Consider the following 111108-nt stretch of genomic DNA (forward strand, 5'->3'; position numbering starts at 1 on the left):
GCGCGTTGCAGGAGCTTGCGGTTATTCTCCTGCGGGCTGCTCATTAAGAAACTGCGTCCTGCCATGGTCTGCGTTAGCTTAGTCGGTTCGCCCTGATACAGCAGCTCTCCTTCGTTCATCAGCAGCACGTCGCGACACTGTTCGGCTTCGTCCAGGTATGACGTACTCCACAGGATAAGCATGCCGTCACCCGCCAGTTCATGCACCATTTGCCACAGCTCGCGACGGGAGATGGGGTCAACGCCGACGCCCGGTTCGTCAAGCAGCAGCACTTTCGGCTCGCCGACCAGCGTACAGGCCAGCCCGAGTTTTTGTTTCATCCCGCCCGAGAGCTTGCCTGCCAGCCGTTTGGTGAAGGGGCCGAGGGCGGTAAATTCCAGCAGACGGGCAAACGTTTTTTGCCGTTCTTCGCCCGTTACGCTGCGTAAATCCGCATAGAGATTGAGATTCTCCATCACGGTCAGATCTTCATACAGACCAAATTTTTGCGGCATGTAACCAAGTACCGCATGCAATTCACTGTCGTTTTTGATCGGATCGAACCCGATCACCGACGCGCTGCCGCTATCGGGCTTGAGCAGCCCTGCCAGCATCCGCATCAGCGTGGTTTTGCCTGCGCCATCCGGCCCGACCAGACCCGTGACATAACCGGCGTGGATCGTACAGTCGAGCGGGGCGACCGCCGGTTTTTCCATTCCGGCGAAGCGCTTCACCAGGCCGTTTAACGTAATGACGGCGTCATTCATGCCGCGCCTCGTCGCTGAACGTCAGCGTTACCGGCATTCCCTGGCGCAGCGCATCGTCCGCGTCAGTCACCACAATGCGCAGTCGATAGACCAGGTCTGTGCGCAGATCCGGCGTTTCAACGGTTTTCGGGGTGAATTCAGCGGTCGGCGATACGAAGCCGATTTTGCCGTGGTAAGGCTTGTCAGGGCGGCCATCGGTGTAGAGTAAAATTTCGCGGCCGGGCTGCGCCTGGCTGAGGTTGCGTTCATCCACGTAGGCGCGAACCCATACCGGACGAGTCAGCGACAGCGTCAGCACGGTGCTGCCTGCGTTGAGCATACTGCCGGGCTCTACCGCGCGGGTTAACAGCGTACCGTCAGAGGGGGCGATCAGCGTTGTATCCTGTAAATCGAGTTCTGACTGCGCCAGCTGCGCCTGCGCCTGTTCGAGGCTGGCTTTTGCCTGGGCGATATCCTGCTGGCGGTTACCGGTACGGTACTGGCTCAATTTGTCCTGTGCGGATTTCAGCTGCGCCTGCGCCTGATCGCGGGATGAGCGGGCGTTCTCCAGGTCGTTGGCGGAGATCGTGCGGCTTTTCCACAATCCCTGCTGGCGCTGATAAAAGTTCTGCGCATAGTCAAATGCGGCCTGCGCCTGTTTTACGGCGGCAGCGGCCTGGGCTATCTCTTCATCGCGATACCCCGCGAGCATCAGATCATACTGTGCCTGGGCGACGGAGACGCCTGCTTTAGCCTGCATCAACGCGTTCTCGTACGGGGCTTTATCCAGCACGCCCAATACCTGCCCGGACGTAATGGCGTCGCCTTCGTCAACGGCCAGCGAAGCCAGCCGGCCTCCGACGCGAAAACTCATATTGACGGTGCGAATATCCACATTGCCGTAGAGCGTCAGCCCGTTATCCTGCCGACTCTGATACCACCATGTACCACCGGCAAGCACGGCGGCCAGCGCCGCGACAGCCAGTGCGATAACGACAGGTTTTTTCATTGCTCCTGACTCCTTTGCGTTAAGCCTTGCAGAATGAGATCGATATGACAGGTGATCGTCTGGTAAATCTGTTCTGTTTTCTCTTCATCAAACGTTGACCAGCCGGTACGCAGCAAAATGGTTTCTTTCCCCAGGCGGAAAGCCAGCACTTCGCCCAGCAGCGCGTGCGTGTGGAGAATGGTTTGCGTATCTCCCGGATCGCGGCCGGTATACCCCGCAATCAGGCGCGTCAGATGCGTGTGAAGGGGGTTGAGAACCTGATCGTGTACCCGTTGATAAGCCGCCGTCGGGGAGAGCTGCTCGCGCGAAATAAATTTGCTCAGGTTAACCGTGTCGTCCTGGGTCAACAGCATGATCATATTTTTGCAGGCGCGCAGGATCAGCTCGCGCATTGCGGCGCGATCGGGCTGCGGCCGGGCGAACAGTCGTTCCGCTTCCTCGGCATGAGGGCGAAACTGGGTGCCGATGAAATCGGCTATCCACTGGGCGCAGGCGAGGTATAAATCCTCTTTGGAGCCAAAGTAGTAAGTGATGGCGGCGATATTTTGTCCGGCCTGGGCGGCAATGTCGCGCGTGGTGGCATGGAGGCCGTATTCGCCAAACTGCGCCAGCGCAGCGGCGATAAGCTGGCTTTTGGCCTGTTCGCCTTTCGTCGTCATGGTTGGGGTATTCATCGCGCAACCTAATTCTTAATCAATCGATTGATTAAGATTATGACCGATAATTGTTCTTGTCCAGTGTGGTGGTTTATTTTGTTTTTTCCAGTCACGGGGATAATTTATGCGGTATGTCACAAAAACTGCTACACTCCGCCCCTTCATGACATTGTGGTTTTTGTCATCCCTCTTGTGAGTATCTCCCTGAAAACTACACCGGTAACGGTCGGGGCGGTTCGGAGTAGTTATGTCTTTTGATTCCCTTGGGTTGAATCCTGATATTTTGCGCGCGATTGCCGAGCAGGGTTACCGTGAACCTACCCCTATTCAGCAGCAGGCGATCCCTGCGGTGCTGGAAGGCCGCGACCTGATGGCCAGCGCCCAGACGGGGACGGGTAAAACAGCCGGTTTTACGCTGCCGCTGTTACAACATCTGATCACGCAGCAGCCGCACGCGAAGGGCCGTCGCCCGGTACGCGCGTTGATTCTGACGCCGACCCGTGAGCTGGCGGCGCAAATTGGCGAGAACGTCCGGGATTACAGTAAATACCTGAATATTCGCTCTCTGGTCGTGTTTGGCGGCGTCAGCATTAACCCGCAGATGATGAAACTGCGCGGCGGCGTTGACGTGCTGGTGGCAACGCCGGGGCGTTTGCTCGACCTGGAACATCAAAACGCGGTGAAGCTGGATCAGATTGAGATTCTGGTGCTGGATGAAGCTGACCGTATGCTCGACATGGGCTTTATCCACGATATTCGCCGCGTGCTGGCAAAACTGCCGCCGAAACGCCAGAACCTGCTGTTCTCCGCCACATTCTCCGATGACATTAAAGCGCTTGCTGAAAAGCTGTTACATAACCCGCTGGAAATTGAAGTGGCGCGCCGTAATACCGCTTCTGAGCAGGTGACCCAGCACGTTCATTTCGTGGATAAAAAACGCAAGCGCGAACTGTTGTCGCAGATGATTGGCAAGGGCAACTGGCAGCAGGTGCTGGTCTTTACCCGTACCAAACACGGCGCCAACCATCTGGCGGAACAGCTGAATAAAGACGGCATTCGCAGTGCGGCGATCCACGGTAATAAATCTCAGGGCGCGCGTACCCGCGCACTGGCTGATTTCAAATCCGGCGATATCCGCGTCCTGGTGGCGACCGACATCGCGGCGCGCGGGCTGGATATCGAAGAGCTGCCGCATGTGGTGAACTATGAGCTGCCAAACGTCCCGGAAGATTACGTTCACCGTATCGGCCGTACCGGTCGTGCCGCCGCGACCGGCGAAGCGTTATCGCTGGTCTGCGTTGATGAACACAAACTGCTACGCGATATCGAGAAGCTGCTGAAAAAAGAGATCCCGCGCATCACCACGCCGGGTTATGAACCGGACCCGTCAATTAAAGCGGAGCCGATTCAGAACGGTCGCCAGCAGCAGCGTGGCGGCGGTGGTCGCGGCCGAGGCCAGGGCCAGGGCCAGGGCGGAGCAGGCCGTGCCCAGCAACCACGTCGCAATGATGGCGGGGCGCCGAAAGCCAAACCGCGCAGCGGAGAAGGTAAGCCAGGCGGCGATAAACCACGTCCGCCGCGCCGCCCGCGCAGACTGGCGGATTAATTGCGAGCCCGGCCGAAAGGTCGGGCTTTTCTTTTTGCGACCCGCGCCAGAAAGTGCCACAATAGTGGCTGTTTATACAGTATTTCAGGTTTTCTCATGGCATTGACCGCTGCGCTTAAAGCGCAAATCGCCGCCTGGTATAAGGCGCTTCAGGAGCAGATCCCCGACTTTATCCCCCGTGCGCCGCAGCGGCAGATGATTGCCGATGTCGCCAAAACGCTGGCGGGTGAAGAAGGGCGTCATCTGGCGATTGAGGCGCCGACCGGGGTCGGGAAAACCCTTTCTTACCTTATTCCCGGTATCGCCATTGCCCGCGAAGAGCAAAAAACGCTGGTGGTGAGCACCGCCAACGTGGCGTTGCAGGATCAGATCTACAGCAAAGATCTCCCGCTGCTGCGCAAAATCATTCCTGACTTGCGGTTTACCGCCGCGTTTGGTCGTGGGCGCTACGTTTGCCCGCGTAATCTGGCGGCGCTGGCCAGCAGCGAACCGAATCAACAGGATCTGCTCGCGTTTCTGGATGACGAACTGACGCCGAATAACCAGGAAGAGCAAAAGCGCTGCGCCAGGCTAAAGGGCGATCTTGACAGCTACAAGTGGGACGGGTTGCGCGATCATACCGATATCGCCATTGACGACGCGCTCTGGAAGCGCCTGAGCACCGATAAAGCCAGCTGCCTGAACCGCAATTGCCATTACTACCGCGAATGCCCTTTTTTTGTCGCCCGACGGGAAATCCAGGAAGCTGAAGTGGTGGTGGCAAACCATGCGCTGGTGATGGCGGCGATGGAGAGCGAAGCGGTGCTGCCGGAGCCGAAAAATCTTCTGCTGGTGCTGGACGAAGGCCACCATCTGCCGGATGTCGCGCGCGACGCGCTGGAGATGAGCGCTGAGATCTCCGCCCCCTGGTATCGCCTGCAACTGGATCTGTTCACTAAGCTGGTGGCGACCTGCCTGGAACAGTTCCGCCCGAAAACCACGCCGCCGCTGGCGAATCCTGAGCGCCTGAATGCGCACTGCGAAGAGTTGTACGAGCTGATTGCCTCGCTCAACAACATCCTGAATCTGTATATGCCCGCGACGCAGGACGCTGAGCACCGCTTTGCGATGGGCGAGTTACCGGATGAGATCATGGCGATCTGCCAGCGGCTGGCGAAGCTGACGGAAATGCTGCGTGGGCTGGCGGAGCTGTTCCTTAACGATTTCAGCGAGAAAACCGGCTCGCACGATATTGTGCGCCTGCACCGGGTGATTTTGCAGATGAACCGCGCGCTGGGCATGTTTGAGGCGCAAAGCAAGCTCTGGCGGCTGGCATCGCTGGCGCAGTCTTCCGGTGCGCCGGTCTCGAAGTGGGCCACGCGGGAGGCGCGCGATGGGCAGATACACGTCTGGTTCCACTGTGTGGGCATTCGCGTCAGCGATCAGCTTGAAAGGCTGCTCTGGCGCAGCGTGCCGCATATTATTGTAACGTCGGCGACCCTGCGTTCGCTTAACAGCTTCTCGCGCTTGCAGGAGATGAGCGGCCTGAAGGAGAAAGCGGGCGATCGCTTTGTGGCGCTGGACTCCCCCTTTAATCATGTGGAGCAGGGTAAAATTGTCATTCCGCAGATGCGCTATGAACCGTTGATTGATAACGAAGAGCAGCATATTGCGGATATGGCGGCCTATTTCCGTCAGGCGCTGGAAAGCAAAAAACACCACGGCATGCTGGTTTTGTTTGCCAGCGGACGGGCGATGCAGCGCTTTCTGGAGCATGTGACCGATTTGCGTCTTTTGCTGCTGGTTCAGGGCGATCAGCCGCGCTATCGCCTGGTGGAACTGCACCGTAAACGGGTAGCGAACGGCGAGCGCAGCGTGCTGATTGGCCTGCAATCTTTTGCCGAGGGGTTGGATCTGAAAGGCGACCTGCTGACTCAGGTGCATATTCACAAGATTGCGTTTCCTCCCATCGACAGCCCGGTGGTGATCACTGAAGGTGAGTGGCTGAAAAGCCTGAATCGCTACCCGTTTGAAGTGCAGAGCCTGCCAAGCGCGTCGTTTAACTTGATCCAGCAGGTGGGCCGTTTGATTCGTAGCCACGGCTGCTGGGGAGAGGTGGTGATTTACGACAAGCGTCTGTTAACCAAAAGCTACGGGCAACGTTTGCTGAATGCGCTCCCGGTATTTCCGATTGAACGCCCGGAAGTGCCGGAGGTAAAAAAACGCCCGACAAAAGTGGTTGCCGGGCGTAAAAAAAGCATCCGTGCGAAGGGGCGCTCTCCTACTGATAGGTAAACGTGACCTGTATAACGCTATCGAACGAGCCCGCGCTGACGGGCATGGACGTGGCGTAATAGCGGGCGGCTAACGGGAAAGTGGCCGTGTGATCGCTTTGGTTGATCAGCACATTAAAGCTTGCCTGCGGGGCGATGAGAATATTGTCCTGCCGATCGGCCAGCTCCAGCGCAAGCCCTTTCGCGCTGCCGCTGTTGGCAAATTTGGTCGGGTGTACGCTATCGGCCTGTCCGTAAAAAAACGCGTTGGCCAGCGTGAGTGTTTTTGGGCAATGCGTTACTTCCAGGGAAAACGCTTTCCATTCGCCGGTATCGCCTACGTCTTTGAAATCACTGGATGACGCCTGCCCTAAATCGACGGTTAAATCTTTACTGGCGCTGTCCACGGAGCAGGTGTTGGCATAGATGTTACCCACCATTTGCACCTGGATATCATCTGCGCAGGCATACGTCATCAGACCTGCGGTGAGTAAGAAAACCATTTTTTTCATCGCGATCACTTATAGGCCAGCGTAATCGTGGCGACGGTATTTGCCGGGCCTGGCGTAACGTCGTCGCTGATTTGCTCATAGCGGACCTGGAACGGAATATCCAGCGTTTCGTTGGCTTTTGCCTCGCTTTGCGTGTTGACGTAGTTGTCGAAGGTGGCGATATTGCCATCAAACAGCATTCTGACGCCGACGCCGGTCGCCATCCCGCTTTGCTGAGTCAGTTTCATCACGCCGGCAAAACCCGATTCGTAGCCATTCGCACTGGTGATCTTCACTTCAGGCTGTACGGTGGAATTACAATTGACCGTAACGTTAAAATTCTGTGCTGGCATCGAGAGGGTGCCTACTCCCATAAAATCACTGATCGGAAAGTCGCCCAGATTGACGGTCAGGTTTTTCGGTAACACGGAGCAGGTTACGGTTTCGAGATCCACATTGCCGGCATAGGCAATGTGGTTAGGACTCCCGATACCTTCGTGACCAAACACGCCAATCCCAAACTCTGTTTGCGCCTGCACCAGTGTACCGGAGGTCACGTCACTGCCGGTTTTCACCAGCTCAAGCGTGACGTTGAAGTTAAATGACTGCTGCCCATCGCTGGATACATAACCGATCGGCGTGCCGCGTGAATCGCACTGTACGCCGCCTGCGCCGCTGATCCGCTGGCCTTGCTCGTTCATCAGCGCGATGCCAACGCCGGGCACCCCGGAGTCGTACACCCCTTTCAGGCCTGGTATCTCAGCGCCTGTTCCGTAATAGCAGGAGACAATTTCCAGACCGCTATCAATACTTTGATCGCACTGTCCGGCAACGTGTACGGTTTGTTCTGTTCCTGGAATGGTCTCACCAATCGCCAGCGTCGTCGGTACGGAAACAGATGCCACGTTGATCATTTTGGGCATATCCGGCGTTGTGCAGGCCGCCTTTGCATGCGGCATAAACAAGGCTGCGCTGGCCAAAATCAGGAGGAAAAAACACTGTTTAATCATTTGCATAATGTTGAGTCTGCATGGTGAATCAATGACACTGCGCGGCAGCGTTAATGATGCTGGTTTTATGTTTCTCATCCGTTAGCGTGTACTCTGCGACGCAGTGTTCGCTGGCATCCTGACCCCACGACACGAAGAGCGTTCCGTGCTGAGGTAAACCGGAGAGATAAGTCTGACCGCCGTTGCCAACAATAAACTCGCTGTCTTTATCGTCGGTGGTGACGGTTGCGCCAAAGGGCAACGGCTTACCGTTTTGCGTGAGCATCATTAAAACCCTGCTGCCCACGCGGGTGTTAAAACTGGCGCGGACTACCGCGCCGCGCGTTGGGGTCACTATTCGCGCGGCATGGGTTACGTCGGCATCGTCTGGCAGTGTTTCTGTGTCCAGGGCAATCGTGTTGTGGCGGTAGGCTGATACAAATGGCACAACGGTATAGCCGCGAAAATCGGTTTTGACGCCGGTCTGATTGGTAATGTGCGTGCCATGTGTTCCCGGTGCTTTTACCAGCGCGATGGTTTCACCGAGCGGTTGCGTCAGAGTGATGCCGTTGGCGTGCGCCACAACGCCGCCTTGCAGACCCACATTAACGCTCCGTTGATGGCTGTCCTGGCTGACGCCGCCGCTCACTTCGCCATAGGTTCCTTTGTAATCGGCATTCATACTGGTTGAGTTGCCGCTTCCGGTATTGCTCACGCCTTCCTGGATATTCCAGTTCAGGTTGTCTTCGGCCAGAGCAGTACCGTTAAGGCCAATGTTTTGCGTGGCGCCGTCTTGACTGTTGTTCAGGTTGTACGTCGCCCAGGTGTTGTGCATCCAGTGGTCGAGTGGAACCGAAACGCTCAGCGCGAACTGGTTGTCATGGGTAACGGACTCACCGTTTTCATCGCTGTCGCTGGTGTTTTTGTTCATGCTGTAACTCAGGCTATAGCTCACGCCATGCCAGCTGTTGTTGTAGCTGAGGCTCATGGAGGTCATATCCTGGCGCTGGCTCCAGTAGGTCTCTTTGACCAGACTCACCGTAAAAGACCCCCAGCTCTCGCCGAGCGTCTGATCGACAGTGGCTTCGGTACGCGCTCGGCGCTGCTGCGGGGCGGACCAGTCGCTGGCGCGGGTATAGGACTCCATTGTGTCTTCCAGGGTGTAAAAACCCTTACTGTTATAGCGATACCCGGCCAGGGAAAAGTTGGTGCCTGCGCCTGCAAAATCTTTGCTGTAACGCACGCGCCATGACTGCCCCGTGCTGGCCTGCTGCTGTTTCAGCAATGCTTTGGCCCGCGTGACGTCGACAGAAAACGCGCCTAAATCGCCCAGGTTTTTCCCGGTGCCGATCGCCTGCGACTGGTAATGGCGGCTTTGCTGTACGCCGCCATAGGCGGTAAAACCATAAGGTAGACCGTAGATTGCGCTCCCCTGAGCAAATGGAGTTTGCTCGACGTCTTTGTCATAGGCGCGATAGCGACCGGCAGTCACGCTGTAGCGCAGATTTTTTTCACGCTGCAACACGGGTACGGAGGCATAGGGCACCACGAAATGGCTTTCGCTGCCGTCCGTCTCTTTGACGGTGACCTGCAAGTCGCCGCTGCTGCCCGTCGGGTAGAGATCGTTAATTTCAAATGCGCCTGGCGCTACGGTGTTCTGATAAATGACGTAGCCGTTCTGACGAACCATCACCAGGGCGTTACTGTGTGCGGTGCCACGGATAATCGGCGCATAGCCTTTTTCGCTATCCGGCAGCATGTCGCTGTCGGAATTGAGTTGTACGCCGGTATAAGGCACGCTGTCGAACACGTCCGCCGGAGAGGTACTTTGCCCTACCGTGAGATCGCTTTTCATCGCCACGATATCGCGCTGCGCGTAGGTATAAACAGACGAGAATTTCTGCTGTTCGTCATGGCCCGTGACGTTACGATTCCAGGTTGAGTAATTGCGCACGCGCCAGGCGCCGATGTTGAACCCGGGACGCAGGTTGACATACTGGCTGCTGTTATCCTGTTCACCCTGCCGGCGGGCGTCGCTCTGACTGGTGTTGGCGCTGTAGTTCAGTAGACCGGCGGTAATGCCTTCATCGAACGTTTTTGGGTCGATATAACCGCGCGGAATCTGGCCCAGCGCTGACTGGGGAATACTGAGCAATAGCTGCTGGTTGCGCACGCGAAACGTGGCGGAGGCGGCGGGAATGGCGCTTAAATCTGCACATTTTCCTTGTGCCATGAGCTTCGGAAACGCCTTCGTTTTAATGCCGAGACTCTTTAAATCATCCAGGCTGAAACAGGGCTGGAGTGAACGGTTGCCCTTAACATCTTTCTGTAATTTAAATGTGACATCGCGGGTGTCGACTTTATTATTATCAATAAAGATTGATACCTGGTATTTTCCTGGTGCTTGTCCTGGACCTTTTTCATATACCGATAAATCGGTTTTTTCCTGTCGGGGATTATCAATATCCAGGAGCGCCGGGTTAAAATAATCATCTGCCCGCGTTTGCTGCGCAAAACAGAATACTGCCAGGCCACATAGCAGGGGCAGCAGTGTGAATAATTTGCAGGAAAACGGCTTTTTATCGCGGTACATGATTATTTTAATTGCCTGTGCGCCGTTATCTTAATGGACAGGCTTAGACCAGGTTCGGCTGATGCTGCCGTAATCAGTAATAATGGAATAGGTCACGGTGTTACCGTCAGTATTGGCGGGCAGAGCCATGTGGGTTGCCGTTTCAGGTACTGCCCAGGTCGCTTTACTGATTTTATGACCATTAATCATCACGCTCTGGAAATTCATATAAAACGGCGTCGGGTTATTGACGACCAGATCGTGACCTTCACGATGCCATTCCAGTTTGTCAGCAACCTCTTCTGGCTTACCTTTCACGGAGGATGGGCGATACAATAATTTAATACGCGTGTTGATCGCGATTTGCAGGGTATTTATCCCCTCAACGTGTTTTGAGGATGGAATAGCCTTGATATTCAGCCAGTACAGCGATTCACGATCCTCGGGCAGATTGCCGCCTGTGCGAATAACCCGCAGAACGTTGTCTTCTTTCGCATTCAGGCGAAACAGTGGCGGCGTAATCAGAAAGGGGGTGTTGCCCGGATTTTTACTGCCGGAATCGACCCAGGATTGTACCAGATAGTCCGTTGAATCTGGGTTTGAAAGACCAAGCGAAGATTCCTTTTTGTCTCCCTGGTAAACAAGACGGGTGCCGTTAATAATAACGCCAGCATGCGCTGTCGCTGCTACCAGAAAAAGAGTGCCCAGTAAATAACCGTGACGCATAAATATTTCTCAGCATGAATAAAAGATATTAGCCCTGAAGAAAGGGCTAATATCTTCGGATGGATAATATCAGTTATAGATAACGGTAAAGGTAGATACGGAATTTGCCGGGCCGGCCGTAACGGCAGCCTGAGTCTGAATATAACGCGCTGCAAATTCCAGATCGTTTACCGTGCTTCCTGCCGTCAGTGGATATTGACGGGAAGGGGTATATAAGCTGACGGGTTGCTCTGACGAGTCGAGCAACTGAATTGCCACACCGGTAGCCGTCTCCGTGTCTGGCGTTAATGCCAGGGTCGTGCTGTTATCCGTATCCGGCGTACCGCCAAAATTAATGGCGGCAGAGGTCACCGTTTCCGGGCAGTCTTTTAACTGAATATCGAATTTCGTTGGTGTGCTGGTAGAGCCTGCGCCAGAAAATACGGTTTTAGACACTCTGCCCAACTCGACATTTAGCGGGTTACTTAACCCATTAACGACCTGACAAGCGGAGTCAATGATTTCACCCGTAAAGTTAATCTGACCTTCGCCATTTGTTGCCGCAAATGCGGATGCGGAACATCCTACTGTTGCAGCGATGAATAAACCTAAAGCAACCTTGTTCATCATAAATCCTGGTGTATAAGTGGTGAAAACCAGCCTGAACGTTTTCACCGTGGACCCTCAATAACTCTTCGCCGGATATTTAATCAGATTGTTTACGGATTAGAATCGTGTATAAAAATCACAAATATTTGAACTAATGCTTGCGTTTTAATAATTACTACAAAAACAGGTGATTGATGACTGAGATAAAAAACTAACGGCCGGGTCTCCAGAGGGGCTATATTGTTAAAAAAATGTCGCAGTGGAGAATGTCATGGATTATCGCAAAATCATCAAAGAGGTCGGTCGAGGTAAAAATCATGCCCGCGACCTGGATCAGGATACCGCGCGCGGCCTGTATACCCATATGTTGAATGGCGATGTGCCCGAACTGGAAATGGGCGGCGTGTTGATCGCGTTGCGTATTAAAGGGGAAGGCGAAGCGGAGATGCTGGGCTTTTATGAAGCCATGCAAAACCACACGATTACGCTTACGCCGCCGGTCGCCAAACCGATGCCGATTGTCATCCCCAGCTACAACGGGGCGCGCAAACAGGCGAACCTGACGCCGTTGCTGGCGATTCTGCTGCATAAACTGGGCTTTCCGGTGGTGGTACATGGCGTAAGCGAAGATCCGACGCGCGTACTGACGGAGACCATTTTCGAACTGATGGGGATTGCGCCGACGCTGCACGCCGGTCAGGCTCAGGCGAAGCTGGATGGGCACGAGCCGGTGTTTATTCCTGTCGGTACGCTGTGTCCACCGCTGGAAAAACAGCTGGCAATGCGCTGGCGGCTGGGCGTGCGTAACAGCGCGCACACGCTGGCGAAGTTAGCGACGCCGTTTGCGGAAGATGCCGCCTTGCGGTTGTCCAGCGTCTCGCACCCGGAGTACGTTCCGCGCGTCGCGAAATTTTTTGCCGACATCGGCGGGCGCGGTTTGCTGATGCACGGCACGGAAGGGGAGGTGTATGCCAATCCACAGCGTTGCCCGCAAATCAGCCTGATCGACCGTTCCGGCGTGCAGGTGCTTCAGGATCGCCAGAGCGAGATGCCCGACGAGCCGGTGCCGCTGCCTGCGGCAAAAGACCCGGAAACCACCGCCCGCTGGATTGAGCGCTGCCTGGCGGGAAGCGAGCCGATACCGGCTTCCCTGAAAATTCAGATGGCGTGCTGCCTGGTGGCTACGGGAGAAGCGGCGACGTTAACGGAAGGGCTTGCGCGGGTAGCGCAGCATTTTTAAGCGTCAGGCAAAAAAAAGCCCGTCCAGTGGCGGACGGGCGAACAAGGGTAACACAGGTTCAATGAGGGTTGGAGCAGTGTGTCTGTCGGCAAACAGACGGGTATAACAGAAACGCGTGAAATTATTTGTAGATAACAGCAGTGCCGCTCATTTTGTTGTTGTTGGTTGCGGAAGTAATGCTATAACCGGTTGCGCCGGCAGCTGCCGCTTTCTCAGCCAGTTTCGCTTCCAGGCCATCCAGAGTGGTGGCGCCTTCCGCAGAAACAACACCGATTTTATTCATGCTTTGCGCCTGGGAAGCCGTTACCGGCTCGGCAGCGAAAACGCCAAATGACAGGGTAGACAGAGCGATAGCAGCAACAGCATATTTGATATTTTTCATGATTAATCTCTCGCAGGTTATTCTTGTGTAGTAAGACGTTGTTCCGTCGATGTGATAAGTATCACGGTTTTTTGCGGGAGATAAAATCGAATAGAATTGACGTCATCCATCAAATAATTTGAATGACAAATAACTTATTGATTATTAATAAATTCAAAACATGGATTTACGCTTCTTGCCGTTTCACTTTACAGAAGAGAGAGTAACGGCACATTTTGCCACGCAGAAGGTGAAAAAGCATGAGAGTAAAAGAACATGCTTACGCTGTTGTTTTACGTAAAGAAAAGTTAGCGTAACTGGCTATCTTTCGATCCCCTGCGATTATATCCTGAGAATGTTGCGTTATGTAAATCTTTCTCCTGCTGGCAGGCAATGCATAGCCTTACTCCCGGAACGGCTTTACGCCGCGCTTCCGGGATAGGATCGCCGCACTCTTCACATTCATACAGGCTTTCGCCTTGAGGAATTTCGCCGCGAGCGCGGGCGACAGCATCTTCAATAGTATTGTTGATTTGTTCATTAACGGCGTCGTCGTTCGCCCACCCGGATGCCATATACCTGTTCCTCCCCCTTTATTCCACACGGTAAGTGTAGTGAATATGGGGTCAAAAATCGTACAGTCAATAGCGCAGAAGCAGGCCGGTATATCAGTCAGCGAAAAACGTCAGCGAATGAAAGAGAGGGGGGGACGTTTTCCATGCTAAGGAAAACTGCATTCGGTGGGAATGCAGTTACCTGGTAGGGGGTTATTTGTAGATAGTGGCAGTGCCATACATTTGGTTATCGCCACCGGCAGAATTGACGACAAAACCTTTGGCGCCTTGTTCACGCGCTTTTTCTGCCAGTTTATTTTCAAGTTCGCTCAGCGTCGTCGCGCCCGTCGCCGAGACGGTTCCGGCGGGTCTGAGCTGGCCTGCTTCTGAGCTGCTAAGCGGCTGCGCGGCGAATGCACTAAAACTCATGCCAGTGAGCAGAGCAGCAGCCAGTACGGTGAGGCATTTTTTCATAACGGCATCCTCTTAGAAACAACAGGTGGTGCCTCATAAGTTTAGGACGTTGATGACGCAAAATTAACGCAAAAAATTGATTATGATGTGCTTGTTTTTTGAACGATATTTTTTGACGAATATTGACAAATCAATGACATACAGATTATTGATTTTCCAGGATTTTGTCGCTAAGCCTGCGGAGCGACCCGTGTTCGTTTGCGGTATAAGCGGGCTTTCTCCGTCAGGTTTGTTTACCGCGTTGCGTTATGCGAGTATCTTACGCCGCTGCTAAAAGGAGAATGCCATGTCTGCCCAGAAACCGGGATTGCACCCACGTAATCGCCATCATCATCGTTACGATCTCGCGACGTTATGCCAGGTCACGCCAGAACTGGCGCAATTTCTTACCCGTACGCCTGCGGGTGAGCAAAGCGTTGATTTCGCGAATCCTCTGGCAGTCAAGGCGCTCAATAAAGCGCTGCTGGCGTATTTTTATCAGGTGGCAAACTGGGATATTCCCGAAGGCTTTCTGTGCCCGCCGGTGCCAGGCCGCGCCGATTATATTCACCATCTGGCGGATCTGCTGGGCGAAACCACAGGCGCGATTCCGGCGGATGCGAGCGTGCTGGATGTGGGGACAGGAGCGAACTGCATTTACCCGCTTATCGGCGTGCATGAATACGGCTGGCGCTTTACCGGCAGCGAAGTCCATGCGCAGGCGCTGGCCAGCGCCCAGGCGATCATCAGCGGCAATCCAGGATTAACCCGATCGATTCGTCTGCGTCGGCAGAAAGATCCTGCGGCAATCTTCAACGGCATCATTCATAAGAATGAACAGTATGACGCCACGCTGTGCAATCCGCCGTTCCACGATTCGGCGGCTTCTGCCCGTGCGGGAAGCGAGCGCAAACGTCGCAATCTGGGGCAGGATAAAAACGATGCCCTGAATTTTGGCGGCCAGCAGCAGGAACTCTGGTGCGAAGGCGGGGAAGTGGCGTTTATCAAAACGATGATCGCGGAAAGCCAGGCCTTTGGCCGCCAGGTGATGTGGTTCACCACGTTAGTGTCGCGCGGCGAAAATTTGCCGCCGCTGTACCGCGCGCTGACGGACGTCGGGGCGGTAAAAGTGGTCAAAAAGGAGATGGCCCAGGGGCAAAAGCAGAGCCGCTTTATTGCCTGGACTTTTATGGATGACGATCAGCGTCGCCGCTTTATGGCGCGTAAGCGCTAAAGCGTGGGTTCGCTCGGCGGCAGGGGGTCTGTCGCTGGCGCCTGACGGGTCGTCGGTGCGGGCAGTACCTGATACGTTTGCACCGGCGCGCGAACGCCTGCCAGATCGAAATGTTTTTTCACCTGGCTGTCGAGCGCGAAGCGTACCGTCCACTGTTTTAAGGGCAAGGTGGTAAAGGAGACCCGTAGCGTAAAGGCGGTATTGGTCAGCCCGACGATCCCGGAGAATGACGGTTCTCCGATAATCAACCCGCGAATATCTTCCGTCTCCATCACCGCAGCCACCGCGTCTTTCAATGCCTGATTGGCTTTATCCGCATCTTCATGGCGATCCACGTCATAATTAGCCACGACCGAACCAATGCCGCGCACAAAGTTCGCGAAGGTAGTAATCGAAGACCACGGAATAATGTGGTACGCCCCGGTATCCTGACGCACGCCTACCGAGCGAATCGACATTCGCTCCACCGTACCGGTCAGCGGGCCGATAGTCACCAGATCGCCGGTATTCATCCCGTTTTCAAACTGGATGAATACGCCGGTAATAATATCTTTCACCAGCGTTTGCGAACCGAACGAAATCGCCAGCCCCAGCGCCCCGGCGCCGGCCAGTAAGGGGGCAATGTTCACGCCAATCTCTGACAGCACGATCATGATAGTGATTGTACTGATGATCACTGCCAGGGCGTTACGAAACAGCGTAAGCAGGGTTCGGGTACGCGCGCTGGGCAAGGGGCGGCCGTGAATATCTGACGCCAGGCGGTTCTCAATCAGGCTGGCGAGGATGGTCCATCCGACCGCAGAGAAAAAGAGGATCAGCGCAATGCGGATCAGAATATCGACGGTTTTTTCTCCCGCGCCGTTGTGCAGCCAGTTCCAGAAGTCGAATAACCCCCAGGCGTTGAGCAACAGCATGATCGCCACGCAAACCGTCAGGATTCGCGCGGCTTTCAGGGCGGTTGACAGCCAGCCGTTCAGCCGTTTTTGCAGCTCAGGATAGTTGCGCTGCGTAGGGGGCGACAGCGTAATGGTTTTGGCTATCCAGCGTGAGAACATGCCGGAAACAAACGCGGCGACACCGATAATGAGCAGACTGCGTACCGTCGCGCCCATCATAAACTTCAGGCTGTTGCCCGGGTCGAACAATGAGAAGAAAAACAGCACGATAAAATAGGCGCTGGCCAGCCAGTGCCACACCAGCGCGAAGGCGCGAATAAACAGACTGAAAAAGGCCAGTGACCGTTCCGCGAGATTCAGCAGATGTTGGGTGATCTCTTTTTTGTTTTTGAAGATCAGATACAGCGCCCACAGCGTAATGCACAACATGATGATGACGTTCGCCATCGCGCCGACCTGGACGTTGACCTGGTTGGAGATAATCGGCACGGCGACGATCAGACCATAGCCGATCAGGCTACTGAGCGAACTCAGACGGCGATTCCAGTAGCGCGCGCTGGCGTCCTGAATCGTGAACGGACGCAACTCCGCTACGTTAGGACAAAAGATCAGGCGCAGAATGGCTTTGAAAAACTCAATCAGGGCAAACGCGTTCAGGAACAGACTTTGTTGAAAGGCGATGGTTCGGCTGCCGGCGTTCATTCTGTCGCTCAGTATCTGCCCGACAAACAGGGTCAGCGCCAGCAGGAGCAGATCGATGATAAATGCGCCGATAATCATTGCGGGAAGCTGTAGCCAGTTGCTGCGGTCGCGATTTTTTTTGCGCGCCCACTGACCCATTTTGCGATACAGCGGCAGCGCGCAAAGCCGTATCAGCCAGTAAAAGACAAACACCGAGGCTGCCAGCATCAGGAAGTGGGTCAGGGCATTGGTAAATGTCTGCGTGTTAAACGGCTTATGCGGCGAGTCGGTGATGTTACGATAAAGCTGGGCAAAGCGCCCGGAGAGGGCTTCTCCGTAACGCCGGCTGATGTCGGTTACGTTCTCCAGTACCGTTTTTTCTTCCGTAACCGTGGGCGGCGTTATCGTGGGGACGGGCTCTGGCGGCGGCGTGGCGGCGACTTTTCGTAGCTGGTCGATGAGTTCCTTGCGAGAGGTCTCGTTTTCCAGCACATCCGCCAGCGCCGCGTAGGCGGCTTTCTTTTGTTCGACATCGGGTTCAGCCGCAGGCGCGGCCTCCTGACTGCCTGAGGCGTCCGTTGTGACGCCGGGGATCGCGACCGCATGCGCGGGGGCGCCCAGCAGTAAAAAGAGGATGAACAGGATCCGCCGCATGACTCCTCCTGTGAGAAATATAAGCAAAAAGATAAGTATAGATGCTTAAAGGGGAGGGATTTGAAATGGGAGGATTCCGGGGAAACCCTCCCTTCCGGGCGGAAGGGAGGGGCGTGCCTCAGGAAACGTGCTGCAAGAACTCCTGCAAACGCTGGCTGGGCGGATTTTCAATCAGGGTTTGCGGATTACCGTCTTCCGCAATGCGCCCTTTGTCGATGAAGATCAGACGGGAGGCCACTTTCTCGGCAAAGCCGATTTCGTGGGTCACAATGACCATTGTCATCCCTTCTTCCGCCAGATCCTGCATGACTTTCAGCACTTCGTGACGCAGTTCCGGGTCCAGCGCGGAGGTCGGTTCGTCAAACAGCATCATTTTCGGCTTCACTGCCAGCGCGCGGGCAATCGCCACACGCTGCTGCTGACCACCGGAAAGTTCGGAAGGGTAGTGATGCGCACGCTCTGCCAGCCCGACTTTCGCTAATAACTCTTTGGCCTGCTTTTCGGCATCTTCTTTCTTCGCGCCGCGCACGCGCAGCGGCCCGAACATGACGTTTTCCAGCGCCGTCAGATGCGGGAAGAGATAGAACTGCTGGAACACCATGCCGGCTTCCTGACGGATTAACCGTTCATCCACCTTCGGATCGTTCACTTTCAGACCATCAACAATCAACTCGCCGGACGTGATCTCTTCCAGTTTGTTGATGCAGCGCAGCAGAGTGGACTTCCCGGAGCCGGATGGCCCGATGATGACCACCACTTCACCCTGTTTGATGTTCAGATCAATATTGTGCAGCACCTGGGTTGGCCCAAAATGCTTGGAGACGTTTTTAAATTCAATCACAGGATTTTCATCCTTCTTTCCAGACGACGCAGAATGAAGCTCAGCACCAGCGTAATGATCAGATAGAACACCGCAACGGCACTCCAGATTTCCAGCGCGCGGAAGTTACCGGCGATGATTTCCTGCCCCTGACGAGTCAGTTCAGCGACGCCGATAACAATAAACAGCGAGGTATCTTTGATGCTGATAATCCACTGATTACCGAGCGGCGGCAGCATACGGCGCAGCGCGAGCGGTAAAATAACGTGACGAATGGTTTCGCCGCGAGACAGCCCTAACGCCAGGCCCGCTTCGCGAAAACCTTTGTGGATAGACAGCACCGCACCGCGCGTGATTTCTGCAATGTACGCGCCCGAGTTAATCATGATGGTGACAACGGCGGCGCTGAAGGGATCAATTCGCAGATCGTTAAACGCCATCGGCAACGCGAAGTAGATAAACATCACCTGCACAACGATAGGCGTACCGCGAATCACTTCGATAAAGACCAGCGCAACGTGGTTGGCGATCCAACCACCAAAGGTGCGTGCAAAACCCGCAAGCAGCCCGATGACCAGGCCGCCAGCCAGACCAAGGATTGAAATCCACAGGGTCATTTTGGCGCCTTCAATCAATAGCGGGATGGCGGGCCAGATGGCACTCCAGTCAAACTCCATAAATTGTTCCTGTTACCGTGGTGAAAATACTCAAAGGCCTGTACGCCCGGTAAGCGTAAGCGCCACCGGGCGTAACGAGCTAAAATACAGCGTTATTATTTAGGTTCAGTACCGAACCATTTTTTGTAGATTTCGTTATAGGTGCCGTTTTCACGCAGCGTTTTCAGCGCGCCGTTCACTTTCTCACGCAGTTCGTCGCTGCCTTTCGGGAACGCGATGCCGTATTGCTGCGCTTCCAGAGACTCACCTACCGCTTTGAACTGACCATTGCCCGCGGTTTTGATGAAATAGAGGATGTTTGGCGTATCGTGCAGAACGGCGTCCGCACGGTTGGTGCCCAGTTCCATGTAGGCGTTATCGATGTTCGGGAACTGACGCAGATCTTTGGTTTTGATGTTTGCTTTCGCGTAATCGACAGAACCGGTGCCGCTCTTCACCGCAACCACTTTGCCGTCGAGGTCTTTCACGCTTTTCACATCGTTGTTATTGGCTTTCACCATGACCAACAGACCGCTTTTGTAATAGCCGTCAGAGAAGTCGATCGCTTTTTTACGTTCGTCGGTGATCGTGATGCCTGCCAGCGCCAGGTCGACGTTTTTGGTTTGCAACGCCGGGATGATGCCGCTGAAATCCATCGGTTTCAGGGTGTAGTCCAGATTCAGCTCTTTCGCGACAGCGGCCCACAGATCCACATCAAAGCCAACGTATTTGTCGCCCTGTTTGAATTCAAACGGAACGAACGCCGTGTCGGTTGCCACGACGAGTTTCTTATCCGCGGCGTGAGAAGACACCGCAAAAGCCAGGGTAAGTGCAGCCAGTGAAACTTTTAATACAGACTTCATAGCATTTCCTTTTATATCCACGGGGCGATCCCCTGCGAGAACATATGGCGTAATGAAAGAATCGTGCCAATTATGCAACTCATTGTTTTAAAAAGAAGGCGTTTCATTTTAATGCACAATAAGCGTGGCAAAACTGACGGATTGCACCGTTTTGGGGCACTGATTTAGTGCAGACCGAATCGGGTGCAAACGGTATGACTATTTAGCGCAAAAATTGTTGCTAAAACAATCTCTCGTTAACGATTGTGTGAGGTGATTATTACAAATATTTTACTTTACGGCAGGGCGGAAGAAATTTGATGCACTATAAAAGTGCAAAACCCCCGCCGAAGCGAGGGTTCATAGGTCTTACTTATCATGCTGCTTATTCGATGTTGGCTTCGATGAACCACAGGAATTTATCGAGGTCGCGGGAAGCAGCGGTAAAGATATCAGCAGTGTCTTCGTCTTTGGCTTCGCTGATGGCTTTACGGACGTCATTGGCGACAACAGAGTAACGATCCGCCAGCTCTTTCAGGTGATCCTGAACGCTATGGATATCCAGCGGGTAGCTTTTCAGCGGTGTTTTGCTGTTAATCACTTGCGTTGTCCCTAATGCCACGCCACCCAGCTGTACGGCACGTTCTGCCATGGTATCAAGGTGGTCGGTCAGCGCTGTACGGAAGCCATCCAGCATCTCATGTACGGCAATAAAGTTAGCACCGCGCATATTCCAGTGAGCCTGCTTAGTGATCAGTGACAGGTCAATGAACTGGATCACCTGACGATTCAGCAACTCAACCGTCGCTTTCTTATCGCTGTCTGATACATCGTTGCGGGTATAAAGCAGATTAGACGCTTTCGTTTTTACCAGTTTAGCGGTACTCATAATCTCATATCCTCTTGATGTTTTGTGTCCCAGGTAATTAACGAAACTAAGTATAGCACCGGTTTTTCATTTTGCTTTTCTGTCTGTGCCTATCACTTTAATAGCGCAGAAAGTGTTTAATATTGAAAATTATTAAAAATCAATATGTTATTAAATTAAGCGTCAGCATGTTAATAATTCTCATTCACTATGAGCGATAAACATAAATAGGTTTGCAGGCAGCAGAAAAATAGCGGAGATAATAATAATGAGAAGGATGAAAGCAATATTCTGCATGATTATGCAAATCATGCAGAATTGTAACGTTAATTAATGTCGACTTGCTGAATTTTCGTTTCCCGCCGGATGGTGAGCGTGGACCCCATCGAGGCGGCAATGATGGCGGCTAATGCCAGAAGCTGCACCAGCGTCAGCGTTTCTCCCAGGAAAATCATCCCCGAAACGGCAGCCAGCGCGGGCTCCATGCTCATCAGCGTCCCAAACGTTCGCGTGGGCAGTCGCGTCAGCGCGATCATTTCCAGCGAGTAGGGCAGCGCCGTTGACAGCACGGCGACAGCCAGACCCAGTGGGAGAATCGACCAGTGCCATAATGCCTCTCCCGCCTGTAGCGCGCCAACCGGAACGAAAACGATCGCCGCAATGAGCGAGCCTACCGCCACGGTCGCGGGGCCGTGTTCTTCACCCGCCCGCTGCCCGGTCAGAATATAGATAGCCCAGCAGGCGCCTGCGCCGAGCGCCAGCGCGGCACCCGTTAAATCAACATGTGATACGCCCTGACCAAGCGGCAACAGGAACCAGAGTCCAAGCACGGCCAGCACAACCCAGATGAAATCGACAGGCCGTCTGGACGAGAACAGCGCGACCGCCAGCGGCCCGGTGAACTCCAGCGCAACGGCGATGCCGAGCGGCACCGTCTGAATCGACAGGTAAAACAGGTAGTTCATCCCGCCAAGCGACAGACCGTAAAACAGGAGCGGCAGCCGCTGTTCTCTGGCAAAGCGCAGACGCCAGGGCTTAAAGAACGCAATCAGGATTAGCGTGCCTAATGCCAGACGCAGTGCGGTAACGCCCGGCGCCCCGACGAGAGGGAACAGCGATTTCGCCAGCGAGGCTCCGCTCTGAATAGAGGACATCGCAATGAGCAAAACCAAAATAGGCAGCCAGACTGGCTTACGTGACGACCCCGGCATCCTTTCTCCTGTCAATTAATGTCAATAGAAGTAAAAAAGGCAGTGTAATAGAAATAACCTCTGACGGTTGAGTATTCGTTGAAAAAAAATCCCGGAGAATCCGTAAAATATCGATGAATTGATGGATTAATAAACTGCGTAATTAGGAATTATCTGGATGAATGTACCATATTGTGCGCGTAATAATGGTGCGCTTCACCGGAAAAGTGATGTTATTTGAAAGAGATAGCGGGTTATGGAAATGTTCTGTTACACGAAAAGACCCGTTAGACATCGCGAATCGCAAAGAGTTTCTCATCAATTTTTGATATATTTATAACTTAGGATTTACTTGAAGCACATTTGAGGTGGTTATGAAAAAAATTGCATGTCTTTCAGCACTGGCCGCTGTTCTGGCTATTTCCGCAGGTACTGCTGTAGCTGCTACTTCTACCGTTACGGGTGGTTACGCTCAGAGCGATGCTCAGGGCGCAGCGAACAAAATGAACGGTTTTAACCTGAAGTATCGCTACGAGCAGGACAACAACCCGCTGGGCGTAATCGGTTCCTTCACCTACACAGAAAAAGATCGTACTAACGGTGCTGGCGATTACAACAAAACTCAGTACTACGGCCTCACCGCCGGTCCTGCTTACCGTCTGAACGACTGGGCAAGCATCTACGGTGTTGTTGGTGTGGGTTACGGTAAATTCCAGACTGCTGCCACTCCGGCTGACAAACACGACACCAGCGACTACGGTTTCTCCTACGGTGCCGGTTTGCAGTTCAACCCGATCGAAAACGTTGCGCTGGACTTCTCCTATGAGCAGAGCCGTATCCGTAACGTGGACGTCGGCACCTGGATCGCCGGTGTTGGTTACCGCTTCTAATCACTTCGGTGATATGAAAAATCCGCCCCTCGGGGCGGATTTTTTTTGTCTGATGTGTAGGCCGGATAAGGTATTTATGCCGCCATCCGGCAATGCCTGATGGCGACGCTGAGGCGTCTTATCAGGCCTACAACATTATCCGGCCCACAGGTTAGCGCTGTTTGGTACTAAAAATATCCGTACCCAGATGGTTGTAATCCACCTTCTGCAACTTGAAGTTGGTGATGAAGACCGGCCCGGCTTTCTGCTCAGAGATAAAACGGTATTTGGTTTTAATCTCTTTCGCGCTGATCCCCGTCCATTGCGAGAAAAAGCCTAAGAAATCATTTGCCGAGCGGCGCGCTTTAATCACGCGATGCGCTTTGTCATCGCTGGAAAGCACCATAAACGGCACCTGAAAATTCTGCTGATACCTGTCGTCATGCGCCAGATACTGCACCTCTTTCCCGCGCTCTTTAAATGCGAGACCATGATCCGAGAAGTAGACCATAGAGAAGCTGTCGCCGCTGTTACGCAACTGCGCGTACAGTTTTCCCAGCAGCGCGTCCGTTTGGGTCATGGTGTACAGGTAGCAAGAGGTCTCTTTCGACTGCACGAAAACGTCGTATTTTCCCTGCGTGCGATCGCAGGCCTGCGGGTGCGAGCCCATCAGGTGCAGCACAATTAACTGCGGCTGCGTGCGTTCTGTCTCCAGTACCTGAGCGGTCATTTTTAACAGCGCATCGTCACGCGTATTCTTGTCGGCTTCGAAGTCTCCGCTTTTCAGGAAGTGCGCTTCATCGGCACGTTTCGCGATGCTGGCGATAGCCGTATCGTATTCGCCGATTTGCCCCTGATTCGAGAACCACCAGGTCTGGAAACCGGCACGGTTGGCCAGCGTCACAAAGTTATCCTGGAATTGCGGCTTGTTGTCGACCACGCGGTTGAGCGTTAAACCGAGCGATTTTTGCGTTGAGCCGCTGGCGGCAACGTAATCCATGAAAAAATAACCGTTGGCGGTACTGGCGAACGGGGTGTTATCCCAGTGACCGCCGAATGCGCCCATTGCGTCACGCCGCGCGCTTTCACCGATCACCACCACGTAGGTATGGTATCGGGGCTTAACCGCAGTGACCGTCCAGGTATCTTTCATCCCGGACAGCTTCGCCATCCGCTCTTGCTCCTCAATCACCTCATTGTTGTTGACGATGACATCCTTCACGAAGCGAAAAACCGGGTAGCCGGTGTCTTTTAATTTAAACACGCCGCCCCACGCCAGGTTTTGCACCGGCGCGACAAAGAAGGCGATGACGCTGAACAGCAGACACACGCTGTCCACAACGCGCCAGGCTTTTTTCTCCGTCTCTTGCTTACGGCGAACGGCAATCACGCCCAGTACAAAGATAAAGAGACCTACCAGATAGTTGTACCACGGGAAGATGGTCAGGATTTCGGTGGACTCTTCCACGTTGGTCGAATGCAGCGCCAGCAGCGTATTAAAGTTTGGCGAGCCGTAGGCCTGGCCGAACGGGAAATACATGGCGGCGATCAGCGAGCATAGCCCGATCAACACCTTTTGCGCGCGCGGCGCGGTGCGCCAGAGCAACAACAATAGGCAGGTAAAGGCCGCTGTATAGAACAGGCTAAACGGGTAGCCCGACGCGAGGTTAATCAGCAGCGACTGTAAAAAGTAGAAGCCAGTCCACGGGCTAATGGCCCTGCTGCGGGCAATAAGCGAGTCTTTGAGGGTTAAATTCATATGCCACTATTGCAAAAACGCCATGTGCTCACCCTGGCGTTAAGGGTCAATACCTGCCGGAAAGTGCGTGAAGAGGGGATGGGGTCCGCATCTGCGAGCCGCAATATATGCAGGGCTGCGCAACGATAGAGCGTGTGTATAAGAAGGTCAACTACTACAAGGAAAATGTTTTGCGAAGGGGGCAGCAAAACCGACAAAAAGAAAGGGTATTGAGATAAAACACAGCGCGAGCGCGCCTTGATGGCCGCGAAGATGGCGTCAAAATGGAGCGGCGTACCGCGACGCCGCGTTATTTTGACGAGGGCTGATCCTGCTCGGGTTTGCCGTTAATCATGTCACACAGCATGGACAGCAGCATTAACCGTACTTTAAAGGGAGAGTGGCTAAACACGCGCATACACCTCTTAAATTCGTTCATAGAAACCTCCTGACTTTACGATCCCATCGATCCGTGAGGGATGCCTGCATTACATACAGATATAGCACAGGCTATATTATATAGCTATTGCTAAAACGTTAAATTTTTGAGCCTGTGCAACTCTGGTTTACAATGGGCCCACTCCAGCCAGATGCAATTAACGCGTCACAGTAACGAGGAAGCAGAATGAGTCGTCGCGCAGGTACGCCAACAACAAAAAAAGTGACGCAATTAGTGAATGTCGAAGAACACGTCGAAGGGTTCCGCCAGGTCAGGGAAGCGCATCGCCGTGAACTGATTGATGACTACGTTGAGCTGATTTCTGATTTAATTATCGAGGTCGGTGAAGCGCGTCAGGTTGATATGGCGGCGCGACTTGGCGTTTCCCAGCCGACGGTCGCCAAGATGCTCAAGCGTCTGGCGTCGGTAGGGCTTATCGAAATGATCCCCTGGCGCGGGGTATTCCTGACCGCAGAAGGCGAGAAGCTGGCGCAGGAAAGCCGTGAACGCCACCAGATCGTGGAAAACTTTTTACTGGTGCTGGGTGTCAGCCCGGAAATCGCACGCCGCGATGCGGAAGGGATGGAGCACCATGTAAGTCAGGAAACGCTTGAGGCTTTCCGCCTGTTTACGCAAAAGCACGGAACGCCTTCTGAATGAGTTTTCCTTTTCTGCGGGCATTAAGACGCGATCGTTTCCTGCTGTTATTACTCCTTGTCGGGGCCGGACTCAGTCTGTTCGTCCCGTTTACTCCCCGCACCTGGCCGGGTGCAATTGACTGGCACACCATTATTACGCTGAGCGGTTTGATGCTGCTGACCAAAGGCGTTGAGCTGAGCGGATATTTTGATGTGCTGGGCCGCAGAATGGTTCGTCGTTTTAAAACGGAACGCCGTCTGGCAATGTTTATGGTGCTGGCGGCGGCGGTGCTGTCAACGTTCCTGACCAACGATGTGGCGCTGTTTATCGTCGTTCCGCTGACTATTACCCTGAAAAGACTGTGTGCGATTCCGGTAAACCGGCTGATTATCTTTGAGGCGCTGGCGGTCAACGCCGGTTCGCTGCTCACGCCGATTGGCAATCCGCAAAATATTTTGTTGTGGGGGCGTTCTGGTCTTTCATTTGCGGCTTTTGTCTGGCAGATGGCGCCGCTTGCCGCCGTGATGATGCTGACGCTGTTGGTGCTGTGCGGCCTTTGTTTTCCGGGGCAGGCGTTGCAATACCATACCGGTACGCGCGCCCCTGAGTGGCAACCGCGCCTGGTGTGGAGCTGCTCTGGGTTGTATATCGTGTTTCTGACCGCGCTTGAACTGAAGCAGGAACTCTGGGGGCTGGCGATTGTGGCGGCAGGATTCATCGTCCTGGCGCGCCGCGTGGTACTGAGCGTCGACTGGACGTTACTGCTGGTGTTTATGGCGATGTTTATCGACGTGCATTTATTGATACAGCTACCGGTGTTACAGGGCGTACTGCGCCATGTTGAAACGCTCTCTGCGCCGGGGCTTTGGCTGACTGCGCTCGGTCTGTCGCAGTTTATCAGCAATGTGCCCGCCACGATTTTATTGCTCAACTACGTTCCACCGACCGCGTTGCTGGCCTGGGCGGTCAATATCGGTGGTTTTGGTTTGCTACCGGGATCGCTGGCGAATCTGATTGCATTGCGGATGGCAAATGATCGGCGTATCTGGTGGCGGTTTCATTGGTATTCGTTGCCGATGCTGCTCTGGGCGGCGCTGGTGGGATATGGATTGTTGCTGCTGAAGTGATGGCCCGATGGCGCTACGCTTATCGGGCCGATGCGGTAGGCCGGGTAAGGCGAGAGTCGCCACCCGGCACATGGCTCTGATCAGTTCAGACGAACCGGCATACCGGAACGGTTCTGAACGGCCTGCTCAACCACAGACTGATCGACATCAGGCTGGCTGGTGACGCTCTGAACGCTTTTGTTCAGGTTAATCGGTACGATCTCGCCGCCTTCGAACTGCGCTTCTGTGGTAGACAGAGGGTTATGGACTTCAATGTAACGGCTGCCATCTGGCTCAGTGGTCGCTTTCACCGGCTCGTCGATAAACTGTACGCGGGTGCCGACCGGCACATTTTCAAACAGGAACTTGATGTCGTCGTTACGCAGACGGACGCAGCCGTGGCTGACGCGCAGGCCGATACCGAAGTTGGCGTTGGTGCCATGAATCGCATACAGACGACCAATGTACAGCGCGTACAGACCCATCGGGTTATCCGGGCCAGCCGGCACGACGGCAGGCAGCGGTTCGCCCGCCGCGCGGTATTCGGCATGCATTTTCGCCGTCGGCGTCCAGGTCGGGCCTGCTTTCTTACGCTCAACTTTCGTTGTCCAGTTGATTGGCGTGTCTTTCCCTAATTGACCGATACCAATCGGCAGGACGATCACCGTGTTGGTGCCTTTCGGGTAGTAGTACAGACGCATTTCCGCACTGTTAATGACAATGCCTTCATGCACGGTGTCCGGCAGGATCAGCTGCTGAGGAATGTTCAGCACCGTACCGCCTTTTGGCAGGAAGGTATCAACACCCGGGTTCGCTTCCAGCATGTTAGACAGCCCCATCTGGTATTCAGCCGCAAAATACTCCAGCGGTTGGGTATTGCCTTCCGGGATAGTGATCACCTGGTTTTGACCAACGACGCGACTGCCATCGGTCGGTAAAGGATAAGTCACCGCTGAGGCGGTGCTGCAAAAGCCAACTACAGCGAGGGCCGCCGCGAAAAACGTTGTTAATTTCATATTCATGTTATGCGAGATTCAGTGCCTGGCAGGCTATTGGGTTGAGAATTCTGTCATGTTGGGAGCGCATTATATGTGCATTCCCGTTAAGTGGGAATTCAGATGTGTACGAAATCACATTTTTTTCCCGTGAGGACAATTTTAGCGGCTTACCGTGAGGCGCGATCTTATTTAAGACTTGTGGCATAATAAGCGGTTTGTCACATATTTTTCAGGATACGCCAGTGTTAGTTTCCAGCAACGTCACCATGCAGTTCGGCAGCAAGCCGCTGTTTGAAAATATTTCCGTCAAATTTGGCGGCGGCAACCGTTACGGCCTGATTGGCGCCAACGGTAGCGGTAAATCCACCTTTATGAAAATCCTCGGCGGCGATCTCGAACCGACGCTGGGCAACGTCTCTCTCGATCCGAACGAGCGTATCGGTAAGCTGCGCCAGGATCAGTTTGCCTTCGAAGAGTTCAGCGTACTCGACACGGTGATCATGGGGCATGTTGAACTGTGGGAAGTGAAACAGGAACGCGACCGCATCTACGCGCTGCCGGAAATGAGCGAAGAAGATGGCTATAAAGTGGCCGATCTGGAAGTGAAATACGGCGAAATGGATGGTTACTCTGCCGAAGCGCGCGCGGGCGAACTGCTGCTGGGCGTGGGTATTCCGGTTGAGCAGCACTACGGCCCGATGAGCGAAGTCGCGCCAGGCTGGAAGCTGCGTGTCCTGCTGGCGCAGGCGCTGTTTTCCGACCCCGATATCCTGCTGCTTGATGAACCGACCAACAACCTCGACATCGACACGATCCGTTGGCTGGAGCAGGTACTGAACGAACGTGACAGCACCATGATCATCATTTCGCACGACCGTCACTTCCTGAATATGGTGTGCACCCACATGGCGGATCTGGATTACGGCGAACTGCGCATTTACCCGGGTAACTACGACGAGTATATGACTGCCGCCACCCAGGCGCGTGAACGCCTGCTGGCCGATAACGCCAAGAAAAAGGCGCAGATTGCAGACCTGCAATCTTTCGTCAGCCGCTTTAGCGCTAACGCGTCTAAGTCTCGCCAGGCAACGTCTCGTGCCCGTCAGATTGATAAAATTAAGCTTGATGAGGTGAAGGCCTCCAGCCGTCAGAACCCGTTCATCCGTTTTGAACAGGATAAGAAGCTGTTCCGTAACGCGCTGGAAGTGGAAGCGCTCGCGAAAGGCTTTGATAACGGCCCGCTGTTCAAGGGCGTTAATCTGCTGCTGGAAGTGGGCGAAAAGCTTGCGGTACTCGGGACTAACGGCGTGGGTAAATCCACGTTGCTGAAAACGCTGGTGGGCGATCTGGCGCCGGATAACGGCACCGTGAAGTGGTCAGAGAACGCGCGCATTGGGTATTACGCGCAGGATCACGAATATGAGTTCGAAAATGACCTGACGGTGTTTGAATGGATGAGTCAGTGGAAGCAGGAAGGCGATGACGAGCAGGCTGTACGCAGCATTCTTGGCCGTCTGTTGTTCAGCCAGGACGATATCAGAAAACCGGCGAAGGTGCTCTCCGGTGGTGAAAAAGGGCGTATGTTGTTCGGTAAGCTGATGATGCAGAAACCGAATATCCTGGTGATGGACGAACCGACCAACCACCTGGATATGGAATCGATCGAATCGCTGAACATGGCGCTGGAGATGTATCAGGGCACGCTGATTTTCGTTTCTCACGACCGTGAGTTTGTTAGCTCGCTGGCGACGCGCGTGCTGGAAATTACGCCGCAGCGTGTGGTGGACTTCAGCGGCAACTACGAAGATTATCTGCGTAGTAAAGGGATCGACGGCTAAAAAAAAGCCCGGTGGCGCTACGCTTACCGGGCCTACGCTACAGTTTGTAGGCCGGGTAAGGCGAAGCCGCCCCCCGGCAGTTTTCAGAGCACCCACTCACTCCCTTCAACGTCGTTCACCCGCAGCGTACGTTTTTCCCCTACCGGTAACGATACCTTCAACATGTTCCATGCCGGACGATAGTCGCCACGCGCGTTGATCTTCAGGTTGACGGTCGCCCCATCGCACACCATCTCCCATTCCACCCACAAGGCATTGCCCGTCTGATAACCCCAGCTTTCGCCATCGTCTTCAAACAGCAGACCGGACGTTGTCCCCACGCCTTTGACCGGGAACAGTTTCAGCTCGCGGGTATCGTCGCGTTCAGCGCTGACATGGGTGATCCGTTCGCTCAGCGGCAGGCCTGCACCGGCGCGTACCAGCAACGGCAGTTTTTCCAGCGGCGCGTTCAGCGTGATCCACTGGCCGCCAGAGAACCATTCGTGGCTATCGAAATCGTACCAGCCGGTTTCGTTATCCGGCAGCCAGACGCGGCGTTCACGTTGACCGGGTTCCACCACGCTTGCCACCAGAATATCGCGGCCAAGCAGGAAGTCGTCGCACTCTGCGAAGGTTTGCGCGTCGTGCTCGTGGTCGAGGAAAGTGGGGCGCAGCATCGGCTCGTCGTCGGCGTGCGCCTGCCACAGCAGCGTGTAGAAGTAGGGCAGCAGACGGTAACGTAGCTCAATCGCGCTACGAATCGCCGGCGTCACGCCCGGGTACATCCACGGCTCATTCACCGTATGATCGTCATTCCATGAGTGGATGGTAAAGCGAGGGTGCATCACGCCGTTCTGTACCCAGCGCACGAACAGCTCCGCATCCGGTTTATCGCCAGAGAAACCGCCGATGTCGTGACCCACGTTATACAGCCCGGACAGACTCATCCCCAGCCCCATGCGGGTGTTGTAGCGCAGGGTATCCCAGTTGGTGCGGTTATCGCCGCTCCAGGTTTGCACGTAGCGCTGCATCCCGGCGCAGCCGGAACGGGATATCAGGTACGGGCGTTTTTCCGGCGCAAAGCGCTGCTGCGCTTCCAGCGAGGCGCGCATCATCAACAGCGGCATGACCGGGCGAATATGTTTGATGGCGATTTCGCGGCCAAAGCCGTGGCAGCGGGCTTCGCCATCCCACACTTCAAACTCGTTGTTGTCGTTCCAGGTGGAGTCGATCCCCATCTCCAGCAACTGTGTGGTGACGCCTTCCTGCCACCAGGCGACGGTTTGCGGATTGGTGAAATCAAGGTTAGAACCTTCGTCATCCCAGAAACTTGAACGTTCCGGCGCGTCGGTTTCCGAATCACGAATAAATAACCCGCTTTCCGCGACTTCGTTGTAGCGCGGGTGATCCTGCAACAGACACGGTTTAATGTTGGCCGCCAGCTTCAACCCCGCATCGTGGAATGCCTGGGTCATCACTTTCGGCTGCGGCACCTTGTTGTAGTTCCAGTTAAAGACGTAGCGTTTGCCGTTAATGGAGGTGTAGCCAGATGAAAGCTGGAACGAATCGCACGGAATCGCGTGTTCATTGCACAGACGGATAAAGTTCATCAGCTGGTTTTGCGCGTCCGGCGCATCGGTGTAATGCATGGTCGAGCCGCTGTAACCCAGGCTCCACTTCGGCCCGAACAGGGTTTTCCCCGTCAGGCGCACAAAGGCTTTGGTGACATCCAGCACACGCTTGCCGGTAAAGATGTAGTAATCGATATCGCCCGCTTCCGCCTGCCAGCGGCGATAGGCGGTGTGATAGTTGTCGATTTCATTGCCCAGATCCAGCCAGCAACTGCTCAGGTTGTCGTAAAACAGACCGTAGCTGACGTCATCGCGGCGGGCGATGGTGAATGGAATATGTTTGTACAGCGGATCGGTGCTGACCGCGTTATAGCCCATCGCGTCAAGGTTGCGCATCTCATAGCGTTGGCCGTTGCGTTGCAGGTCGCCCGCTTTCTCGCCCAGACCGTAAAAACGTTCATCTTTACGGCGGCTTAAATAGTGCGCTACGCCGTCGCCGTGAGCGTTCAGCAGATAGGCGCTGGTGGGGCGGTCGTTGACCAGCGGCTGCCAGTCGCCCGCCTCGTCACGGTAGTGCCACTCCAGCCACAGCGGCTGGTGGACGGTCACGCGCAGTTGCTCAGTAGCGACAATCAGCGCGCCATCCTGCTGCGTCAGTTGCCAGGCCGGGCAGCTAAAGCCGCTGACATCCTCACGGCTGCGGCCTTCCCACGGCACATCCTGCGCCGGGGCGATACTCCAGGTTCTGTCTAATGCCAGTTCGCCTTTACGTTTGATCAGCACGCGAAACAGATTTTCTTCCAGTACGTACAGGCACAGATGGTGTTGACCATCGACCAGCAGTTCCAGATGATGGGCCGACTGTTTCTCTACAATCCAGTTTTTCAGGGTTTTCATACGCAATACATCCACTATCAGGCGCGCTTGGCGCGACGTTCAGCAATAAATGCCACCAGGAAAACAGCGCCAATCAGGTCAAAGAACCCCATGGCGATAAAGAGCGGGTTAAAGCCGATTTTGTCGGCGGTAACGCCAATTAACAGAGAGAAGAGGAAGCTGGCGATCCACGCCGCAGAGCCGCGCATTCCGTTGACGGTCGCCATCTGGCCTTTATCAAAAGACTCCACGACCAGCGCGCTCAGCATGCAGGAGATGATCTGATGACCGAAGCCGCCGATGGAGATCAGCACGATGGTGATATACGGATCGCGGGTAATGGCCACGATGCCGAGAGAAATCATCAGAAACGCGCCGGTCACGGAGCTTGCCACCACGGAATTAACGCGAGAGCAGCCAAACAGACGGGTATACAGGCGGGTGAGGTAGCCGCTCGCCACGCTGCCGAGATCGGCGGCGAGGAACGGCAGCCAGGCAAACATGGCGATCTGCTTCAGATCCATGCCGTGTTCCTTCGCCAGATACAGCGGCACCCAGAAGCTCAGCACCGCCCAGGCCGGTTCTGCCATAAAGGCCGGGATCGCGATACCGTAGAAACGTTTATTTTTCGACACGGTTTTCAGCGCGGTCAGGAAGGGCAGTTTCACGGCCGGAGGCTCGTTATCCTGCTTGATATACTCCAGCTCCTCTTCACTCAGGTTCGGGTGCTGTTCCGGGTTATGGTAGAACGCCCACCACAGGATCACCCACAGCAGTGCCAGCACGCCGGTAAACATAAATGCGCCCTGCCAGCCGAATGAGGCGTGCGCGAAGTAGATGATTGGCGGCGCCAGCATGGCGCCAATTGAGAAGCCGACGCCTGCCCAGCCCGCCGCGACCGGACGCTCTGATTTCGGGAACCATTCGCCGATGGTTTTGGCGTTGGCTGGCGTAGCGGCCGCTTCAGATGCGCCCATAAAGAAGCGCAAAATCGCCAGATGCAGCCAGCTTCCGGCGCCCGCGTGGAAGATACACATCAGCGCCCAGATCCCGGCGCAGACCATAAAGCCAATCTTCAGGCCAATCACATCGATCAGCCAGCCGCACAGGGGCTGGAAAATGGTGTAGGCAATCTGGAACGCGCCGACAATCCAGGAGTATTGCTCGGTGGTGATCCCCAGACTCTCTTTTAGCTCCGGCGCCAGGATACCCAGCGAGTTACGCGTGATGTAGTTAACGGTCACACCCAGTAAGAACAGCACCAGCACATACCAGCGCAAATTTTTGATGACGCGGCGGGTTTTACTCGCGGCGACAGTGTTATTGATGTCCTGACTCATTTCTTTTCTCCACAAGACGGACGGTAGGGGAAATAAACGTTTTGATGTCACACAAATTTTGTTATCTCATTGAAAGTTATCTTTTTATTTATTCTTAGTTGCTATACAACTAGTATGTAAGTTGTGTGACAAGTTCAGGTTAAGTGAGAAAATGAGCGGGCAATAGTGGATTTTGTGCAAGTTTTCTCATTACTAACGGTATCGCTCTGGCAAGATGGACGTTAAGCCAGTTATTTCCCTGTTTGTGCGTTATGAAAATTTTTTCATTTAGCAAATGGAGCAAGATCACAAAATGGATAAAAGGCTCAAAATCAGCGAAATTGCCGCGCGGACGCAGCTTTCCGTCAGCACCGTCTCCCGCGTGCTGGCGGGGAAGGCAAATACCAGTGAAAAAGCGCGCAACAAAGTGCTGGAGTGCGCGCGGGAGCTGGGCGTCATGGACGGGATGGCGGCAGGCAGGCTGTTGCTGAATAGTCTGGTGGTCTTTGCGCCGCAGCGGGCGTTTGATGAGCGGTCCGACATCTTTTACTACCGCGTGATTCAGAACGTGAGTAAAGGGCTGACGGCGTATGAAGTACGGCTGCGTTATTGCGCGCTTGAGGAGCTGGACAGTGACGCGCAGCTTTTCCTCGCGCGGATGAACGAAGCGGAAACGCAGGCGGCGATTTTGTTAGGGATTGACGATCCGCATATTCACGATTTGGCAGTGGACGTGGGGAAACCCTGCGTACTGATTAATTGCCGCGACCAGCGAATGCGTTTGCCAGCCGTTTCGCCCGATCATCGCGCCATTGGCGAACTTGCCGCTGATTATCTTTTTTCAATGGGGCATCGCGACGTGATGACGGTGCTCTGTCTGCGTCGCTACACGATGGAGCTGCGTCTGGCCGGCATTCGCGACGCCTGGCAAACCCATAATCTGAAATTTAACGATAAGCGGGATTTACTGGTATCGCCGAGTTTCAGTGCGAAAGAGGCGGAGCAGCGGGTCAGCGAATGGCTGGCGAATACGCCGGATAAGGCGTTGCCGACGGCGTTTTTGGTCGGCGGTGATTTTATGGCGGCGGGCGTCATCAGCGCGTTGCAAAAGCGCGGCCTTCGCGTGCCGCAGGATGTGTCGGTGATGAGTATTGACGGCTTTAATCTGGCGGAAATTCAGGATGTGCCGTTAACAGCAGTGCATGTGCCGCGCGATGAGCTGGGGACGGAGGCGGTACATATGCTGCAACAACGTCTGGTTCGTCCGAATGCGCCAATCGGTACGCTGTTGCTGAACGGCACGTTGACGGTGCGGGAGTCGGTGCGGCGGATACGTCCAGGGAAACGACGCACCGCCGTAGAGCGGGAAGGGCTGTATGACGCTTAACTCATGCCCAGCGCGCGTTTTCCGTGAACGTTCAGATCGCTCAGCGTAAAACGGCCTTCCCAGTTTGTTTCGTAATCTTCACGCGGGAAATCGCCTGGCGATGCGCCCGTTTCCAGCGCGGCTTTGACCTTGTGCGCGTAAGCCAGGTTTTTCTCACACATCGGCGCGGCGGGGATGTACATCACGTTCCCCCAGCCTTGCTGATTTTCCACCGGCGCGACGGAGTGGATCACATCGCAATGCCACCAGACGGAGTCCCCGGCCTCCAGTTGCGGAATACTGGTCAATGCCTCAATCAGCAGCGGATGCCATTGTTGCGAAACCGGCAGCACCCGGCCTGGTGCAACGCCGCACAGTTCATCTTCAGGAACGTCATCCAGCAGGGGGCGTAACAGAATATACGCCATCGCTTCTGGAATCGGCACCACATGCAGCAAGCCCTGGCCCGGCAGCATATCTGACAGCGCCGTCCACCCCTGGAAGGTGCGGAAAACCGAGCATTTGGTGGTGTTATCGACCGTATACTCTTCGACTTCGGTACGGTAGGCGGCATGCCAGGGATCGTACTTCTCCAGTTCGCCGTTAAAGATACTGGCGAAAACCCGTTGATAGGCGGGCAGCAGCCAGCGTTCCAGCGCGCCGGAATCGGTATGCGCCCCCAGACCTTTTGAGGTGGTGCCGGGCGGGCGGCGGCGGATGCGATCCGGGTAGATCACGCTGATATCCGGGTTGAACCACTGTCTGCCGTCGCTTTCAAATGTCCACAGCCGATTAAGGAAAGACTGAACGTTCGCCATCTCTTCGCTCTGACGAGCCTGCATCTGCGCCTGCGACCAGTAAATCGGATAAATTTCAGGGCGGGAGGCGGTTAACGTGCCGAAGAAGTTATCGCCGGGACCTTTGTACACCTCATCAAAATGGTTGCGATCCAGATAATCCAGCATGGATTGATCCCATGCCAGCGCCTGTTCCCGCGGGAAATGGCCCTTAATGACCGCGCATCCACGCCGCTTGATCTGTTCACGCTGCGCTGCCGTGATGGCGCCAGACTGGATATCCGCGTAAGACAGCGCAGGCCAGACGGCATCGCCCTGCGCTTTGAGCGTATTGATTTCCGCCACGCGTGTGGCAATCACCTCGCTGAGCCTGTCAAAAACGCCCTGCACATCACCGAGCTGCGCCCGCAACGCCTGCTTCATCTGCCGGATCGCCGCTTTATGATCGGCCGGTAATGTATCGCTTGTGAAGGTTAAAGCCATAACCACCTCGCATTGACTTTCATTCGAAACTTAAATTAATTACAAATGACAATATAAGTTATAAATAAGTTAATGCAAGTTTAAAAACTTGATGCGGTACGCAGAATGGAAAAGCAGGAGGAAACCGGAGCAGCGCTCCGGTATCTGGAATCAGATGTTAAAAGGCGGGGCGTTATCCAGTACGGCCTGAATCACGTTTAACGCTCCCTGATGGTTGTTATCATCGGTATGATAACGGCTGAGGGCTTTGATGTTGTCTGCGGCGTTCGCCATCGCGAAAGCATACCGCGCCATTTTCAGCATTTCCGCATCGTTGTCGCTGTCGCCAATCGCCACCACATTTTGCGGCGAAAGATCCCAGCGTTTCAACAGACGGCTGATGCCGTTCGCTTTGTGTAATCCCGGTATGATTAAGTCGATGAAGCCGAAGCCGCTGGTCACGGGTTTCATAATGCCGTCCAGCGACGTATGCAGCGCATCAACCACGAAGGGGATCTGCTGGTCTGGCAGGTTCAGTGAAAACTTAAACAGAACATCGTCAATGTCCTGGTAATCCTTCACGGGTTGCAGACGGTGGTAGTGCTTCGACATCAGCGCCACAAAAGATTCCGGCGCATGTTCGCTGACATAAGCGCTTTTCAGGCCGCAGGCGACAAAATTAAGCTGCTTATCTTTTAACAGCTCGCCAATCACAATACGGGATTCATGCCGGGTCAGTTCGCCATGAAACAGCTGCTTGCCATGCTCATAAACCAGCGCGCCATTTTCCGCGACGAAGGAAATTTCGTCTTTCAGCTCGGGGAAAAAGGAAATGAGTTGGTAATACTGGTTGCCGCTGGCGACGACAAATTCGATGCCGCGTTTTTTTAGTTCCTGATACTGCGCCATAAATCGTGCGTGATCGTACTTTTTGGCGTCGTCGAGAAAAGTTCCGTCCATATCAGTGACGATAACTTTAACGGTCATACATTGCTCCTGGCTCAAAACTGCGACCAGAAACATTCTAATAACAAGGTGACGGGGAGCACAAATTTAATTTCGAATGAAAGTCAGAAAGCCGGGTGGCGGCTTCGCCTTATCCGGCCTACGGGGGAATATGTAGGCCTGGTAAGCGAAGCGCCACCGGGCGTATTTTTACAACATATGTTCAGTACGGGCGATGATATCGTCCTGCGCATCCGGCGACAGCGCGGTAAAGAAGGCGGAATAACCGGCCACCCTGACCACCAGATCGCGATACTGATCCGGGTGCTTTTTCGCGTCCAGCAGCGTTTCGCGCGACACGATGTTGTACTGAATATGCCAGCCTTTATGCACTTCGAAGAAAGTGCGCAGCAGTACCATCAGCTTCTGCTTGTCGGATTCGTTCTCCAGCGTCGCCGGGTTCAGCTTCTGGTTGAGCAACACGCCGCCGAGAATTGAGCCGGTAGGCAGTTTGCCGACGGAGCCAATAACCGCCGTTGGACCGAGATGGTCAGTACCGGAAGCCGGGCTTGCCCCTTCCGCCAGCGGGGTATGCGCTTTACGGCCATCCGGCGTCGCCATCGTTGCCGCGCCAAACGGTACGTTTGCAGAGATGGACGAGGTTCCGGCGTAATAGTTGCCGCCCGTCGGGCCGCGACCGTAACGCGGGTTGTGATACTGCTTCAGCTCGTCGATATAGGTCTGATAAGCGCGGGCCAGCAGGGTATCGACGGTGTCATCGTCGTTACCGTATTTTGGCGCGCCGTTGATCAGTCGCTGGCGTAACTGTTCATGAGTGAGGCCTTCAAAGTCATCGGCCAGTGCGGCGGCAAGTTGCTGTTGGCCGATAGCCCCCTGTTCAAAGACCAGTTTTTTCACCGCCGCCAGGCTGTTGCCGAGGTTAGCGATACCGACCTGCAAACCGGAAACCCAGTCATATTTCGCGCCGCCTTGCTTGATGCTCTTCGCGCGTTCGATGCAATCATCCACCAGCGCCGAGCAGAGAATGTCATGGACGTTCTCTTCCAGCATGGTGTCAACCACGTACTCGATTTCGATCGACTTGCGCGTGTAGTAGCGAATCTGCGTATCCCAGGCATCCATCACTTCATCGAAGCTGGTGAAGTTACCGGCGGAGAGCGCCTTTTCCTGCGGCAGGAAGACCTTACCGCTGGTGGCGTCGCGACCGCCTTCCAGCGCTGCCAGCATCACGCGGGCAAAGTTAATGAAGCTCATGCCGGTGCAGCGGTAGCCCCATTTGCCACCCACGGCGGTTTCGATACAGCCGATGGCCGCGTAGTCGTAAGCGTCTTGTGGGTCGATACCGAGTTTAATAAATTCCGGGATAACGATTTCGTCGTTGTTGAACGCGGGCATCCCAAAGCCGCAGCGAATAACCTGCACGCAGGCATCGAGGAAGTCGTTGCTCATTCCGGCGTGATAGCGCACGCTGAGGTTCGGCTGGGTGGAACGCAGGCGGCCGCAGGACTCCAGAATAGCGTAAGAGAGCGGATTGACCGCATCCACCGGCTGACCGTTGACCAGACTCTGACCGCCAATGGTGACGTTCTGATACAGCGGGCTGCCCGCTGAGGCTTTGGAGTGAGAGCCGGAGCGGATCTTGTTCACTTCCAGCAGCTTCAGCCAGCAGCTGTGCAGCAGTTCAATCGCGTGTTCGCGATCCAGCGTCTGGTTTTGCTCCACATCACGACGGTAATACGGCCAGAGATACTGGTCCATACGTCCAAACGAGACGGAGTGACCGTTAGACTCGATTTGCAAAATCAGCTGGATGAAATAGCACAGTTGCAGCGCCTGCCAGAACGTCTGCGGCGGCTGATGGGCGATGAGATCGCAGTTCTCCGCCATCGCCAGCAGTTCGTCACGGCGGCTTTCACGGCTTTCTGTCGCCGCCATCTGACGCGCCAGGTTGGCAAAACGTTTGATGTGCAGGCTGACCGCCCCCAGCACGATATCAATCGCCTTCAGGAACTGCTCGCCGTGCAGGTCTTCCAGTACGGTCAGGTCAATGCGCGAACGGCGTTCCGCCACTTTGTCACGCAGACCATCAAGACCTTTTTCCAGCAGCAGCGGGAAGTTTACCGCCAGATGCGCGTCGCCGGAGGTCATGTTGCCCTCGGCTTTAATGATGCCGGTTTCCAGCAGGCCTTTTTGCTCATCGGTAAACATGCCGTAGCAGCGGTCCTGTACCGTCTGACCACGCCACCACGGGCACACGGCGTGTAAAACGCGTTTGTTCTCTTCGCTGACCGCAAAACCGGCGCCAGGGCGATCGGCCAGATCGTCGATCTCTTTTTCAATCCACGAGACGGTGTATTCCGGGAAGATCGGCGCGGCGCGCACTTCGCTTGCCTGGTTGCCGATAATCAGTTCGTCATGTTTGATCCAGATAGTGCGTTCCGCCAGATGATGCGCCAGCGCCAGCGCGCGACGAACCGGAATCGGCTTATCCAGATGTTGCTGATACATCTCGGTGTAGTGCTGCGCGCGCTCCGTACATACGGGCGGCTTCACAATGTGCACCAGCGCGGTTTTATGCGCTTTGATGCGGTCGCTGAGCGTATCCAGTTTCAGTGTGGTCATGGGATTATCCTCGTAAAGTCGCGGTTAAACCTTTGCTGCTGGCGTACTGCTGCGCAAAATCAAGCAACGCGGGCGCATCAAGTGGTTTGTCCGGGGCATAGTAGGGCTGACTGAGTAAGTGGTATTTATTGATGCCCAGCGTGTGATAGGGCAGAAAATGGATCTCACCGACGTGCAGTTCGTCGGCGGCAAAATCGGTAATGGCTTTGATCGCCTCTTCATCGGCGTTAAAACCCTGAATGAGCGGCACGCGGATGATCATTTTTTTACCGGCGGCAGCGAGCTTTTTCAGGTTTTCCAGTACGCGAGAAGCGCTGCCATCGGTCCACTGCTTAAACGGCGCCTCGGCAACGTGTTTTAAATCGGCGAGGAACAGATCGACATTCGGCAGGGACGGTTCGATATATTTCCACGGTACGTGCAGACAGGTTTCGACCGCGGTATGGATACCCGCATCATGGCTGGCTTTGAACAACGCGGCGGCCAGTTCCGGCTGCATAAAGGGCTCGCCGCCGGAGAGCGTTATACCGCCGCCGCTGCGATCGTAAAACGGCTTGTCGCGCAGTACGGTGTCCATGATCTCTTCCACGCGCTTTGTTTCGCCGCAGACGGTTAACGCCTGAGTAGGGCAGCAGTGGGTGAGGGCATCCATATGCGCATCGGTCAGTTTTTCGCGATGAATAAGCAGGCCGTTCAGCGCGCGTTCGATCACCTCTGGCGCGGCTTGCGCGCACAGCGTGCACCCGTCAAGGCACAGGCGCGCATCGTATAAGAGATCTCTGGCGCGTGCGCGGCTTTCCGGGTTCTGGCACCAGCGGCAGCCCAGCGAGCAGCCTTTCAGGAAGACAACGGTGCGAATGCCGGGGCCATCATGGGTAGAATAGCGCTGAATATTGAAAATCATAAACGGCCTCTCTTTCTTTCGTATAAAGATTAAATAACTTTCGAATGAAAGTTATGTTGACGCAGGTCAACTCTCAGAGAGGTTTTGTCGTGATAGTCTTAAACTATGCAAAATCTCACAGTTTGAGGAATGGTTATGGAACTCTATCTGGATACGTCTGACGTTGAGGCCGTGAAATCGCTGGCGCGTATATTCCCGCTGGCAGGGGTGACGACGAATCCCAGTATCGTGGCGGCAGGTAAAAAACCGTTGGAGGTGTTACTCCCGGAATTGCACGACGCGATGGGCGGGCAGGGGCGTTTATTCGCTCAGGTGATGGCGAGCACGGCGCAAGGAATGGTCAGCGATGCGCGTAAGCTGCGGGCGATTATTCCTGATATCGTGGTAAAAGTGCCGGTTACAGCCGAAGGACTGGCAGCGATTAAATTGTTGAAAGCGGAAGGTATTCCGACGCTGGGGACGGCGGTTTACGGCGCGGCGCAGGGGCTGTTATCCGCGCTGGCGGGTGCCGACTACGTTGCGCCTTACGTTAACCGCGTGGACGCACAGGGCGGGAACGGTATTCAGACGGTTAATGATTTGCAGCAGCTACTGAAAATGCACGCCCCGCACGCCAAAGTGCTGGCGGCCAGTTTTAAAACGCCGCGTCAGGCGCTGGACTGCCTGTTGGCCGGGTGTGAATCCATCACCCTGCCGCTGGATGTCGCGCAGCAGCTTATCAGTTACCCGGCTGTCGATGCCGCAGTAGCGAAGTTTGAGCAAGACTGGCAAGGCGCGTTCGGACGAACGTCGCTTTGAGCGACGCGTAGGCCGGATAAGGCGTTTACGCCGCCATCCGGCAACATGCCCGGGGCGCTGCGCTTGCCGGGCCTACAAACCATCGTAGGCCGGATAAGGCGTCAGCCGCCATCCGGCAATATGCCCGGGGCGCTACGCTTGCCGGGCCTACAAACCATCGTCAGCCGCCATCCGGCACCTGTGCTCCGCACACTTCGCAACCCGGATTGCGCATTAATTTCATTTCGCGGAACTGACAGGTCATCGCGTCGTACATCACAATTTTGCCGGATGCGGGTTGACCGTAATGCGCCAGCAATTTGATGGCTTCCATCGCCTGCAATGAACCGATCACCCCTATCAGCGGCGCCATGACGCCCGCTTCCACGCAGGTGAGGGCGTTCTCGCCAAACAGACGGCTCAGACAGCGGTAGCAGGGTTCGCCTTCCTGCCAGGTAAAGACGGTGATCTGTCCTTCCATACGGATGGCGGCGCCGGAAACCAGCGGCACTTTGGCGGCGAAACATCCGGCATTAAGCTGATTACGGATGGCAACATTGTCAGTACAGTCCAGCACCAGATCGTGCCCGGCGATAAGCGCATTCAGCGCCGGTTCGTCCAGCAGGGCGTTGATCGGTGTAAGGGTGATATAAGGGTTGATGCGCGCCAGCGCCTCGCGCGCCGAATCCACCTTCGGCTGCCCGACGGTGGCATCGCTGTGCAGCGTCTGGCGTTGCAGGTTCGACACTGAAACGGTGTCAAAGTCGAGCAGCGTGAGCTGCCCAACGCCCGCGCCCGCGAGGTACTGCGTTGCCGCACACCCGAGTCCGCCCAGGCCAACGACCAGCACCCGCGCATCCTTTAGCGCTTCCTGTCCTTCAAAATCGAACCCTCGCAGAATGATTTGCCGGTTGTAGCGCATCATCTCCTGGTCGCTGAGTTCCGCCATTACAGGCCTCCAAACAGCGCGTTAAACGGCTCGACTTCCACCCATTCGCCCGCGTCAACGTTGCCGCGATCGCGTTCCAGCACAATAAAACAGTTACCCATGCTAAAGGAGCTGAAAATATGCGAACCCTGGTGTCCCGTGGTGGTGACTTCCAGTTCGCCGTCAGCCGTGCGTTGCAGAATGCCGCGCTGAAAATCAAGACGGCCCGGCGTTTTCTTCAGCCGTGAAGCGGTACGCACGCGCTGGCGCGCTGGCAGACCGCTGGCGATATTGCCGCTAAGTTTCGCCAGCAACGGCTGCACGAGCTGATAGAACGTCAGCGCCGCAGAGACCGGGTTGCCCGGCAGACCGCAGAACCAGCTGTTGCTCAGTTTACCGAAGGCGAACGGTTTGCCCGGTTTAATCGCCAGTTTCCAGAACGCGATTTCTCCCAGCTCTTCAAGGATCGTTTTGGTGTAATCCGCCTCGCCCACTGAAACGCCGCCAGAGCTGATGACCACATCGGCCTGGCTGTCGGCTTCGATAAAGGCGGCGCGTAGCTGCTGCGGGTTATCGCGAATGATCCCGAGATTGATCACCTCGCAGCCTAACTGCTCAAGCATCAAGTGTACGGTTAAGCGGTTGGTATCATAAATTTGCCCGTCGCCCAGCGGCTGACCCGGCAATTGCAGTTCATCGCCGGTGGAGAACAGCGCCACGCGCACTTTGCGCACGACCTGCGCTTCGGCGATGCCCAGCGAAGCCAGTACCGGCAGTTCTGCGGTGGTCAGGCGAGTCCCCGCCGGGAAAACCACGGCGTCATGGGTGATGTCTTCCCCACGGCGGCGGATGTTTTGTCCGTTACGAACGTCAGCGGTAAAGCTGATGCCCTCGTCGGTTTGCTCCGTCTGTTCCTGCATGACCACCGCCTCACACCCCGCAGGCACCGGCGCGCCGGTCATAATGCGGATACAGGCGCCAGCAGGCCATTCCCCCTGGAACGGTTGCCCGGCAAAGGCTTTCCCCGCCACCGGCAGCGGTTGACCAGCGGTCAGATCCGCCAAACGCACCGCGTAACCGTCCATTGCGGCGTTATCGAATCCCGGAACGTCCAGCGGGGAGACCACATCGTTTGCCAGGATGCGGCCAAAACAGTGAACCAGCGGCAGGGTTTCGAATGCCGTGAGTGGCGTAATGCGCGACAACATCTGGGTGAGCGCCGTTTCAAGCGGCATCAGTCCGGCGGTAAATTCCATGAAAACACTCCTGCGAGGCAAAATCGAATCCGTCTATTATGTCAGAAAATGCGGGCAGGCTGTATGCCACCTCAGACTTAGGGGCTGGCCCTTTACCTTTACATGCCGCCTGCATCTTTCTATATTCAAAAATCGAATCAATAACTCACAACAATTCTGATATTTATAGGGAAAGTTGTGTGCCACCGCTAACGGACGACAAATAATGGGCAAAGCAGTCATTGCTATTCACGGCGGCGCAGGCGCAATTACGCGCGCACAGATGAGCCAGGAGCAGGAACAGCGCTATATTCAGGCGCTGTCGGACATCGTCGAAACAGGACAGAAAATGCTGGAGGCGGGCGAAAGCGCGCTGGATGTGGTGACGGAAGCGGTGCGTTTGCTGGAAGAGTGCCCATTATTTAATGCCGGGATCGGCGCGGTTTACACGCGCGACGCCACCCACGAACTGGATGCCTGCGTCATGGACGGCAATACGCTTAACGCAGGCGCTGTCGCTGGCGTTCGCCATTTACGCAACCCGGTGCTGGCCGCCAGGCTGGTGATGGAGCAAAGCCCGCATGTGCTGATGGTGGGGGACGGGGCGGAAGCGTTTGCGGCTTCCAGGGGGATGGAGCGCGTTTCTGCCGATCTTTTCTCCACGCCTGAGCGCTATGCGCAACTGCTGGCGGCGCGTGACGCCGGAGAAACGGTGCTCGACCATAGCGGCGCGCCGTTGGATGAAACCACCAAAATGGGCACCGTGGGCGCGGTGGCGCGGGATCGGTTTGGTAATCTGGCGGCGGCCACGTCGACGGGCGGCATGACGAATAAACTGCCTGGTCGCGTAGGCGACAGCCCGCTGGTCGGGGCTGGGTGTTACGCCAACAACGCCAGCGCGGCGGTTTCCTGTACCGGAACGGGCGAGGTGTTTATCCGCGCATTGGCGGCCTACGATATTGCCGCGCTGATGGACTACGGCGGACTCAGCCTGGCGGAAGCCTGCGAGCGTGTGGTCATGGAGAAATTGCCTGCGCTGGGCGGCAGCGGTGGGCTGATTGCCGTCGATCATGAAGGCAACGTCGCCCTACCTTTTAACAGCGAAGGCATGTATCGCGCCTGGGGATATGCCGGAGATACGCCAACGACGGGGATCTACCGGGAGTGAGGAGCAACAGGTGCCACACAGTCACGAATTAGACGCCAGCGACGTACTGGCGGTCAAAAATTTGAACATTGCGTTCGAGCAGGAGCAGCAACGCGTCAGCGCGGTGCGCAATGTGTCGTTTCGGCTTCAGCGAGGCGAAACGCTGGCGATTGTCGGCGAATCGGGATCGGGGAAATCCGTTACGGCGTTATCGTTGATGCGCCTGATCGAGCAGGCGGGCGGCGACGTTCACTGCGATCAGATGCTGCTTCGGCGGCGTAATCGCCAGGTCATTGAACTGGGAGAACAAAGCGATGCGCAGATGCAGCGCGTGCGCGGCGCGGATATCGCCATGATCTTTCAGGAGCCGATGACCTCGCTTAACCCGGTATTTACCGTGGGCGAGCAGATTGCCGAATCCATTCGTCTGCATCAGGGGGCGAGCCGCGAAGAGGCAATGGCGGAAGCGAAACGGATGCTTGACCAGGTGCGTATTCCTGAGTCGCAGGCCATCTTATCGCGTTACCCACATCAGCTTTCCGGCGGGATGCGCCAGCGGGTGATGATCGCGATGGCGTTGTCGTGCCGCCCGGCGGTGCTGATTGCCGATGAACCGACCACAGCGCTGGACGTCACGATTCAGGCGCAGATCCTGCAACTGATCAAAGTGCTGCAACAGGATATGTCGATGGGGGTGATTTTTATCACCCATGACATGGGCGTGGTGGCCGATATTGCCGATCGCGTCCTGGTGATGTATCAGGGTGAAGCGGTGGAGACCGGCAGCGTTGAGCAAATTTTCCACGCGCCGCAGCACCCTTATACCAAAGCGCTGCTGGCTGCCGTGCCGCAGTTAGGCGAGATGAGCGGACACGATCTGCCGCGCCGCTTTCCGCTGATTTCACTGAACGATCCCGATCGTGTGGAACCGCAAACCGAGCAGGACACGGTGGTGGCAGGCGATCCGATCCTGCAAGTGCGCAACCTGGTGACGCGTTTTCCGCTGCGTAGCGGTATTCTTAACCGCGTGACCCGTGAAGTGCATGCGGTGGAAAACGTCAGCTTTGATCTCTGGCCTGGCGAAACGCTCTCGCTGGTGGGGGAGTCCGGCTGTGGTAAATCGACCACCGGGCGGGCGTTGCTGCGGCTGGTGGAGTCGCAGGCTGGCGAAATTACCTTCAACGGGCGGCGGATCGACACGCTTCCTGCCGGTAAGTTACAGCCGCTACGGCGAGATATTCAGTTTATTTTTCAGGACCCTTACGCTTCGCTCGACCCGCGCCAGACGGTGGGTTACTCCATAATGGAACCATTGCGGGTGCATGGTTTGCTGGAAGGCGAGGCGGCCGCGTCGCGGGTGGCGTGGTTGCTTGAGCGCGTAGGATTGCGCCCGGAACATGCGTGGCGTTATCCGCATGAGTTTTCTGGCGGCCAGCGTCAGCGTATCTGCATCGCCCGCGCGCTGGCGCTGAATCCAAAAGTGATTATCGCCGATGAGTCAGTCTCCGCGCTGGATGTCTCGATTCGCGGGCAGATCATTAATCTGTTGCTCGATTTGCAGCGGGAAATGGGCATCGCGTATCTGTTTATTTCACACGATATGGCGGTGGTGGAGCGCATCAGTCATCGCGTGGCGGTGATGTATCTGGGGCAGATTGTGGAAATCGGCCCCCGCCGGGCGGTGTTTGAAAATCCGCAGCATCCCTATACCCGTAAATTAATGGCGGCAGTACCGGTGGCCGATCCTTCCCGGCACAGGCCGCAGCGTGTGCTGCTGTCGGACGATATCCCCAGCAACATCCGTAAACGTGGGGAGGAGATCGCGCCCGCTCCATTGCAGTTAGTCGGGCCGGGGCATTATGTCGCGCGCCCGCAGGCAGAAAATGCGTTATCGCGTTTATAACATCTCATAAAACAGGCAGGGTTCAGGAGAATAATATGACAACATTTGTAACCCGTAATTGGCTGGTTGCGCTGGGCGTCGCTTCTGCACTGGCGGCATCTCCGGCGTTTGCTGCTAAAGATGTGGTGGTAGCGGTAGGCTCTAATTTCACCACGCTCGATCCGTACGATGCGAACGACACCTTATCGCAGGCGGTGGCGAAGTCGTTTTATCAGGGGCTGTTTGGTCTTGATAAAGACATGAAGTTAAAAAATGTGCTGGCTGAAAGCTACACCGTTTCCGACGATGGCCTGATCTACACCCTGAAGCTGCGCCAGGGGGTAAAATTCCAGGACGGCACCGACTTTAACGCAGCGGCGGTGAAGGCCAACCTCGATCGCGCGAGCGATCCAGAAAACCATCTCAAACGCTACAACCTGTATAAAAACATCGATAAAACCGAAGCGGTCGATCCGACGACGGTAAAAATTACGCTGAAACAACCGTTCTCGGCGTTTATCAATATTCTGGCGCACCCGGCGACGGCGATGATCTCTCCGGCCGCGCTGGAAAAATACGGTAAGGACATTGGCTTCCATCCGGTCGGCACCGGGCCGTATCAGCTGGATACCTGGAACCAGACTGATTTCGTGAAAGTGAAGAAATTTGCCGATTACTGGCAGAAAGGCTTACCTAAACTGGATACGATCACCTGGCGTCCGGTAACGGACAACAACACCCGCGCGGCAATGCTGCAAACCGGGGAAGCGCAATTTGCGTTCCCGATCCCTTACGAGCAGGCGACAATTCTGGAGAAAAACAAAAATCTACAGTTGGTTGCCAGTCCGTCGATCATGCAGCGTTACATCAGCATGAACGTGACGCAAAAACCGTTCGATAATCCGAAGGTGCGGGAGGCGCTGAACTACGCCATCAACCGTCAGGCGCTGGTCAAAGTGGCCTTTGCCGGTTACGCGACGCCTGCCACGGGCGTGGTGCCGCCAGCCATTGCGTATGCGCAGAGCTACGCGCCGTGGCCTTACGATCCGGCGAAAGCGCGCGAACTGCTGAAAGAGGCGGGCTATCCGAATGGGTTTAGCACCACGCTGTGGTCGTCTCATAACCACAGCACCGCGCAGAAAGTGCTGCAATTTACGCAACAGCAGCTGGCGCAGGTCGGTATTAAGGCGCAGGTAACGGCGATGGACGCCGGGCAGCGTGCGGCAGAAGTGGAAGGCAAGGGGCAGAAAGAGAGCGGTGTGAGAATGTTCTACACCGGCTGGTCGGCTTCCACGGGGGAAGCGGACTGGGCGTTGTCACCGCTGTTTGCCTCGCAAAACTGGCCGCCAACGCTGTTCAATACTGCGTTCTACAGCAACAAGCAGGTTGATGACGACTTAGCGGCAGCGCTGAAAACCAACGATCCGCAGGAGAAAGCGCGCCTGTATAAAGAGGCGCAGGACACCCTCTGGAAAGAGTCCCCCTGGATTCCGCTGGTGGTGGAAAAACTGGTCTCAGCCCACAGTAAAAATTTGACGGGTTTCTGGATCATGCCGGACACTGGCTTCAGTTTTGATGACGCGGATTTGCAGTAAGCAACGCGCGCCCGATGGTTTTATCCGGCTTGCAGACGCAGTTCGTTGCAGGTCGGATAAGGGATTTACGTCGCCATCCGGCAAAAGGTTTGTAAAGGGAGCCTGATGCTTAATTATGTGCTTAAGCGCCTGCTGGGGTTGATTCCGACCTTGTTCATTGTGGCGGTGCTGGTGTTTTTATTTGTTCATCTGTTGCCTGGCGATCCGGCGCGGCTGATTGCCGGGCCGGAGGCTGACGCGCAGGTGATTGAACTGGTGCGCCAGCAGCTTGGTCTCGATCGGCCGTTGCATATCCAGTTCTGGCATTACATGACTAACGTGTTGCAGGGAGATTTCGGCACGTCGATGGTGTCTCGTCGTCCGGTATCGGCAGAGATTGCCAGCCGCTTTATGCCGACGCTGTGGTTGACCATCACCAGTATGGTATGGGCGGTACTGTTCGGGATGACCGCCGGGATTATCGCCGCCGTCTGGCGTAATCGCTGGCCGGACAGGCTCAGCATGACGCTGGCGGTAACCGGGATTTCGTTCCCGGCGTTCGCGCTGGGGATGCTGCTGATGCAGATATTCTCCGTTGAGCTGGGGTGGTTGCCGACCGTGGGCGCAGATAGCTGGCAGCACTATATTCTTCCCTCCATCACGCTTGGCGCCGCCGTTGCGGCCGTGATGGCGCGCTTTACCCGAGCGTCGTTTGTGGATGTCCTCAGTGAAGACTATATGCGCACCGCGCGTGCGAAAGGGGTCAGCGAAACCTGGGTGGTGCTGAAACACGGTCTGCGTAACGCCATGATCCCGGTTGTGACCATGATGGGGTTGCAGTTTGGCTTTCTGCTCGGCGGTTCGATTGTCGTCGAGAAGGTCTTTAACTGGCCCGGACTGGGGCGATTGCTGGTTGATTCAGTGGAAATGCGCGACTACCCGGTGATTCAGGCTGAAGTGCTGCTGTTTTCCCTGGAGTTTATTCTTATCAATTTAGTGGTGGATGTGCTCTATGCCGCCATTAACCCGGCTATCAGGTACAAGTAAGGATGCGATTATTTAACTGGCGCCGTCAGGCGGTTTTAGATGCCATGCCGCTGGTCAAACCCGACCGGGTGCGTACGCCGTGGCATGAATTCTGGCGGCGTTTTCGCCGTCAGCATGTGGCGATGATCGCAGGGATATTTGTGCTGTTGCTGATCCTGGTGGCGATATTCGCCCGCTGGCTAACGCCTTTCGATGCGGAAAATTACTTTGATTACGATCGCCTGAATGACGGTCCTTCGGCGGCGCACTGGTTTGGCGTGGACTCGCTGGGGCGGGATATTTTCAGCCGCGTCCTGGTCGGGGCGCAAATTTCGCTGGCGGCAGGCGTTTTCGCCGTCTTTATCGGCGCGGCGCTTGGCACGGTGCTTGGGCTGGTTGCGGGCTATTACGAAGGCTGGTGGGACCGGCTGATTATGCGTATTTGCGATGTGCTGTTCGCGTTTCCGGGCATTCTGTTAGCGATTGCGGTCGTGGCGGTGCTCGGTAGCGGTATTGCGAATGTGATTATCGCCGTCGCCATCTTTTCTATCCCCGCGTTTGCCCGTCTGGTGCGCGGAAATACATTAGTGCTGAAACAGCAGACGTTTATTGAGTCGGCGCGCAGTATTGGCGCCAGCGACGCGACGATTTTGTTCAACCATATTTTGCCCGGCACGGTCTCGTCGATCGTGGTCTTTTTCACTATGCGCATCGGGACGTCGATTATTTCTGCGGCAAGCCTGTCGTTTCTGGGGTTAGGCGCGCAGCCGCCAACGCCGGAGTGGGGGGCGATGCTCAATGAAGCGCGGGCGGATATGGTCATCGCGCCGCATGTGGCGATTTTTCCGGCGGTGGCGATTTTCCTGACGGTGCTGGCGTTTAACCTGCTGGGCGACGGGCTGCGCGACGCGCTGGACCCGAAGATTAAGGGGTGAATGTCGAACCGTAGGCCTGATAAGCATGTAGGCCTGATAAGACGCTTCAGCGTCGCCATCAGGCATTGCGCCGGATGGCGGCATAAATGCCTTATCCGGCCTACGGGTTTTACGATAATTTGGGCGAATTAAACGCGGCTGCCCCACAGGTCATATTCGTCGGCGTTATCAACTTTCACGCGGATAACGTCGCCGGGTTTAACGTTGGTTTCACCGTTGAGGTAGACCGCGCCGTCGATTTCCGGTGCGTCGGCCATGCTGCGGCCAATCGCGCCTTCTTTGTCAACCTCGTCGATAATGACTAGGATTTCGCGACCCACTTTCTCTTGCAGACGTTCTGCGGAGATCTGCTGTTGCAGCTGCATAAAGCGGTTCCAGCGCTCTTCTTTCACCTCTTCCGGCACCTGATCTGGCAGCGCGTTCGCACCAGCGCCTTCGACCGGGCTGTACTTGAAGCAGCCGACGCGATCCAGGCGCGCCTCTTTGAGGAAGTCGAGCAGTATCTGGAAATCGTCTTCCGTCTCGCCAGGGAAACCGACGATAAAGGTCGAACGCAGGGTCAGTTCCGGGCAAATCTCACGCCACTGTTTGATGCGCGCCAGTTGGCGATCGACAGCGCCCGGACGCTTCATCAGTTTGAGAATGCGCGGGCTGGCATGTTGCAGGGGGATATCCAGATACGGCAGGATTTTGCCTTCCGCCATCAGCGGGATCACGTCATCAACGTGCGGATAAGGGTAGACGTAGTGCAGGCGCGTCCAGATGCCCAGTTTTGACAACTGCTCGCAAAGGTCGACCATGCTCGTTTTTACCGGCTCGCCGTTGTGGAAACCGGTGCGGTGCTTCACATCCACGCCGTAAGCGGAGGTATCCTGGGAGATGACGAGGATCTCTTTCACGCCCGCATCGACCAGACGTTTGGCCTCGCTTAACACTTCGCCAATCGGACGGCTGACCAGATCGCCGCGCATGGACGGAATAATGCAGAAGGTGCAGCGATGGTTGCAGCCTTCAGAAATCTTCAGGTAGGCGTAGTGACGCGGGGTCAGCTTAACGCCCTGTTCCGGCACCAGGCTCAGGAACGGGTTGTGCTTCGGTTTTGGTACGTAATGGTGAACGTGTTCCAGAACCTGCTCATAGCTATGCGGCCCGGTGATTTCCAGCACTTTAGGGTGTACTTCACGGATCTGATCGACTTTCGCGCCCAGGCAGCCGGTGACGATCACCTTGCCATTTTCAGTCAGCGCTTCACCAATCGCTTCCAGAGACTCCTGTACGGCGCTGTCGATAAAGCCACAGGTATTGACGATCACCATGTCGGCGTCGTCGTAGCTCGGTACGACGTCATAGCCTTCGGTACGCAGTTCAGTCAGGATTCGCTCCGAATCAACCAGGTTTTTCGGGCAGCCCAGGGAAACGAAGCCGATTTTCGGCTGGCGGGTTACATTGCTCATAGCTTAAAAATTGTTCAGTTATTGGAATGGTCAGGGCAGGGATTCTACAGAGATCCGGGCAAAAAATGTATCGCTATCTCATCGCCTGTGCGGGTAAGCGCGCCACGGGGTTTATAGCAAATATGTAAAGTATGTTAATACCGAGTGAATTATTGATCTCAGGCAGCACTTTGTTCAAAAAATGACCATACTATTAAGTTGCAGTATGGTTGGAAAGAGGAGGAACAAGGTATGGTCGTTGACAGACTAAGAACCGAGCTACTTAACAAGCTGATAAACGCCCGAATCGATCTCGCCGCTTATTTGCAGTTAAGAAAGGCGAAAGGCTATATGTCAGTCAGCGAAAGTGATCATCTGCGTGACAACTTTTTTGAACTGAATCGTGGGCTTCACGATAAATCACTGCTGCAAGGTCTGCATCTGGATCAGGAAGAATGGAATGCTTTACATCGTGCTGAAGGCGCACTGGCAGCCGCCGCAGTATGTCTCATGAGCGGACACCATGACTGTCCGACGTTTATCGCCGTCAACGCAGAGAAACTTGAAAACTGTCTGACAACATTGACGCTGAGTATCCAGAGCCTGAAAGCGCAATCACCGCTTGAACAGGTCTAAGTCAGGGGGAGGCGACTCCCCCTTTTCGTTAAGTTTTTGTAAAAATCAATCCGCGCTGTCCCTTGCTGACTACGCTTTAACGCAGGGTCATACAGGAGGCGGTATGCGTCGGACACTTTTCTCTGTTGCCTTATTGGCACTGTTTTCTCCCTTCGTGAATGCAGAAACCCCGGCGGTGAAGGTGGAGGTTTTGCAGACCAAACTTGATCATCCTTGGGCGCTGGCTTTTCTGCCGGATAACCGCGGTATGTTGATAACTCTCAGAGGCGGCCAGCTTCGTCACTGGCAGGCGGGTAAAGGGCTTTCCGATCCGATAACGGGCGTGCCGAAGGTCTGGGCGAACGGGCAGGGGGGATTACTGGACGTGGCGCTCGCGCCTGATTTTGAGCAGTCTCGCCGCGTCTGGCTCAGTTTTTCTGAGGCCGATCGCGAGGGGAAAGCCGGAACGGCGGTAGGCTTCGGGCGACTCAGCGATGACCTGAAGCATCTGGAGGAATTCCAGACCGTTTTTCGTCAGATGCCGAAACTCTCAACCGGTAATCATTTCGGCGGACGACTGGTTTTTGATGGCAAAGGCCATCTGTTTATCGGGCTTGGCGAAAATAATCAGCGCCCTACCGCACAGGATCTGGACAAGTTGCAGGGCAAAGTGGTGCGCCTGACCGACCAGGGGAGCGTGCCGCCGGATAATCCCTTTGTGAATCAGACCGGCGCGCGCCCTGAGATCTGGTCGTACGGCATACGTAACCCGCAGGGTATGGCGATAAACCCGTGGAGCGATGCGCTGTGGTTGAATGAACATGGCCCGCGCGGCGGCGATGAAATCAATATCCCCGAAAAAGGTAAAAATTATGGCTGGCCGCTGGCAACCTGGGGCATCAACTACAGCGGCTTTAAAATCCCGGAAGCGAAAGGTGAAATTGTCGAGGGAACGGAGCAGCCGATCTTCTACTGGAAAAAATCGCCAGCGGTCAGCGGTATGGCGTTTTATAACAGCGACACGTTCCCTCAATGGAAGCAGAAACTGTTTATCGGCGCGCTGAAAGAGCAGGATGTGATAGTCCTGAGCGTTAACGGCGACAAGGTGACGGAGGACGGACGGATTCTGGGCGACAGAGGGAAACGTATTCGCGATGTGCGCGCAGGACCCGACGGTTATTTATATGTCTTAACCGACGAGTCCGACGGAGAACTGCTGAAAGTCAGCCCACGCGCTTAGCTGACCGGGAGCATCACCGTTTTACGAAATGCCGGACGTTCGGTAAGTTGCTGATACCAGCGCTCAAGGTGAGGGCGCGGCGTCCAGCTCAGGCCAACGTTAAACAGGTTGTAGACGAAGGGGGCGATCGCGATATCCGCCGTGCCGAACTCCGCGCCGGAGAACCAGGTCTGGCTGGCCAGCGCCTCATCAAGAATGCCAAACAGGCCGTCGCAGACGTTGGCGCCGGCGTCGATCGCCGCCTGGTCGCGCTGCTCCGGCGGGGTGCGGACTAAACCCATCAGGATCACGCGATGCGCCGGGCTTAACGTCTGGTTTGCCCAGTCCATCCACTTTTCCCCTTCTGCCCGTCGCGCCGGAGAGTCTACCCACAGACGCTTTTGCCCATACTGCGCCGCCAGATAGCGGACGATGGTATTGGACTCCCAGAGCAAAACGTCCGTTTCATCATCGCGCAGCAGCGGCACCAGGCCATTCGGGTTCATCGCCAGATAGTCAGCGTCATGATTCAGCCCGAACTGCCCGCCTGCCAGAATTTGCGTATAAGGCAGCTCCAGTTCGTCGAGCGTCCATCGCACTTTTTTGACGTTGGTTGAGTTATTCCGTCCCCACAGCGTAATCATAGTTACCCCTCAAATTGTTCTGCAATCGGTATCCGACTCGTCCCATGGTGGGATAAAGCTAACATTTACGCAACAGCTTGCAAAAAAATCCTCACGGAGGCAGCGCAGCGTGGCGTTATTGCATAAACTTTAAAAACTTTACCAACTTACGGTTTCTTTAAGTTCGTTAGTGCGTTATTACTCACCGCACTTATAACACGGTGGTATGGCGTGTTTTTTTGGAATGGATACTCGGGTGGCATTTATGACGCAATACTTTTCTTCCCTTCGTAGTCTTGCTGCGGGTTCAGCACTCTTATTCCTTTTTGCGCCGACGTTACAGGCGGCTGAGCAGACAACGGCGCCGCCGAGCGTTGATGCGCGCGCGTGGATTTTAATGGACTATTCCAGCGGCAAGGTGCTGGCGGAAGGCAACGCCGACGAGAAACTGGATCCCGCCAGCCTGACCAAAATTATGACCAGTTACGTCGTCGGGCAGGCGCTGAAGGCCGGAAAAATTCAGCTCACGGATATGGTGACGGTAGGAAAAGACGCCTGGGCCACGGGCAACCCGGCTCTGCGCGGTTCGTCGGTCATGTTTCTTAAGCCCGGAGATCAGGTCTCGGTATCCGATCTCAACAAGGGTGTGATTATTCAGTCGGGTAACGACGCCTGTATTGCGCTTGCGGATTATGTTGCCGGAAGCCAGGAGTCGTTCATTGGTTTGATGAATGGTTACGCGAAAAAACTGGGGCTGACCAACACAACGTTCCAGACGGTTCACGGCCTGGATGCGCCGGGGCAGTTTAGTACCGCGCGTGATATGGCGCTGCTGGGCAAAGCGCTGATCCATGATGTGCCGGAAGAGTACGCCATTCACAAAGAAAAAGAGTTCACTTTCAACAAGATTCGCCAGCCGAACCGTAACCGCCTGCTGTGGAGTTCTAATCTGAACGTTGACGGCATGAAAACCGGGACAACGGCAGGCGCCGGATACAATCTGGTGGCCTCTGCGACTCAGGGAGATATGCGTTTGATCTCCGTCGTGCTGGGGACGAAAACCGATCGCATCCGTTTTAATGAGTCAGAGAAATTGTTGACCTGGGGCTTCCGCTTCTTTGAAACGGTGACACCCATTAAGCCTGACGCGACGTTCGTGACTCAGCGCGTCTGGTTTGGGGATAAGAGCGAGGTGAATCTGGGCGCGGGAGAGGCGGGTTCCGTGACGATTCCGCGCGGACAGCTGAAAAACCTGAAGGCCAGCTTTACGCTGACGGAACCGCAGCTGACCGCGCCGTTGAAGAAAGGCCAGGTTGTCGGCACCATCGACTTCCAGCTCAACGGGAAGTCCATTGAACAGCGTCCGCTGATGGTGATGGAAAACGTGGAAGAGGGCGGCTTCTTTGGGCGGATATGGGACTTCGTCCTGATGAAATTCCACCAGTGGTTTGGCGGCTGGTTCTCTTAATCGCGGTGACGGTGCCGGATGGCGCTAACGCTTATCCGGCCTACGATACGTGCATATTTGTAGGCCGGATAAGGCGCGGCAGCGCCGCCATCCGGCAAACCTTACATCAATACATCAACGTAATGCGCTGCGCTTTGGCATAATCGACAAACTCATCGTCAGGGCGGCAGTCACTCACTACCGCATCAAAACGCGTTAATTCCCCCATCCGCGCGGGTCGCACCTTGCCGAATTTACTGTGATCCACCACCAGGACATGGTATTGCGCCATTGACATAGCCCAGTGTTTCACCGGCAGTTCTTCGAGGTTAAAACAGGTTGCCCCTTTGCTGATATGAACGCCTGCGGCGGAATAAAAGGCGATATCAGGGCAGATATTATTCAGGGTTTCCTGAAAATCGAGCGGTTTGAAAATGGCGTTGCTGGCGTGAAATTCCCCGCCGCACAGAATCGCCCGGCACAGCGGTTTTTCCTGGAGCGCCAGAAACGTATTCAGGGAATAACAGATGGCGGTGAAAGGCAATTCGTTATCAATGGCTTCAATGATCCACGGCGTGGTGGTGCCGCAGTCAAAAAAAATCGTCTGATGCGCCTGTACCAGACCGGCGGCCAGCTGCGCGGCGCGGCGCTTCTCTTCAACCAGGCGGGATTTTTGATCGCTCAATAAATAATGGCTGGCGCTGCGGGGTTCCAGAACAATATACCCGCCCAGCAACACGACGGGCGCGCTTTTATTATTCAGGTCGCGACGAATGGTCATCTCCGATACGCCCAGCAGAGTCGCGGCTTCTTTCAGGTGTAATTTATCACTGCGTTTTAGCGCTTGCAGCAATTGACCAATACGCTCGTCGCGTCGTGTTTCCATAATTCCCCTGGACAGTTGAATAAGCACTCTGCACAGTACAGAGCGCTTAATACTACTCTTTTTTCACCAGGTTAGTCACGTACCCAGCCTTTACGAATGGGTAGCGCGAAGCAGACGCGGTAGCACGTTTGTAGGCCGTGGTAGAGAGCAACCCCATATTTTTGCCACAGCATTTGCGTGCTCAGGCAGCCGATCATCCCGACCAGCAAACCGCCGAGCATATCCAGCGGCCAGTGAACGCCGAGGTAAACGCGTGACCAGGCGACCGTCACGGCCAGCGCCATGAGCAGTACGCCAGACCAGACGCGGTGCCAGAATAAAAACGCCAGCGCAAAGGTAAAGACAACGGTGCCGTGGTCGCTCGGGAAGGAGTCATCGGGCGCGTGATGCAGGAAGTTATAGCCGATACGATCGACAAAAGGACGATCGTGCGGGAAAAGATGCCCCATTATCCAGGAGATCGTCAGGCTGATGAGCAGCGCGATACCCATTTTAATCACCAGCTGGCGTTGAGCGCAGACCCGATCGCGCGGCCCCCATAACCAAAGCACAACGGCCAGCAGCGGCACGATGTTAATCAAATCTCTGGCAATGAAAATGGCCAGGGCGATCATCCACTGTGCGGAGTCGGGGGTGGCATTGATTAAGTAAAACAGCGAGTTGTTAAGGTTTTCCAGCATAACATCCAGACTCAGTGCAGTGATTAAACGAAACGACCCTACGTGCTCCGGGTAAGGGCGAGAATACAAAGTGCCGCAACGGGGGGAAAGCGGTATTGTCTTATTTACCTGTAAAATGAGGAGATTTAAGACAATGGCGCGAGCTTATTCGCCATGATAGCGCCAGCAACTTAAATTAACCTTAAAGCAAAAGGTCACGAAGGATGATTATGTAAAAATGTGCGCATTTTGTTTGTAAATCACATAATTCGCTATCTCAGGTAACGTACTTTCATTACACTTTGCGCGATTTTTTATTTGCGAAGAGATTGCATGCAAAACCTTTCACAAACAGGCGTCCGGCTCGGACGTCAGGCACTGCTTTTCCCTCTCTGTCTGGTGCTTTACGAATTTTCTACGTATATCGGCAACGATATGATCCAGCCGGGGATGCTGGCGGTGGTGGAACAGTATCAGGCCGGGATCGACTGGGTTCCGACCTCGATGACCGCCTACCTGGCGGGCGGGATGTTTTTGCAGTGGCTGTTAGGGCCGCTGTCGGATCGTATTGGACGCCGCCCGGTGATGTTAGCGGGCGTGATCTGGTTTATCGTCACCTGCCTTGCCACACTGCTGGCGCAAAACATTGAGCAGTTCACCCTGCTGCGTTTTTTACAGGGGGTAAGCCTGTGCTTTATTGGCGCCGTGGGGTACGCCGCCATTCAGGAATCCTTTGAAGAAGCGGTGTGTATCAAAATTACGGCGTTAATGGCTAACGTTGCCCTGATTGCGCCGCTGCTGGGGCCGCTGGTGGGCGCCGCCTGGGTGCATGTTCTGCCGTGGGAAGGGATGTTTGTTCTGTTTGCCGTACTGGCGGCGATTGCTTTTGTCGGCTTACAGCGCGCGATGCCGGAGACCGCGACCCGCCTCGGCGAGAAGCTGTCGTTTAAAGAGCTGGGGCGGGATTACAAGCTGGTGCTGAAAAACGTGCGGTTTGTTGCCGGCGCGCTGGCGCTGGGGTTCGTCAGCCTGCCGCTACTGGCGTGGATTGCCCAGTCGCCGATCATTATCATCAGCGGTGAGCAGCTCAGCAGCTATGAATATGGCTTGTTGCAGGTTCCTGTCTTTGGCGCGCTGATTGCCGGGAATCTGGTGCTGGCGCGGTTGACCTCCCGGCGAACGGTGCGCGCATTGATTATCATGGGCGGCTGGCCGATTGTGGCGGGATTGCTGATCGCCGCAGCCGCGACGGTGGTCTCTTCCCATGCGTATCTATGGATGACGGCGGGTCTGAGCGTCTACGCTTTTGGCATCGGCGTGGCGAACGCGGGGCTGGTGCGTCTGACCCTGTTTGCCAGCGATATGAGCAAAGGCACGGTTTCTGCGGCGATGGGGATGTTGCAGATGCTGATCTTTACCGTGGGTATTGAAGTGAGCAAGCATGCTTATCTGAGCGGCGGCAACGGCTTATTTAGCCTCTTCAACCTGGCGAACGGCATTCTCTGGCTGCTGCTGATGGTTATCTTCCTGAAAGACAAACGGGTAGGGGATTCACGGGAAGGGTGAGGCCGTCCGGCGCAGCGCCATCAGGCCTCAAAGAGGCATTACCCACTGAACGGGGCTTCGTTTTTCAGCACGCGGTCGATAACGTCCAGCACGCCTTCCGCGTTATTCGAGCCCGCCCGATATTTCGCCGCAGAGGCCACCGCCGCTCCGGCGTTTTCCATCGCAAAACTGAAGCCGGCCTGACGCAGCATCTCAATATCATTGCCGCCGTCGCCAAACGTCACGACCTCATCATTGTTAATCCCCCAGCGTTGTTGCAGCAGACGCAAGCCGTTCGCTTTGTGTACGCCGGGAATGATCAAATCGATGCTGCCGTAACCGGTATGAACCGGCACCATGATATCGCCAATCGCATCATGCAGCGCCGTCTGAACCTGGGGAATACGGTCATCAGTAATGTTGAGGCCGAATTTAAAGAACACGTCATTGATGTTGTCGAAGCTGTCCACGAACTCAAGGCGATGGTAGTACATCGCCGCAACCTGTTTCAGTTCATCGTTGTACTGTTTCAGGGTATAGGCGCTGCTTTTACCGCAGGCGATGATTTCAATATCCGCGCGGGTCAGCAGATGATCGACAACGGCAGCAAAATCCTCTTTCGCCAGTTCGCCGTTGAACACGTCTTCGCCCTCGCTGACCACCCAGCCGCCGTTTTCAGCGACAAAGGCGATTTCGTGGGCGATCTCTGGAAAGAAAGAGATTAACTGGTAATACTGATTACCGCTGGCGACCACAAAACGGATGCCTTTCTGCTTCATTAGCCGATACTGCGCCATAAACCGGTCGCGATTATAGGTTTTTTGATCGCTCAAAAAGGTGCCGTCCATGTCTACCGCAATTAGCTTGATACCCATTAACTATTCTCCATAACAGATTGAGTGTTTGATGTTGGTTTGGCGACAGCCTTTGCGACAAGAGCGGCAAGGATGACCAGCGCCAGCACAACCAGCATTGCGCTGCGCAAACCATAATGTTCGCCAAGATAGCCCAGCAGCGGCGGCCCCACCAGGAAGGCCAGATAACCGGTTGTCGCCACCACGCTGACGCGGGTTGGCGCGTCCGGGCCGGTATCGCTGGCCGCTGAAATCGTTAGCGGGAAGCCAAGCGACGCCCCAAGCCCCCAGAGAATAACGGAAACGCCCGCGACCCAGGCGCTGTCGACGAAGATAATCAGACCAATACCGAGCGCTCCCATTAGCGCGCTGGCGCGGACTACCGCCACGCGGCTATAACGGTCGATAAACCAGCCGCCGGTAAAGCGCCCGACGGTCATACCGAGCGTAAAGCCCGCATAAATCAGCGAGCCGGACGTTGGGCTGAAGCCGTGACCATCCACCATCAGAAGCGGCAGCCAGTCGTTGGCGGACCCTTCAGCGAAGGCCATTGCCAGTACCACCACGCCGATCAACAGTAGCTGGGCATCGCGATAAAAAGGTACGCCTTTTTCCGTTGTGTGGGCGCCGTCGGCGGCGTTTTTCCCCGTGCCGTCGGGAATGGCGCGAATAGCAATAAAAATGGGGACGATCGCGACGAGAGCCGCCAGCAGGATATGAGCGTTGGCAGGGACGTTAAAGGCGGTTAGCGCCATGCCGACGCCAGCGCCAGCCAGCGTACCGAAGCTGTAAAAACCGTGCATCATCGGCAGGACGGTTTTATTCATTTCACGTTCAACCGCCGCCCCTTCGACGTTGATAGCGACTTCGGCGGCGCCAAAGCTGGCGCCGAATACGCCTAAGCCAAGCGCAAAAACCAGCGGAGAAGCGAACCACAGTGCAATGCTGAGGATAACCATCCCCGCAACGGCGCAGGACATGGTGGTCTGAATGACGTTACGCGTGCCAAATCGCTTTACCAGCCAGGCGGAGCACAGAATACCGCTCATCGAACCGATGGAAAGCCCAAACAGCACCGCCCCCATTTCTGCCGTTGAGACCGAGAGGATATCGCGAATGGCGGGGGTGCGGGTTGCCCATGAGGCCATCAACAGCCCTGGCAAGAAGAAGAACATAAAAAGCGCCCAGGTCCGGCGTCTTAAGGCTTTACGTGATGAGATGGCGGTCATTGATTCAAACTGAAAAAAGAGAATACAGAGGACAACACTAGCAAGTTTGTGTACATTTGTACACAAAAGTGATGAGAGGAAAAGCAGTGCGACGAGCTAACGATCCCCTGCGGCGAGACAAAATCGTTCAGGCCACGCAGGAAGCGATAATAACGCATGGCATTCACGGCGTTACGCACCGCAAAATCGCGGCGATAGCGCAGGTGCCGCTCGGGTCGATGACCTATTATTTTTCGGGAATCGATGAGTTGCTGATCGAGGCGTTAAGCCGGTTTACAGAAACAATGTCGCACCAGTTTCAGTCATTCTTTGCCGATGTCACGAACGTTCAGGACGCCTGTCACGCCATTACCGACATGATCTACAGCTCGCTGGTGACCACGCCAGATAATATGGAGCTGATGTACCAGCTGTATGCCTTCGCCAGCCGAAAACCGGCGCTGAAAACGGTGATGCAGAACTGGATGCAGCGCAGTCAGCAAACGCTGGAGCAGTGGTTTGAACCGGTGACCGCCCGCGCGCTGGACGCGTTTATCGAAGGCATGACCCTCCATTTCGTCACCGACAGAGCGCCTTTAACGCGGGACGATATTCTGGTCATGGTGAAGCGTATTGCCGGGCAGGCGTGAAATTCAGGCAACAAAAAACCCATCAACCTTGAACCAAAATGGCGGGGTTGATGGGCTCCACAAATTGGGGACATCAAAGAAAAGCAGTGGCACTAGTTATGACTGACGCCTTGAAGAAAAGTTCTGCTTACCTGCAAAAATTTTTCACTTAAAGGCAAACTTCAGTTTTATCCTAATCCCGGCCAGATGATGACAATAAGTGTCCCCGCCAGCGTTAACAGAACGTTGGCTATCGCATAGGTTCCCGCATAGCCTAATGCCGGAATGTTGCTGCGCGCCGTGTCGCTGATGATCTCCATCGCCGGAGCACAGGTGCGCGCGCCCATCATGGCGCCGAAGAGCAGGGCGCGGTTCATACGTAATACATAAGCGCCGAACAGGAAGCAGATAATGACTGGCACCAGGCTCACCACAAGACCGGCAATCAACATTTGCCCGCCGACCGCGCCAAGCCCGTTCCCGATGCCGCTGCCCGCGCTCAGGCCGACGCCGGCCATAAAGACCATCAGACCAAACTCTTTCACCATGTTCAGCGCACCCTGCGGGATGTACCCGAAGGTGGGGTGGTTAGCTCGCAGGAAACCGAGCATGATCCCGGCGAACAGCAGCCCGGCGGCGTTGCCGATGCCGAAGCTGAAATTACTGAACTGGAAGGTGATCATCCCGATCATCAGGCCGATGATAAAGAAGGCGCAGAAGGCCAGCAGATCGGTTACCTGACTGTGAATCGAGATAAAGCCGATACGGTCCGCGACGGTTTTCACGCGACGCGCATCGCCACTCACCTGCAAGACGTCGCCTTTATTCAGCACCACGTTGTCGTCGATCGGCATTTCAATCTGGCTGCGGATCACGCGGTTAAGGAAGCAGCCGTGGTCGGTCAGCTTCAACTGGGCGAGACGGCGGCCTACGGCATTGTGGTTTTTCACGACGATCTCTTCGGTCACGATGCGCATGTCGAGCAGGTCGCGGTCGAAGACTTCTTTGCCGTTACGGAAGCTGGGGTCCAGCCGGGCGTGTGCATCCGGGTAACCAACCAGGGCAATCTCATCGCCCATCTGCAATACCGCGTCGCCATCCGGGTTCGCCAGAATACCGTTACGGCGGATGCGCTCAATGTAGCAACCGGTCTGACGATAGATGCCCAGCTCGCGCAGATTTTTCCCGTCGGCCCAGGCCACCAGTTCCGGGCCGACGCGATAAGCGCGGATGACCGGCAGATAGACCTTGCGGTTGGCGTCGGTATCCAGGCCGCGCTCGCGTGCAATCTGCTGGGCGCTGGTTTGCAGATCCTGATGTTGCAGTTTCGGCAGGTAACGTGCGCCGACAATCAGGCTGACCAGGCCGATGAGGTAGGTCAGCGCGTAGCCCAGGCTCAGGTTGTCCAGCGCGACCGAGAGCTGCGAACTCTCCATACCGGAATGGCGTAACGTGTCGCCTGCGCCGACCAGCACAGGGGTCGAGGTCATGGAGCCCGCCAGCATACCGGCGGTCAGGCCGATATCCCAGCCAAAGAGCTTACCCAGCCCTAATGCGATCAGCAGCGCGCTACCGACCATGACCAGAGCAAGCATCAGGTAATTTTTGCCGTCGCGAAAAAAAATAGAAAAAAAGTTGGGGCCAGCTTCGACGCCGACACAAAAAATAAACAGCATAAAGCCCAGATTTAGTGCATCGGTGTTAATACTAAAGTGCTGCTGCCCTAATAATAGGGAGACCACTAAAACGCCAATGGAATTACCGAGTTGGACTGAACCCAGGCGTAACTTACCCAGACATAGCCCGAGAGCCAGGACTACAAATAATAACAGGATGTAATTCCCATTTAACAAATCTGCGACGTTTATATTCACGGAGACTAACTTCTTGTTTACCAGTAAGCTGTTGAAAGAAATGACAATTTACGCTAATGTTTTTGCCAGAAATTATGAGGCGTCGGCATCGTATCGGCGCTCAAATAAAAGCAGCGCAACAATTTAATTCGCTAGTTTAATCTCATTACGTATCAACGGCTATAAGAATCGTGTGGGTGTGTTTTTGGCATGGAATGCCGAACGACTTTATCTGACTGGACGCCTTCGGGCGAAAAAAGTGTTCGATAGAGATAGTGTCAGGAGGAACGATTGAAACATAAACAAGGTTGGGCGGGTGCAATCTGCTGCTTTGTACTCTTTATTGTGGTGTGCCTTTCATTAACGATGCATATGAAAGGGGCATTTCGGGTTGCCGGGCATCCTGAGATTGGGCTGTTGTTTTTTACGTTACCTGGCGCGGTGGCCAGTTTTTTTTCCCATCGCAGAGAAGTCATTAAACCTCTTATCGGCGCCATGCTGGCCGCGCCATGTTGTCTGGTCCTGATGCGATTTGTTTTTATGCCTACGCGCTCCGTATGGCAAGAACTGGCGTGGTTGTTCAGTGCGGTGTTCTGGTGTGCGCTCGGCGCGCTTTGTTTTTTATTTATCAGCAGCCTGTTTAGTCAGCGGCGTAAAAAGAACCGATAACGCCCTCCGGGAGAGGGCGTAAAGCAGCGATCAGGCGAACAGGTTCAGATTCTCTTTTGCCCAAGCCTCAAAATCGGTGTAACCGCCGATGTGTTTCTGATCGACAAAAATCTGCGGTACGGTCTCTACCGGTTTACCCACGGTTTTTTCCAGATCCGCTTTGGTAATGCCTTCAGCATGAATATCAATATAGCGATAGTTAAAATCGTCGCGCTCAGTGCTCAGTTTTTCTGCTAACTCTTTTGCACGCACGCAATACGGGCACCCTGGGCGACCAAAAATAACGGTAAACATTGTTTTTTTCCTCGAACTCATAGCCTTGTGACGAATGGCGGCTATGATGCCGTTAAACGACGCGTCTGAAAAGCAGGTTGCGCCTGTTGCTTTGATACCTATAGGCTATATCTGTTAAACACGATAAACCTGAACGCGTTACACTGAGCATCCGTTATCCGGGAGGCCCTTATGCGCTCGATTGGCGCTTTACCCAAAAGCGTGTTGATTCTGGAAATTCTCGGTATGATTTTGCTGGCAGCGGCGTTGCTGTCGCTCAATCAGTACCTCACATTACCCGCGCCGATGAACAGCCCGCTGGCGGTAACGGTGATGATATTTCTCGGTATCCTGCTTATGCTTCCCGCTACGGTGGCGCTGATGTGGCGGATCGCGCAGCTTATTGCGCCGCAACTGATGACGCGCTCACCCGATTCTTCTTCCCGTTCAGCAAGAGAAAAACCGCATGACTCCAACCATTGATTTAATCCGTGGTCACCGTTCTATTCGTCATTTCACCGATGAGCCGATTTCCGATGCGCAGCGTGAGTCGATTATTGCCGCCGCGCGGGGAACCTCAAGCTCCAGTTTTTTACAGTGCAGTTCCATTATCCGCATTACCGATAAAGCCATGCGCGAAGCGCTGGTGCCCCTGACGGGCGGGCAAAAGCACGTTGCGCAGGCCGCGGAATTCTGGGTTTTCTGCGCTGATTTTAATCGTCACTTACAGATTTGCCCGGACGCGCAGCTCGGGCTGGCGGAACAGCTGCTGCTGGGCACGGTCGATACGGCGATGATGGGGCAAAATGCGCTGACCGCTGCCGAATCCCTGGGGCTGGGCGGCGTCTACATTGGCGGTATCCGCAATCATATTGAAGCGGTTACGGAACGGCTGAAATTACCGAAATATGTCCTGCCGCTGTTTGGGCTGTGCCTCGGCTGGCCTGCGGATAACCCTGGCGTTAAGCCGCGCCTGCCCGCAGAACTGGTGGTGCATGAAAATCACTATCAGCCTGTGGATGCCGCGCTGCTGGCGCAATATGATGAGCAGATCGCGGAGTACTACCTGACCCGCGACAGCAATACGCGCCGCGATACCTGGAGCGACCATATTCGTCGTACCATCATCAAAGAGAATCGCCCGTTTATTCTGGACTATTTGCATAAACAGGGTTGGGCGACGCGCTAACACCCGGTGTATGATACGCAGGCTTTTACCAGGTCTTTTAGAGAGGTGCAGGGTGAAAATTGCCATATTGTCCCGGGACGGAACGCTCTATTCTTGTAAACGCCTGCGCGAAGCGGCGATGAAGCGCGGCCATCTGGTCGAAATACTCGATCCGCTTTCCTGCTATATGAACATCAGCCCGGCGGCCTCTTCTATTCACTATAAAGGCCGCCAGTTGCCGCATTTTGATGCCGTCATCCCCCGTATTGGCTCTGCCATCACGTTTTACGGTACAGCGGCGCTGCGTCAGTTCGAAATGCTGGGTAGCTATCCGCTGAACGAATCTGTGGCGATTACCCGCGCGCGCGATAAACTGCGTTCGCTACAGTTACTGGCCCGGCAGGGAATTGACTTGCCCGTTACCGGCATTGCGCATTCGCCGGATGACACCAGCGATCTGATCGACATGGTCGGCGGCGCGCCGCTGGTGGTCAAACTGGTGGAAGGTACGCAGGGCATTGGCGTGGTGCTGGCGGAAACCCGGCAAGCCGCAGAGAGCGTGATTGATGCGTTTCGCGGTCTTAATGCGCACATTCTGGTGCAGGAGTACATCAAAGAGGCCAGAGGGCGTGACATCCGTTGTCTGGTCGTGGGCGACGAAGTGGTGGCGGCCATTGAGCGGCGGGCAAAAGAGGGCGATTTTCGCTCCAACCTTCATCGCGGCGGTATGGCGAGTATCGCCAGTATCACGCCGCGTGAACGAGAGATCGCGATAAAAGCGGCGCAGACGATGGGGCTGGATGTTGCTGGCGTCGATATTCTGCGCGCGGAGCGTGGGCCGCTGGTCATGGAAGTGAACGCCTCTCCGGGTCTGGAAGGGGTAGAAAAAACGACGGGTGTGGATATCGCCGGGCGAATGATCCAGTGGATCGAGCGTCACGCCACCCCCGAATTTTGCCTTAAAACGGGCGGTTAATCGCAATATCGTTCCCGATCGTGGTATGACGCGGTCTTTTTGCGTAAGCTGTGCCGGTAATTTTTTATCGTAAGAGGTAGCACATTATTATGACATCACTGGTCGTTCCTACTCTGGATACGTTGCGTCAATGGCTCGACGACCTGGGCATGAGTTTTTTTGAATGTGATACCTGTCAGGCGCTGCATTTGCCCCATATGCAAAATTTTGACGGCATTTACGATGCGAAAATCGACCTGGTGGATAACACGGTGCTGTTTTCCGCAATGGCGGAAGTGAGGCCCTCTGCGCTGCTGCCGCTGGCTGCCGATCTGTCGGCAATTAACGCCAGCTCGTTAACGGTGAAAGCGTTCCTGGATATGCAGGATGATAATCTGCCAAAACTGGTGGTTTGCCAGTCTTTATCCGTTATGCGGGGCGTGACGTATGAACAGTTCGAGTGGTTTGTTCGTCAGAGCGAAGAGCAGATTTCTATGGTGATCCTGGAAGCCGGAGCGCATCAGCTGCTGTTCAGCGCAGAAGAAGACGCGCAAAAAAGTAGCGCTGAAAATCATTTTCTTCACTGAAATCTGCGCACATGCAACCTGAAGAATGACGCGTCTAACGCAGTCGCTGCCAGAGCGGCTGCTGTTTGCATTTTTTTATTCTGCCTTTAACCTTTCTTTAAAGAATAATTCACCTCCTTTCCGCCTGTTTCGCTTTATCACATAGACAAAACCTGCATAAAAAATTGATAAAAGGCGTTTTTTAATCTGAGCTATAGCCTCGAACCCTGGCTAAAGTTATTCTTGCGAAGCTTTTACACGTCATCCTTCAGACAACCTCCTGAATGATTTTGTGTATTTATGGCGAGCAATGACGGCAGGGAGAGAGCCCTCTCTTCTGTAACTGTGTCGAGTGACAAAATATGCACGTTTCTTGCATATCTTAGAATGCAACTTTTTTGGTTCGTTTGTTAACGAACTTTCAGAAGGAAAGAGATTATGACCGCCTTAAATAAAAAATGGCTATCGGGTCTGGTTGCGGGTGCTCTGATGGCCGTCTCTGCCAGCACGCTCGCCGCTGAACAAAAAACACTGCATATCTATAACTGGTCTGATTATATCGCCCCGGATACGGTCGCGAACTTTGAAAAAGAGACCGGTATCAAAGTGGTCTATGACGTCTTCGACTCCAACGAGGTACTGGAAGGGAAACTCATGGCCGGGAGCACCGGTTTTGATCTGGTTGTCCCGTCGGCCAGTTTTCTGGAACGCCAGCTCACTGCGGGCGTATTCCAGCCGCTGGATAAAAGCAAACTACCTGGCTGGAAAAACCTCGATCCAGAGCTGTTGAAGCTGGTAGCGAAGCACGATCCCGACAACAAATACGCGATGCCGTATATGTGGGCGACCACCGGTATCGGTTATAACATCGATAAAGTCAAAGCGGTGCTGGGGGCTGACGCACCGGTCGATAGCTGGGATCTGGTGCTGAAACCTGAAAATCTGGAAAAACTTAAAAGCTGCGGCGTCTCCTTCCTTGATGCGCCTGAAGAGGTGTTCGCGACCGTGCTGAACTACCTGGGGAAAGATCCCAACAGTACCAAAGCGGATGACTACACGGGGCCTGCGACCGATCTGCTGCTGAAGCTGCGCCCGAACATTCGTTATTTCCACTCGTCTCAATACATAAACGATCTGGCGAACGGCGATACCTGCGTGGCGATTGGCTGGGCAGGGGACGTATGGCAGGCGGCTAACCGCGCGAAAGAAGCGAAAAACGGCGTGAATATCTCCTTCTCCATTCCGAAAGAGGGGGCGATGGCGTTCTTTGATGTGTTCGCGATGCCTGCTGATGCGAAAAACAAAGAAGAGGCTTATCAGTTCCTCAACTACCTGCTGCGCCCGGATGTGATCGCCCACATTTCCGACCATGTGTTCTACGCCAACGCCAACAAAGAAGCGACGGCGCTGGTCAGCGCTGAAGTGCGTGACAACCCGGGCATTTATCCGCCTGCGGATGTGCGAGCGAAAATGTTCACGCTGAAAGTGCAGGAACCGAAGATCGACCGTGTGCGTACGCGTGCCTGGACGAAGGTGAAAAGCGGTAAATAAGCCGCTGTATCAGAACGTTGCCCGGTGAGGTTTACCGGGCAATGCGCACTTTTATGGTGCGTTTGCACTGATTCTTGTTTATGCCGGAGAGCACCCCGTGAACGACGCGACCCCCCGCCCACAGGCGAAAACCCGTAAAGCGCTGACGCCGCTTCTTGAAATCCGCAACCTGACAAAATCATTTGATGGTCAACACGCCGTGGATGATGTCAGCCTCACCATCTATAAAGGCGAAATATTTGCGCTGCTTGGCGCATCGGGCTGCGGGAAATCCACGCTGCTGCGTATGCTGGCCGGATTTGAACAACCCTCTGCCGGGCAAATCATGCTCGATGGTGTCGATCTGGCGCATGTCCCGCCTTATCTGCGCCCTATCAATATGATGTTTCAGTCCTATGCGCTGTTCCCCCATATGACGGTGGAGCAAAACATTGCGTTTGGGCTGAAGCAGGACAAGCTGTCGAAGGCGGAAATCACCGCGCGCGTGAACGAAATGCTGGGGCTGGTACATATGCAGGAGTTCGCTAAACGTAAGCCTCATCAGCTTTCCGGCGGCCAGCGTCAGCGTGTGGCGCTGGCGCGTAGCCTGGCGAAACGCCCGAAGCTGTTGCTGCTCGACGAACCGATGGGCGCGCTGGATAAAAAGCTGCGCGACCGGATGCAGCTGGAAGTCGTCGATATTCTTGAGCGCGTTGGCGCGACCTGCGTGATGGTAACGCACGATCAGGAAGAGGCGATGACGATGGCCGGGCGAATTGCGATCATGAACCGTGGGAAATTCGTGCAGATTGGCGAACCGGAAGAGATTTATGAACATCCGACCACCCGCTACAGCGCGGAATTTATCGGTTCTGTGAATGTCTTTGAAGGCTTGCTGAAGGAACGTCAGGATGATGGGTTGGTCATTGATTCGCCGGGGCTGGTGCATCCTCTGAAGGTGGATGCGGATGCGTCCGTTGTCGATAACGTTCCGGTGTATGTCGCGCTGCGCCCGGAAAAAATCATGCTGTGCGACGCGCCGCCAGAAGACGGCTACAACTTTGCCGTGGGTGAAGTGGTGCATATCGCCTACCTCGGCGATTTGTCGATTTATCATGTGCGGTTGAAAAGCGGCCAGATGTTGAGCGCTCAGCTACAGAACGCGCATCGCTATCGCAAAGGGTTGCCGACCTGGGGCGATGAAGTGCGTTTATGCTGGGATGCGGACAGCTGTGTGGTGTTGACGGTTTAAGGAGCGAAAATGAGTACACTTGAACCTCCGGCTCGCGATAAAAAGCCCGGCGGCCTGACGCTGTGGCTGGCGCGGATGCAAATGAAGCATGGGCGTAAGCTGGTCATCGCGGTGCCGTACCTTTGGCTGATCCTGCTTTTCCTGCTGCCGTTTCTGATCGTGTTTAAAATCAGCCTGGCGGAGATGGCGCGGGCGATCCCGCCCTATACCGATCTGGTGGCGTGGGCCGACGGGCAGCTATCCCTGACCCTCAATCTGGGAAACTTCCTGCAACTGACGGACGATCCGCTCTATTTTGACGCCTATTTGCAGTCTTTGCAGGTGGCGGGCGTTTCGACTCTCTGCTGTTTGCTGCTGGGGTATCCGCTGGCCTGGGCGGTGGCGCACAGCAGGCCGTCAACGCGTAATATTCTGCTGTTGCTGGTGATCCTGCCGTCCTGGACCTCGTTTCTGATCCGCGTTTACGCCTGGATGGGGATTCTGAAAAATAACGGCGTGCTGAACAACTTCCTGATGTGGCTGGGGGTTATCGATCATCCCCTGACGATTTTGCATACCAATCTGGCGGTGTATATCGGTATTGTCTACGCCTATCTGCCGTTTATGGTACTGCCGATTTATATCGCGCTGACGCGCATTGACTATTCGCTGGTGGAGGCCTCGCTGGATCTGGGCGCGCGTCCGCTGAAAACCTTCTTTAGCGTCATTGTGCCGTTAACGAAAGGGGGAATAATTGCCGGATCGATGCTGGTGTTTATTCCGGCGGTGGGGGAATTTGTGATCCCGGAACTGCTCGGCGGGCCAGACAGCATTATGATCGGCCGCGTACTGTGGCAGGAGTTCTTCAACAACCGCGACTGGCCGGTGGCCTCTGCGGTGGCTATCATCATGTTATTACTGCTGATTGTACCGATTATCTGGTTCCATAAGCATCAGCAAAAAAGCGAGGGGGAACTCGGATGAATACTTTACCGGTGGTTCGTTCGCCCTGGCGAATTGTTATTCTGGTGCTCGGGTTTACCTTCCTGTATGCGCCGATGCTGATGCTGGTCATCTATTCGTTTAACAGCTCGAAGCTGGTGACTGTCTGGGCGGGGTGGTCTACGCGCTGGTATGGCGAGCTGTTCCGGGATAGCGCGATGATAAGCGCCGTCGGCCTGAGCCTCACGATTGCCGCTTGCGCCGCGACAATGGCGGCTATTCTGGGGACGATTGCCGCCGTGGTAATGGTGCGTTTTGGCCGTTTTCGTGGAGCGAATGGCTTTGCGTTTATGATCACCGCGCCGCTGGTTATGCCGGATGTGATTACCGGACTGTCGTTGTTGCTGCTGTTTGTGGCCCTGGCTCATGCTATCGGCTGGCCCGCAGATCGCGGAATGCTGACAATCTGGCTGGCGCACGTTACCTTCTGTACGGCCTATGTGGCGGTGGTTATTTCATCGCGCCTGCGCGAACTGGATCGCTCGATTGAAGAGGCGGCGATGGATCTTGGCGCGACGCCGTTAAAAGTGTTCTTTGTGATTACGCTGCCGATGATCATGCCTGCGGTGATCTCTGGATGGCTGCTGGCTTTCACGCTGTCGCTGGACGATCTGGTGATCGCCAGTTTTGTCTCTGGCCCGGGGGCGACGACATTGCCGATGCTGGTCTTCTCCAGCGTGCGTATGGGGGTTAACCCGGAGATTAACGCGCTGGCGACCCTTATCCTCGGCGTGGTAGGCATTGTCGGTTTTATCGCCTGGTATCTGATGGCGCGCGCAGAAAAGCAGCGGATGCGTGATATCCAACGTGCAAGACGCGGCTGAAGAAACTAAAATCTGCCAACCTGGCAACACGTTACCGTGGGCAAGCGCGGTAACGTTTTCATGGAAGACGATTCGTTGGGATTTTTTAAGAAATCATCCTCATCACATGCCCGTTTAAATGTACCCACGCTGGTGCAGGTGGCGGCGCTCGCGATTATTTTGATCCGCTGCCTCGATTTGCTGATGATTTTTAACACGCTCGGCATGCGGGGAATGGGGGAGTTTATTCATCGCAGCGTGCAAACCTGGAATCTGACGCTGGTGTTTTTAGGCAGCCTGGCGCTGGTCTTTACTGAAATATATTGCGCGTTTTCGCTGGTGAAAGGGCGCAACTGGGCGCGCTGGGTGTACCTGCTCACGCAGGTTATTGCCACAGGTTATCTGTGGGCGGCGTCGCTGGGCTATGGCTACCCGGAACTGTTCAGTATTGCCGGGGAGTCGAAACGCGAAATTTTGCGCACGCTGGTGATGCAGAAATTGCCGGACATGCTGGTTCTGATGCTGCTCTTTATTCCTGCGGGCAGCAGGCGGTTCTTCCGTTTGCAATAACGTGTATAATCCTCGCCCCTGGTAATATGAAGGTCTTTGTATGCAGTGCGCACTCTACGACGCCGGTCGCTGTCGATCCTGTCAGTGGATAGTCCAGCCGATCCGCGATCAACTCTCCGCCAAAACCGCCGATCTGAAGGGGCTGCTTGCCGATTTTTCGGTTGAACAGTGGTGCGCGCCGGTCAGCGGCCCGGAACAGGCCTTTCGTAATAAAGCCAAAATGGTGGTCAGCGGCAGCGTGGAAAAGCCGCTGTTAGGCATGTTGCATCGCGATGGCACCCCGGAGGATTTGAGTGACTGTCCGCTCTATCCCGACACGTTTGCTCCCGTTTTCGCCGTGCTGAAGCCGTTCATCGCCCGTGCCGGGTTAACGCCTTACAACGTGGCGCGCAAACGCGGCGAGCTGAAATACATCCTGCTGACGGAAAGCCAGTTCGATGGCGGCATGATGCTGCGGTTCGTGCTGCGCTCAGAAACCAAACTGGCGCAGCTGCGCGCGGCGCTGCCGTGGCTACAGGCGCAGTTACCGCAGCTGAAGGTTATTACCGCGAATATTCAACCGGTACACATGGCGATTATGGAAGGGGAGACGGAGATCTTCCTGACGGAGCAGCAGGCGCTGGCAGAACGTTTTAACGATGTGCCGCTGTGGATCCGTCCGCAGAGCTTTTTCCAGACCAACCCGGTCGTTGCGAGCCGTCTGTATGCGACGGCGCGTGACTGGGTGCGTCAGCTGCCTGTTCATCACATGTGGGATCTGTTTTGCGGCGTCGGGGGATTTGGTTTGCACTGCGCCACCCCGGAAATGACGTTGACGGGCATTGAGATCGCACCAGAGGCAATCGCCTGCGCGAAGCAATCCGCCGCAGAGCTGGGGCTGACGAATCTTCATTTTCAGGCGCTGGATTCTACGCAATTCGCGACCGGGCAAGGGGAAGTGCCGGAACTGGTGCTGGTGAACCCGCCGCGTCGCGGCATTGGAAAAGCCCTGTGCGACTATCTTAGCCAGATGGCGCCGGAATACATCATCTACTCCAGCTGCAACGCGCAGACGATGGCAAAGGACATTGCCAACTTGCCGGGCTACCGTATTGAGCGTGTTCAGCTTTTCGATATGTTCCCGCATACCGCGCATTATGAAGTGTTAACGCTGTTGACCAAAACACGCTGACCGGTAGGCCAGGTAAAGCGAAGCCGCCTGGCGCAACGGCCGCACAAAGTTCAACAAAATGTGAACTCTTCCCCCCTGTGAAATCGGGTAAGCTTAAGTCATTGGCATTGAGAGAATGAAGGCTTACCCATGAAGCAGATCCTGCTGGTGGAAGATGACCACGACATCGCGGCGCTCCTGCGCCTCAATTTAGAAGACGAAGGCTACGCCATTACTCACCAACCGGATGGGGGCAAGGCGTTACAGTGCCTTGAAACCCAGCCCTGGGATGCCGTGATCCTCGACCTGATGCTCCCCAACGTTGACGGTCTGGAAATTTGTCGTCGCATCCGTCAGATGACCCGCTACCTGCCGGTGATTATCATCAGCGCCCGCAGCAGCGAAACGGACCGCATTACCGGGCTGGAAACCGGGGCAGATGATTACCTGGCAAAACCCTTCTCGGTGCAGGAGCTGATCGCGCGCATCAAAGCGCTGTTTCGCCGTCAGCAGGCTATGGGGCAGGCACAGACTGCCGGGCATATTCAGGCTCATGGCCTGACGCTTGATCCGCTGGCGCGTACGGTGCGCTTGCACGGTCAGGACGTGGACCTCACGCCGCGTGAATTTGAGCTGCTGTACTTCTTTGCCCGTCATCCTGGCGAAGTCTTTTCGCGTCTGGCGCTGCTGGAACAGGTCTGGGGCTATCAGCACGAAGGGTATGAGCACACCGTCAACACCCACATTAATCGCCTGCGCATCAAGATTGAAAAAGATGCCGCTGAACCGGAGATTATTCGTACCGTCTGGGGCAAAGGTTACAAATTTGCGGAGCTGAACCATGATGCGGCGCTTTAGCCTGAGCCAGCGGCTGACGCTGCTGTTTATTCTGCTGCTGATGCTCTGCGCTACCGTTGCCTGCGCGGTGCAACTCTACAGCAGCATGCAGTACGGCAACGCGATGGTGCAGCGGCTGTCCGGCGGGCTGGCGCAACAGATTGTGCAGCGTGAACCCATTCTGGATGCGCAGGGCAGGGTTGACCGCAGCGTGCTGAAGCCGCTGTTTGACCGCCTGATGACCTTTAACCCGAGCGTTGAGCTGTATGTCGTCTCCTCTGACGGCGAACTGCTGGCCGATGCTGCGCCGCCGGGCCATATCCAGCGGCAAAAGATCGATATTAGTCCATTGCAAACGTTTCTCAGCGGCGCAGCGATGCCCGTCTATGGCGACGATCCGCGTAGTCAGAGTCAGAAGGTTTTCAGCGTTACCCCTTTACGTCAGGATGGTGAGCTTAAAGGCTATTTGTACATCATCCTGCAAGGCGAAGAGTCAAATTCGCTGGCAGAAATGGCCTGGCATAAAGCACTCTGGAGTACGGTGTTGTGGTCCCTGCTATGGGTGGCGCTGTTTGGCCTGCTGGCGGGGTTACTGATCTGGTACTGGGTGACGCGCCCGGTAAAACGCCTGACGATGGACGTTGCCGGGCTGGAGCAGGACAGCATTACCGCCATCAAACAGCTGGCGGCACAGCAGCCGGAGACCACGGTGAGTGATGAAGTTGCGGTGCTGCGCAATACTTTTATCGAGCTGGCGCGCAAAATCGCCGGTCAGTGGGATCAACTGGCCGACAGCGACCGGCAGCGCCGGGAGTTTATCGCCAATATCTCGCATGACTTACGCACGCCGCTGACGTCATTGCTGGGCTACCTGGAAACGCTATCGCTTAAATCCGCTACGCTGACGCCGCAGGAAACGCAGCAATATCTCGCTACTGCGCTGCGTCAGGGGCACAAGGTGCGGCACCTGTCGCAGCAGCTTTTCGAGCTGGCGCGGCTTGAGCATGGCAGCATTAAACCGCAACTGGAGCGCTTTGCTATTGGTGAGCTGATTCAGGATGTAGCGCAAAAATTCGATTTGACGATAGAGACCCGGCAGTTGCATTTGCAGGTCGATATGCCGCATTCCCTGCCGCTTATCAATGCTGACGTCTCGATGATAGAGCGGGTAGTGACGAATCTGCTGGATAACGCCGTGCGCCATTCGCCGCAGGGGAGCACTATCCGGCTGAAGGTATGGCAGGAGGAGGCGCAGCTACAGGTAGAGGTCAGCGACAGCGGGCCAGGTATCGACGAAGCGTTGCGTGAACAACTGTTCCAGCGACCATCGGTGCTGGGGCATCAGGCGTCGCGGGAAGATCGCGGAGGGTTAGGGCTGCTGATTGTAAGACGGATGCTGGAACTGCACGGCGGTGGGATCAGGCTGATGGATTCAGTGAGTGGCGCGCGGTTTAGGTTCTTTGTGCCCTTATAGAATTGCCGGATGGCGCAGCGCCATCCGGCAAGGAAGATTACTGCGGGAACCACTGATCGCTGATTTTCTGATAAGTGCCGTCAGCTTTGATTGCCGCCAGCGCGGTGTTCAGTTTTTCCAGCAGCGCTTTATTATCCGGGCGCACAGCGATGCCAAGGCCGGTGCCGAAGTATTGCGGATCGGTCACTTTTTCTGTTGCCGCGCCCAGTTGCGGATTGGTTTTCAGCCACTCATTCACCACGGCGGTATCGCCGAATACGCCATCAATACGGCCATTTTTCAGGTCGATAATCGCATTCTGGTAGCTGTCATAAGCTACGGTTTTCACTTCAGGATGCTTATCTTGCAGGTATTTCTGGTGCGTGGTGCCGTTTTCCATGCCGATACGTTTCCCTTTCAGGTCGGCAAAGGTTTTATAGCTGTCTTTTTTCGCAATCACCAGCGCAGAGTTGGCATAGTAAGGGCTGGTGAACGTCACCTGTTTGCTACGCTCAGGGGTAATATCCATACCAGAGATAACCGCGTCATATTTTTTGAATTTCAGCGCCGGGATCAGGCTGTCAAACGCGTGGTTGGTAAAAGTACAGTCGGCCTGCATTTGTTTGCATAACGCAGTCGCCAGATCGATATCGAAACCGACGATTTTATTGCTCGCATCCAGTGATTCGAACGGCGGGTAAGTAGCGGAAACGCCGAAATTGATTTTATCGGCAGCTGAGGCGCCAGCGGCGAAAGTAGCGAGTAATGCGGCCAGAACTAACTTTTTCATGGTGGAACTCCCGTCTGTCAATCTTATGATTATTCACCGTGTCTGCGGCATGGGTTTACAATGCCATTTAATGAATTTATATGCAATAAAAATGATTAAGTATTTTTGTTATTATAAAAAAAGACGGACAGCTTAGTGGCTTGTCCGCCTTTATGATTTCGTTTTATGCATTTATGTCGATAATTTTGTAGGCTGGATAAGGCGCTTGCGCCATTGCCTGATGGCGACGCTGACGCATCTTATCAGGCCTACATATGATGTTCTTAATTCCTGCGCTCAAACGCCAGCGCTTTACGCTCGATGAGGCGCATCAGCAAGGTTAGCAAACCGTTGACGATCAGATAAATCACGCCAGCCGCGCCAAACACCATCACATCGTAGGTACGACCGTACAACAGCTGGCCGTGGCCCATCACTTCCATCAGCGTAATGGTGTACGCCAGAGACGTACTCTTGAAGACCAGCACCACCTCATTGGAGTAAGAGGAGAGGGCGCGTTTAAACGCGTACGGCAGCAGGATCGCCAGGGTATCTTTTTTGCTCATCCCCAGCGCGCCGCAGGACTGCCACTGGCCTTCCGGGATCGCACGGATCGCGCCATAGAACAACTGCGTGGTATAGGCCGCGCTGTTGAGCGACAGGGCAAGTAAGGCGCATAGCCACGGCTCGGACAGCAGATGCCAGAGTACCGGGTAATCCTGTAACGACGGGAATTGCCCCGGGCCGTAGTAGATCAGGAAGATTTGCACCAGCAGCGGCGTACCGGTAAACAGCGTAATGTAGCCGCGAACCAGCCATACCAGCACCGGCGTTTTTAGCGTCAGAATGATGGTGAAAATCAGCGCCAGGATCAGCGCGACGATGATAGACGCAACCGTCAGCGTCAGGCTGGTGTGCAGCCCTTTCATCAGTTCAGGTAAATACTCAAACATCAGCCTGGTCTCCGCTCAAAACGTGTCGCGCGCAGGTCAATGCGTTTGAGAATGTACTGACTCACCAGCGTAATCACCAGATAGATAGCCGCAGCCACAATGTACCAGGTGAACGGCTCCTGAGTGCGCGTGGCGATGCTTTTTGTTTGCAGCATCAGATCGTTCACGCTGATAAGGCTGACCAGCGCGGTATCTTTCAGCAATACCAGCCACTGGTTGCCCAGCCCTGGCAGCGCATGACGCCACATTTGCGGCATCACCAGGCGGAAGAAAATCGCGGTTTTCGATAAGCCCAACGCCTGACCGGATTCCCACTGTCCAGACGGAACCGCTTTCAGCGCGCCGCGCAGCGTTTGCGACGCGTATGCCGCATACAGCAGCGACAGCGCGATGACACCGCACAGGAACGGACTGACGTCGAAGTCTTCAATCTGCATCTGCAACGGGATTTGCACAAACCCCAGGTTGATGGTGAAGCCATCAGACAGCATCAGCAGAAGCTGAGAGGAACCGAAATAGATAAACAGCACCACCAGAATTTCCGGCAGGCCGCGCAGAATCGTGACCACTGCGGAACCTGTCCAGGCTATCGGGCGCCATTTTACGGACTCCCAGACGGCAAAAATCATAGCGAGGACGAGGCCGATGATCAGCGCACAAACGGCAAGGCCGACGGTCATCCCGGCGGCGCTTGCTAAAGGAAAAAATTCGTTCATCAAGTCTTACTTCTGGAACCATTTGTTGTAGATGGTTTCGTACGTGCCATCTTGCTTCACTTTTTCCAGCGCAGTGTTGAATTTCTGCTGTAGTTCCGTGTTGCCCTGGCGTACCGCGATACCGAGGCCGGTGCCGAAGTAATCTTTGTCGGTCACTTTATCGCCAACCGGCGCCAGCTTCGGATTATCTTTCAGCCATTCAGTGACCACGGCGGTATCGCCGAACACGCCGTCAATACGACCATTTTGCAGATCCAGCTTCGCGTTCTGGTAGCTGTCATAAGGCACGGTGGTGATTTCCGGGTGCTTATCCATGATGAACTTCTGGTGGGTAGTGCCATTCTGTACGCCCACCTTTTTGCCTTTCAACTGGTCGATGCTGGTGTATTTACCCTGCTGACCGATGAACAGCGCGGAGTTGTCATAGTAAGGCGTGGTGAACAGAACCTGCTTTTCACGCTCAGGCGTGATGTCCATACCGGCCATTACCGCGTCGAAACGACGGAACTTCAGGCTTGGGATCAGGCTGTCAAACGCCTGGTTGGTAAAGGTGCAGGTCGCGTCAATCTCTTTACACAGCGCATTGGCCAGATCGACGTCAAAGCCGACGATTTTGTTACTGGCATCCATAGATTCGAACGGAGGGTAGGATGCTTCCGTGGCGAAACGGATGGTTTGAGCTGCTGTAGCGGAAAGGCTAAAGCCTGCAATTAGCGCGGCAATCAGAACTTTTTTCATTGTCATTGTCCCGAATCTTAGTGAGATAAATAGTTTTTAAATGCATCGGTCTGCGGGTTCGCAAAGCAGCTCGCATCCCCTTGCTCGACGATGTGACCGTTTTCCATATAGATCACTCGGCTGGCGGTTTTACGCGCCACTTCTACTTCGTGAGTGACGATCACCTGGGTAATTTTGGTTTCCGCCAGTTCACGAATAATACTGACGATTTGCGCGGTGATTTCCGGGTCCAGTGCGGCGGTTGGCTCGTCAAACAGCAGCACCTGCGGCTCCATCATTAACGCACGGGCGATAGCCACACGCTGTTGCTGACCGCCGGAAAGATGCAGAGGATAGCGATCGCTGTAAGGTTTCAGACGCAGACGTTCCAGCAGCTTCTCGGCACGCGCCAGCGCCTGGTCTTTTGACAGACCCAGCACGCGGCAGGGCGCTTCAATCAGGTTTTGTTGTACCGTGAGATGCGGCCAGAGATTGTATTGCTGAAAAACCATGCCTACGTTCTGGCGCAATTCACGAATCGCCTTATCGGAAGGTGTTTTCGTGAAGTCGAAATGATTTCCTGCGATAGTGAGCGTGCCGGAGCGCGGCATCTCAAGCAGATTGAGTACACGCAGCAGCGAGCTTTTACCCGCTCCGCTTGGGCCAAGTAACACCAGCGTTTCGCCCTGAGGGCAATCCAGCGTGATATCGAACAGCGCCTGATGCGCGCCGTAGAAGCAATTAATGCCGTTTAATTGAATACTCATTGATTCTCGTATGCTGGCAGTCTGATAACTGTACACGTCATCCTTCATGCTGCCTCTTTGTTGGCTGCTGAGTGACTCGTCTCACCCTGAGACTCGCCCTTACGGACCGTTGCTCGCGACGTTCAAATCTGTTCCTGACAGATTTGTCACTCCAGTCACTTGCCGCCTCGACGCATCATGAATGATTTTGTGTATGTTGAGGCCGCAGATAGTACCTTTGACAGAATAGTTATGCAATATTTATGCGTTAAAAGTTAAATGCAAACCGCATTCTTCACTAAACATAGCACAAAATAGCGGGGGCGGTAGGCGGCAAGAATAATTGTCGGCATTCTATGCAGAATGCCAGACAATTTGTGGGGCTTATGATTTATCGACGTTTTGTCGGGTGATCAGCGGTTTTCGACGGACTGGCGCAGCGTACCGGCTGGCGCGTGGACGCTGCCGCCAAGATAACGCACATCATCAATAACCCAGCACTGACCCTCATGGATCATCAGCACTTCGTCGCGCCAGGTCTGGTCGCCTTGCTTCAGCTCCACGCGCAGCGGGATGTTGCGGGCGTCGCGATTAGGAATGGTGGACGCGCTGGCTACGCTGGCGCTATCCGGGAAGGTGGTGCGGCTGGAGAACGGGTCGCTGCTCATCAACTGGCGGTGTTTGCCATCACGGCTGGCGTCAGAGAGCAGTTTTGCCAGGTTGTCGCTTAAGTAAGGGCGAAGGGCGGTAATGTCGTTAGTACGGTTTTGAATGCGGTAGTCATAAAATTGTTGAGCCACGCTGTCCGGCCCGCCTTCTATGCACGACCCGCTGCGCGGGCCATTGTCTTTATAAGCAGGAGTGACGGTTGTGCAGGCACTGAGCAGCAGTGCGCAAGGGACGAGCAGAGAGAGTTTGCTGTAGCGCATAGTGATTTCCTTATAAGCGATCTGCCAAAAAGCGATCTACGATAATCAATTATATCTTTTCTATGATTGTATAACCGGTTAACGTATTGTTATTTCTAAACTAAACTTGCTGCCAACCCCTTTTGGGGCACCTTTGGGGCAGTGGCTGCCAGCCTCTGATTCAGTATATCAACCTGTGACTGGTTATTGTCGGCCATCCATGCACCATATACTGTATAGACCATCTGAGCATTTGCATGTCCCATCTGTGCGGCAATAAAATTAGGATTGGCTCCAGCGGCGAGTGACCAGCAGGCATAAGTGTGCCGGGACTGATACGCTTTTCTGTATCGTAAACCGGCTCGTCTCATCGCTGATTCCCATATCCTGTTTAGTGACGTTGCAGCATAATGCGCTCCGGACTTTCCTGAACGTGTGGTAAGCTGAGGGTTGAATACGAAGGTACATGAATGTGCGCTTGTCCGGCCAAATTCGCGTAGCTTCACCTCAACTTTATGTTGTTTGCCCAGCCTTGTGAGTGATGCCTGGTTTTTTAATGCATCAATCGCAGGTTGTATCAGATGTATCACCCTGTCGGTTCCTGCCTGGGTTTTCGGCAGGGTGAACTCTTTAGCCTGAGTGTAATTTCTCCTGACAACCAAAGTGCCCGCTTTAATATCGATGTCTTCCCACGCCAGCGCGCACAATTCTCCATGTCGCATGCCAGTGTAAACAGCCAGGGACCAGAGATTTTTGATCTGCTGGTGGTGGCAGGCGTCAATGAGTCGCGTAAATTCGTCCTGTGAAAGCGGATCTGGTTCAGCTTTTGCTCTCTTCAGTGTTGATATTCCACTGAACGGATTTTGTGAAATGTAGCCATTGCATGCTGCAAACTGGAACATTCCACAGACAATCCCCATATAAGCATTTACTGTCGCCACACTACGTCCCTTCGGTGTCAATTCACGGTTTGGTCTCGCTACCTGATGACCTGTCATCAGTTCCCGTCTGAAAACGAGCAAGTCTTCCTGTGTTACAGCGGAAGCAAGAACCCGCCCTCCAAGCAAAGAAACACTCGTTTTTACGATCGACTCATAGCGGATCATCGTGTTTCTCGATATTTCCATTTCCTTAAGGCCAAGCCATTTGTCCGCCAGTTCAGCGATAGTGATGTCTTTATTCACCACGCCGAACTGCTTCAGATTTGGCGAATCAGGAAACCGTTCCGCATAGTTGAAGCTACCAGTCTTAATTAAAAAGCAGACAGAAGCCCGTAACTCACCTGCAATTTTGCGATTTTTAGGGGTGTCAGGCACCCCCAGATTTTCACGTACACGCTTCCCTTTATAGTGGAAGCAGATCCGGAGTTTACCTCCGTGGTTTTCAACGCCGGTTGGATAGGCCGGTTTAGCCATAAATCCTCCTGCGTCCAAGAGCTTCATCAGATTACATCCTCAAAGATTTAAGTCAAAGATCGACTGCTGGATTCGGCTGGCTTTTGATCCAACGGTTTATCTCAGGGATGCAGTACATGCACTCGCTCGTTGGCTTCGGGCTGCCGTCGGGCGCTATGTGCTTGTATTCTCGTCCGAGCATCCAGGATTCCTTGCGGGCCCGGAGAACCGTTCCGGGTTTTAGCCCGGTAACTGCTATCAGAACCTTTTCTGTAACCCACTCATTAGGGGCCAGAAGAATGACATCGCTCATACCCACCTCACGCCACATTCAGGCCACGGCAGTGGCACCACGTTTCAAACATTCGTTTAACCACTTCACGGCAGTAAAAACCGTCACAATCCCGCGTTAGGTCATACCGGCAGCCATACCGCTGGCGGACCCACATTTCGGATTCTCTGTTCATCGTTACACAGCCCCGATCGCTTTCTGTACCACCCGATAACCCCGTTTCCGTGGTTTCTTTTTCGCTTCTACGTGTACCGCGGCAACCTGAGGGCTGGTGGTAATGGCGTAGACACTCCGTTGCGCATGTTGCGCCGGGAGCACATTTTCCAGATGATGCGGTCGGTGTAGTCCCGGCCATCGTTAACGGTCACAACTGAGCGCACCAGTTCATCATCCAAATCGACCATTTCACCCATTGTTGGCCTCCTTGCTGAATCCAGCGTTGATAACGCTTTTGGCAATTTCGCTGGCGGTAGCGTAGGCCAGCTCTCCATCCTCACCAATAACTGCTTTCATCAGTTCATTCTGGAGAACGCTGTCATAATTGCGCGGCCAGAATTCCGTAGGCATACTGAAGCTCTCACAGTAGAAAAAAGTATCGATGGTAATTTGCGCTGCCTGTTCGGCGGAGCGTTTCGGCTGACGGTAACCTGCCTCCCAGATCGCATCTGTCATTGCAGACGGATCGCACTTGGCGGCTTTAATGAGTTCTACCAGCTCGAACATGTTGGATTCGACCATCACTTCACCCTCACTTCGATCCCGGCGATGGCGCAATAGCGCTCGATTGATTCCTTCACCCAGCGTTTATAGGTTTCTGGGTGGAATACTTCCGTCTTGCCGCTGCCGCTCCAGAATGCCTTCGAACTGGTATCAGGAAGGGTGATGGTCAACGTTTTGCCAGCAGCGTCATCCAACTGAAGCCTATCGAGAAGGTCAGCCAGATCATTACTGTTGATTGTTCCGCTTTTACGGCATAGTGACGCCAGCAGTCTGATCCGCCAGTCCTGTGTTGTTGATTCGCTCATCGTTCTATCGCCTCGCGATGTAGTTCAAAGACCGTCGATTTCATTGGCATAATCACAAGAAGCGGATCACCGTAGAAACTGTTAACTGCGACGTTGAGCAGGATCTGACATGGTTTTTCGGGCCCGAAGAAATTTAATTTAACGGGCATCGAGCTAAATTCAGCGCCAAACATACGATAGGGCAGAGCCAGAAGCTCTGCTGAGAACGGCGGAAACTCATCACACGGTTCAACATCTGTCGGCAGCAGCTTACTCAGGTCAGGAAAATTACCCCCAACCAGTTCAAGTTCGTTATGGCCGACAGGTCGCCTGCTGTCGTCCATGTGTGCGGCGATCCACTGGCTGTCAATTTGTTGGAATACAGTTCCTTCAGCGGTAGCCGGTATTTCACCGTGGAGAATGAAAACTGCATCAATATCGGTCTTTGAACCATGTTCCATGGAAACGGCCGCAATACCATTAGTTGCCTGAATGTGGGTTGGGGTTATGTGAACACCCCGTAGGTATTTGCGTTCTTCTTTCTTGCTGGCGACGCAGCACAGGGCTGCGCGGAGTAAATCGGTATAGATAAACATTAATATTTCCCCTCAGTGCATAACTGGCATTTCTGGTATGCCGCTGGTTTTAATCATTCCGATGTAGTCATCGTGAAGCATCTCAAGTCCCTCTCGCCCAAAGGGTGACATCCTGAATCCGTCTCCGGGATCTGCAATCACCATGTTCTGGTACATGCGAAGAGCCATCTTTGAACCCTTCTCCACGCCGTATTTCTCAATCGCGATACCTTCTACGTGGTTGGCGAGAGAAAAACGTAACGGCCCAGGGTAAACGCTGATTGCACCGTGCTTGCCGGAATAGATAACGGCTGTATCAACGCCGCCTTCGTCGTTCGGAACGTCGATCGTCCCGTTCTTCTCCCGCTCCTCAGTTATGAATACCGCGGCGAGCAGCCAGCGCCAGACAATGATTTGTTTATCGATGTTGAGTGTGATCCAGTTGCTTTCCACTGCTTCCATAATGCAGGCCAGCAGTTCCAGCCCTTCCGCAATGCTTTTGTCATAGTGACCGTTGTCGAGCTGGCGAATAGCTGCGGAACATCCAATCACGCGATTTCCAAACCGAATGCCGGTTGACGTAGGTTCGGGATTAAATGTTGTGCGATCCATTGCGTACCTCTGCTGGTTTGCTGGACTGAAGTTCTTCGCGCTCTTTCACAAAGCGGACATGCATGGCGTCCCACTTTGCGCACCACTTCTGCATTTCTCGCTTACGCGCCAGGATGCGACGCAGACGGCGGACACAACGCTGGTGGGCGGCAAGATATTCGGCCTTTGTTTCTCCGTCTCGCCATACTTCTCTGTCGTCGCGATCAATACGCACCCGAGGGTGACGCTGCGGAAAACCTGAACGCTCAAAAGCCTCGGTGGTCATGAAGAAAGCCAGATAGCGGATCGCCGTATCTCGCGTGAAGCATTTTTTAATACGTCCGTGGCGTACTGCCACGAACAGCGAGCCAGCTGGCGTGTCGTGTTTTTGTAGTGCCTGGTCAATGGTGCTGGCGGTTCTGTTGTCGATCATCGTTTTATTTCCCCTGCTACTTTTTGCATCAACCCGGCGTGCAGGTCTGGATGGATTTCATCGCAGACTGACTTCCAGTCACGAGCCTGTTGCATCTTTGCTGCATGCCATGCTGTATGTGCTTCCTGTACGCTGTCGAACAACCCGAGATGTTTGGTTTTCCCTTTTATGCGGATTTTCGCCCGAAACTTACTACGTAGCTTGTGCCGGCTCACACCCTGCGGTAATTCACTGCGTGTTCTGGCGTGGTCAGCGCCAAAGCCGTTCAGTGCTTGCGGAATGAATACACAATGCTCTGGTGAATAAATTTTATTACCGGGATGTAATAAATCTTTGTCCAGTGCGCAGCCTTCACGGTAATGGGCTTTCCAGAAGGCCAGAAAATTACTGAAATAAAGCCACTCATCGCACACAATACATCCGGCGTAGGTGCGCGCGTCCTGCTCTGTGTTCGGTTTGTAGCAACGTTGAATCATGTGACGCCAGACGTCGTACGCGCTGTGATGATGGCATTTACCGTCTATCCAGATTCCACACGGGAAATCAACATCAAAACACCCAATGCCGCAAACAAGTCTCTTCTTCTTTTTCCGCGAGATTTTAGATTCTAAAAAATGGTCAATTTCGAATTTGTTCACGAATTACACTCCCGTATTCAGGTCATGAAAGCCCACTGCAATGAACGCGCTCAGGAATCCTGATTGCTGTTAGTGCCACTGGCGCAGACCTCCATTACGTCTTCAGATGGAGTGACAACCCAGCCAGCCTGGCGGGCCATTTCGATAAATCCGGTCAGCGTCAAAAGATGTTCGTTATCAGCAAGGCGTCGAACTGTAACCAGACCGTTACGCACATAAACCAGCACTCGCCCGGAGAAATCCGGCGAAACATGCAGATCAGCCGTCAGCGACCGAGAATGGGTAGGAGCGCTATTGCGTAAAAATGTATTCTGACTAATCATCAGTTAACTCCTCCGCTTTTAATGATTGTTCCGCCAGCGTTGCAATAACAGCATTCATAAAATCCACACCATCGGGTGTTAATTTATTAATACCCACGCATGCTGAATAATGTTCAGAAATTAAGTCCTCTGCCTGCTCATGTTTATGCATGTCATAAATCATCGCTTCGAAAAGTTTTATCAGCGCTTTCGTCAAAATATCTTCGTCAAGTTCAACGGGTAATTTTGAACCATCTTCCAGCTTAACTATCTGGAAATAACTTCCGGTTCTCCGCATCATTGAATCGAGTTTTGCCCGGACAAGATGACGGCGGCGAGTTTCAATCAGGCTTGTTTTCATTGTTACCGCCCATATGCTTTGCGCAGAAAAAGGTTTGCAATATGCAGGTAGCCATTGCCATAGCGGGCAAGTAATGTTGCTGTTTTATGTGCTGCTTTATCTTTCAGAAATTTCATTATTGCCCCCCTTTGGATGTATTCTCCATCGTCATTTTGGTCATGAAACAAAGCTCATTCAGTAACGAGGTGAATCGCCCGGCCACCTTCACATCAGTGCGTGTGATTGCTGGCATCAGTAACTCGATAAACTCCGCACGAAGTTCATGCGCATATTTATTAGCACACTCTGCTGTTTTACTTGCTTTATTTATATAAAGAAGATCATCATCCTGGATAACGGAATGAACCTTGGTCTTTACAGCTTCATTTCTGACGATAATATCCATCTTCATTTCCTTGGGGTGAGCGATTCCCCACCTGTTAAGGTGTAATATATGTTTTCGCGAATTTACTGCTTGCTCGGTTCGAGTTTGGTTTCTGCTTGCTGAATTGAATCCCCAACACCTTCAAGCAGGGTCATTACTGCCATAATCAATGTGCGCTCATAATCATCTCTCGGGTTTTCCGCCCATTGATTCAGAACTGCTTCTGCTTGTTTGATTCGGTTTCTGGCTCCTAATAAACATGTGCTCATTATTCACCGCCTTGACCGCTGAGTTGTTCAATATACCCACATGCAGTTTCATTCGTTTTCTGCATTGATCTGATTAAACATGCGATTTCATGATCTGCTTCTGGTGGTAATTCATTGATGCGATAAATAACCTCAAGTAACGAGGTGTTTTCAACGATGTCAGCGGCAATACTTTCAAGCATGTTAATTGGAGTTTTCATTGCTCACCTCCTTTGCTTTAGACGAGTTAATATATTTCTCTGCCGAATCCATATTGCAATATGCATCGGAAGCTAGCATTCTAACTCCTGAAATAGCCCCCTCAAGAACCGTTTCATCCAGTGATGATCCACAATGCTCTAGTGCAATTAATAGACAGACGATGCTATCGACTTTCTTTTTTGCATTGCTTAATAAGGGGGGGTATGAAGTTGTCATCTCATTGGCTCCGTTGTTTTGCCGATGAGTGAACTGTAAGTCATGCAATAACTTATTGCAATAACAAAACTTATTTTTATTTTGCATTTTAGTTTAATACATTGATTTTTTTAGTATAAATTTTATTTTATGGGCCTATTTTACCGACTGACGCGCATGAAAAAGCCGCATTTAAGCGGCTTCACATGGGGAGAGGTAGGTTATTCAGAGTATTAAAGCCTGTTGTAATTTATTGATTCGTGCATGATTGCTTTGCCCATCACATATAGCTCGTCTTGGCTCTCTTCCGTGATATACCATTTTTCATAAGCGGGGTTGTCGGATAAGACGGCAAGTCTGTTTCCCTGCATCTGGAGGCGCTTAAGGTGGAATGTTTTACCAAAAACGAACACATACACTCCGTCAGTGAGGAAGTGACGGACCGAAATGTCAACGAAAACGCGATCTCCTGAATTGAAGGTATTGGCCATGCTATCGCCATTTACAGTCATTACTTTTACGACATCTTCACTACGATTCCCAAAAAGGGATTTGGCGTGTTCTGTCGTGTATTCTATGGCATGTAAAACTTCAACAAATTCAGAAAGCATAAATGTGCCAGGCCCTGCACTTACAGAAAGATCAAGTACTTCAACCCTGAATACATCGGAGTTAGCCCGCAGCTCTTTATCATTCATATTCTCAATCACGTACCCCTGTTTATGAGGGGTGTGATCTTTACCAGTCGAAAGCCATTCGGGGCTAACGCCCAGAACTTGAGCGATCTCAACCAACTTACGTGATGAGTTGGTTTTCCCGGAGGCTAGGCGCCAGATAGCTGGCTGCGAGACCCCAACCATCGTAGCCAATTCAGCCTGAGTTAGGCCGGCGTCAGCCATCGCTTTTTTAATACGATCTGAGAATGTGTTCATAAGAGTAAGCCTATACAAAAAGTTATTACACGGCAAATACGATAAGTTATTGCATAATCTTATTCAAGGTTATAATCTTGCTTTGTGTTTAATAACTTTTGGTATTTCCATGACCAACCAACATGTAAAAAGAGCAATCGATATTCTTGGTGGGCAAGCCGCATTAGCTAGGGCCTGTGGCGTTACTCAACCCGCTGTATTCCGTTGGCTTAATGGTAGTCGTGTAAAGGCCGACCATGTCATGTCCATTGTGAAAGCTACCAACGGCGAAGTTAAAGCTTATCAGATTCGTCCGGATCTTCCTGATACTTTTCCGCACCCATCCTCAGAGGTGTGACATGTCACACGCGAACAATGGGAAGCTCAAATATGAATGCCACCATTAAAACGTTCGACTTTAAGTCTGATGCTGGTGATCTGCTGGCTTCGGTTCGTACTGTGCAGATTGATCGCTCTCCGTGGTTTTTCGCTGTTGATGTGTGTGAGGCGTTGGGCCTGAGCGATACCAACAAAGCGCTTTTGTCGGTAGATGAAGAGGATAAGTGTGAACACGAACAGTATTCGGGTTCGGGTCGTAAACCAATGTTGGTTAATGAATCCGGGCTTTACACGCTCATTCTTAAAAGCCGCAAAAAACAGGCTAAACGCTTCAAGCGCTGGGTCACTTCCGATGTGCTGCCATCTATCCGAATGACGGGATCATACAATCTTATCCCGTCTAATAATCTTCCTGATTTTTCCGATGAGGTTGCAGCTGCTCGTGCGTGGGCCGATGAACGAGAGGCGGCACGGCGAGCAATTGGATACGCAGAACGCCAGGCAAGGTACATCCAGCATCTGGAAAATCTTTTCAGCCCGGGGATGACCCCTACGCAGTTTTGTAAGCGTCTCAACGGCGTCAATGTGCAGCAGGTGACGGCCTTTCTTGAAGAACACAACTGGCTTTATGACGATCGTCCTGAGTCCAGGCGTCCGGCGTGGCGCGTAAAGGCTTATGCGCGCGATCTTTATCTGACCGAACGCCGCCACCTTGTCGAGCATGATGATTTTGACAGTTTCGACACATATACCCCTGTCTTACTCCGCAAAGGAGCGGTGTGGATTTATCGCCAGTATCTCAAAGGTGCTCTGCCGATGAAAAAGAGCTGGAACGGGGAATTTACCCACGACAAAGAATTAGCAGGTGCAGCATGAGTAGCAAAATTTTGGGCAACGTCTGGGACGCATGCGCTGCGCATGACGTTAAGGGCGCGAAGCTAATGATTATGGCTCGCCTGGCTGACTACTCGAATGATGATGGTGTTAGTTATCCTGGGGTGGAAACAATCTGTCGCCAACTGGGGCTGGGAGAGAGCACGGTCAGGACAGCGGTTGCAGAACTTGAGTCTGCTGGCTGGTTACGTCGTGAATCACGTCGCAAAGGAAATCGTAATACGTCCAATCTTTACTACCTGAATGCCGAACGCCTTGAGGCGCTGGCACGCGCTGAACGGGATAAAGTTTCAGCAATGAAACAGCAACGCAGAGCAACCAGCTTTCACCCGTCAGATTCTGAACCTTCAAATTCTGACCCGTCAGATTCTGGACGTCCATACGGTTTTCACCCGTCAGATTCTGACAAAAATGGCGTTTTGACCCGTCAGAATCTGACCCCAGATCCACAAGGTTTAAAACATGATCCACAAGTAAATTCAAAACATGAATCGCAAGATATTGGCGCATCTGCTGGCGCGCCTGCACCAACTCGCTCTGTAAAACAGGATTATTCAACGGAGTTTGAAACAGTGTGGCAGGCATACCCTAAGCGCGCTGGTGGAAATCCCAAGTCGGCAGCATTCAAGGCGTGGAAAGCCCGCCTGAAAGACGGGGTTACCCCTGAAGCCATGCTGGCAGGCGTTAAGCGCTATGCGGCTTACTGCCTGGCGACCGGTAATACCGGCACACAGTACGTCAAGCAGGCTGCAACGTTCTTCGGCCCCGATCGCCACTTCGAAGAGTCCTGGCAGACTCCGTCCGCTCCCGGAGGTGGGCGTCGCAATGCGCTCCCTGTATCCGGCTTCAGCGAGCAGGACTATGGCGAATCGGGTTGTCAGTGGTAAAGCGGGGATAATTAAAATGTTAAATTTGTTGAATCAGCAGAAAGATCGCGCTGACCTGAAGGCAAGACAGGAGCGCCTGAACGAAGAATTAAATTTCGCACTGGAGCATAAACTTCCGTGGGGATATGGCGGCTGGGACTCAGGGAAAACCAAGACCACTACCTGCGAAAAACATGGCGAATTTGAGCGTTTCACTCTGGTAGGAAAAGATTTTCGCGGCGGTGATAATTTTAAACACTCACAGTGTCCGGAATGTCTGCGGGATGAACTTGCGGAGGTTGACGCAAAACTGCGTACACTGCGCGTTACTGAATTGCTGGATCGCGCTGGTATTGCCCGCCGCTTCGAGGATTGTGAGTTCGATAACTACCAGACTGTAAATCAGGATGCGGCGAAAAACCTCTCTGCGTGCCGGGGCTATGTTGACAACTGGGAACGCTGCTTTGATGCAGGACTGGGCCTGCTGATGGTCGGAAAATGCGGAACCGGGAAAAATCACCTGGCTGTTGCTATGACAAAAAACCTCATCCGCAACCACCTCGCCCGGGTTGAAATTACCGATGTGATGCGCGTTATGCGTGCCGTAAAAAGCACCTGGCGCCATAACTCTGAGACGACAGAAGACAGTGTGCTGGACCACTTTGCGTCGCTGGATCTGCTGATTATTGATGAGGTCGGAGTTCAGTTCGGCAGCGCCTCAGAGCTGGCTATCTTGCAGGAGATCGTCAACGCTCGCTATGAAAGTGTGCTGCCCACCATCCTGATTAGCAATCTGACCTTTGAGCAGCTTAAGGATTCCATTGGTGAGCGCATCGTTGACCGCGTGACAAACGGTGGACACAACCGGCTGGCATTCAACTGGGAAAGCTTCCGTGGCAAAGACGGGTGGTCTAAATGACGCCAGTATGGAGAAACGATGATCTGGAAGGTGCGGTAATTGGCGCTATTTTTCTGCGCGGTGCTGATCATGAGGTTCTTGAAATCATTTCCCGCCTGCCAGCAAGCGTTTTTTATGTGCGGCAGTACCGTGAAATTTATTCCGGCATATGCCGTCAGGTGCGTGGAACGGGGGTTATTGATCCTCTTCTGCTTTGCGAGAGCATGCCGGAGCAGAGTGCGGTTATTATGGCGTCAGGGCAAATAGCCTGGGCGAAATCAGCGCTGGTTTCCTACGTTTCTGTGCTGGAACGTAACGCAGCTGTACGCGATGCGGAAGTGGTGATTGAAAATGCCCTTGCAGGAATCCGGGCAGCGGCCAATGGTGAGAGTGCAGTTGAAGCGCTGAAATCTGCACAGGCCAGCATCGCGACTATCTCCCTTTCCGCAAACACCGTACAGCCAGTTCATATTGATGAAATCCTGCCTGCTGTCGTTGATCGTGTTGATGCCCGGCATCAGGGGCTGGAGACAGCAAAAAGCCTGCTCACTGGCATTGAAGAGCTGGACGAGAAAACAGGCGGTATTGAACCCACGGATCTGGTGTTTATCGCTGCCCGGCCATCAATGGGTAAAACCGAACTGGCGCTTGATATTATCGACAAGGTATCGGAGCAGGGGCGTGGTGTATTGTTCTTCACCATGGAGATGGCCAGCATTCAGATTGGTGAACGAATGGTATCTGCCGCCGGTGGTATGTCAGTTTCCCGACTCAAGGCTGCGGCGAAGTTTGACGATGAGGACTGGGCGCGGTTATCAACCGGTGTTGGTCGTCTTACCGGACGCCCGATCTGGATGGTGGACGCTACCAATCTGACGGTTGAGCAAATCCAGCAGGTCGCCACCAGTCACCAGATTGCCCACCCGGAAATTTCCCTGGTGGTCATTGATTACCTCTTACTCATTAAGATCCAGAGTACGGCACGTTATGACCTCGCTGTAGGTGAAATTTCAAAGGGGTTAAAAAATCTGGCTAAGGCAAACCAGACTCCCGTAATCGCATTGAGCCAGCTTTCGCGAGGCGTGGAGTCCCGACCGAACAAACGCCCAATGAACTCCGACCTTAAGAACTCAGGCGAAATAGAGGCTGATGCCGACATCATCATGATGCTTTACCGTGACGAGGTATATAACCCTGAGTCACCAGCAAGGGGGATCGCGGAAATCAATATCACCAAACAGCGTAACGGCGTTCTTGGGACCGTGTACCGTCGTTTTTATAACGGACATTTTCTCCCGGTAGACCAGGAAGAAGCCAGGCGGAAATCAGCACCACAGCAAAAATCACAACCTCGACGTTATGCAAAAGCCTAAGGAGTCAGCAATGGATCGTCTTATTCGCGAAATGTCGTATTTATTCACCAAAAAGCGTTTTGAGGAACTTCAGGAAGCGGCTTGTGAAATAGCGACAGGACACAGTGATTTTCCGGAATGTTTTGGGCTCATTGCTGATGCTATAGCGGAATTTGTTGAAGGAACTCCCGAAGATGAATGGCGTGAGCATGAAAAAATCTTTATGCACTACGTTGCGATGCGTGCGCTGTCACTGTGGGGGAATGGTGAAAAGGTGATGGATGTTGGCTGGGCACATCCTGGCTGGTTCGGTACAGCAGAGAAGGGAGATACCATCCAATGAAATTGGAATCATCCTTAAAACATTTCAGCCCTCAGGGGATGCACATCAGCGACGGTGTGAAAGGCACATCACCGGATCGGATCACCGGCACTGATGTTATGGCGGCCATCGGCACCACCAGCAGCCGCGCACGATTCGGCCTGGCTGCTTTCTTCGGCAAAGCGGGGATCAGCAAGACGGATGAACAACTGGCGGTTCAGGCACTGGCGCGTCACGCGATGGCGACGGCTCCGAAGAATGTCAGAAAGGCCGCAGGGACTGAGTTCGGCTGGTGCATGCAGGTACTGGCGCAGTTTGCATTTTCTGAGTATTCCCGTTCTGCGGCCACCAGCGCGACATGTCACAGTTGCAATGGTTCCGGGCGTGTAACGGTGACCCGGACAATCCGCAAGGTATCTTACCCGTGGGGTAAAGCTCCATACTGGGCCAGCAAGTCCCGCGCTGTTCGTCCGTCAGACTGGGAGCAATGGAACGAGGTCACGGAGAGTGTCCCGGCTGTCTGTGAAGTTTGTGAAGGTAAGGGAACGATAAGCGCCCGGTGTCGCTGCGGTGGCAAAGGGGAGGTGCTCGATCGCAAGGCTACGAAAGAGCATGGGGCGCCGGTATTCAAAATCTGTGAGCGTTGTGGTGGTGAAGGGTATTCGAGAGTGTCTTCTGCGACCGTTCACCGCGCTATTCTCAGACGTCTACCGAACCTCCATCAGTCGTCGTGGTCCCGCAACTGGAAGCCATTATATAAAATGCTGGTGGATGTGTTGCACAAGGGGGAGAGACACGCTGCGTTAGAGTTTGAGAAGGCAACCAGTTATTGATGTGATTGGAACAAATGCCGACAATTTTTTGCACGATAAGGTTGACTTTGCATAAAACTGTCCTGTATCCTTCCAATCGTGGGATATTACGCCTGCACGACATTAAACCCGCCCAAGCGCGGGTTTTTTTATGCTTATCACATCAGTAAATAAGTTGTTTTGATATCATGCCCCCTTTAATAAAGGAGGTTCTGATGAGCAGTGAAGATAATGTGTTAGGAAAAATAGAGAGAGTCGCAACAACTCAGAAAATTGAAGAGGTGAATCAAGCTCTTTCTAACGGGTGGATGATAATCAGAACTAGTGAAGATGTTATTCCATTGGATGATGGTGGTAAGACGACCTACATCACCTATCACCTTGGCAAGCCAAGAAAAATACCGACCTAACAACGTCTTATCTAAAACAAACTATTTCAAAATAGGCTGCCTCTCCGGGCGGCCTTTTTTATTTCCCCTCAATTCTGAGAGGACTCACAGCAATAGAGGGGGCTAAATGTCCGATCCTGTAACTGGCACTGGCGCGACACTCTTTGGTGGGCTGGTGGGGTCCGTAATTTACGGAATTTTCACTCATACCGATTTTGGTGTCGTGTTTGGCGCGTTTGGCGGTGCGGTTTTTTACGTTGCAACGGCAGCAAACCTTACTCGCGGTCGCTTGGGGGCATATTTTATTACATCTTTCATCGTTGGCGTGCTCGGTGCCGGTTTGTTGGGATCAAAACTCGCTGCATGGACAGGCTACAGCGATCGTCCGCTGGATGCTCTTGGTGCCGTTATCCTTTCTGCTCTGTGTATCAAGATACTGACGTTTCTGAACAGTCAGGATCTAAATAGCCTGTTCGGTATGCTTTCGCGTCTGCGCGGAGGAGGGGGCAATGTTAAATGATCCTTCTGCTTTCTTTAATGCGTTAATTTGTGGGGTGATTGTGGTTGCGCTGATGTTCTACCAGCGTGGCGGCGCGAGACATCGCCCTCTGATATCGCTGGTGGCCTACTTCACAGTGCTGGTATATGCCAGCGTCCCATTCCGGTATCTGTTCGGTCTCTATCAGGAATCACACTGGATGGTAGTCATCGTTAATTTGATCATCTGCGCCGCCGTACTATGGGCTCGGGGAAACGTGGCGCGTCTCATAGATACTCTGAGGCACTAATGACTAAAGACGAAATTTTTGACGCCATTCTCGGTAAAGAAGGGGGTTACGTTAATCATCCTGACGATAAAGGCGGGCCAACAAACTGGGGAATTACGCAAGCGGTAGCTCGGGCCCACGGGTACACCGGAGATATGCGGAACCTCACCCGCCAGCAGGCGCTGGATATTCTGACAGCTGACTACTGGACGGGCCCACGCTTCGACCTTGTTTCTGAGGTGTCACCAGCCATCGCCGCCGAACTCTGCGACACGGGCGTAAACATGGGCCCATCGGTTCAGACCAAATGGTTTCAGCGCTGGCTGAACGTGTTCAACATTCAGGGCTCACTTTATCCCGATCTGATTGCAGATGGCTTTATCGGTCCGCGAACTATCAGCGCGCTGAAAAGCTATCTTTCTCGTCGCGGGAAAGAGGGCGAACTGGTTATGCTCCGCGCCCTGAATTGCAGTCAGGGTCAACGTTATCTCGAACTGGCAGAACAGCGCAGCGCGAACGAGACGTTTGTTTATGGCTGGGTAAAGGAGCGGGTGGTTATATGACGCTGGAGATGATTATCGGGCTGGCCGCAGCGGTGATTGCCGCTATCGCTGGTGCTTTTGGTTTCGGCCATGCGCGCGGCACCAGTAAAGCGGAAGCCAAAGCCGAAAGGCAGCGCACCGAAGAGAACGCAGCGGCAACGGTGGCGGCAGCAGAGCGACAGGCAGAAGTAACCAGAGAGGCCAGTGATGTGCAAGAAACTGTTAAGCGTATGCCTGATGATGACGTTGATCGTGAGTTGCGTGAACAATTCACCCGCCCCGGTAGTCGTTGATACAGGGTGCCTGTGGACGCGAATTCTCTACCTGACCGACCACGACATCGATGTGCTGGACAAGCAGACGAAGCGCGACATCCTGGCGCATAACAAAGCGTGGCAGACGAACTGTCAGAAACAAAATTAATCTTATTTCTGAGTTTAAAGAGCTGGAGCCTTAGGCTCCAGCATCATCTTAGTCCTTCTTGGTTTGGTATTGGAGATAGGTTTCTATAACATCTTTATCTTCTTTAGTAAGTGATTCTTTTTTCTCTATGCTTTCTGCTAACTTCTTGAGCACTTGATCAAAGTCAAAAATCCCTTTTTTGTTAATAAGATGGACTTGCTGCTGCACTATCTGACGCAAAACCCACACTTCGATGCGAAGCCTGTCGCATGTTCCTTCAAGTGCGTGTAACCGTTGCTCTACAGTCATATTTGAACGTTGATCTTCTATCATATTATCTCCTTTTCAAAGAGTGTGTATTTTGGCAAAAATCCTGAGTTTAAGTTGAGCTTTTGTCAGAAAATATTACTTTCAGGCAATTTTATTGTGTCGTACTAGCATGCCAAGGTAGGCCCCTCATGTTGAGTAAAATCATGGCATGTGTAGCGAGTGGCCCATCACTCACACCTGAAGATTGCCAGAAGCTCCATATTGCTAACATTCCTGTTATTGCTGTCAATAGTTCCTGGCGTTCCGCACCATTCTGTTCAGCTATCTATGCAGCAGATTGCTGCTGGTGGGAAGAAAACCACCGCATGATCGCTTCACCTGCTGAAAGATGGTGCGGCGATGAGTTTACCGCCCGCCGCTTTGGTATTAACTGCTTTCCCTCCGCGTTGCCTGGTTCCTTCAACTCCGGGCAACGCGCCATTGAACTGGCGCTCCATCTGGGCGCGCACCGTGTTCTGCTTCTGGGGTACGACTGCTCAATACGGCACGGCACCCACTGGCACGGCAACCACCAGTTGCTGGCTAATCCGGATAAATTCAGCGTGGCGCGCTGGCATGATGAGTTCAGCCGCCTGCTGGCTATCGCTGGTGGTACCGAAATTATTAACTGTTCCCGCTATACGCGGCTTACCTGCTTTCCCCGCCAGCCGTTAGAGGCTGCGCTTTCTCTGTAGGACATTTATGGCATTAAGACGAAAGGTCTGCATCCGAGGGATGTACGGGCTTGGTGATTCTATTTATCAGCGTGCGTTTGTGCGTCAGTTCCCTGGCGCGTTCCTGCGTACTCCATGGCCGGAGCTTTACTCTGATCTGGATGTGCGATTTGTCCGCTCCGGTACCAGCCTGCGAACGCAGCGTAAAAATGAAGAGAAAACGGGCGTGGTGTATGTGCGGGAACCGGCGCGCCCGTCAGAAGTCCTGACTATCTTCTATGGTCCGGAAGAGCTGAAGAAAGGTTCCATTGTTGACGCCATGACATGGCAGTTCGGCAAGGCGGCCAGCGTGTTCGATTTGCCGTCGTATGGTGAGTCACCAGTGACGGTGGATAAGCCGATCGCAGTGATTCGTCCTGCAACCGTCCGTAAAGAGTGGGCGAACCCGGCACGCAATCCTGAACCGAAATATCTGGCCGCTGCTGCCAGGGAACTGCGCAAGCATTTCTACGTAGTAAGCCTGGCTGATCTGGAAGATGGGGAAGAGTGGCTGGTGGGTGAGCCACCTGAAGCCGATTTGCAGCTGCACAGCGGCGAGCTGTCTCTAACCGAAATGCTGGCGCTGGTGGAACATGCCGCCGTTGTCGTTTCTGGTGTGGGCTGGGCGCTGCCTGCGGCAGTCTGCTACAAAACGCCTGTTTTCATCATTCAGGGCGGCTGCGGCGCCCACAATGCCCCGCATATCGTTACAGATCCTGAAATGGACCTGTCCCGTGTCGGCTGGGCGCAGCCCGATGATTACTGCATGTGCGCCAGCATGGAACACGACTGCAACAAGCACATCACAGGTTTTCTGGACAAATTCAAAGGCTGGTTACATGACACTGTTCTCAAATGAACTGCAAAACGGCCTGGTGTGGTTGCCCGAGCTGGGGATGGGACGTTATCCCGTTCCTGCTGACCGGCCCTATAACGAGGATTACTTCGCGCGCTATCAGGCAATGGCCGATACATCTATGGGGCAGCAACTGACGGCGGCACGTATTCAGCTTGTGATGCGCCACTATCATGGGCCGGTGCTGGATGTGGGGATCGGCTCAGGTCAGTTCGTCAGCAGTTACCCCGGCGCGCTGGGCTTCGATGTTAATCCTGCGGGCGTGGCCTGGCTGCATGAACGTAATGCTTACGCCGATCTGTATGCCAGCCGCTGGCGGGCGCTTACGATGTGGGATGTGCTGGAGCATATCGATGATCCGGAACGCGCGGTACGACAGGCGAAAGAGTTCGTTTTTGTTTCGCTCCCGATATTTGACAACGCTGAACATATTCTGACTTCCCGCCATTACCGTAAGGATGAGCACATCTGGTACTGGACGCATGAAGGGCTGCTGATGTGGTTCGAAGCGCAGGGATTCACCTGTGTTGAGCACAACACGATTGAAAGCAGGCTGGGGCGCGACGGGATAAGCAGCTACGCATTCCGGAGGAAATAGCATGCCACCGAGAACGCCGAAAGCCTGTAGAAAACGAGGCTGCCGGAACACAACGACCGATCGCAGCGGCTACTGTGATGAGCATAAAGGTGATGGCTGGCAGCAGTACAAGCCCGGCCAGACACGCCACCAGCGAGGCTACGGAACTGCATGGGATCGACGGCGCATTCGGATACTGAAGCGTGATGGCGGGCTCTGTTGTGAGCACCGCAGGCAGGGGGTGGCTGTCGAGGCTCGCCACGTTGACCACATCATTCCTAAATCTCAGGGCGGCACGGATGATGATACGAATCTGCAAAGTCTCTGCACCGCCTGCCACCGGGCGAAGACAGCCCGCGAAGGACGCCACCCCGGGGGGAGGTAAAATCTCTCCCGCCTTTGCCTTCCCGGACTGCCCGCCTCATCAAATTTTTACGCGCCCAAAATAAGAAACTTTTTTCGGGAAGGTTTTGCCTATTGATAAAGGGGATTTTATGGGGGGTGTTGTTAGATCTTCAGGTGGAGGTCGAAAACGGATTTTACCCGTCGGACAAAAAAGCAAACTGACCAGGATCGCGCCGCCTGATGAACTGATGGGGGATGTCGCGATCCGTCTCTGGAAAACACAGAGCAAAATTTTAATTGAACGCGGCGTGTTTGAACTGGAGGACGCCCCGATTTTGCTGGCGTACTGCAATGCGTTTCATCTGATGCTTGAAGCCGAAAATATTATTGCGAAAGACGGCCTGACGGTATCCAGCGAAATGGGCGGTGAAAAAAAACACCCGGCCATTAATGTCAGAAATGACTCTGTATCGCAACTCGCCCGTCTGGGTTCACTTCTTGGGTTAGACCCGCTCAGCCGCATTCGTATGACCAGCGGCAAAAATGATCCGGACGATGAAGGGAATGAATTTGATGAGTTTGACTGATGGCTACATATCCGAACGTCAATGCGGCGAACCAGTATGCGCGGGACGTCGTGAACGGGAAGATTCTGGCCTGCCGGTTAACCATTCTTGCCTGTCAGCGACATCTGGACGATCTGGAGCGCGCTAAAGATCCAAAATGGCCTTACCGCTTCGATAAAAATAAGGCAGAGCGATTTCTGCGATTTGCCCAGAAAATGCCGCATACCTCCGGCGAATGGGCGCGTAGAAAGCTGCGTATTGAGTTTGAACCCTGGCAAAAGTTTTCTCTGGGCGTGCCGTTCGGCTGGGTACGCAGGGATAACGGGTTTCGCCGGTTCACGGAAATATACATTGAGGTGCCGCGTAAAAACGGTAAATCGGCGATTGCTGCCGCTGTCGGGAATTACATGTTCTGCGCTGATGGCGAGTATGCGGCGGAAGTTTACTGTGGCGCCACGACCGAAAAACAGGCGTGGAAAGTGTTTGCACCCGCGCTGGCGATGGTGAAGAAACTCCCGTCACTGCGTCAGAAATTCAGCATCAAGCCTTGGGCGAAGAAAATGACCCGCCCTGATGGTTCGTTGTTTGCACCCGTTATCGGTGACCCCGGCGACGGCGATTCACCGTCCTGCGCCATCATCGATGAGTATCACGAGCATGATACTGATGCGCTCTATACCACGATGACCACCGGGATGGGGGCGCGTGAACAGCCCATCACGCTGATCATCACGACAGCGGGCTTTGATATTGCTTCCCCCTGCTATGAGAAACGCGCACAGGTTGTCGAAATACTGGAACGCATCAGGGAAGGGGGCGAAAACGAGGCTATTTTTGGGATTATTTATACCCTTGATGACGAAGACGATTGGACTCAGCCGGAAGCACTCATTAAGGCGAATCCAAACTATGGCGTGTCGATAAAAGACAGTTTTCTCAGGGCGAAGCAGTTGCTGGCGATGTCCACGCCGAGCCAGACCAACAAGATCCTGACGAAACACTTCAATAAATGGGTAAGTTCTAAAGCGGCTTACTACAACTTACAGAAGTGGATGGCAGCAGCGGATAAGACGCTGAAATTGTCAGACTTTGCCGGGGAAGAGTGTTATCTGGGCATCGACCTGGCATCAAAACTGGATCTGAACGCCGTCGTGCCGATTTTTCGGCGAGAAATAGACGGCCTGAGCCATTACTACTGTGTTTCGCCTCTCTTCTGGGTGCCGGAAGATACCGTATACGCCACGGACCCGGCGTTGAAAACGATCGCCGACCGTTACCAGTCCTTTGTTAATCAGGGCGTGCTGGTTCCGTCGGACGGGGCAGAGGTGGATTACCGCCTTATTTTCGAAGCGATCCTGAAATTACGTGAAACCGTGAAAATAGCGGCGAGCCCGATTGACCCTTATGGCGCCACAGGCCTTTCCCATATGTTGCAGGATGAAGGGCTGGAGCCCGTCACCATCACCCAGAACTACACCAACATGAGCGACCCGATGCGGGAGATTGAGGCCGCGATCGCTGCTGGCCGCTTCCATCACGACGGTAATCCGCTGATGACATGGTGTGTGTCAAACGTTGTCGGGAAGTATCTGCCTGGCAGTGATGATGTTGTCCGCCCGGTCAAAGAGGGCGGTGGTAACAAAATCGATGGTGCCGTCGGCATGATGATGGGTGTTGGCCGCGCAATGCTGAACGAGCCAAAAGATTTTCTCTCCAATCTTGATCCAGACGAGGACGTTTTATTCCTGTGAAATCACTAATTATCGATGTCGCCGGGCTGTCTGGCTTTGGCGCGCTGGTGGGCGGTATTTACCTAAAATACGGCGCCGCGACTGCGCTTATGGCTGGCGGTGCCGGGCTTCTGTTATGGGCGCTGCTGGCAGCAAGGGGATCAAAATGCTGATTAATGCCATGTTCAGAAGCAACTCGCTTGAAAATCCGGCTGTTCCGTTGACTGCTGAAGCGGCCGAAAACGACGGGATTTTTAACGGTGACGTGATCGTTAACCCCAAAACGGCGATGAAGCTGGCGGCGGTGTATGCCTGTATTTACGTCATTTCCTCTAACGTTGCCCAGATGCCGCTACACGTTATGCGGCGAACCGGGAAGTTTGTGGAGCCAGCGCGGGATCACCCCGTTTTTTATCTGGTTCATGATGAGCCGAACGACTGGCAAACCAGCTATAAATGGCGCGAGCTGAAACAGCGCCATATCCTCGGCTGGGGAAATGGCTATACCCACGTAAAGCGTAATCGCCGGGGTGAAGTTATCCAGCTTGAAGCCTGCATGCCATGGGAAACGACGCTGCTGAATACTGGCGGGCGCTACACCTACGGCATGTACAACGAAGAGGGCTCTTTTGCTATCAGCCCTGACGACATGATCCACATCCGGGCGCTGGGGAATAACCAGAAGATGGGGCTGAGTCCGATACTCCAGCACGCCGAAACGATCGGTATGGGGATGAGCGGGCAGAAATATACCGAGAGCTTTTTTAGCGGGAATGCCCGTCCGGCGGGGATTGTGTCGGTAAAAGGGGAACTTAACGACAACTCCTGGGATCGTCTCAAAAAGATGTGGCAGAAAGCCTCTGCCATGCTGCGCAGCCAGGAAAACAGAACCATGTTGCTGCCGGCAGAGCTGGATTATAAAGCTCTGACCGTCTCCCCTGTTGATGCCCAGCTCATCGACATGATGAAGCTTAACCGTTCAATGATTGCCGGAATTTTCAACGTACCGGCACACATGATTAACGACCTGGAAAAAGCGACATTCTCCAATATCTCCGAGCAGGCCATTCAGTTTGTGCGTTACACGATGATGCCCTGGGTAACGAACTGGGAGCAGGAGATAAACCGTCGTCTGTTCACCCGCGCCGAGCGGGAGGCCGGGTATTACGTCCGCTTTAACCTGACAGGCCTGCTGCGCGGCACGCCGAAAGAGCGTGCTCAGTTCTACCACTTTGCCATCACTGATGGCTGGATGAGCCGCAACGAGGCTCGCGCCTTTGAGGATATGAACCCTAAAGACGGGCTCGACGAGATGCTGGTGAGCGTCAACGCCGCAGATCCGGCAAAAGATTTTAAAGACGACGATAAAACGGAGGGCAATTCCGATGAGTGACGATCGGGAAATACGCTGCTACAGCGGCGAAGTCAGGGCCGAGCAGCACGATCAACAGCCGACGCGCATTATCGGTTATGGCTCGGTGTTTAATTCGCGCTCTGAACCGCTATGGGGGTTCCGCGAAATTATCAAGCCAGGCTCGTTTGATGACGTGCTGGGCGACGATGTACGTGGCCTGTTCAACCATGATCCTAACTTTATTCTGGGGCGCAGCGCGTCCGGTACGCTGACGGTTTCGACCGATGAGCGTGGTTTGCGTTACGACATCGAAGCACCCGACACCCAGACCATCCGCGATCTGGTGCTGGCACCGATGCTGCGCGGCGACATCAACCAGTCCAGTTTTGCCTTCAAGGTCGCCCGGGACGGCGAGCGCTGGTATGAGGATGAAGAGGGCGTGGTTATTCGTGAGATTTCGCGTTTCTCGCGTCTCTTTGATGTCAGCCCCGTAACGTATCCGGCGTACCAGGAAGCTGATTCCGGGGTTCGCTCCCTGAAAGCCTGGCAGGAAGCACGCGACAGCGGCGCGCTGAAGCTTGCCATTAACCAACGAATGGCGCGTGAGCGCGTCCTGACACTTCTTAATGCATAAGGAAACATCCATGAAGCTTCATGAAATGAAACAAAAGCGCAATACCATCGCGACCGAAATGCGTGCGCTGAATGAAAAGATCGGCGATAACGCCTGGACTGATGAGCAGCGCACTGAATGGAATAAGGCTAAAACCGAGCTGGAAGGGCTGGATGAGCGTATTGCCCGCGAAGAAGAGTTGCGCGATATGGATCAGAAATACATCGATGATAAAAGCGATGAGCAGCGCGACAATCTGGATAAGGATAACGGTAAAAAGCCGGATGAACAGCGCGGCCAGATTTTTGATAAATGGATGCGCCACGGTGCCAGTGAGCTGACCGCTGAAGAGCGTAAGGCCCTGCGTGAGCTGCGTGCTCAGGGTGTCGCGCCGGATGAAAAGGGCGGCTATACCGTGCCGGACACTTTCCTTGCGAAAGTCGTCGAGCAGATGAAGGCTTACGGTGGTATCGCCAGCGTGGCGCAGATCCTGACAACCTCCGACGGACGCACTATGGAATGGGCAACGGCTGACGGTACAGCCGAGGTCGGTGTCCTGCTTGGCGAGAATGAAGAAGCCGGTGAAGAAGATACCGAATTTGGCATGGACAGCCTGGGCGCGCTGAAAATGACCTCCAAAATCATCCGCGTGTCTAACGAACTGTTGCAGGACAGCGCGATCGACATGGAAGCTTATCTTGCCCGCCGCATTGCAGAGCGTATCGGCCGTGGTGAAGCGCGTTATCTGATTCAGGGTACCGGTGCCGGCACACCGAAACAGCCGAAAGGTCTGGCCGCCTCCGTGAGTGGCACCACGCAGACTGCGGCTGCCGCTGCGGTGAAGTGGCAGGAAATTCTGGCGCTGAAGCACAGCATTGATCCGGCATACCGTCGCGGTCCGAAGTTCCGCCTGGCATTTAACGACAATACGCTGAAACTCATCAGCGAGATGGAAGATGGTCAGGGGCGTCCGCTGTGGCTGCCGGATATCGTTGGCGTGGCACCAGCCTCTGTGCTGAATGTGCCGTATGTTATCGATCAGGAGATTGATGATATCGGGGCGGGTAAAAAATTCATGTTCTGCGGTGACTTTGACCGCTTTATTATCCGCCGCGTGCGCTACATGATCCTGAAACGCCTGGTGGAACGTTACGCTGAGTTTGATCAGACCGGCTTCCTGGCGTTCCATCGCTTCGACTGCATCCTGGAAGACACCTCCGCCATTAAAGCGCTGGTGGGCAAAGGCAGCGCCAGCAGCTGATAACCTTTATCACGGAACAACAGTCCGCCGCGTAATGCGGTTTTTTTGTGCCCGCAATCTGGCGGGCACAGGAGGCTTTATGCTGCTGAAGATGGAAGAAATCAAACTCCAGCTCCGGCTGGACGAGGATTTTACCGACGAGGACAGCTTGCTGGAGTTGCTGGGAAACGCGGTACAGAGCCGGACTGAGAATTTTCTCAACCGTAAGCTGTATGCAACTGAACCAACTGACGATCCCGACGGGCTGGTGATGTCGGATGACGTGAAGCTGGCCTTACTGATGCTTGTCACCCACTTCTACGAGAACCGCTCGGCGGTCACTGAGGTTGAAAAACTTGAGTTACCGATGAGCTTCAAATGGCTGGTCGGGCCTTACAGGTATATCCCGCTATGAAACTCAGACAGGCGCAGACCAGCGCGACCTACATTTTGCCGGACCCGGGCGAACTGGATAAGCGCGTTACCATTCGCCTGCGGGTGGATGAGCCGGATGATGATTTTGGCGTGTCCCCCACGTATCCGGATGAAATCCGTACCTGGGCAAAGATGGCGCAACCCGGTGCTGCTGCTTACCAGGGTTCCGTGCAGACAGAGAACACCGTAACGCACTATTTCACGATCCGCCGGCGCCGGAATATTACCGCCGATCATGAGGTGGTCTGTGACGGTCAGAGTTACCGCATCCGGCGTGTGCGTGACCTGAACAGTAAGCGCCGCTTTTTGCTGCTTGAATGCGAGGAACTCGGCACGGATCGGGGAGCTGGCTATGCAGAACAAAGCATTTTTACACGTTGATTTTGAACAGCCGAAAGAGCTGGTTTTCAATCGCGCCCGCATGCGACGGGCGTTTGTCACCATTGGTCAGGTACATATGCGGGATGCCCGCCGTCTGGTCATGCGTCGGGGACGCTCTGCACCTGGCGAAAACCCGGCATACCGTACAGGGAAACTGGCCCGCTCAATAGGTTATTACGTTCCTCGCGCATCCAGACGACGCCCAGGTTTGATGGTGAAGATTGCTCCCAACCAGAAGAACGGTGAGGGGAATCGCCATATTTCCGGTGCCTTTTATCCGGCGTTTCTGTTCTACGGCGTGCGCCGTGGCGCGAAACGTAAAAAAGGCCATCATCGCGGTGCGTCCGGTGGCAGTGGCTGGAGAATCGCCCCACGCAATAACTATATGGCGGAGGTGCTGGAGCGGCGCCGCAGCTGGACCCGCTATGTGCTGTCGCGTGAGCTGCGCAGGTCCCTGCGTCCCCAGAGAAGGAAAAAGAAATGAAACTGACACCCATTGTGGCCGCGCTGCGTGGCCGCTGCCCGCGTTTTGAAAATCGTGTGGGTGGTGCCGCGCAGTTTAAAGCGATCCCGGAGTCCGGAAAGTTGAAACTGCCCGCCGCCTATGTCGTACCGTCAGAGGATGTGACAGGGGAACAACGTTCCCAGACAGACTACTGGCAGGATTTGACGGAGGGCTTTTCCGTCATTGTCGTCCTCAGTAATGAGCGCGACGAAAAAGGCCAGTGGGCATCTTATGATGCGGTGCATGATGTTCGTCATGAACTCTGGAAAGCCCTGCTGGGCTGGTGTCCTGATCCGAACGCCCATGAAATTCAGTACGCTGGCGGCATGCTGCTGGAGCTGAACCGCTATGAACTCTATTACCAGTTCGACTTCACGGTGAAGTATGAGATTGACGAGGCAGACACACGCCAGCAGGACGATCTCGACGCGCTGGATGATCTGAAACTGATTAGCATCGATGTGGACTACATCGACCCCGGCGACGGGCCGGACGGTAATATTGAACACCGCGCTGAAATCTCATTCCCGTAATCACCCCATACCTGACTGGAAAAAATAATGTTTGTGAAACCCAAAGAGGGGCGGTCCGTTCCGGATCCCGCCCGAGGCGACCTTTTGCCTGCTGCCGGGCGAAATGTTGAGGAAAGCGCCTGGTGGTACCGCCGGGAAGCCGCCGGTGACATCGAGAAAATCTCACGTAAAGGGGATAAAAAATGACCGTAAGCTTTAACACTATACCGGCGGATAACCGGGTGCCGCTGTTTTATGCCGAAATGGATAACAGCGCGGCGAATACCGCCCTGGGTGGTGCTCCCTCCCTCCTTATCGGGATGGCATTACCGGAATCAGATATGCCGCTGAATCAACTGGTGATCATGCCATCGAAGGACCTGGCAAAAAAAATGGCAGGCCGTGGCAGCCAGCTGGCGCGTATGGTTGAAGCATATCGCCAGGTTGATCCGTTCGGAGAACTCTGGGTGATTGCCGTACCTGATAATGGCGAGGTGGCAACCGGTACAGTGACGGTTACCGGCACCGTGACAGATGCAGGTTCCGTGAATCTTTATGTCGGTACCCGTAAGGTGCAGGTGACGGTGGCGACGGGGGACACTGGCGATCAGGTAGCACAGGCGCTGGTGAGCGTTATCAACAACTATCCTGATTTGCCTGTGAGTGCTGAATACCAGGGTACATCCGGCGGAGACGCTCAGGGTACCGTTAATCTTTCTGCGGTGAACAGCGGGACGGTGGGCAACAGCATCCCGTTAACCCTGAACTACTACGGTACCGCCAGCGGTGAAGAAACTCCCGCCGGGCTGAGTATCCAGATCGGCAAAATGAGCGGTGGTGCAGGCGATCCTGACCTGTCTGAGTCGATTGCCGCGATGGGGGACGAGCCTTTTGACTATATCGGCCTGCCGTTCAGTGATGCGAACTCCCTTCAGGCGATGTCTGTTGAAATGAACGACAGCTCCGGACGCTGGAGCTACATTCGCCAGCTTTATGGTCATGTCTACACGGCCAGGACCGGAACGCTGTCTGATCTGGTGACCTATGGTGATACGTTCAACTATCAGCACATCACCATTGCCGGTTATGAGAAAGAGGTACAGACGTGTGTTGATGAGCTGGTGGGCTATCGTCTGGCGCGGGCAGCTGTTTTCCTGCGTATCGATCCGGCACGTCCTACGCAGACCGGAGAACTCACCGGTGCGCTACCTGCACCAACCGGCAAGCGCTTTACCATCACCGAGCAGCAGTCCCTGCTGAAGCATGGGATTGCGACCGCGTACACGGAAGCTGGCGTGCTGCGCATCCAGCGTGACATCACCACTTACAAAACCAATGCCTACGGTGTGGCGGATAACAGCTATCTCGACAGCGAGACGCTGCATACCAGCGCTTATGTGCTGCGCCGCCTGAAATCGGTGATCACCAGCAAATATGGCCGCCATAAACTGGCGAACGACGGTACCCGCTTCGGTCCCGGCCAGGCGATTGTCACGCCAGCCGTTATCCGTGGTGAGCTGGGTTCAACGTACCGACAACTGGAACGTGAGGGCATTGTGGAAAACTTTGACCTGTTCCAGCAATACCTGATTGTTGAGCGTAACGCGAACGATCCGAACCGTCTGGATGTGCTGTTCCCGCCGGATTATGTCAACCAGCTGCGCGTGTTTGCTGTGCTTAACCAGTTCCGCCTGCAATACAACGAGGAGGCCGCATAATGGCAAAGATTGCTGGAACGACGTATTTCAAAATTGACGGCCAGCAGCTGTCGATCACCGGGGGTATTGAAGTCCCCATGAACACAAAAGTTCGTGATGACGTGATCGGCCTGGACGGTTCTGTTGACTACAAGGAGACGAGCCGGGCTGCGTATACGAAGGTCACGGCCAAAGTGCCGAAGAACTTCCCTGTCAGCAAAATCACATCGTCTGATGCCATGACCATCACATCAGAGCTGGCAAATGGTCAGGTGTACGTTCTCTCAAACGCCTGGCTGCACGGCGAGGCCAACCATAACCCCGAAGAGGGCACGGTGGATCTGGAGTTCCACGGTGAGGAAGGATTTTACCAATGACAAAAGAACTGGTGCTTAAAAAGCCGATTATGGCGCACAACGAAAAGCTTCATGTGCTGGAGCTGCGTGAGCCATCCTATGATGAAATTGAGGCGACGGGGTTTCCGTTTACAGTTTCCGCTGAAGGGGCGGTAAAACTGGACAGTTCCGTCGCGCTGAAATATCTCCCGCTACTTGCTGGGATCCCCCGTTCTTCGGCGGCGCAGCTGACAAAACTGGATATTTTCAAAGGCTGCATGCTGATCCTCAATTTTTTTACCCAATCGGAGACGGAGGAAACCTCAGAAGCCGGCTCTACAACACAGCACACTACTGGCGAATAAACCCCCTTGAACTCCGGCGGGCGGCTATATCCGATTTTCTGGATCTGGAATCGGAGGCCGTCCGCATCAATGAGGAAATAAAGCATGGCTGACAGTTTCCAGTTAAAAGCCATCATCACCGCCGTTGACCAGTTATCCGGCCCGCTGAAAGGGATGCAGCGGGAACTGAAGGGGTTTCAGAAGGAAATGGCAGGGCTGGCGCTGGGGGCTGCCGCTGCCGGAACGGCAATTCTTGCTTCGCTGGCAATGCCGGTGAATTCTGCCATTGGCTTCGAATCGAAAATGGCCGACATCCGTAAGGTGGTTGACGGGCTGGACGATAAAAAAGCCTTTGCACAGATGAGCGACGATATTCTGACCCTGTCAACCCGGTTGCCAATGGCGGCGGAAGGTATCGCCGAAATCGTTGCTGCCGGGGGGCAGTCCGGTATTGCCCGCAGTGATCTGATGCAGTTTGCAAACGATGCGGTGAAGATGGGTGTGGCGTTTGACACCACTGCTGAAGAGTCAGGCCAGATGATGGCGCAGTGGCGGACGGCGTTCAAACTGACACAGGATGATGTGGTTGTCCTCGCTGATAAAATTAACTATCTGGGGAATACCGGTCCGGCGAATGCGAAGAAGATTTCTGATATCGTGACGCGGATCGGGCCATTAGGCAGTGTTGCCGGGGTGGCCTCCGGTGAAATTGCGGCGATGGGAGCCACCATTGCCGGGATGGGCGTAGAGTCTGAGATTGCGTCAACCGGCATCAAAAACTTTATGCTGTCGCTTACCGCCGGAAACTCCGCGACGAAGTCGCAGAAGCGGGCGATGGCTTTTCTGAAGCTGAATCCGGCGCAACTGGCCGCCGATATGCAGAAAGATTCGCGCGCGGCGATGCTGAAAGTGCTGGACTCGCTGGCGAAGGTGCCGAAAGCAAAACAGGCATCCGTTATGAATGCCCTGTTCGGCAAGGAATCGCTAGGGGCGATTGCGCCATTGCTGACAAATCTTGACCTGCTGCGCACCAATTTTAATCGTGTTGCGGATGCGCAGGAATACGGTGGCTCGATGCAGAAGGAATACGCATCGCGTGCGGCCACGACGGAAAACCAGCTGATCCTGCTGAAAAACAGTATCAATGCGATTTCTGTCACGCTTGGCGACACGTTTTTACCTGCGATTAATGAAGCTGCGGAAGAGGTCAAGCCTTATCTGGAACAGGTCAGAACGTTTGTCCGGGCAAACCCTGAACTGGTGCAGTCTGCCGCGAAATTCGGCGCCGCACTGCTGGCTGTCGGTGTGTCGATTGGTACGCTGTCCCGCGCCATTAAAATCCTGAACAGTGTCATTAATCTCTCTCCGGCAAAAATAGCGATTGCTGCGCTTGTCGCTGGCGCCATGCTGATCATTGAGAACTGGGATGAAGTTGGCCCTGTAATTAAAGCCGTATGGAAAGAAGTGGATAACGTTGCACAGGCGATGGGAGGCTGGGAAAACGTGATAAAGGGTGTTGGTCTGGTTATGGCCGGATCCTTTACGGTTAAAACAATTGGTGCTTTGCAGCAGTCAGTGCTGCTGGCAGGCCAGTTATCCGGACTACTGGGAAAAATAGGCAGAATGGGAGCCATGACGCTGACAATCGGCGTTGCGGTATCACTCTTTAAAGAGCTTCAGGATATGGGAAAAGCAGCCGGTGATGCAGGGATGGACGCTGGCTCTTTTGTTGTCCAGAAGATGCAGACGAAAGAGCGGGAGCGGGGATACAACGGGTTTATTCCCAGACTTAAAGAAATCCTGGGTATGGACACTCCGATCCCGGAAGGGCGTTATCAACCTTCTGTTCCACTAAACAGGACGCCGGGTATTCTGGATCGTGCTGTTTCATCAACAACGCAGCGCAGCGAACTCAAAGTGACCTTTGAAAATGCTCCTCAGGGTATGCGCGTGACTGATATTCCGGCCTCCGGTAATCCGCTGATGGGTATTTCCCACGATGTGGGCTATTCGCCCTTTAAAACCCCTCGTTAACCCGCTCCGGCAATTTTTTATAAGGTGAAAGCATGGCGTTTTTTTCTTCGCCGGACTGGCGCGACCGCCTGCGCGATGCGTCATTCCGTGGGGTGCCATTCTCCGTTGAGGATGATGATGCCTCTTTCGGGCGGCGCGTCCAGACCCATGAATACCCGAACAGGGACAAACCCTTTACGGAAGATTTGGGACGGGCCGCGCGACGGTTAAGTGTCAACGCTTACGTTATCGGGGATGACTACGCCGATAAACGGGATCGTCTCATTGCCGCCGTTGAAACGGCAGGGCCGGGAACGCTGGTCCATCCGCAGTACGGTGAGATGCAGGGCAGTATTAACGGAACCGTAAAGGTATCGCACAGCAGCCAGGAAGGGCGCATGTCGCGAATAACCTTCGAATTTGTGGAGAGTGGTGAACTTACCTTTCCTGTCGCAGGTATGGCGACGGCGCAGCGTCTGGATGAGTCCAGCGGGCTGTTTGATGATGCCATTGACAGTATGTTTTCTGCGTTTGGCCTCTCAGGCATTGCGGATTTCATTCAGAATGACGTTATTGCCGATGCAACGGCGATGATCAATACCGTTGCTGATGCATTCAAAATGGTGGATTCCGGCGTCTCTGCGGCCATGCGTCTGCTGCAAGGGGATTTATCCGTCATACTGATGCCGCCCAGTGCTGCAAATGATTTTGTTCGTGCGTTACAGAAAGCCTGGCGCGCCGGTGATCGTCTGAGTGGTGATACCTCTGATCTGGTCACGATGATAAAAACCCTGTCCGGCATTACGCTGGATCCTGGTCTTTCTCCCAGGGGAACCTGGACCACTGATTCTGGTTCAGTTATCACCCAAAAGACACAGAGCAATTTGATCGCCTCGGCTATCCGGACAACGGCCATCAGTACGGCCGCCAGTACGGTGACGGCGCTGGCACAGCCGCGTGATGTGTCTGGTATGTGGGGGACAAATCAACCAGCAGGGATCGGTAGTGACTCTGACATTATCAATATCACACACCCGGCGCTGGATGGCGCTCAGATTGTCAGCAACGACAGTCCTCCACCGAACTATGAGGATCTGAAAGATATCCGGACAGCGCTTAATACCGCGATTGACCAGGAGCAGTTGCGCATCATTGATGATGTGCTTTTCCAGCGAATTTCCGTGATGCGGACTGACCTGAACCGCGATATTTCTGCACGGCTGGCGCAGGTTGAGCGCACCGCGCAGCGAACGCCTGATGATGTTCTGCCTGCGCTGGTGCTGGCTGCTGCGTGGTATGACGACGCCGGGCGGGAGTCCGATATTCTGACACGCAATCCTGTCCGCCATCCTGGCTTTGTGCCGGTTGAACCGCTGAGGGTGCCCGTGCGATGAACGATACCGTTTTTTTACGCGTCAACGGGCGCG

Annotated in this window: 124 protein-coding genes and 1 pseudogene (2 of these 125 running past the window's edge); 67 read left to right on the plus strand and 58 right to left on the minus strand. The window is 54.2% G+C overall.

Going from position 1 to position 111108, the window contains the following annotated elements; all coding sequences use genetic code 11:
* The 3 genes in view from OGV82_RS07530 to cecR are tightly spaced (each overlapping or abutting the next) and all read right to left on the minus strand, a layout consistent with a single transcriptional unit that may run on beyond the window.
* On the minus strand, positions 1-746 hold the 5' end (the start) of the coding sequence (locus OGV82_RS07530) for an ATP-binding cassette domain-containing protein (protein ID WP_012133182.1). Its footprint begins 991 nt before the window's first position; 746 of the gene's 1737 nt are visible here — the first part of the coding sequence; it begins with the start codon at positions 744-746; its stop codon lies beyond the left edge, outside the window.
* Positions 739-1734 carry a secretion protein HlyD gene (gene hlyD, locus OGV82_RS07535; protein WP_012133181.1) on the minus strand — a complete coding sequence of 332 codons (996 nt, stop codon included), beginning with the start codon at positions 1732-1734 and terminating at the stop codon, positions 739-741. The genes OGV82_RS07530 and hlyD overlap by 8 nt, the downstream gene beginning before the upstream one ends.
* On the minus strand, positions 1731-2408 hold the full coding sequence (gene cecR, locus OGV82_RS07540; RefSeq protein ID WP_012133180.1) for a transcriptional regulator CecR: 678 nt from the start codon (positions 2406-2408) through the stop codon (positions 1731-1733). Before cecR ends, hlyD begins: the two co-directional genes overlap by 4 nt.
* A gap of 229 nt (positions 2409-2637) precedes the next feature.
* On the opposite strand from cecR, the gene rhlE reads away from it, so the two are divergent.
* Entirely contained in the window at positions 2638-3996 is a 1359-nt protein-coding gene (gene rhlE / locus OGV82_RS07545; RefSeq protein WP_047457973.1) for an ATP-dependent RNA helicase RhlE, read from the plus strand.
* Positions 3997-4092: 96 nt separating this feature from the next.
* The gene (gene dinG, locus OGV82_RS07550) at positions 4093-6270 is read left to right on the plus strand and encodes an ATP-dependent DNA helicase DinG (RefSeq protein ID WP_286462651.1); all 2178 of its coding nucleotides are present in this window, start codon (positions 4093-4095) and stop codon (positions 6268-6270) included.
* Here the strand turns inward: dinG and OGV82_RS07555 are convergent.
* From OGV82_RS07555 to OGV82_RS07575, 5 genes are all read right to left on the minus strand, one after another.
* Entirely contained in the window at positions 6257-6760 is a 504-nt protein-coding gene (locus OGV82_RS07555; RefSeq protein ID WP_047463725.1) for a fimbrial protein, read from the minus strand. The genes dinG and OGV82_RS07555 overlap by 14 nt on opposite strands.
* A gap of 5 nt (positions 6761-6765) precedes the next feature.
* Positions 6766-7755, minus strand: coding sequence for a fimbrial protein (locus OGV82_RS07560; RefSeq protein WP_047457966.1), 990 nt, complete (start codon positions 7753-7755; stop codon positions 6766-6768).
* Between the two features lie 22 nt (positions 7756-7777).
* Positions 7778-10321 (minus strand): fimbria/pilus outer membrane usher protein, encoded by a 2544-nt coding sequence (locus tag OGV82_RS07565; protein ID WP_080750328.1) that lies wholly within the window; start codon positions 10319-10321, stop codon positions 7778-7780.
* Positions 10322-10351: 30 nt separating this feature from the next.
* A complete protein-coding gene (locus OGV82_RS07570; RefSeq protein ID WP_047457963.1) occupies positions 10352-11026 on the minus strand; it encodes a fimbrial biogenesis chaperone in 675 nt (224 codons plus the stop codon).
* 69 nt (positions 11027-11095) lie between these two features.
* Positions 11096-11632, minus strand: coding sequence for a fimbrial protein (locus OGV82_RS07575; RefSeq protein WP_047457960.1), 537 nt, complete (start codon positions 11630-11632; stop codon positions 11096-11098).
* 253 nt (positions 11633-11885) lie between these two features.
* Between OGV82_RS07575 and ybiB the strand changes: the two genes are divergently transcribed.
* Positions 11886-12854, plus strand: a complete 969-nt coding sequence (ybiB, locus tag OGV82_RS07580; protein ID WP_012133171.1) for a DNA-binding protein YbiB — start codon at positions 11886-11888, stop codon at positions 12852-12854.
* Positions 12855-12975: 121 nt separating this feature from the next.
* Here the strand turns inward: ybiB and ybiJ are convergent, their stop codons facing one another.
* The 3 genes from ybiJ to mcbA form a co-directional block, all read right to left on the minus strand.
* Positions 12976-13236, minus strand: a complete 261-nt coding sequence (gene ybiJ / locus OGV82_RS07585; protein ID WP_012133170.1) for a DUF1471 family protein YbiJ — start codon at positions 13234-13236, stop codon at positions 12976-12978.
* 287 nt (positions 13237-13523) lie between these two features.
* Positions 13524-13790: a DksA/TraR family C4-type zinc finger protein gene (locus OGV82_RS07590; protein WP_047457957.1), complete on the minus strand. Its 267-nt coding sequence runs from the start codon at positions 13788-13790 to the stop codon at positions 13524-13526.
* Between the two features lie 192 nt (positions 13791-13982).
* Positions 13983-14243 (minus strand): DUF1471 family periplasmic protein McbA, encoded by a 261-nt coding sequence (gene mcbA, locus OGV82_RS07595; protein WP_012133167.1) that lies wholly within the window; start codon positions 14241-14243, stop codon positions 13983-13985.
* Positions 14244-14529: 286 nt separating this feature from the next.
* On the opposite strand from mcbA, the gene rlmF reads away from it, so the two are divergent.
* Positions 14530-15456 (plus strand): 23S rRNA (adenine(1618)-N(6))-methyltransferase RlmF, encoded by a 927-nt coding sequence (gene rlmF, locus OGV82_RS07600; RefSeq protein WP_047457955.1) that lies wholly within the window; start codon positions 14530-14532, stop codon positions 15454-15456.
* Here rlmF and ybiO read toward each other — a convergent pair.
* The 6 genes from ybiO to rhtA form a co-directional block, all read right to left on the minus strand.
* Entirely contained in the window at positions 15453-17687 is a 2235-nt protein-coding gene (gene ybiO / locus OGV82_RS07605; protein WP_047457953.1) for a mechanosensitive channel protein, read from the minus strand. The genes rlmF and ybiO overlap by 4 nt on opposite strands.
* Positions 17688-17805: 118 nt before the next feature.
* A complete protein-coding gene (gene glnQ / locus OGV82_RS07610) occupies positions 17806-18528 on the minus strand; it encodes a glutamine ABC transporter ATP-binding protein GlnQ (RefSeq protein WP_012133163.1) in 723 nt (240 codons plus the stop codon).
* On the minus strand, positions 18525-19184 hold the full coding sequence (gene glnP, locus OGV82_RS07615) for a glutamine ABC transporter permease GlnP (protein WP_012133162.1): 660 nt from the start codon (positions 19182-19184) through the stop codon (positions 18525-18527). Before glnP ends, glnQ begins: the two co-directional genes overlap by 4 nt.
* A 95-nt stretch (positions 19185-19279) precedes the next feature.
* Positions 19280-20026, minus strand: a complete 747-nt coding sequence (gene glnH / locus OGV82_RS07620) for a glutamine ABC transporter substrate-binding protein GlnH (RefSeq protein ID WP_012133160.1) — start codon at positions 20024-20026, stop codon at positions 19280-19282.
* Positions 20027-20390: 364 nt separating this feature from the next.
* Positions 20391-20894: a DNA starvation/stationary phase protection protein Dps gene (dps, locus tag OGV82_RS07625; protein ID WP_012133159.1), complete on the minus strand. Its 504-nt coding sequence runs from the start codon at positions 20892-20894 to the stop codon at positions 20391-20393.
* Between the two features lie 305 nt (positions 20895-21199).
* The gene (rhtA, locus tag OGV82_RS07630; RefSeq protein WP_012133156.1) at positions 21200-22084 is read right to left on the minus strand and encodes a threonine/homoserine exporter RhtA; all 885 of its coding nucleotides are present in this window, start codon (positions 22082-22084) and stop codon (positions 21200-21202) included.
* Positions 22085-22437: 353 nt separating this feature from the next.
* On the opposite strand from rhtA, the gene ompX reads away from it, so the two are divergent.
* Positions 22438-22953, plus strand: a complete 516-nt coding sequence (ompX, locus tag OGV82_RS07635; RefSeq protein ID WP_012133153.1) for an outer membrane protein OmpX — start codon at positions 22438-22440, stop codon at positions 22951-22953.
* A 151-nt stretch (positions 22954-23104) separates the two neighbouring features.
* Here the strand turns inward: ompX and OGV82_RS07640 are convergent, their stop codons facing one another.
* Positions 23105-24691, minus strand: a complete 1587-nt coding sequence (locus OGV82_RS07640; protein WP_047457951.1) for a phosphoethanolamine transferase — start codon at positions 24689-24691, stop codon at positions 23105-23107.
* Positions 24692-24980: 289 nt separating this feature from the next.
* Entirely contained in the window at positions 24981-25109 is a 129-nt protein-coding gene (gene mntS, locus OGV82_RS07645; RefSeq protein ID WP_047457949.1) for a manganase accumulation protein MntS, read from the minus strand.
* Positions 25110-25295: 186 nt separating this feature from the next.
* Here mntS and mntR point away from each other — a divergent pair, with 186 nt between their 5' ends.
* Together mntR and OGV82_RS07655 are read left to right on the plus strand one after the other, a co-directional pair.
* Positions 25296-25769 (plus strand): manganese-binding transcriptional regulator MntR, encoded by a 474-nt coding sequence (gene mntR / locus OGV82_RS07650; protein ID WP_012133150.1) that lies wholly within the window; start codon positions 25296-25298, stop codon positions 25767-25769.
* Complete coding sequence (locus OGV82_RS07655; protein WP_047457947.1) at positions 25766-26875, plus strand: anion transporter; 1110 nt, start codon at positions 25766-25768, stop codon at positions 26873-26875. The genes mntR and OGV82_RS07655 overlap by 4 nt, the downstream gene beginning before the upstream one ends.
* A gap of 80 nt (positions 26876-26955) precedes the next feature.
* Here OGV82_RS07655 and ldtB read toward each other — a convergent pair whose 3' ends face one another.
* On the minus strand, positions 26956-27876 hold the full coding sequence (gene ldtB, locus OGV82_RS07660) for a L,D-transpeptidase (RefSeq protein ID WP_012133148.1): 921 nt from the start codon (positions 27874-27876) through the stop codon (positions 26956-26958).
* A gap of 218 nt (positions 27877-28094) precedes the next feature.
* On the opposite strand from ldtB, the gene OGV82_RS07665 reads away from it, so the two are divergent.
* Positions 28095-29690 carry an ABC-F family ATPase gene (locus OGV82_RS07665; RefSeq protein ID WP_047457942.1) on the plus strand — a complete coding sequence of 532 codons (1596 nt, stop codon included), beginning with the start codon at positions 28095-28097 and terminating at the stop codon, positions 29688-29690.
* 83 nt (positions 29691-29773) lie between these two features.
* On the opposite strand, the gene OGV82_RS07670 is transcribed toward OGV82_RS07665, so the two are convergent.
* Positions 29774-32137: a glycoside hydrolase family 31 protein gene (locus OGV82_RS07670; protein WP_145991259.1), complete on the minus strand. Its 2364-nt coding sequence runs from the start codon at positions 32135-32137 to the stop codon at positions 29774-29776.
* 17 nt (positions 32138-32154) lie between these two features.
* The gene (locus OGV82_RS07675; protein ID WP_012133145.1) at positions 32155-33456 is read right to left on the minus strand and encodes an MFS transporter; all 1302 of its coding nucleotides are present in this window, start codon (positions 33454-33456) and stop codon (positions 32155-32157) included.
* Positions 33457-33748: 292 nt separating this feature from the next.
* Between OGV82_RS07675 and OGV82_RS07680 the strand changes: the two genes are divergently transcribed.
* Positions 33749-34822 carry a LacI family DNA-binding transcriptional regulator gene (locus tag OGV82_RS07680; protein ID WP_024130506.1) on the plus strand — a complete coding sequence of 358 codons (1074 nt, stop codon included), beginning with the start codon at positions 33749-33751 and terminating at the stop codon, positions 34820-34822.
* Here OGV82_RS07680 and OGV82_RS07685 read toward each other — a convergent pair.
* From OGV82_RS07685 to OGV82_RS07700, 4 genes are all read right to left on the minus strand, one after another.
* On the minus strand, positions 34819-36081 hold the full coding sequence (locus OGV82_RS07685) for a DUF1479 domain-containing protein (RefSeq protein WP_047457936.1): 1263 nt from the start codon (positions 36079-36081) through the stop codon (positions 34819-34821). The two genes, OGV82_RS07680 and OGV82_RS07685, sit on opposite strands and share 4 nt — an antisense overlap.
* A 150-nt stretch (positions 36082-36231) precedes the next feature.
* Positions 36232-37047, minus strand: coding sequence for a Cof-type HAD-IIB family hydrolase (locus tag OGV82_RS07690; RefSeq protein ID WP_047457934.1), 816 nt, complete (start codon positions 37045-37047; stop codon positions 36232-36234).
* 168 nt (positions 37048-37215) lie between these two features.
* Positions 37216-39648, minus strand: a complete 2433-nt coding sequence (locus OGV82_RS07695) for a glycyl radical protein (protein WP_047457931.1) — start codon at positions 39646-39648, stop codon at positions 37216-37218.
* 4 nt (positions 39649-39652) lie between these two features.
* Positions 39653-40552, minus strand: a complete 900-nt coding sequence (locus tag OGV82_RS07700; RefSeq protein ID WP_012133135.1) for a glycyl-radical enzyme activating protein — start codon at positions 40550-40552, stop codon at positions 39653-39655.
* A 135-nt stretch (positions 40553-40687) separates the two neighbouring features.
* Between OGV82_RS07700 and fsa the strand changes: the two genes are divergently transcribed.
* On the plus strand, positions 40688-41350 hold the full coding sequence (fsa, locus tag OGV82_RS07705) for a fructose-6-phosphate aldolase (RefSeq protein WP_047457926.1): 663 nt from the start codon (positions 40688-40690) through the stop codon (positions 41348-41350).
* A gap of 160 nt (positions 41351-41510) precedes the next feature.
* Here the strand turns inward: fsa and moeB are convergent, their stop codons facing one another.
* Together moeB and moeA are read right to left on the minus strand one after the other, a co-directional pair.
* Positions 41511-42278: a molybdopterin-synthase adenylyltransferase MoeB gene (gene moeB, locus OGV82_RS07710; RefSeq protein ID WP_012133132.1), complete on the minus strand. Its 768-nt coding sequence runs from the start codon at positions 42276-42278 to the stop codon at positions 41511-41513.
* Positions 42278-43513 (minus strand): molybdopterin molybdotransferase MoeA, encoded by a 1236-nt coding sequence (moeA, locus tag OGV82_RS07715; protein WP_047457923.1) that lies wholly within the window; start codon positions 43511-43513, stop codon positions 42278-42280. Before moeA ends, moeB begins: the two co-directional genes overlap by 1 nt.
* A 205-nt stretch (positions 43514-43718) precedes the next feature.
* On the opposite strand from moeA, the gene iaaA reads away from it, so the two are divergent.
* From iaaA to gsiD, 5 genes are all read left to right on the plus strand, one after another.
* Entirely contained in the window at positions 43719-44660 is a 942-nt protein-coding gene (iaaA, locus tag OGV82_RS07720) for a beta-aspartyl-peptidase (RefSeq protein ID WP_012133130.1), read from the plus strand.
* A 10-nt stretch (positions 44661-44670) separates the two neighbouring features.
* A complete protein-coding gene (gene gsiA / locus OGV82_RS07725) occupies positions 44671-46542 on the plus strand; it encodes a glutathione ABC transporter ATP-binding protein GsiA (RefSeq protein ID WP_024130503.1) in 1872 nt (623 codons plus the stop codon).
* A gap of 35 nt (positions 46543-46577) precedes the next feature.
* The gene (gsiB, locus tag OGV82_RS07730; protein WP_047457921.1) at positions 46578-48116 is read left to right on the plus strand and encodes a glutathione ABC transporter substrate-binding protein GsiB; all 1539 of its coding nucleotides are present in this window, start codon (positions 46578-46580) and stop codon (positions 48114-48116) included.
* 105 nt (positions 48117-48221) lie between these two features.
* A complete protein-coding gene (gsiC, locus tag OGV82_RS07735) occupies positions 48222-49142 on the plus strand; it encodes a glutathione ABC transporter permease GsiC (RefSeq protein ID WP_012133127.1) in 921 nt (306 codons plus the stop codon).
* A gap of 2 nt (positions 49143-49144) precedes the next feature.
* Positions 49145-50056 (plus strand): glutathione ABC transporter permease GsiD, encoded by a 912-nt coding sequence (gene gsiD / locus OGV82_RS07740; protein ID WP_012133126.1) that lies wholly within the window; start codon positions 49145-49147, stop codon positions 50054-50056.
* A gap of 128 nt (positions 50057-50184) precedes the next feature.
* Here the strand turns inward: gsiD and rimO are convergent, their stop codons facing one another.
* Positions 50185-51510 (minus strand): 30S ribosomal protein S12 methylthiotransferase RimO, encoded by a 1326-nt coding sequence (gene rimO / locus OGV82_RS07745; protein WP_047457917.1) that lies wholly within the window; start codon positions 51508-51510, stop codon positions 50185-50187.
* A gap of 231 nt (positions 51511-51741) precedes the next feature.
* On the opposite strand from rimO, the gene bssR reads away from it, so the two are divergent.
* Positions 51742-52125, plus strand: coding sequence for a biofilm formation regulator BssR (gene bssR, locus OGV82_RS07750; RefSeq protein ID WP_024130501.1), 384 nt, complete (start codon positions 51742-51744; stop codon positions 52123-52125).
* A gap of 103 nt (positions 52126-52228) precedes the next feature.
* Positions 52229-53344: a PQQ-dependent sugar dehydrogenase gene (locus tag OGV82_RS07755; RefSeq protein ID WP_047457915.1), complete on the plus strand. Its 1116-nt coding sequence runs from the start codon at positions 52229-52231 to the stop codon at positions 53342-53344.
* Here OGV82_RS07755 and OGV82_RS07760 read toward each other — a convergent pair.
* The gene (locus tag OGV82_RS07760) at positions 53341-53967 is read right to left on the minus strand and encodes a glutathione S-transferase family protein (RefSeq protein ID WP_047457912.1); all 627 of its coding nucleotides are present in this window, start codon (positions 53965-53967) and stop codon (positions 53341-53343) included. The two genes, OGV82_RS07755 and OGV82_RS07760, sit on opposite strands and share 4 nt — an antisense overlap.
* Positions 53968-54211: 244 nt before the next feature.
* On the opposite strand from OGV82_RS07760, the gene dacC reads away from it, so the two are divergent.
* Positions 54212-55414, plus strand: coding sequence for a serine-type D-Ala-D-Ala carboxypeptidase (gene dacC, locus OGV82_RS07765; protein ID WP_047463721.1), 1203 nt, complete (start codon positions 54212-54214; stop codon positions 55412-55414).
* A 106-nt stretch (positions 55415-55520) separates the two neighbouring features.
* Here the strand turns inward: dacC and deoR are convergent, their stop codons facing one another.
* Together deoR and ybjG are read right to left on the minus strand one after the other, a co-directional pair.
* Entirely contained in the window at positions 55521-56279 is a 759-nt protein-coding gene (deoR, locus tag OGV82_RS07770) for a DNA-binding transcriptional repressor DeoR (RefSeq protein ID WP_047457907.1), read from the minus strand.
* A gap of 71 nt (positions 56280-56350) precedes the next feature.
* Complete coding sequence (gene ybjG, locus OGV82_RS07775) at positions 56351-56959, minus strand: undecaprenyl-diphosphate phosphatase (protein ID WP_012133117.1); 609 nt, start codon at positions 56957-56959, stop codon at positions 56351-56353.
* Between the two features lie 312 nt (positions 56960-57271).
* Between ybjG and OGV82_RS07780 the strand changes: the two genes are divergently transcribed.
* On the plus strand, positions 57272-58504 hold the full coding sequence (locus tag OGV82_RS07780; RefSeq protein WP_047457904.1) for an MFS transporter: 1233 nt from the start codon (positions 57272-57274) through the stop codon (positions 58502-58504).
* A 38-nt stretch (positions 58505-58542) separates the two neighbouring features.
* Here the strand turns inward: OGV82_RS07780 and OGV82_RS07785 are convergent, their stop codons facing one another.
* Both OGV82_RS07785 and OGV82_RS07790 read right to left on the minus strand, forming a co-directional pair.
* Entirely contained in the window at positions 58543-59358 is an 816-nt protein-coding gene (locus OGV82_RS07785) for a Cof-type HAD-IIB family hydrolase (RefSeq protein WP_047457901.1), read from the minus strand.
* Positions 59358-60566 (minus strand): MFS transporter, encoded by a 1209-nt coding sequence (locus OGV82_RS07790; protein ID WP_047457899.1) that lies wholly within the window; start codon positions 60564-60566, stop codon positions 59358-59360. Before OGV82_RS07790 ends, OGV82_RS07785 begins: the two co-directional genes overlap by 1 nt.
* Positions 60567-60652: 86 nt before the next feature.
* Here OGV82_RS07790 and OGV82_RS07795 point away from each other — a divergent pair, with 86 nt between their 5' ends.
* On the plus strand, positions 60653-61195 hold the full coding sequence (locus OGV82_RS07795; RefSeq protein ID WP_047457895.1) for a TetR/AcrR family transcriptional regulator: 543 nt from the start codon (positions 60653-60655) through the stop codon (positions 61193-61195).
* A 167-nt stretch (positions 61196-61362) separates the two neighbouring features.
* Here OGV82_RS07795 and OGV82_RS07800 read toward each other — a convergent pair whose 3' ends face one another.
* Positions 61363-63048 carry an aspartate:alanine antiporter gene (locus tag OGV82_RS07800; protein WP_012133110.1) on the minus strand — a complete coding sequence of 562 codons (1686 nt, stop codon included), beginning with the start codon at positions 63046-63048 and terminating at the stop codon, positions 61363-61365.
* A 270-nt stretch (positions 63049-63318) separates the two neighbouring features.
* Between OGV82_RS07800 and OGV82_RS07805 the strand changes: the two genes are divergently transcribed.
* Positions 63319-63696 (plus strand): inner membrane protein YbjM, encoded by a 378-nt coding sequence (locus OGV82_RS07805; protein ID WP_024130498.1) that lies wholly within the window; start codon positions 63319-63321, stop codon positions 63694-63696.
* Between the two features lie 30 nt (positions 63697-63726).
* On the opposite strand, the gene OGV82_RS07810 is transcribed toward OGV82_RS07805, so the two are convergent.
* Complete coding sequence (locus OGV82_RS07810; RefSeq protein ID WP_024130497.1) at positions 63727-63990, minus strand: GrxA family glutaredoxin; 264 nt, start codon at positions 63988-63990, stop codon at positions 63727-63729.
* A 171-nt stretch (positions 63991-64161) separates the two neighbouring features.
* Between OGV82_RS07810 and OGV82_RS07815 the strand changes: the two genes are divergently transcribed.
* The 12 genes from OGV82_RS07815 to OGV82_RS07870 all read left to right on the plus strand — a co-directional run bounded on the left by OGV82_RS07815 (position 64162) and on the right by OGV82_RS07870 (position 75255).
* A complete protein-coding gene (locus tag OGV82_RS07815) occupies positions 64162-64452 on the plus strand; it encodes a YbjC family protein (RefSeq protein ID WP_047457892.1) in 291 nt (96 codons plus the stop codon).
* On the plus strand, positions 64436-65158 hold the full coding sequence (nfsA, locus tag OGV82_RS07820) for a nitroreductase NfsA (RefSeq protein ID WP_012133106.1): 723 nt from the start codon (positions 64436-64438) through the stop codon (positions 65156-65158). Before OGV82_RS07815 ends, nfsA begins: the two co-directional genes overlap by 17 nt.
* Before the next feature lie 52 nt (positions 65159-65210).
* Positions 65211-66113, plus strand: coding sequence for a 30S ribosomal protein S6--L-glutamate ligase (gene rimK, locus OGV82_RS07825; RefSeq protein WP_024130496.1), 903 nt, complete (start codon positions 65211-65213; stop codon positions 66111-66113).
* Positions 66114-66202: 89 nt separating this feature from the next.
* Positions 66203-66679, plus strand: a complete 477-nt coding sequence (locus OGV82_RS07830; RefSeq protein ID WP_047457888.1) for a YbjN domain-containing protein — start codon at positions 66203-66205, stop codon at positions 66677-66679.
* A 417-nt stretch (positions 66680-67096) separates the two neighbouring features.
* On the plus strand, positions 67097-68209 hold the full coding sequence (potF, locus tag OGV82_RS07835) for a spermidine/putrescine ABC transporter substrate-binding protein PotF (protein WP_012133103.1): 1113 nt from the start codon (positions 67097-67099) through the stop codon (positions 68207-68209).
* Between the two features lie 97 nt (positions 68210-68306).
* Positions 68307-69440, plus strand: a complete 1134-nt coding sequence (gene potG, locus OGV82_RS07840) for a putrescine ABC transporter ATP-binding subunit PotG (RefSeq protein WP_012133102.1) — start codon at positions 68307-68309, stop codon at positions 69438-69440.
* A 9-nt stretch (positions 69441-69449) separates the two neighbouring features.
* On the plus strand, positions 69450-70403 hold the full coding sequence (gene potH, locus OGV82_RS07845; protein ID WP_047457887.1) for a putrescine ABC transporter permease PotH: 954 nt from the start codon (positions 69450-69452) through the stop codon (positions 70401-70403).
* A complete protein-coding gene (gene potI / locus OGV82_RS07850) occupies positions 70400-71245 on the plus strand; it encodes a putrescine ABC transporter permease PotI (RefSeq protein ID WP_012133100.1) in 846 nt (281 codons plus the stop codon). Before potH ends, potI begins: the two co-directional genes overlap by 4 nt.
* Positions 71246-71305: 60 nt before the next feature.
* Positions 71306-71794 carry a YbjO family protein gene (locus OGV82_RS07855; RefSeq protein ID WP_012133098.1) on the plus strand — a complete coding sequence of 163 codons (489 nt, stop codon included), beginning with the start codon at positions 71306-71308 and terminating at the stop codon, positions 71792-71794.
* A 40-nt stretch (positions 71795-71834) separates the two neighbouring features.
* On the plus strand, positions 71835-72965 hold the full coding sequence (gene rlmC, locus OGV82_RS07860; RefSeq protein ID WP_047457885.1) for a 23S rRNA (uracil(747)-C(5))-methyltransferase RlmC: 1131 nt from the start codon (positions 71835-71837) through the stop codon (positions 72963-72965).
* Positions 72966-73094: 129 nt separating this feature from the next.
* Entirely contained in the window at positions 73095-73802 is a 708-nt protein-coding gene (locus OGV82_RS07865) for a response regulator transcription factor (protein WP_047457883.1), read from the plus strand.
* Complete coding sequence (locus OGV82_RS07870) at positions 73786-75255, plus strand: sensor histidine kinase (protein ID WP_047457881.1); 1470 nt, start codon at positions 73786-73788, stop codon at positions 75253-75255. The genes OGV82_RS07865 and OGV82_RS07870 overlap by 17 nt, the downstream gene beginning before the upstream one ends.
* A 37-nt stretch (positions 75256-75292) precedes the next feature.
* Here the strand turns inward: OGV82_RS07870 and artJ are convergent, their stop codons facing one another.
* From artJ to OGV82_RS07975, 21 genes and pseudogenes are all read right to left on the minus strand, one after another.
* Positions 75293-76024 (minus strand): arginine ABC transporter substrate-binding protein ArtJ, encoded by a 732-nt coding sequence (gene artJ / locus OGV82_RS07875; protein WP_012133094.1) that lies wholly within the window; start codon positions 76022-76024, stop codon positions 75293-75295.
* Positions 76025-76287: 263 nt separating this feature from the next.
* On the minus strand, positions 76288-76956 hold the full coding sequence (artM, locus tag OGV82_RS07880; protein ID WP_012133092.1) for an arginine ABC transporter permease ArtM: 669 nt from the start codon (positions 76954-76956) through the stop codon (positions 76288-76290).
* Positions 76956-77672, minus strand: a complete 717-nt coding sequence (gene artQ / locus OGV82_RS07885) for an arginine ABC transporter permease ArtQ (RefSeq protein ID WP_012133091.1) — start codon at positions 77670-77672, stop codon at positions 76956-76958. Before artQ ends, artM begins: the two co-directional genes overlap by 1 nt.
* A gap of 6 nt (positions 77673-77678) precedes the next feature.
* Entirely contained in the window at positions 77679-78410 is a 732-nt protein-coding gene (gene artI / locus OGV82_RS07890; protein WP_024130494.1) for an arginine ABC transporter substrate-binding protein ArtI, read from the minus strand.
* 17 nt (positions 78411-78427) lie between these two features.
* Positions 78428-79156 carry an arginine ABC transporter ATP-binding protein ArtP gene (artP, locus tag OGV82_RS07895; RefSeq protein WP_024130493.1) on the minus strand — a complete coding sequence of 243 codons (729 nt, stop codon included), beginning with the start codon at positions 79154-79156 and terminating at the stop codon, positions 78428-78430.
* 392 nt (positions 79157-79548) lie between these two features.
* Positions 79549-80064: a lipoprotein gene (locus OGV82_RS07900; RefSeq protein ID WP_047457878.1), complete on the minus strand. Its 516-nt coding sequence runs from the start codon at positions 80062-80064 to the stop codon at positions 79549-79551.
* Between the two features lie 95 nt (positions 80065-80159).
* Entirely contained in the window at positions 80160-81458 is a 1299-nt protein-coding gene (locus OGV82_RS07905; RefSeq protein ID WP_502873160.1) for a site-specific integrase, read from the minus strand.
* Between the two features lie 52 nt (positions 81459-81510).
* Entirely contained in the window at positions 81511-81750 is a 240-nt protein-coding gene (locus OGV82_RS07910) for an excisionase family protein (protein WP_199972553.1), read from the minus strand.
* 384 nt (positions 81751-82134) lie between these two features.
* The gene (locus OGV82_RS07915; protein ID WP_286449764.1) at positions 82135-82467 is read right to left on the minus strand and encodes a hypothetical protein; all 333 of its coding nucleotides are present in this window, start codon (positions 82465-82467) and stop codon (positions 82135-82137) included.
* Positions 82467-82631, minus strand: a pseudogene (locus OGV82_RS07920) (ATPase); the annotation flags it as partial. The gene OGV82_RS07915 and the pseudogene OGV82_RS07920, both read right to left, overlap by 1 nt.
* Before the next feature lie 119 nt (positions 82632-82750).
* Positions 82751-83329: a hypothetical protein gene (locus tag OGV82_RS07925; protein WP_190286962.1), complete on the minus strand. Its 579-nt coding sequence runs from the start codon at positions 83327-83329 to the stop codon at positions 82751-82753.
* Positions 83330-83341: 12 nt separating this feature from the next.
* Entirely contained in the window at positions 83342-83920 is a 579-nt protein-coding gene (locus tag OGV82_RS07930) for a hypothetical protein (protein WP_502873743.1), read from the minus strand.
* A complete protein-coding gene (locus OGV82_RS07935; protein ID WP_286462653.1) occupies positions 83901-84332 on the minus strand; it encodes a hypothetical protein in 432 nt (143 codons plus the stop codon). The genes OGV82_RS07930 and OGV82_RS07935 overlap by 20 nt, the downstream gene beginning before the upstream one ends.
* Positions 84329-84970: a hypothetical protein gene (locus tag OGV82_RS07940; protein WP_286462654.1), complete on the minus strand. Its 642-nt coding sequence runs from the start codon at positions 84968-84970 to the stop codon at positions 84329-84331. The genes OGV82_RS07935 and OGV82_RS07940 overlap by 4 nt, the downstream gene beginning before the upstream one ends.
* Positions 84971-85020: 50 nt before the next feature.
* The gene (locus tag OGV82_RS07945) at positions 85021-85293 is read right to left on the minus strand and encodes a hypothetical protein (RefSeq protein WP_058668878.1); all 273 of its coding nucleotides are present in this window, start codon (positions 85291-85293) and stop codon (positions 85021-85023) included.
* A complete protein-coding gene (locus tag OGV82_RS07950) occupies positions 85286-85633 on the minus strand; it encodes a hypothetical protein (protein ID WP_058668880.1) in 348 nt (115 codons plus the stop codon). The genes OGV82_RS07945 and OGV82_RS07950 overlap by 8 nt, the downstream gene beginning before the upstream one ends.
* Before the next feature lie 115 nt (positions 85634-85748).
* Complete coding sequence (locus tag OGV82_RS07955; protein WP_058668882.1) at positions 85749-86018, minus strand: hypothetical protein; 270 nt, start codon at positions 86016-86018, stop codon at positions 85749-85751.
* Between the two features lie 62 nt (positions 86019-86080).
* The gene (locus OGV82_RS07960; protein WP_286449766.1) at positions 86081-86266 is read right to left on the minus strand and encodes a hypothetical protein; all 186 of its coding nucleotides are present in this window, start codon (positions 86264-86266) and stop codon (positions 86081-86083) included.
* The gene (locus tag OGV82_RS07965; RefSeq protein WP_286462655.1) at positions 86266-86466 is read right to left on the minus strand and encodes a hypothetical protein; all 201 of its coding nucleotides are present in this window, start codon (positions 86464-86466) and stop codon (positions 86266-86268) included. The genes OGV82_RS07960 and OGV82_RS07965 overlap by 1 nt, the downstream gene beginning before the upstream one ends.
* Positions 86450-86683 (minus strand): hypothetical protein, encoded by a 234-nt coding sequence (locus OGV82_RS07970; RefSeq protein WP_244370273.1) that lies wholly within the window; start codon positions 86681-86683, stop codon positions 86450-86452. Before OGV82_RS07970 ends, OGV82_RS07965 begins: the two co-directional genes overlap by 17 nt.
* A gap of 212 nt (positions 86684-86895) precedes the next feature.
* Positions 86896-87594 (minus strand): XRE family transcriptional regulator, encoded by a 699-nt coding sequence (locus OGV82_RS07975; RefSeq protein ID WP_058668888.1) that lies wholly within the window; start codon positions 87592-87594, stop codon positions 86896-86898.
* Positions 87595-87703: 109 nt separating this feature from the next.
* On the opposite strand from OGV82_RS07975, the gene OGV82_RS07980 reads away from it, so the two are divergent.
* From OGV82_RS07980 to OGV82_RS08040, 13 genes are all read left to right on the plus strand, one after another.
* Positions 87704-87931 (plus strand): helix-turn-helix domain-containing protein, encoded by a 228-nt coding sequence (locus OGV82_RS07980; protein ID WP_072274353.1) that lies wholly within the window; start codon positions 87704-87706, stop codon positions 87929-87931.
* 32 nt (positions 87932-87963) lie between these two features.
* On the plus strand, positions 87964-88788 hold the full coding sequence (locus OGV82_RS07985) for a BRO-N domain-containing protein (RefSeq protein WP_058668890.1): 825 nt from the start codon (positions 87964-87966) through the stop codon (positions 88786-88788).
* Complete coding sequence (locus OGV82_RS07990) at positions 88785-89693, plus strand: helix-turn-helix domain-containing protein (protein ID WP_286449768.1); 909 nt, start codon at positions 88785-88787, stop codon at positions 89691-89693. The genes OGV82_RS07985 and OGV82_RS07990 overlap by 4 nt, the downstream gene beginning before the upstream one ends.
* A gap of 16 nt (positions 89694-89709) precedes the next feature.
* On the plus strand, positions 89710-90591 hold the full coding sequence (locus OGV82_RS07995; protein ID WP_286449769.1) for an ATP-binding protein: 882 nt from the start codon (positions 89710-89712) through the stop codon (positions 90589-90591).
* Positions 90588-91943, plus strand: a complete 1356-nt coding sequence (locus OGV82_RS08000) for a replicative DNA helicase (RefSeq protein WP_286449770.1) — start codon at positions 90588-90590, stop codon at positions 91941-91943. The genes OGV82_RS07995 and OGV82_RS08000 overlap by 4 nt, the downstream gene beginning before the upstream one ends.
* Before the next feature lie 10 nt (positions 91944-91953).
* Positions 91954-92265, plus strand: a complete 312-nt coding sequence (locus tag OGV82_RS08005; protein WP_190286969.1) for a hypothetical protein — start codon at positions 91954-91956, stop codon at positions 92263-92265.
* Positions 92262-93077, plus strand: a complete 816-nt coding sequence (locus OGV82_RS08010) for an antitermination protein Q (RefSeq protein WP_286449772.1) — start codon at positions 92262-92264, stop codon at positions 93075-93077. The genes OGV82_RS08005 and OGV82_RS08010 overlap by 4 nt, the downstream gene beginning before the upstream one ends.
* A 194-nt stretch (positions 93078-93271) precedes the next feature.
* Positions 93272-93466 (plus strand): hypothetical protein, encoded by a 195-nt coding sequence (locus OGV82_RS08015; RefSeq protein WP_286449773.1) that lies wholly within the window; start codon positions 93272-93274, stop codon positions 93464-93466.
* A gap of 106 nt (positions 93467-93572) precedes the next feature.
* Positions 93573-93965, plus strand: coding sequence for a phage holin family protein (locus OGV82_RS08020; RefSeq protein WP_286462656.1), 393 nt, complete (start codon positions 93573-93575; stop codon positions 93963-93965).
* Positions 93955-94233, plus strand: coding sequence for a phage holin family protein (locus tag OGV82_RS08025; RefSeq protein WP_286449775.1), 279 nt, complete (start codon positions 93955-93957; stop codon positions 94231-94233). The genes OGV82_RS08020 and OGV82_RS08025 overlap by 11 nt, the downstream gene beginning before the upstream one ends.
* Positions 94233-94775, plus strand: a complete 543-nt coding sequence (locus OGV82_RS08030; RefSeq protein WP_219936309.1) for a glycoside hydrolase family 108 protein — start codon at positions 94233-94235, stop codon at positions 94773-94775. Before OGV82_RS08025 ends, OGV82_RS08030 begins: the two co-directional genes overlap by 1 nt.
* Positions 94772-95047: a hypothetical protein gene (locus OGV82_RS08035; RefSeq protein WP_286449776.1), complete on the plus strand. Its 276-nt coding sequence runs from the start codon at positions 94772-94774 to the stop codon at positions 95045-95047. Before OGV82_RS08030 ends, OGV82_RS08035 begins: the two co-directional genes overlap by 4 nt.
* The gene (locus OGV82_RS08040) at positions 94992-95177 is read left to right on the plus strand and encodes a hypothetical protein (protein WP_286449777.1); all 186 of its coding nucleotides are present in this window, start codon (positions 94992-94994) and stop codon (positions 95175-95177) included. The genes OGV82_RS08035 and OGV82_RS08040 overlap by 56 nt, the downstream gene beginning before the upstream one ends.
* 48 nt (positions 95178-95225) lie before the next feature.
* Here OGV82_RS08040 and OGV82_RS08045 read toward each other — a convergent pair whose 3' ends face one another.
* Positions 95226-95489 carry a hypothetical protein gene (locus tag OGV82_RS08045; protein ID WP_286449778.1) on the minus strand — a complete coding sequence of 88 codons (264 nt, stop codon included), beginning with the start codon at positions 95487-95489 and terminating at the stop codon, positions 95226-95228.
* Between the two features lie 302 nt (positions 95490-95791).
* Between OGV82_RS08045 and OGV82_RS08050 the strand changes: the two genes are divergently transcribed.
* From OGV82_RS08050 to OGV82_RS08150, 21 genes are all read left to right on the plus strand, one after another.
* Positions 95792-96160, plus strand: a complete 369-nt coding sequence (locus OGV82_RS08050; RefSeq protein WP_286462657.1) for a hypothetical protein — start codon at positions 95792-95794, stop codon at positions 96158-96160.
* 7 nt (positions 96161-96167) lie between these two features.
* The gene (locus OGV82_RS08055) at positions 96168-97037 is read left to right on the plus strand and encodes a glycosyltransferase family 9 protein (RefSeq protein WP_286462658.1); all 870 of its coding nucleotides are present in this window, start codon (positions 96168-96170) and stop codon (positions 97035-97037) included.
* Entirely contained in the window at positions 97018-97632 is a 615-nt protein-coding gene (locus tag OGV82_RS08060; protein ID WP_286462659.1) for a methyltransferase domain-containing protein, read from the plus strand. The genes OGV82_RS08055 and OGV82_RS08060 overlap by 20 nt, the downstream gene beginning before the upstream one ends.
* A gap of 1 nt (position 97633) precedes the next feature.
* Positions 97634-97996 (plus strand): HNH endonuclease, encoded by a 363-nt coding sequence (locus OGV82_RS08065; protein WP_286462660.1) that lies wholly within the window; start codon positions 97634-97636, stop codon positions 97994-97996.
* A gap of 109 nt (positions 97997-98105) precedes the next feature.
* Positions 98106-98543 (plus strand): phage terminase small subunit P27 family, encoded by a 438-nt coding sequence (locus OGV82_RS08070; RefSeq protein ID WP_200077462.1) that lies wholly within the window; start codon positions 98106-98108, stop codon positions 98541-98543.
* A complete protein-coding gene (locus OGV82_RS08075; RefSeq protein WP_200077429.1) occupies positions 98543-100273 on the plus strand; it encodes a terminase large subunit in 1731 nt (576 codons plus the stop codon). The genes OGV82_RS08070 and OGV82_RS08075 overlap by 1 nt, the downstream gene beginning before the upstream one ends.
* Entirely contained in the window at positions 100270-100425 is a 156-nt protein-coding gene (locus OGV82_RS08080) for a hypothetical protein (protein WP_200074534.1), read from the plus strand. Before OGV82_RS08075 ends, OGV82_RS08080 begins: the two co-directional genes overlap by 4 nt.
* Positions 100419-101645: a phage portal protein gene (locus OGV82_RS08085; protein ID WP_048241144.1), complete on the plus strand. Its 1227-nt coding sequence runs from the start codon at positions 100419-100421 to the stop codon at positions 101643-101645. Before OGV82_RS08080 ends, OGV82_RS08085 begins: the two co-directional genes overlap by 7 nt.
* Positions 101638-102240, plus strand: coding sequence for an HK97 family phage prohead protease (locus OGV82_RS08090; protein WP_200090000.1), 603 nt, complete (start codon positions 101638-101640; stop codon positions 102238-102240). Before OGV82_RS08085 ends, OGV82_RS08090 begins: the two co-directional genes overlap by 8 nt.
* A gap of 10 nt (positions 102241-102250) precedes the next feature.
* Positions 102251-103480, plus strand: a complete 1230-nt coding sequence (locus OGV82_RS08095; protein ID WP_200074537.1) for a phage major capsid protein — start codon at positions 102251-102253, stop codon at positions 103478-103480.
* A 79-nt stretch (positions 103481-103559) separates the two neighbouring features.
* The gene (locus OGV82_RS08100) at positions 103560-103874 is read left to right on the plus strand and encodes a head-tail connector protein (protein ID WP_200074538.1); all 315 of its coding nucleotides are present in this window, start codon (positions 103560-103562) and stop codon (positions 103872-103874) included.
* On the plus strand, positions 103871-104275 hold the full coding sequence (locus tag OGV82_RS08105) for a phage head closure protein (protein ID WP_286462661.1): 405 nt from the start codon (positions 103871-103873) through the stop codon (positions 104273-104275). The genes OGV82_RS08100 and OGV82_RS08105 overlap by 4 nt, the downstream gene beginning before the upstream one ends.
* On the plus strand, positions 104247-104759 hold the full coding sequence (locus OGV82_RS08110) for a hypothetical protein (protein ID WP_286462662.1): 513 nt from the start codon (positions 104247-104249) through the stop codon (positions 104757-104759). Before OGV82_RS08105 ends, OGV82_RS08110 begins: the two co-directional genes overlap by 29 nt.
* Entirely contained in the window at positions 104756-105313 is a 558-nt protein-coding gene (locus OGV82_RS08115) for a phage tail terminator protein (protein WP_200077424.1), read from the plus strand. The genes OGV82_RS08110 and OGV82_RS08115 overlap by 4 nt, the downstream gene beginning before the upstream one ends.
* Before the next feature lie 27 nt (positions 105314-105340).
* A complete protein-coding gene (locus OGV82_RS08120; RefSeq protein WP_200077423.1) occupies positions 105341-105499 on the plus strand; it encodes a DUF2635 domain-containing protein in 159 nt (52 codons plus the stop codon).
* On the plus strand, positions 105496-107010 hold the full coding sequence (locus OGV82_RS08125) for a phage tail sheath subtilisin-like domain-containing protein (RefSeq protein ID WP_286462663.1): 1515 nt from the start codon (positions 105496-105498) through the stop codon (positions 107008-107010). Before OGV82_RS08120 ends, OGV82_RS08125 begins: the two co-directional genes overlap by 4 nt.
* Positions 107010-107366, plus strand: a complete 357-nt coding sequence (locus OGV82_RS08130) for a phage tail tube protein (protein WP_200074544.1) — start codon at positions 107010-107012, stop codon at positions 107364-107366. The genes OGV82_RS08125 and OGV82_RS08130 overlap by 1 nt, the downstream gene beginning before the upstream one ends.
* On the plus strand, positions 107363-107689 hold the full coding sequence (locus OGV82_RS08135) for a phage tail assembly protein (protein ID WP_286449786.1): 327 nt from the start codon (positions 107363-107365) through the stop codon (positions 107687-107689). Before OGV82_RS08130 ends, OGV82_RS08135 begins: the two co-directional genes overlap by 4 nt.
* Positions 107690-107773: 84 nt before the next feature.
* The gene (locus OGV82_RS08140; protein WP_286462665.1) at positions 107774-109702 is read left to right on the plus strand and encodes a phage tail tape measure protein; all 1929 of its coding nucleotides are present in this window, start codon (positions 107774-107776) and stop codon (positions 109700-109702) included.
* 32 nt (positions 109703-109734) lie between these two features.
* Entirely contained in the window at positions 109735-111075 is a 1341-nt protein-coding gene (locus OGV82_RS08145; protein ID WP_286462666.1) for a DNA circularization protein, read from the plus strand.
* Positions 111072-111108: the 5' end (the start) of a phage baseplate assembly protein gene (locus OGV82_RS08150; RefSeq protein ID WP_286462667.1), read on the plus strand. 1025 nt of this gene lie beyond the right edge of the window; 37 of the gene's 1062 nt are visible here — the first part of the coding sequence; its start codon is at positions 111072-111074; its stop codon lies beyond the right edge, outside the window. The genes OGV82_RS08145 and OGV82_RS08150 overlap by 4 nt, the downstream gene beginning before the upstream one ends.

The sequence above is a fragment of the Citrobacter sp. CK191 genome, assembly GCF_030333435.1.
Classification (GTDB): Bacteria; Pseudomonadota; Gammaproteobacteria; order Enterobacterales; family Enterobacteriaceae; genus Citrobacter_B; species Citrobacter_B koseri.

Coding starts and splice junctions, on each gene's coding strand:
- artP (WP_024130493.1), bottom strand. CDS start 79,156: ATGAGTATTCAATTAAACGGCATTAATTGCTTCTACGGCGCGCATCAG.
- OGV82_RS07640 (WP_047457951.1), bottom strand. CDS start 24,691: ATGAATTTAACCCTCAAAGACTCGCTTATTGCCCGCAGCAGGGCCATT.
- OGV82_RS07960 (WP_286449766.1), bottom strand. CDS start 86,266: ATGAGCACATGTTTATTAGGAGCCAGAAACCGAATCAAACAAGCAGAA.
- OGV82_RS07695 (WP_047457931.1), bottom strand. CDS start 39,648: ATGACCACACTGAAACTGGATACGCTCAGCGACCGCATCAAAGCGCAT.
- OGV82_RS07935 (WP_286462653.1), bottom strand. CDS start 84,332: ATGATCGACAACAGAACCGCCAGCACCATTGACCAGGCACTACAAAAA.
- OGV82_RS08105 (WP_286462661.1), top strand. CDS start 103,871: ATGAAACTCAGACAGGCGCAGACCAGCGCGACCTACATTTTGCCGGAC.
- OGV82_RS07670 (WP_145991259.1), bottom strand. CDS start 32,137: ATGAAAACCCTGAAAAACTGGATTGTAGAGAAACAGTCGGCCCATCAT.
- rlmF (WP_047457955.1), top strand. CDS start 14,530: ATGTCTGCCCAGAAACCGGGATTGCACCCACGTAATCGCCATCATCAT.
- mcbA (WP_012133167.1), bottom strand. CDS start 14,243: ATGAAAAAATGCCTCACCGTACTGGCTGCTGCTCTGCTCACTGGCATG.
- rhtA (WP_012133156.1), bottom strand. CDS start 22,084: ATGCCGGGGTCGTCACGTAAGCCAGTCTGGCTGCCTATTTTGGTTTTG.
- OGV82_RS07560 (WP_047457966.1), bottom strand. CDS start 7,755: ATGCAAATGATTAAACAGTGTTTTTTCCTCCTGATTTTGGCCAGCGCA.
- OGV82_RS07955 (WP_058668882.1), bottom strand. CDS start 86,018: ATGGATATTATCGTCAGAAATGAAGCTGTAAAGACCAAGGTTCATTCC.
- OGV82_RS08075 (WP_200077429.1), top strand. CDS start 98,543: ATGGCTACATATCCGAACGTCAATGCGGCGAACCAGTATGCGCGGGAC.
- artI (WP_024130494.1), bottom strand. CDS start 78,410: ATGAAAAAAGTTCTGATTGCCGCGCTAATTGCAGGCTTTAGCCTTTCC.
- OGV82_RS07785 (WP_047457901.1), bottom strand. CDS start 59,358: ATGGGTATCAAGCTAATTGCGGTAGACATGGACGGCACCTTTTTGAGC.
- OGV82_RS07905 (WP_502873160.1), bottom strand. CDS start 81,458: ATGGCTAAACCGGCCTATCCAACCGGCGTTGAAAACCACGGAGGTAAA.
- OGV82_RS08085 (WP_048241144.1), top strand. CDS start 100,419: ATGCTGATTAATGCCATGTTCAGAAGCAACTCGCTTGAAAATCCGGCT.
- OGV82_RS07590 (WP_047457957.1), bottom strand. CDS start 13,790: ATGGCATCCGGGTGGGCGAACGACGACGCCGTTAATGAACAAATCAAC.
- OGV82_RS08100 (WP_200074538.1), top strand. CDS start 103,560: ATGCTGCTGAAGATGGAAGAAATCAAACTCCAGCTCCGGCTGGACGAG.
- OGV82_RS07675 (WP_012133145.1), bottom strand. CDS start 33,456: ATGAGTCAGGACATCAATAACACTGTCGCCGCGAGTAAAACCCGCCGC.
- OGV82_RS07930 (WP_502873743.1), bottom strand. CDS start 83,920: ATGGATCGCACAACATTTAATCCCGAACCTACGTCAACCGGCATTCGG.
- dinG (WP_286462651.1), top strand. CDS start 4,093: ATGGCATTGACCGCTGCGCTTAAAGCGCAAATCGCCGCCTGGTATAAG.
- OGV82_RS08140 (WP_286462665.1), top strand. CDS start 107,774: ATGGCTGACAGTTTCCAGTTAAAAGCCATCATCACCGCCGTTGACCAG.
- OGV82_RS08045 (WP_286449778.1), bottom strand. CDS start 95,489: ATGATAGAAGATCAACGTTCAAATATGACTGTAGAGCAACGGTTACAC.
- OGV82_RS08135 (WP_286449786.1), top strand. CDS start 107,363: ATGACAAAAGAACTGGTGCTTAAAAAGCCGATTATGGCGCACAACGAA.
- OGV82_RS08125 (WP_286462663.1), top strand. CDS start 105,496: ATGACCGTAAGCTTTAACACTATACCGGCGGATAACCGGGTGCCGCTG.
- OGV82_RS08010 (WP_286449772.1), top strand. CDS start 92,262: ATGAAATTGGAATCATCCTTAAAACATTTCAGCCCTCAGGGGATGCAC.
- dps (WP_012133159.1), bottom strand. CDS start 20,894: ATGAGTACCGCTAAACTGGTAAAAACGAAAGCGTCTAATCTGCTTTAT.
- OGV82_RS08020 (WP_286462656.1), top strand. CDS start 93,573: ATGTCCGATCCTGTAACTGGCACTGGCGCGACACTCTTTGGTGGGCTG.
- potF (WP_012133103.1), top strand. CDS start 67,097: ATGACCGCCTTAAATAAAAAATGGCTATCGGGTCTGGTTGCGGGTGCT.
- OGV82_RS07980 (WP_072274353.1), top strand. CDS start 87,704: ATGACCAACCAACATGTAAAAAGAGCAATCGATATTCTTGGTGGGCAA.
- OGV82_RS07575 (WP_047457960.1), bottom strand. CDS start 11,632: ATGAACAAGGTTGCTTTAGGTTTATTCATCGCTGCAACAGTAGGATGT.
- OGV82_RS07865 (WP_047457883.1), top strand. CDS start 73,095: ATGAAGCAGATCCTGCTGGTGGAAGATGACCACGACATCGCGGCGCTC.
- OGV82_RS07950 (WP_058668880.1), bottom strand. CDS start 85,633: ATGAAAACAAGCCTGATTGAAACTCGCCGCCGTCATCTTGTCCGGGCA.
- rimO (WP_047457917.1), bottom strand. CDS start 51,510: ATGAGCAATGTAACCCGCCAGCCGAAAATCGGCTTCGTTTCCCTGGGC.
- OGV82_RS08120 (WP_200077423.1), top strand. CDS start 105,341: ATGTTTGTGAAACCCAAAGAGGGGCGGTCCGTTCCGGATCCCGCCCGA.
- moeA (WP_047457923.1), bottom strand. CDS start 43,513: ATGGAATTTACCGCCGGACTGATGCCGCTTGAAACGGCGCTCACCCAG.
- OGV82_RS07965 (WP_286462655.1), bottom strand. CDS start 86,466: ATGAAAACTCCAATTAACATGCTTGAAAGTATTGCCGCTGACATCGTT.
- OGV82_RS08145 (WP_286462666.1), top strand. CDS start 109,735: ATGGCGTTTTTTTCTTCGCCGGACTGGCGCGACCGCCTGCGCGATGCG.
- cecR (WP_012133180.1), bottom strand. CDS start 2,408: ATGAATACCCCAACCATGACGACGAAAGGCGAACAGGCCAAAAGCCAG.
- OGV82_RS07815 (WP_047457892.1), top strand. CDS start 64,162: ATGCGCTCGATTGGCGCTTTACCCAAAAGCGTGTTGATTCTGGAAATT.
- OGV82_RS08095 (WP_200074537.1), top strand. CDS start 102,251: ATGAAGCTTCATGAAATGAAACAAAAGCGCAATACCATCGCGACCGAA.
- OGV82_RS07910 (WP_199972553.1), bottom strand. CDS start 81,750: ATGAGCGATGTCATTCTTCTGGCCCCTAATGAGTGGGTTACAGAAAAG.
- OGV82_RS08000 (WP_286449770.1), top strand. CDS start 90,588: ATGACGCCAGTATGGAGAAACGATGATCTGGAAGGTGCGGTAATTGGC.
- OGV82_RS08040 (WP_286449777.1), top strand. CDS start 94,992: ATGATGACGTTGATCGTGAGTTGCGTGAACAATTCACCCGCCCCGGTA.
- OGV82_RS08060 (WP_286462659.1), top strand. CDS start 97,018: ATGACACTGTTCTCAAATGAACTGCAAAACGGCCTGGTGTGGTTGCCC.
- hlyD (WP_012133181.1), bottom strand. CDS start 1,734: ATGAAAAAACCTGTCGTTATCGCACTGGCTGTCGCGGCGCTGGCCGCC.
- ybjG (WP_012133117.1), bottom strand. CDS start 56,959: ATGCTGGAAAACCTTAACAACTCGCTGTTTTACTTAATCAATGCCACC.
- bssR (WP_024130501.1), top strand. CDS start 51,742: ATGGTCGTTGACAGACTAAGAACCGAGCTACTTAACAAGCTGATAAAC.
- OGV82_RS07990 (WP_286449768.1), top strand. CDS start 88,785: ATGAGTAGCAAAATTTTGGGCAACGTCTGGGACGCATGCGCTGCGCAT.
- gsiB (WP_047457921.1), top strand. CDS start 46,578: ATGACAACATTTGTAACCCGTAATTGGCTGGTTGCGCTGGGCGTCGCT.
- OGV82_RS08070 (WP_200077462.1), top strand. CDS start 98,106: ATGGGGGGTGTTGTTAGATCTTCAGGTGGAGGTCGAAAACGGATTTTA.
- OGV82_RS08130 (WP_200074544.1), top strand. CDS start 107,010: ATGGCAAAGATTGCTGGAACGACGTATTTCAAAATTGACGGCCAGCAG.
- artM (WP_012133092.1), bottom strand. CDS start 76,956: ATGTTTGAGTATTTACCTGAACTGATGAAAGGGCTGCACACCAGCCTG.
- OGV82_RS08055 (WP_286462658.1), top strand. CDS start 96,168: ATGGCATTAAGACGAAAGGTCTGCATCCGAGGGATGTACGGGCTTGGT.
- artJ (WP_012133094.1), bottom strand. CDS start 76,024: ATGAAAAAGTTAGTTCTGGCCGCATTACTCGCTACTTTCGCCGCTGGC.
- OGV82_RS07680 (WP_024130506.1), top strand. CDS start 33,749: ATGGATAAAAGGCTCAAAATCAGCGAAATTGCCGCGCGGACGCAGCTT.
- OGV82_RS07855 (WP_012133098.1), top strand. CDS start 71,306: ATGGAAGACGATTCGTTGGGATTTTTTAAGAAATCATCCTCATCACAT.
- ldtB (WP_012133148.1), bottom strand. CDS start 27,876: ATGAATATGAAATTAACAACGTTTTTCGCGGCGGCCCTCGCTGTAGTT.
- OGV82_RS07925 (WP_190286962.1), bottom strand. CDS start 83,329: ATGTTTATCTATACCGATTTACTCCGCGCAGCCCTGTGCTGCGTCGCC.
- artQ (WP_012133091.1), bottom strand. CDS start 77,672: ATGAACGAATTTTTTCCTTTAGCAAGCGCCGCCGGGATGACCGTCGGC.
- OGV82_RS08005 (WP_190286969.1), top strand. CDS start 91,954: ATGGATCGTCTTATTCGCGAAATGTCGTATTTATTCACCAAAAAGCGT.
- OGV82_RS07685 (WP_047457936.1), bottom strand. CDS start 36,081: ATGGCTTTAACCTTCACAAGCGATACATTACCGGCCGATCATAAAGCG.
- OGV82_RS08025 (WP_286449775.1), top strand. CDS start 93,955: ATGTTAAATGATCCTTCTGCTTTCTTTAATGCGTTAATTTGTGGGGTG.
- OGV82_RS07970 (WP_244370273.1), bottom strand. CDS start 86,683: ATGACAACTTCATACCCCCCCTTATTAAGCAATGCAAAAAAGAAAGTC.
- iaaA (WP_012133130.1), top strand. CDS start 43,719: ATGGGCAAAGCAGTCATTGCTATTCACGGCGGCGCAGGCGCAATTACG.
- OGV82_RS08090 (WP_200090000.1), top strand. CDS start 101,638: ATGAGTGACGATCGGGAAATACGCTGCTACAGCGGCGAAGTCAGGGCC.
- OGV82_RS07760 (WP_047457912.1), bottom strand. CDS start 53,967: ATGATTACGCTGTGGGGACGGAATAACTCAACCAACGTCAAAAAAGTG.
- rhlE (WP_047457973.1), top strand. CDS start 2,638: ATGTCTTTTGATTCCCTTGGGTTGAATCCTGATATTTTGCGCGCGATT.
- ybiO (WP_047457953.1), bottom strand. CDS start 17,687: ATGCGGCGGATCCTGTTCATCCTCTTTTTACTGCTGGGCGCCCCCGCG.
- OGV82_RS07985 (WP_058668890.1), top strand. CDS start 87,964: ATGAATGCCACCATTAAAACGTTCGACTTTAAGTCTGATGCTGGTGAT.
- OGV82_RS08030 (WP_219936309.1), top strand. CDS start 94,233: ATGACTAAAGACGAAATTTTTGACGCCATTCTCGGTAAAGAAGGGGGT.
- mntR (WP_012133150.1), top strand. CDS start 25,296: ATGAGTCGTCGCGCAGGTACGCCAACAACAAAAAAAGTGACGCAATTA.
- ybiB (WP_012133171.1), top strand. CDS start 11,886: ATGGATTATCGCAAAATCATCAAAGAGGTCGGTCGAGGTAAAAATCAT.
- OGV82_RS07570 (WP_047457963.1), bottom strand. CDS start 11,026: ATGCGTCACGGTTATTTACTGGGCACTCTTTTTCTGGTAGCAGCGACA.
- OGV82_RS08015 (WP_286449773.1), top strand. CDS start 93,272: ATGAGCAGTGAAGATAATGTGTTAGGAAAAATAGAGAGAGTCGCAACA.
- glnH (WP_012133160.1), bottom strand. CDS start 20,026: ATGAAGTCTGTATTAAAAGTTTCACTGGCTGCACTTACCCTGGCTTTT.
- OGV82_RS07790 (WP_047457899.1), bottom strand. CDS start 60,566: ATGACCGCCATCTCATCACGTAAAGCCTTAAGACGCCGGACCTGGGCG.
- OGV82_RS07915 (WP_286449764.1), bottom strand. CDS start 82,467: ATGGTCGAATCCAACATGTTCGAGCTGGTAGAACTCATTAAAGCCGCC.
- OGV82_RS07700 (WP_012133135.1), bottom strand. CDS start 40,552: ATGATTTTCAATATTCAGCGCTATTCTACCCATGATGGCCCCGGCATT.
- OGV82_RS07870 (WP_047457881.1), top strand. CDS start 73,786: ATGATGCGGCGCTTTAGCCTGAGCCAGCGGCTGACGCTGCTGTTTATT.
- OGV82_RS08050 (WP_286462657.1), top strand. CDS start 95,792: ATGATCGCTTCACCTGCTGAAAGATGGTGCGGCGATGAGTTTACCGCC.
- OGV82_RS07780 (WP_047457904.1), top strand. CDS start 57,272: ATGCAAAACCTTTCACAAACAGGCGTCCGGCTCGGACGTCAGGCACTG.
- ybiJ (WP_012133170.1), bottom strand. CDS start 13,236: ATGAAAAATATCAAATATGCTGTTGCTGCTATCGCTCTGTCTACCCTG.
- deoR (WP_047457907.1), bottom strand. CDS start 56,279: ATGGAAACACGACGCGACGAGCGTATTGGTCAATTGCTGCAAGCGCTA.
- OGV82_RS07995 (WP_286449769.1), top strand. CDS start 89,710: ATGTTAAATTTGTTGAATCAGCAGAAAGATCGCGCTGACCTGAAGGCA.
- gsiC (WP_012133127.1), top strand. CDS start 48,222: ATGCTTAATTATGTGCTTAAGCGCCTGCTGGGGTTGATTCCGACCTTG.
- mntS (WP_047457949.1), bottom strand. CDS start 25,109: ATGAACGAATTTAAGAGGTGTATGCGCGTGTTTAGCCACTCTCCCTTT.
- OGV82_RS08110 (WP_286462662.1), top strand. CDS start 104,247: ATGCAGAACAAAGCATTTTTACACGTTGATTTTGAACAGCCGAAAGAG.
- OGV82_RS07945 (WP_058668878.1), bottom strand. CDS start 85,293: ATGATTAGTCAGAATACATTTTTACGCAATAGCGCTCCTACCCATTCT.
- moeB (WP_012133132.1), bottom strand. CDS start 42,278: ATGGCGGAACTCAGCGACCAGGAGATGATGCGCTACAACCGGCAAATC.
- OGV82_RS07810 (WP_024130497.1), bottom strand. CDS start 63,990: ATGTTTACCGTTATTTTTGGTCGCCCAGGGTGCCCGTATTGCGTGCGT.
- OGV82_RS07565 (WP_080750328.1), bottom strand. CDS start 10,321: ATGTACCGCGATAAAAAGCCGTTTTCCTGCAAATTATTCACACTGCTG.
- OGV82_RS07690 (WP_047457934.1), bottom strand. CDS start 37,047: ATGACCGTTAAAGTTATCGTCACTGATATGGACGGAACTTTTCTCGAC.
- OGV82_RS07555 (WP_047463725.1), bottom strand. CDS start 6,760: ATGAAAAAAATGGTTTTCTTACTCACCGCAGGTCTGATGACGTATGCC.
- OGV82_RS07975 (WP_058668888.1), bottom strand. CDS start 87,594: ATGAACACATTCTCAGATCGTATTAAAAAAGCGATGGCTGACGCCGGC.
- glnP (WP_012133162.1), bottom strand. CDS start 19,184: ATGGAGTTTGACTGGAGTGCCATCTGGCCCGCCATCCCGCTATTGATT.
- OGV82_RS08035 (WP_286449776.1), top strand. CDS start 94,772: ATGACGCTGGAGATGATTATCGGGCTGGCCGCAGCGGTGATTGCCGCT.
- potH (WP_047457887.1), top strand. CDS start 69,450: ATGAGTACACTTGAACCTCCGGCTCGCGATAAAAAGCCCGGCGGCCTG.
- nfsA (WP_012133106.1), top strand. CDS start 64,436: ATGACTCCAACCATTGATTTAATCCGTGGTCACCGTTCTATTCGTCAT.
- dacC (WP_047463721.1), top strand. CDS start 54,212: ATGACGCAATACTTTTCTTCCCTTCGTAGTCTTGCTGCGGGTTCAGCA.
- OGV82_RS08065 (WP_286462660.1), top strand. CDS start 97,634: ATGCCACCGAGAACGCCGAAAGCCTGTAGAAAACGAGGCTGCCGGAAC.
- potI (WP_012133100.1), top strand. CDS start 70,400: ATGAATACTTTACCGGTGGTTCGTTCGCCCTGGCGAATTGTTATTCTG.
- OGV82_RS07755 (WP_047457915.1), top strand. CDS start 52,229: ATGCGTCGGACACTTTTCTCTGTTGCCTTATTGGCACTGTTTTCTCCC.
- rlmC (WP_047457885.1), top strand. CDS start 71,835: ATGCAGTGCGCACTCTACGACGCCGGTCGCTGTCGATCCTGTCAGTGG.
- OGV82_RS07655 (WP_047457947.1), top strand. CDS start 25,766: ATGAGTTTTCCTTTTCTGCGGGCATTAAGACGCGATCGTTTCCTGCTG.
- OGV82_RS08115 (WP_200077424.1), top strand. CDS start 104,756: ATGAAACTGACACCCATTGTGGCCGCGCTGCGTGGCCGCTGCCCGCGT.
- gsiD (WP_012133126.1), top strand. CDS start 49,145: ATGCGATTATTTAACTGGCGCCGTCAGGCGGTTTTAGATGCCATGCCG.
- fsa (WP_047457926.1), top strand. CDS start 40,688: ATGGAACTCTATCTGGATACGTCTGACGTTGAGGCCGTGAAATCGCTG.
- OGV82_RS07900 (WP_047457878.1), bottom strand. CDS start 80,064: ATGCGCTACAGCAAACTCTCTCTGCTCGTCCCTTGCGCACTGCTGCTC.
- OGV82_RS07830 (WP_047457888.1), top strand. CDS start 66,203: ATGACATCACTGGTCGTTCCTACTCTGGATACGTTGCGTCAATGGCTC.
- ompX (WP_012133153.1), top strand. CDS start 22,438: ATGAAAAAAATTGCATGTCTTTCAGCACTGGCCGCTGTTCTGGCTATT.